We start from the raw sequence: 115,343 nt of genomic DNA on the forward strand, positions 1-115,343 counted from the left end.
GTACATTTCCCCGCTTATCAGCTTCGATTAAAAACTGTCACTCGATATAGCCAAAGTAATTGCAGTTGCAGGTAGGCGGCCAGCAAACAAATCCCGATCAGCTTACACCGGTAAGTGATTCGGGTTTGCGCGCGCAGCCAACCCCCTGCAGCTTCAAGTACAAAGGGGATATCAGGACAGCTTAATCATCACCATGCCGGCCAGTAGCAAAATCAGGCCAATCCAGCCTTTATAGTTCAGACGCTGATTAAACAAAATCCAACCCGCGGCCACAGTGGCGGCAATACCGAACCCGCCCCACAAGGCATAAGCCACTGATAATTCAATGCCTTTCACTGCTTGTGCCAAAGCACTGAATGCCCCTAACACTGACAGCAGTGATAGTATGCCTAACCATACCCGGCGAAAACCATCTGACATTTTCAGCAAGATATTGGCAATGATTTCCAGGATGACCGCCAAAATCAGAAACGCAATATGGTAAAACTCAAGCTGTTGCATGCTGCTCACCTGAATTGTTGTGCGGGCTGCCTGGTTTCTTCGGCTTACGCGTCCCTGACTTCACTAACATTATGCCGCCGATCAAGGTCACTAAACCGGCAAGTTTCAGTGGTGATAAGCTTTCATCAAACCACAGCACGCTAAAAACAGTAATAATCAGGATGCCAATCCCTTCCCACAGGGCATAGGCCACGCCTAGCGCGACTTTCTTCACTGCCAGAGCCAGTAAAATGTATGAACCGGTTATCATAAAATACATCACGATATGCCCGGTCATCTCACCACTGACACTGGCATATTTCATTGATAACGTGCCGATAATTTCTGCGACAATCGCTAAACCTAAAAATATCCAATAAATCATCATTCTTCTCCTAACACAGCTACCCTATCGATTTCAAAGTGCAAGCAGCGGCCTCAAAGAGGCGAGGCCCATGGACGGCCGAGTAATAAGTGGCCAACATCCCTGCTATTTGAATAATGACGGGTAAAACGCACGCTAAGGTCTATTTGTTACGGTTATCCTAATTCGATGCCCTATTCACAAGGAATAGACATGCGCAGGCCGTAAGAAATAGAAACTCACTTGGCGTATAAACTTTTTTATACCCTAAATAATTCGAGTTGCAGGAAGGCGCTAAGCAAGAGACCCCCGATGAGCTTACATGAGTAAGTGATTCGGGTGATTGAACGCAGCCAACGCACATGCAGCTTGAAGTATGACGGGTATTTAAGATGGAAGAATAAAGACGCTACAGCTCGCTACACCAGTGATGCTCACTGGCCAGAATGGCTGACAGGAAAAGTTGACAGGTAGAAGGTTTGAAAGTAATTCCATTAGTTTTAATCATAATATATCTCTTTTTTTTAGCCACACCTGCTTTAGCTACATACTTGTTTGCCAAACCTAGTGTGATACGCCTAAAACCCTCATCAAAATGGAATAATTCACTGCTGTATTTTTACCACAGCCAATTTTATAAAGCAAACCATCAATTTTATAAATAGTTTAAAAAAAGAGATTATAAAATAATAAGTTAGTGGTTTTAAAAAAACAAAACCCCTGCATGGCAGGGGTTTATAGTTTGACGAGATTATGCGAATTATCTCGTCAGTTCAGGAGGTTAGAACAGCTTATGCTGTTGCACCCGCCACGGCTTGTTTGGCTAATTCAGTAATACGAGCGTAGTCCCCTTTTTCCAGCGCATCTGCCGGAACCAACCATGAACCGCCAATACACAATACGCTTTTCAGCGCCAGGTAATCACGGTAGTTATTCGGGGTAATGCCGCCGGTTGGGCAGAAACGCACTTGCGAGAATGGGCCGCCGATGGCTTGCAATGCTTTAACACCACCGTTAGCTTCTGCCGGGAAGAATTTAAACTCACGCAGGCCATAACTCATACCCAGCATCAGTTCTGAAACGGTACTGATCCCAGGAATTAATGGGATTGAGCCTTCAGTGGCTGCCTTAAGTAATTCATCAGTCAGCCCTGGGCTGATAGCAAATTGCGCGCCAGCCTCAACCACATCAGCCAACTGCTGTGGATTGAGCACAGTACCTGCGCCGACAATCGCCTCAGGAACTTCTTTTGCGATAGCACGGATAGCCTCAACAGCACAAGGGGTGCGCAACGTCACTTCCAGCACCCGAACACCGCCAGCCACCAGGGCTTTTGCCAACGGTACCGCCTGCTCGAGCTTATTAATCACAATCACCGGGACCACGGGGCCTGCGGTCATGATCTGTTCTGCGCTCGTTTTCCAGCTTTTCATCAGTTGTTATCTCCACTTATGCCGATTGGCATGTACTCACCCGAGGGTGCCAGTTGAAATATGGCAGGCAGAACATGCATTCCTGCTTCTGCCTGCCATAAAGAATCACAATGCGAGCCAGCTAACGACTCTTTATTATTGCGCCTAAGTGAGGCGCTGTTATCGAATAATAAATAATTTATATCCTAAACAATTCGAGTTACATGAAGGCGGCAACTAAGCAAGTCCCCAGGAGCTTACACAAGTAAGTGACTGGGGTAACTAATCTGCCGGGAGCAGATTTGAACGCTGTTTGCAGCGGCCTCGCACAGGCGAGGCCCATGGTCGGGCCGAGTAACAAAGGCGGCCAACACACATGCAGCTTGAAGTATGACGGATATTTATTCGAACTCGTTCCATGAACGACCGTCGCGGGTAATCATGGCAACGGATGCCACCGGCCCCCAGGTTCCAGATTGATATGGCTTAGGTGCGTCATTGTCAGCCGCCCATGCATCCATAATGGAATCGACCCATTTCCACGCTTCCTCAACCTCATCGCGGCGCACAAACAGTGCCTGAATACCACGCATGGTCTCCAGCAACAGACGTTCGTAGGCATCAGCAATATGCTGCTCGTTAAAAGTTTTGGAGAAGCTGAGGTCCAGCTTAGTGGTTTGCAGACGGTGTTTATGCTCCAGACCTGGCACTTTATTCAGCACTTCAATCTCGATACCTTCATCCGGTTGCAAGCGGATCGTCAGCTTGTTTTGAGGCAATTGCTGATAAGACTCGCGGAACAGATTCAGTGCCGGGTTTTTAAAGTAAACCACCACTTCAGAACATTTTGTTGGCAGACGTTTGCCGGTTCTCAGATAGAACGGCACCCCAGCCCAACGCCAGTCATCAATATCGACACGGATAGAAACAAACGTTTCAGTGTTGCTGTTCTTATTCGCCCCTTCCTCTTCCAGATAGCCGGGTACTTTATTACCCTGGACAAAACCGGCGGTATACTGACCACGCACTGTGGTTTCCCGCACATTGGTGTGGTCGATACGGCGCAATGATCGCAGTACTTTCACTTTTTCATCACGAATACGGTCAGTACTGAGATCTGCTGGCGGTGACATGGCAATCATGGTCAGGATTTGCAGCAGATGGTTCTGGATCATGTCACGCATCTGGCCGGCCTGATCAAAATAGCCCCAGCGCCCTTCAATCCCGACCTCTTCGGCAACCGTGATCTGCACATGGTCAATAGTGCGATTATCCCAGTTAGAAGCAAACAGTGAGTTAGCAAAACGCAGAGCCAACAGGTTCAGTACCGTCTCTTTACCTAAATAGTGGTCGATACGGTAAACCTGACACTCGTTGAAATATTCTGCCACTTGATCGTTAATCACCCGAGAAGAGGCCAGATCCTTCCCTAACGGTTTTTCCATTACCACACGAGCAGGCTCTTTATTCAGCCTTGCTTCGCCCAATCCTTTACAAATTGCACCAAACGTATTGGGTGGCATGGCAAAGTAGTTAATGGTGGTACGATTTTTTTGATCCAGCATCTTGCCCAATTTGGCAAAGTGTTTGCTGTCATTGACATCCAAATTACAGAAGTCGAGACGAGAACTGAGCTTTTGCCACAATTCATCATCCATCTTCTCTTTCATAAAGGTATCGAGGGCTTCCTTTACCACGGCTGTGTACGCGTCTTTGTCCCACTCGGCACGGCCTACGCCGATGATGCGAGTATCTGGGTGGATGTGACCCGCTTTCTCTAATTGGTAAAGGGAAGGCAGCAGTTTCCGGCGAGCCAAGTCTCCCTTAGCGCCGAAAATCACCAGATCACACGCCTGGGCTGCCTGGGCTGTATTAGTTACCGCCATGTTATTCTCCTCGTTGCAGGATATTTGTAATTTTCTTACATTACTAATGTACTCTCTTTGACTATAGCCAGTAAACCCAGATAAAAGCAGAGCAAAAAAGGTTAAAAAACATCCATCAGAGTGCCAGGCCGCGCCAAATAAGGCCGTGCAACTTTAAAATGTAATTTTATGACGTTTTTGACAACTATTTACCATTATGAAAATTAGACACAGGTCATATTCTGGTGAAAAAACCTTACTTCCCACCCTATGCCACTGCCAACGGGTCCCAGCTCGTAGTATATTTTCATTAAACCGGCATAGATTTCTCCTTTAAATGAAATCGGTAAAACCCATGGGTGACTCTCGATATATGAATACGCTGGAAAATATCCAAAATAGTCTGGACCTCCTGAGCAAATCAGAAAGGAAAGTCGCTGAGGTGATCCTCGCCTCCCCACAAACTGCCATCCATTCAAGTATCGCGACACTGGCCAAAATGGCGAACGTTAGCGAACCGACGGTTAACCGTTTTTGCCGCCGACTGGACACCAAAGGTTTCCCTGATTTTAAACTGCATTTGGCGCAAAGTCTGGCAAATGGCACACCTTATGTGAACCGCAATGTTGAAGAAGATGATAGTGTAGCCGCTTACACGACAAAAATTTTCGAATCGACCATGGCCAGCTTGGATATGGCGAAAAACAATTTAGATATTGCGGCCATTAATCGGGCAGTAGATTTACTGACTCAGGCGAAGAAAATTTCGTTCTTTGGCCTTGGCGCCTCTGCCGCGGTTGCCCACGATGCGATGAATAAATTTTTCCGTTTCAATATTCCGGTAATTTATTTCGATGACATCGTTATGCAACGTATGAGTTGTATGAATTCCAGTGAGGGTGATGTGGTGGTATTGATCTCTCACACTGGCCGGACGAAAAACCTGGTCGAGTTGGCCCACTTAGCCCGTGAAAACGATGCCACAGTGATTGCTATCACCTCGCGCGATACACCGCTGGCAAATGAAGCAACACTATCACTGCTGCTGGATGTGCCGGAAGATACTGATATGTACATGCCGATGGTCTCCCGTATTGCTCAATTGACATTAATTGATGTGCTGGCAACCGGGTTTACCCTACGGCGTGGAGCAAAATTCAGGGATAACCTGAAACGTGTGAAAGACGCCTTGAAAGAATCGCGCTTTGATAAAGGTTCACCGCGCGTCAACAGCGGTGAATAACGCCAAGGGCAGAACTCGCTTTGTGTTGTGTTAGCGCATCTTCTCGAGTAATAATTTGACGTATTATTGGAAAATAGTCCTTGTATGGCGGCGGTAAACGTTACCAAAACCGATAAGGGGTAAATAGCTCGCTTTTGTAATGTTGTCATTGATGTATTGGTGGTGCCCGGATGGGGCCATTTTTGCATCAATCGTTTTACATCCGCAAGCGGATAACATGCATGGCGCTGTGTGGTAAAACAGGGTTATCGTATCGCATGTCGTCGTAAAATTTGATCTTAATTACATTTTACTATCGGATTCATTATCCGCTGTTTTAACAACACCATGCTTCATCAGTCAACGGAGTAAGAGATGTCCAGACGGCTCAGAAGGACCAAGATTGTTACTACACTGGGGCCGGCTACCGACCGCGACAATAATCTGGAAAAGATTATTGCTGCTGGTGCTAACGTAGTCCGCCTGAATTTTTCCCATGGTAGCGCCGAAGATCATGTGTTGCGGGCCAATAAAGTCCGTGAGATCGCTGCAAGATTAGGGCGCCATGTTGCTATTCTTGGCGATTTGCAAGGTCCTAAAATCCGGGTATCTACTTTTAAGGAAGGCAAAGTATTCCTTAACGTACATGATAAATTCTTGCTCGATGCCAATATGGCAAAAGGCGAAGGTGATAAAGACAAAGTCGGTATCGATTACAAAGGCCTACCCGCTGATGTGGTTCCTGGTGATATTTTGCTGCTGGATGATGGCCGGGTACAATTAAAAGTCATTGAAGTCCAGGGCATGAAAGTGTTCACCGAAGTTACTGTCGGTGGCCCTCTCTCCAATAATAAGGGCATTAATAAGCTCGGTGGCGGTCTGTCGGCAGAAGCGCTGACAGAAAAAGACAAAGCCGATATTATTACCGCCGCTAAAATCGGGGTGGACTTCCTGGCTGTTTCGTTCCCACGGACTGGCGAAGATTTGCATTATGCCCGCCGTTTGGCGCGTGATGCTGGCTGTAATGCACAAATCGTGGCGAAAGTTGAGCGTGCTGAGGCGGTCGCAACCGATGAAGCTATGGATGATATCATCCTGGCCTCTGATGTGGTGATGGTTGCCCGTGGTGATTTGGGGGTGGAAATTGGTGACCCAGAGCTGGTGGGAATTCAGAAGAAACTGATCCGCCGTGCTCGTCAGCTTAACCGTGCGGTTATCACCGCGACTCAAATGATGGAGTCAATGATAACCAACCCGATGCCAACCCGTGCGGAAGTGATGGACGTTGCTAACGCCGTGCTAGATGGTACTGACGCTGTTATGTTGTCAGCAGAAACCGCTGCCGGTCAGTATCCAGCAGAAACGGTTGCTGCTATGGCACGAGTTTGTCTGGGTGCAGAGAAGATCCCAAGTATCAATGTGTCTAAACACCGCCTTGATGTGCAATTCGACAATGTCGAAGAAGCTATCGCGATGTCGACCATGTATGCAGCGAACCACCTGAAAGGTATCACTGCCATTATCGCCATGACCGAATCTGGCCGTACGGCACTGATGATGTCCCGTATCAGCTCCGGTTTGCCTATCTTTGCGATGTCGCGTCATGACCATACTTTAAATCTGACGGCAATCTACCGTGGTGTCACACCAGTTTATTGTGATACCCATACTGATGGTGTTCTGGCGGCCAGTGAAGCTGTCAGCCGACTGAAAGATAAAGGTTTCCTGGTCTCAGGTGATCTGGTTATTGTAACGCAGGGCGATGTGATGGGGACTATTGGTACGACCAATACCAGCCGCATCCTACGTGTTGAATAGTTTATTGTAGCCAATAAATGCAAAAGCCCGCGACTAAAATGTGCGGGCTTTTTTTATGTTTAATCACGATAGCGACGGTTAAATATCCTTACGAACATAAGGTTCTATCTCACCCTCTTTACGGGTTTTCAACAACTTAAGAATCCAGGTATATTGCTCCGGGTTGGGTTTGACCAACAACTCAACTTCTTCATTCATACGGCGGGCAATATAGGCGTCATCAGCATCAGCCAAATCATCCATCGGTGGACGAATATAGATATCAAGGCGGTGTTCGCGATAATTATAGACTGGGAACATCGGTACGATTGCCGCACGACATACTTTCATCAAACGCCCTATTGCTGGCAAGGTCGCCTTATAGGTGGCAAAGAAATCAACAAATTCACTTTGCTCAGGGCCATAATCTTCATCCGGCAAATAGTAGCCCCAGAACCCCTGGCGCACTGAACTGATAAATGGCTTGATGCCACTTTCACGCGCATGAATTCGCCCACCAAACCGCAAACGGGCACTATTCCATAAATAATCAACTAGCGGATTGCGCTGATGATGGAACATACCGGCAACCGGTTTGCCCTGTTCTGCGAGCAGCATTGCCGGTATATCGATCGACCAGGCATGTGGCACCAACAAAATGACATTACGCTGCTGCTGCTGCAACTCGTCAAGAATCTCCAAACCGTGCCAATGAACCCGAGAGAGTACTTTCTTCGGTTCACGAAAGCACAGTTCTGCCATCATCATCAACGGTTGCGCCGCAGTGGCAAACATCTGGTCAATGATATGTTCGCGCTCAGCTTCGGGCAGCTCTGGCATACAATAAAGAAGATTAATCCGCGCGCGACGACGGGCGCTCTTGGCAAACTTGCCCGCCAGACGGCCAATCCCTGCTAACAAAGGATCGCGGAATTTCGGTGGCACATAAGCCATCGCAGCCATAGAACCGGCCCCCAACCATACCCCCCAAAACCGTGGGTGGAGGAAAGATTTCTTAAATACCGGAATAAAGCCAGCGGCGTCATTTTTATCTTTATGCATGGGGGAACTCTTGGAATTCTGTGGGCTAATAATAGTATACCTTTCATCCTTGAAGCCACAGGGTTGCTAGCTACTCCCACTCACCCGAATCACTTAACCTAAGTTCATTGGGATTGGTAGGTTTGCTGCCCCCTGCAACTCCACGGTCTGGGTATAACACTCCGGTAGATAGTGGTTACTGGATAGTGGTTAATCCAGTTGTAACTGCGGAATGACCTGCTTGGCGATAGCCAGATAGTCACTGCGGTCTTTACCACTCAAGCCTTCTGAGCGCGGTAATTTAGCGGTTAATGGATTAACTGCTTGCTGATTCATCCAGAATTCATAGTGCAAATGAGGACCAGTAGAGCGGCCAGTATTACCTGACAATGCGATACGATCACCACGTTTTACTTTTTGACCTGGCTTGACCAACAACTTTTTCAGATGCATATAACGGGTGGTGTATTGGCGACCATGACGGATAGCAACATAGTTACCCGCCGCCCCACTGCGTTTTGCGATCACGACTTCCCCATCACCGACGGCGAGTACTGGCGTCCCGACAGGCATAGAGAAATCCACACCTTTATGCGGGGCAATACGCCCGGTTACCGGGTTTAGGCGGCGTGGGTTAAAGTTTGACGACACCCGGAATTGCTTCATGGTAGGGAAACGCATGAAACCACGGGCCAGGCCAGAACCAAGCCGGTCATAAAATTTACCGTCATCGGCACGGATAGCGTAGTAATCCTTACCACCGGAACGCATACGCACCCCGACCAGTTGGCTTTGCTCACTGCGACCATCAAGAATTTCACGTGACATCAAAACCGAGAATTGATCACCTTTACGCAGTTTAGCGAAGTCAAGCTGCCACTGTAATGCTTTAGTGACCGCGCGAATCTCGGAAGCCGTCAAGCCCGCCTTCCTGGCGCTGGTGACAAAGCTGCCATCAAGGCGACCCGTCAGAACCTTGTTGCTCCACTCACCTTTTTGTAGCTCTTTGGTCTCTTTGAAATTATTGCCAACACGGTCATAAGTCCGCGTTTCACGACGAGAAACTTCCCAAGTCAGGCGCTGTAAATCACCGGTATCATTGACGGTCCAAGAGATTTGCTGCCCTATCTTCAAATTACGCAGATCACGGTTTTGCGTCGCCAACAGCGACACATCAGAGATATCAATGCCGTACTGGGTAAGAATACTGCTTAGGGTATCCCCAGTTGAAACCACATACTCATGAACACCGGTTTCACTGACATCTTTGGCATCTAGCTCATCTTGCGGAATTTCATCATCAGGCGTGGGCTGATCGATGGGTTCGCTGGCTTCAGGTAATAAAATGCGGGTTTGGCTGGTATCTAATACCACGCTCTTAGCGACAGGTTCATGCTCGGGGTGATAAACAAAAGGCCGCCAAACAGCTACGGCCAGAGTCATTACAGTCAACGACCCCAGCATAATACGGTGGGGTCGAGGGAGATTGTTATACGCCAAGGTGATAGTTCGGACTATCTGCTGCACTTATGAGTATCCTTTTAATCTTACTTCAGGCAGCTCACGTATTGGTTCGACAACTGAGACAAAAAGTTCACATAGCTGTCCTTGCCTAATACGATGCCGCTGCCCAAGGGATCCAAGGTGCCTGAACGCACATTTGTTCCTTTAGCAACGGCATTAATGACGGCCGGCCTGAATTGTGGCTCAGCAAAAACGCATACCGCTTTATGCTCAACCAACTGTGTTCGAATTTGATGTAAACGCTGCGCACCAGGCTGTATTTCGGGATTGACTGTAAAATACCCTAACGGGCTCAAGCCAAAGTGTTTTTCAAAGTAGCCATAGGCATCATGAAAGACGAAATATCCCTTACCTTGGGCAGGCTTCAACATAGTAGCAATATTTTTTTCGTTTTGCGCTAGTTGATCCTCGAATCGGCGCAGGTTTGCATCTAATTTGTCCTTATTTTGTGGCATAAGTTCCAATAATCTCTCGTGAATAGCGATTGCAGATTGTTTCGCAATCGTTGGCGACAACCAAATATGCATGTTGTTCTCGCCATGATGGTGCTCGTCACTGTGATTATCTTCAGCATGATCATGGTCATGCCCTGCGGTTTCACCTTCATGTTCATCATGTTCGTCACCTTTGATCAATAAAGGTGTAACTGAAGGTAACTCAGCCAGTGCAATCTTTTTATTATCAGCAACTTGTGTCAATGGTTTTGTTAAAAATGCTTCCATTTCTGGTCCGACCCAAATAACCAGCTCGGCACTGCGTAACCGCTGGACATCCGACGGACGAAGCGCATAATCGTGTGGCGATGCACCATCGGGCAATAATACTTCCGTTGGTAACACCCCATCGGCAATGGCAGAGGCAATAAAACCTAATGGCCGTACTGATGTAACGACCGCCGCTGAGGCAATATTAAATGGGTTGGCAATTAAAATTGCGCTGGCTAGCATTGCCCGCTTTAGCCATTTTTTTTTATGTAACATAATACGAATTCTCGACGTTTTGTTGGGTAAAGCGTAATATTATAACATTCACTCGGTTCTGCAAACGTAATCATAATGTCCACATTGGTAACTCTACATAATATATCCGTCACTTTTGGTAGTCGGCGGGTACTGAACGATATCTCCCTTTCACTGCGACCGGGAAGAATTCTCACCCTGCTTGGGCCAAATGGTGCCGGTAAATCGACGCTGGTTCGCGTGGTACTGGGGCTGATTCCTCCCACCAGCGGCACGCTTGTCCGTCAGCCGGGCTTACGCATCGGTTATGTTCCGCAAAAACTCCATTTGGATGCCACATTACCGCTCACTGTAAGCCGTTTTATGCGTTTGAAACCGGGTGTCAAAAAGGCGGATATCCTGCCGGCACTCAAGCGTGTGCATGCAGCACATTTATTAGACCAACCCATGCAAAGGCTGTCTGGTGGTGAGAACCAACGCGTGCTGTTAGCCCGTGCATTACTGAACAAACCGCAGTTACTGGTACTGGATGAACCAACGCAAGGTGTTGATGTTAATGGGCAATTAGCGCTATACGACTTAATCGAGCAACTGCGTAAAGAGTTAGGCTGTGCTGTTATGATGGTTTCCCATGACTTGCATTTAGTGATGGCCAAAACTGATGAAGTATTATGCCTTAACCAACATATCTGCTGTTCTGGCGCACCAGAGGTGGTTTCCACTCATCCTGAATTTATTGCCATGTTTGGCAATCGTGGCGCTGAGCAGCTAGCGGTTTATCGCCACCACCATAATCATCGACACGATTTGCACGGAAAGATTATTTTGAAGAACAGCGGGAGTCGTGAGGCATGATTGAATTATTGCTACCTGGCTGGTTAGCAGGAGTATTATTGGCAACAGCGGCCGGCCCGCTGGGGTCGTTCGTCGTTTGGCGTCGAATGTCCTATTTTGGTGATACTCTGGCCCATGCCTCCTTACTGGGTGTGGCTTTTGGTTTACTGCTAAATGTGAATCCGTTTTATGCCGTGATTGTAATGACCATGGTATTAGCCGTGATTCTGGTGTGGTTAGAACGTCGCCCACAGTTAGCAGTCGATACGCTACTGGGGATCATGGCTCACAGCGCATTATCACTGGGCCTGGTGGTTGTGAGTCTGATGCATAATGTCCGGGTCGATTTAATGGCCTATCTGTTTGGTGATCTGCTTTCCGTAACACTGAGTGATATCTGGTTGATTGCCGTAGGTGTTATTGTGGTGTTAGCAGTGCTGTGCTGGCAATGGCGGGCACTGCTGTCAATGACGGTTAGCCCGGAGCTGGCTCATGTTGATGGGGTCAACCTGGAACGGGTACGGATGTTGCTAATGCTGGTCACCGCACTGACTATCGGGCTGTCGATGAAGTTTGTTGGCGCGCTGATTATCACCTCACTGCTAATCATTCCTGCCGCGGCAGCTCGTCGTTTTGCCCGAACCCCCGAACAGATGGCTGGAATTGCCATCGGTATTGGTATTGTTGCCGTGACCGGTGGTCTGACATTCTCTGCTTTCTATGACACCCCCGCCGGGCCTTCAGTAGTACTTTGTGCGGCGGTCATGTTTGTACTTAGCCTGTCACAAAAGGCGCGTGGATAATTGCTCGATTAAAGGGGGGTTTAGAGTAATAACCCCCCTATCCACCCTTACCATTAATGTTGTCAAACCATTAACTCCCGCCACTAATAGCAATAACCTCGTTCACGATTAGCGTCTATTGCTAAACATTCCAACAATCATCAATTCTGTATTTTATATTTTAATTAGTGTGATCAACCACAAATACAATAAAATTGCAGTGTAATACCCTGCCTATCACTCAAATCAATGAGCAATATAATGGTTATGCAGATACATCTTTCATTTCTGCATGGGCTTGTATGCTCCCAATTTACGCAGAATGATTATTCCGCAGAGGCGGCTCTCATGGATAGATCCACACCCACTGGTTTACTTCAGCAACCCAAACCATTCTTCATGATTTTCTTTGTCGAACTATGGGAGAGGTTCGGTTATTACGGTGTTCAAGGTATTCTTGCTGTTTTCTTCGTGAAGCAGTTAGGGTTTTCACAGGAACAAGCGTTTGTCACTTTTGGGGCTTTTGCCGCTTTGGTTTATGGCCTGATTTCGATTGGTGGATATGTCGGCGACCATTTATTAGGCACTAAACGCACCATGGTATTAGGCGCTATCGTGCTGGCTCTCGGATACTTTGCTACCGGTTTATCACTGTATAACCCAAATCTAATCTTCTTTGCTTTGGGGACCATTGCTGTCGGTAATGGTTTGTTTAAAGCTAATCCGGCTAGCCTATTATCAAAATGCTATCCCCCCAAAGATCCACGCCTTGATGGGGCCTTCACCTTGTTTTACATGTCGATCAATATCGGCTCCCTAATTTCACTGTCATTGGCTCCGGTTATTGCCGAACGCTTCGGTTATACCGTGACCTATTATTTGTGCGGTATTGGTTTGATTTTTGCTTTGTTGGTCTATTTCTGCTGCCGCCATATGGTGAGTCATATCGGTTCCGAGCCTGATGCTAAACCGTTAAATTGGCGAAACTTGCTACTGGTACTGGCTGGTAGTGCAGTGATGATATGTCTCTGCGCTTGGTTAATGAACCATGTGGTGATTGCCAATCTGGTGCTGATCGTCTTATCGTTGATTGTGGTATTTATCTTTTTCAAAGAAGCATTTAAGCAGGATAAATTAGGCCGCAATAAAATGTATGTCGCTTTTATTCTGATGATTGAAGCTATCGTCTTTTACGTGCTGTATGCACAGATGCCAACGTCACTCAACTTCTTCGCCATCAATAATGTTCATCATGAAATTCTTGGTTTCACTATCAATCCGGTGAGTTTCCAGGCACTAAATCCATTCTGGGTAGTGGTGGCCAGCCCGATTTTAGCCTCAATTTATACCCGCCTGGGCAGTAAAAACCGTGACTTATCGATGCCGGCCAAATTTACTTTAGGTATGTTTTTATGTTCACTGGGTTTTCTGACAGCGGCCGCTGCGGGGATGTGGTTTGCTGATGCACAAGGTCTGACATCACCTTGGTTTATCGTTCTGGTTTACTTATTCCAGAGCCTGGGGGAATTGATGATCAGTGCTTTAGGTTTAGCGATGGTGGCGGCACTGGTACCGCAATATCTGATGGGCTTTATTCTGGGGATGTGGTTCCTGACGCAAGCCGCATCGTTCCTGATTGGCGGTTATGTTGCCACCTTTACCGCGACACCAGAAGGGATAACAGACCCACTCGAAACACTGCCTATCTATACCGATGTTTTTGGCAAAATTGGTATCACCACCCTGGCCATTGCACTGGTTATGGCGCTACTCATTCCATGGCTTAATCGAATGATTAACATACCTGTCGGCGAACAAGCAACCGCCTGACTATCACTCCATCAGGGCTGGCATTGGCTCAGCCCTGCATCAAAAAATTTACTCTTCGCGGGTAATCCCAAAATGTTTGTAGGCATGATTGGTGGCAATTCGCCCACGTGGTGTGCGTTGAATAAAACCTTGTTGGATCAAATAAGGTTCCAGCACGTCTTCAATCGTTTCCCGCTCTTCGCCAATCGCGGCGGCTAAGTTATCCAGCCCGACCGGACCGCCCATAAACTTGTCAATCACGGCGAGCAACAGCTTACGGTCCATAAAGTCAAACCCTTCGGCATCGACATTAAGCATATCTAGCGCTTTCATCGCCACATCGCCGTTAATCGCGCCATCGGCTCTGACTTCAGCAAAATCTCGCACCCGGCGCAGCAGACGGTTAGTGATACGTGGCGTCCCTCTTGAACGACGCGCCAGTTGATGAGCCCCTTCTGGCGTCAGTTCCAACCCCATACACTTGGCACTGCGCGCGACAATATGTTCTAAATCTGCCACCTGATAAAACTCCAGGCGTTGCACAATACCAAACCTGTCACGCAGTGGAGAGGTCAATGAACCGGCGCGAGTGGTGGCACCAATCAGGGTAAATGGCGGCAGATCAAGTTTGATTGAACGGGCCGCGGGGCCTTCACCAATCATGATATCCAATTGATAATCTTCCATTGCCGGATAGAGGATCTCCTCTACAACCGGCGATAATCGATGGATTTCATCAATAAACAGGACATCGTGTGGCTCAAGATTGGTCAGCATCGCCGCTAAGTCACCGGCCTTTTCCAAGACCGGGCCGGAGGTAGTTCGCAGGTTCACCCCCATCTCATTAGCAACAATATTTGCCAATGTGGTTTTACCCAGCCCTGGCGGGCCGAAAATCAGGACATGATCAAGCGCGTCGCCACGCTGTTTTGCCGCCTGAATGAAGATTTCCATTTGCTCGCGGACGTGGGGCTGCCCGACATATTCAGCCAATAGCTTTGGTCGGATAGCCCGATCAATGCTCTCTTCATCACTGATAATACCTGCCGATATCAGGCGGTCTGCTTCAATCATCCTGTATGACTCACTCTATAATGCGGAACGCAGAGCGTCGCGGATCAGGGTTTCACAGTCAGCACCCGGTTTAGCTATTTTGCTCACCAAACGGCTGGCTTCCTGTGGTTTATAGCCCAAAGCAACCAGTGCCGAAGCAGCTTCCGCCTCAATATCGGCATCCGATGTTTGCGATGAACTGGCGGGCAACTGAATATCGCCGGTATTATTGAACAGATCGCCATTCAGACCTTTAAAGCGGTCTTTCATTTCCACCACCAGCCGTTCGGCCGTCTTCTTGCCGACACCGGGTAATTTAACCAACGTGGTAATGTCTTCCCGTTCAACCGCGGCCACAAATTGCTGCGCAGACATGCCGGAGAGAATGGCCAGCGCCAGTTTAGGGCCGACACCGTTAACTTTAATCAGTTCGCGAAACAGCGCCCGCTCCTGCTTATCATTAAAGCCATACAAAAGCTGAGCATCTTCACGCACGATAAATTGGGTAAAGATAATGGCTTCCTGCCCCAAGTCCGGCAGCTCATAAAAGCAGGTCATTGGTAATTGGACTTCATAGCCAACACCGTTTGTTTCCAACAGCACCAACGGTGGCTGTTTTTCCAGAATGATACCTCTGAGGCGCCCTATCACGTTGACTCTCTCCTCGTTTACCCGCGGTCGGGTATAAACATAATGGCTGTTTATAGCATAAAAAAGGCTGGATGGATATCCAGCCAACAATAACTGTTAACCTGTTCGCGTCTGGTAATGGGTTAGCGAATTCTGCCACGCGCCAATGTCATTTGATCATTGCCCAATCGCAAGGTATTTTGACTAAGATGGCAATGGGTTATCGCAATAGCTAATGCATCGGCCGCATCGGCCTGGGGATTCGCTGGCAGTTTTAACAGTGAACGCACCATATGTTGAACCTGACTTTTTTCTGCCGCCCCGGTTCCCACCACAGTTTGCTTTACCTGGCGGGCTGCATATTCAGAAACCGGTAAATTCAGGTTTACCGCAGCAACAATTGCAGCGCCACGTGCTTGCCCCAGCTTTAACGCCGAATCCGGGTTTTTCGCCATAAACACTTGTTCAATAGCAAAAAAATCAGGTTGGAACTGAGTGATAATTTCAGTCACACCAGCATAAATTAGCTTCAGACGAGTAGGCATATCGTCAACAACAGTGCGGATACAGCCGCTGCCCAGATAAGTGAGCTGACGGCCTTGTTGGCGAATAACGCCATAACCGGTGACACGAGAACCGGGATCGATGCCTAATACGATCGCCATACCAGTTTTTTACCTTATTCGCTGCATTGCTTCTCATTAATACTATGTTGAGTAACATTAATGAGCAAAGGCACCGTACCTGTGCAATACCGGGGGGTGCCTCTAAAAACACTGGCCACAGAATGCGGCCAGAGAGAATGACATAACTCATTGAACAACCGGATGAGATGACGCTGTTTTACAATGTTGCCGCCACTTCATCAGAGATTTCACCGTTATGGTAAACCTCTTGCACATCATCAGAATCTTCCAGCATATCGATCAAACGCAACAGTTTTGGTGCGGTTTCCGCATCCAAATCCGCTTTGGTTGATGGAATCAACGCAACTTCAGCACCTTCTGCCACCAGACCCGCTGCATCCAAAGCATCTTTCACCGCACCCAGTGACTCCCAAGCCGTGAACACGTCAATAGCACCGTCATCATATACCACGATATCATCGGCACCCGCTTCCAATGCCGCATCCATCACGGTATCTTCAGCCAAACCTGGTGCGTAAGAAATGACGCCTTTTTTGGTAAACAGATAGGAAACAGAACCATCGGTTCCCAAATTACCGCCGGTCTTAGTGAATGCATGGCGGACTTCAGATACGGTACGGTTACGGTTATCACTCAGACATTCAACCATCACGGCAGTGCCGCCAGGTCCGTAGCCTTCGTAAATAATAGTTTCCATATTGTTATCTTCGTCACCACCAACACCACGGGCAATTGCGCGGTTCAGGGTGTCACGCGTCATATTATTCGATAGCGCTTTATCGATGGCCGCACGTAAACGTGGGTTTGCACCGGGATCACCACCACCCAGACGTGCCGCAGTCACCAGCTCACGGATAATTTTAGTGAAAATCTTACCGCGCTTAGCATCCTGTGCCGCTTTGCGGTGTTTTGTGTTGGCCCATTTACTATGACCTGCCATAAATAAGTATCTCCAAAAATACTAGCTTGAATAAAGAACATACTCTTCAATCGCTTGCTGATTACTCCAGGATTTAGTTAATGCTGCGGCATCTGCAGCATCTAACCACTGGTAGGCAAGATGTTCGGTGATAACCACATCCCGCTCTTCGGGTAACGCCAGACAGAACCAATGTTCTTTATTCCGCGTAACACCCGGCGCATAGCGACGGCGCAAATGCACAAAGAGTTCAAATTCCACACAACGCTGGCAGTCGAGTAGATCAAGGTTTTCACCCAGTATATCAATGCCGACTTCTTCCTTTACTTCGCGCTGTGCGGTTTGCCGCGGCGCTTCCCCCTCTTCCAGACTGCCGGTCACCGACTGCCAGAAATCAGGATCATCACGCCGTTGCAACATCAACACCCGACCACTGGATCTGGCGTAGATAACCGCCAGTATTGATTCGGGGCGCTTATAATTCATTACTGATTCTCTTCTTCCGCTACGTCTGTTGCCCCTTTCTTCGCCACTACGCTGATCGACAGCTCTTGCAGAGAAGCTGGATTAGCAAAGCTTGGCGCATCGGTCATCAGACAAGCCGCCGCAGTGGTTTTCGGGAAAGCAATGACATCACGAATGTTATCAGTACCGGTCAGCAGCATCACCAGACGATCCAGACCGAAAGCCAGACCTGCGTGTGGTGGTGTGCCATATTTCAATGCGTCCAGCAGGAAGCCAAATTTCTCACGTTGCTCGTGTTCATTGATACCCAGAATACCAAACACCTGTTGCTGCATTTCGGTACGATGAATACGCACGGAACCGCCACCCACTTCATAACCGTTAATCACCATATCGTACGCATTGGCGATAGCCGTAGTCGGTGCCGCAGCCAATTGCTCTGGGCTCATCTCTTTTGGTGCAGTAAACGGATGATGCATCGCCGTTAGGCCGCCTTCGCTATCATCTTCAAACATCGGGAAGTCAACAACCCACAGCGGCGCCCATGTTCCCAATTTGGTCAGTTCCAGATCACGACCTACTTTCAGACGCAATGCACCCATCGCGTCAGTGACGATTTTGTTGCTATCGGCACCAAAGAACAGGATATCGCCGCTTTCAGCCTGAGTGCGAGCCAGAATGGCTTCCAGTACCTCTGCACTGAGGAATTTCGCAATTGGGCTTTGTACACCCTCAACGCCGGCTGCACGGTCATTGACTTTCAACCATGCCAAGCCTTTCGCGCCATAGATGCTGACAAACTGGCCGTACTCATCAATTTGCTTACGGGTAACCTGTGCGCCACCGGGAACACGCAGTGCAGCGACACGACCTTTGACATCATTTGCCGGGCCAGAGAATACTTTAAACTCAACGTCTTTAACCAGATCCGCAACATCCACCAATTCCATTGGGTTACGCAGGTCTGGTTTATCAGAACCGAAACGACGCATAGCTTCAGCAAAAGTCATCACCGGGAAATCACCCAGCTCGACACCGTTGGTTTCCTGCCACAATTCACGCACCAGTTTCTCCATCACTTCGCGCACTTGATCGGCGGTCATGAAAGAGGTTTCAACATCGATTTGGGTGAATTCAGGCTGGCGGTCAGCACGCAAATCTTCATCACGGAAGCATTTTACGATCTGATAATAGCGGTCAAAACCAGACATCATCAGCAACTGTTTAAACAGTTGTGGTGATTGTGGCAATGCATAGAACTTGCCTTTGTGTACCCGGCTTGGCACCAGATAGTCACGCGCACCTTCTGGCGTTGCCTTGGTCAGCATTGGGGTTTCAATATCGAGGAAACCATGGCTGTCCATAAAGCGACGGACAAAGCTGGTGATTTTTGCACGGGTTTTCAGGCGATCGGCCATTTCCGGGCGACGCAAATCCAAATAGCGATACTTCAGACGCTGTTCTTCACTGTTGGTCTGATTAGAGTCCAGTGGCAACGGCTCAGAACGGTTGATGATATTCAGCGCATTGGCAAAGATTTCCACTTCACCCGTCAACATATCTTTATTGATTTGGCTATCTGGGCGCGCACGCACGGTGCCGGTAATCTGGATACAGAACTCATTACGCAACTCTGAAGCCTGTTCAAAAGCGGCTTTATGGTCTGGATCGAAAAATACCTGAACGATGCCTTCGCGATCACGCATATCAATAAAAATCAGACCACCGAGGTCACGACGACGGTTAACCCAACCACAAAGTGTAACGCTTTGGCCCACATGGGACAGATTCAACTGCCCGCAATACTCAGTACGCATACAATATCCTTTTACTCAGCCGATGCCACACGCGTTATGCACTGTCCGTGCGACTGTTTTCTTAGGTGTTTTGGATTAAAGAGTCTTGAAAAATGGGGGCCATTATAAAGGAATTTCATGGTATAGATAAGAGCGAACGCACAGCTCAGGCATGACAAAATCCCTTTCAGCGATGTTTTAACACATCATTTAACAAATTTATCCCCTCACAAGGACCGCCCGATAACATATGCTAGCAACAACGGGTCAGCAGGTGGAACCGCTCATCCAGACTTTCGCATAATGATATTGAGGCGTAACAGAATGAAACTTGATGCAAAAACCACCGCACTGGTACTGATTGATCTACAACAAGGGATCTTACCTTTTGCCAAAGGCCCCTATACGGCTGAACAGGTCATCGCCACCAACGCACAATTGGCAAAGCAGTTTCGCCTGCTGGGTGCTCCGGTGGTTTTGGTGCGAGTGGGTTGGTCTGACTCCTTCGCCGAGGCACTAAAACAGCCCGTAGATCAGCCAAGCCCTGCCCCCGAGGGTGGGTTGCCAGACTCATGGTGGACGTTCCCCGAACAACTCGCGGTGGCTGATCAAGATATCAAAATTACTAAACACCAGTGGGGCGCATTTTATGGCACAGATTTGGATTTACAATTGCGCCGACGCGGTATAAAGACCATCGTATTGGCGGGGATTGCCACCAATATCGGTGTGGAATCAACGGCTCGTGCCACTTGGGAGCACGGTTATGAGTTGGTGATTGCCGAAGATGGTTGCAGTACGGCGAGCAGCGAGATGCAGCAGTTCGCATTTACACATATTTTCCCGCGGATATCCCGCGTGCGCAGCAGTAGCGAAATTCTTGCGGCCCTTAACGCGTAACGCTATAACGTCAGCGCAGCTAACAACGCAGTAGCGCCAAGTAAGAAGGGTAAAATATGTATATCGGACTGCCGCAATGGCAACACCCAACCTGGAACCGGCTGGGTATCAAGGATTTAGCTGACTATAGCCGCTACTTTAATTGTGTTGAAGGGAATACCACGTTTTATGCATTGCCACGGCTGGAAATAGTACAGCGCTGGCGTGATATGACGCCGGACAGTTTCCGCTTTTGCTTTAAATTCCCCTCGACGATTAGCCATCAGGCGGCTTTGCGCGAATGTGAGCAAGATCTACAGGCTTTTTATCACTGTTTGGCCCCACTGCATGAACGCATTGGCCAATTGTGGTTACAGTTGCCCGCAGCATTTGGGCCTAATGCGTTGAACCATTTGTGGCAATTTCTCGATAAATTGCCCGCAGGCTTCAATTATGGGGTCGAAGTGCGTCATCCTGAGTTTTTTGCCAAAGGTGCTACTGAGTTGGCGCTCAATCAAGGTTTGCACCAACGGTCAATCAATCGGGTAATATTAGATAGCCGCGCTATTCATGCCGCCAAACCAGCAACTGCGGCCGTACGGGATGCACAAAGCAAGAAACCCCGCCTCCCTGTTCATGCCGTCGTCACTGGCAGTCACCCCTTGGTGCGATTTATTGGTGGCGATCAAATAGATGATAATTTGGCTCTATTTTCGCCATGGTTACAAAGACTGCCACTGTGGGAACAGCAATATCAGCCTTATTTATTCATTCACACACCAGATAACAGCGACTCGCCGCAGCAAGCGCAAAAGCTATGGCAACAGTTGGCAGCACGCATACCGACGCTAGCAACCGCACCTGACTGGCCTGAACAAGTGACGTTGTTTTAAGCTCATCTTTCCAAACACTAAACTGAACATCAAGAAATGACAATCCATCGATTTTTCTAGCGACAGTGACCCAACAGGCGGTTATCATTATTCCGCCAGTCTATGGTTGGGCAATGGAGTTGAAAATGGTTAGCTCGCTTTATGTCGTGTTGGGCGCACTGTTATTGATAAAGCTTTCATTTGATGTGGTTAAATTGAGAAACCAGTACCGGGTAGCTTATGGCGACGGCGGTTTTTATGAATTACAAACCGCCATCCGGGTACATGGGAACGCCGTAGAATATATCCCTATTGCTGTCATTTTGCTCATTATGATGGAGATGAACGGTGCTGAAACGTGGATGATCCATATCTGTGGATTAATGCTGATAGTTGGCCGTCTGCTGCATTATTATGGTTTACGCCATCGCGAAATTCGCTGGCGTCGCTCCGGGATGAGCGCCACCTATGTTTCTTTGGTATTAATGGTTATAGCTAATATTTACTACTTGCCTTGGGATCAGATTTTCAGTCTGACCTGATAGGCTTATCGCTTGTTCCGTTGCGAGGTCCCCATCGCCGGAGTTCTATTAGTCTGGGCGGCTGACTACCGCCTTCACGCTCATCTGTGTCTATCAGCTCTCTTCTCACGCATTATCACGCTAATGCGTTTGGTTTTCTGTTATAATATGCGCCTTAAATTTCTTGTTAATGCCAATGACAGTCATGCCAAATCGCGACACTCAATCTCAAAACGACGCACAACGCCATCCGGCTGGGGCTATCGAGCCACTGCGTGACAGCCTATTTGCTGCCCCTATTGCCAAGCTAGGTGACTGGACCTTCGACGAAAAAGTTGCTGAAGTGTTCCCTGATATGATCCAGCGATCGGTCCCTGGTTACTCCAATATTATTTCGATGATAGGCATGTTGGCGGAACGTTTTGTGCAGCCTCACAGCCAGATTTATGATCTCGGCTGCTCGCTGGGTGCGGCCACCCTGTCAATGCGCCGTAATATTAAGGCTGAAGGTTGCAAAATTATTGCCGTGGATAACTCGCCAGCAATGGTCGAACGTTGTCGCCGCCATCTTGATGCTTTCCGGGCGGAAACGCCGGTGGAGGTTGTGGAGTCCGATATTCTGGATATTCGGCTGGAAAATGCCTCCATGGTGGTGCTTAACTTCACTCTACAATTCCTTGAACCGGCAGATCGCCAGCGGCTACTTAACCAAGTGTACCAAGGGTTACGCCCGGGAGGTGCTCTGGTGTTATCCGAAAAATTCAATTTTGAAGATAACGATATTGGCGAATTACTGTTCAATATGCACCTCGATTTTAAGCGCGCTAATGGCTATAGCGAACTGGAAATCAGTCAGAAACGCAGCATGCTGGAGAACGTCATGTTAACCGACTCGGTTGAAACCCATAAACAACGCTTGCATCAGGCGGGTTTTGAACACGCAGAAGTCTGGTTTCAATGCTTTAACTTTGGTTCACTGATCGCCCTGAAAGCAGGAGAGGCGCAATGATTGAATTTGGCGATTTTTACCGGCTGATTGCCAAAGGACCGTTAAGCCCATGGTTAGATACCCTGCCCGCTCAGCTCAGTGCCTGGCAGCGTGAGTCGTTACACGGCAAGTTTAAAACCTGGTTTAATGCGGTAGAGCATTTGCCGTTACTGACACCGACCACATTGGATTTGCGTGACGGGGTACGGGCAGAAATGTCCCCCCCGATTTCTGCCGGTCAGCGGGAAGGGATGGAGAATATGTTGCGTGCGCTGATGCCGTGGCGCAAAGGCCCATTCTCGCTATATGGGCTGGATATTGATACTGAATGGCGTTCTGACTGGAAATGGCAACGGGTGTTACCCCATATCAGCCCACTGGCTGGCCGTAGCATTTTGGATGTCGGTTGTGGTAGTGGTTATCATTTGTGGCGCATGATTGGCGAAGGTGCCCATCTGGCCGTCGGTATCGACCCAATGCAGCTGTTTTTATGCCAATTTGAAGCTATTCGTAAACTGCTAGGGGGGGATCAGCGAGCGCATGTGTTGCCACTGGGTATCGAACAGCTGCCGGAACTGGCAGCCTTTGATACCGTATTCTCGATGGGGGTGCTGTATCATCGTCGCTCACCTTTGGACCACCTTTATCAGCTCAAAAATCAGTTGGTCAGCGACGGTGAACTGGTACTTGAAACCTTAGTCGTTGCAGGCGATAGCCAACAGGTGTTAGTCCCGGGTGACCGTTACGCTCAGATGCGCAACGTATATTTCATTCCATCGGCACCGGCATTGAAAGCCTGGTTGGAAAAGTGTGGGTTTGTCGATGTCAGAATCGCTGATATGGCGGTGACCACCACCGATGAACAACGCCGTACTGACTGGATGACCAGCGAATCGTTAGCCGAGTTTCTTGACCCACATGACCCGAGTAAAACGGTGGAAGGCTACCCTGCTCCCCTCCGAGCGGTATTAATCGCGCGTAAGCCATAATAAGACTGCCCCGGCGTAATTGGCCGGGGCAGTGTACAACGGTTGGCAGCGCGGTTGAAAGATCTAGGCACTTTGTGAGAGGGGGCGGCCCATCACTAATAAACTCTTCATTGCCTCAACAACATCACCATCAACACAATAATGGGCAAACTCATCAACATCACTGTCTGCACACATAGTGACGCCCGCTTTGCGATATTTCATCGTCGATGGGACCGCCCGCCCGGCAGAGCTGTGCAGCTCACGGATACCGGCATCAATAAACTTTTGCATATTCGTCAAACGAACCCCAGCGCCCGCCATGATAACCGGCCCTTTATCCTGGGTTGCAGCCAGCAAATCTTTTAATAACGCCAACCCCAGCTCAGCATTTGGCTGCTGGCCCGAGGTTAAAATCCGCGCCACATTCAGGTCAGTTAATTGCTGTAAGGCAATCATTGGGTTCTGGCACATATCAAATGCCCGGTGGAAAGTGACCGCCAATGGGCCACTGATGGACATTATCTCCCGCATCCGTGGCATATCAATGTGACCGTCGGTATCCAGTACACCAACCACTACGCCCGCAAATCCCATATCACGGATCCGCGCGATATCATTTTTGATGATTGCAAAATCATTATTGCTATAACAAAAATCGCCGCCTCGAGGCCTTACGATAGGATGCACCGGAATAGTAACAGTTTCATTGGCTTGCATTAATGTACCAACGCTGGGTGTTAAGCCCCCTTCGGACTGACCGCAGCACAATTCAATCCGGTCGGCTCCTGCCTTTTCTGCTATCTGCGCGCAATCCACGCTATAGCAACAAATTTCCAATATAGTCATTCTCTCTCCCGTTTGACGAACGCCACTGCGACAGTATCTATACCCGCTTACTTCCGGGCATATAAATAAGAACTAAATAATTTACCTGTTGAATAAATAGCGAAGATCGCTCTCAAGTAAAAACAGAAACTAATAAAACATACTTAAGCGTTTACTATGGCACTCATTTTAAATCTATGAGTAGATGTCAGTCACAGTGATAACCATAAGTGAAAGTCGCTATCAAAATAAATAACCCATTAACGTTAAATATTTTGCTCGCTGGCTATAATTTGCCGCAAAGTATAGGGATGGAACTTAATGGTTATCTCACCATCACTCACGGCCAGTGTCGGGTTGGCTAAGCGCTCATGTTCCCCTTGTGGAGAACTGAATTTCTCGCTGATACCCTCCGGTAATGTGGCTGGCAATAAAGCACGAGCGCGTGACCTCAAGGTATGCGGGTCCCCCGGCAAGACTAGCTCGATATGCTCCCATCCCTGATGGGGGTAATGTGTTTTCCCCGGATAGGGTAATTCCACGCAATCGATCAGCCATGGCCCAACCACCAGAGGTTGAGCCAAGTCGAACAGGCAAATCACCCGACCATTGATCAGTGTCTCGGACATCAAATCACCGCACTGCGCTAACCCACTGCGCCAACGTTGCGCGGTTTCGACTTGGTGGCAACGTAACGAAATATGATCAGCGCTAAATTGCATTAAATCCAAATTCAATCGCGTGGCGAAGCCAGCCAGTTTTTGCTCAAAGCATGGTAAGTCAGTAAATAAGTCCTGTAATTCGGCAATATCTTTCAGGCTACGCATCCGGCTCTCCTTTTGAATTGTTATTGCGGGCAGTAACGCGGCCATAATCTACCGTTATTACCGCTAATCAGCCATATTTAATCTAACCGTTTTGTTCTTTCGCATTCGCCATTGCTAATAAAATAACCGGTTAATCTATTTAGCCATGAGATTAGCGACAACCACTGGCCTGATGCTGACGCCGAGGGTCAAATATGGTATAAATCCTGCCATCTTGTGACTAACCCTCTGCCAGACGGCTCTGCCGGCCATCATTTTTGTGGTGAAAGGCTTTGGCCTTGTTTGAATTAACTGGCACAGAGATTTTCTTGTGCGTCATTAATCTGTCTTTTGTGCGTAATTAAGGTAACCCGGTGAATATTCAGGCTCTTCTCTCAGATAAAGTCAGCCAGGCGCTGATTGCAGCAGGTGCTCCAGCAGATAGCGAAGCTCAGGTTCGCCAATCTGCTAAAGCTCAATTTGGCGATTATCAAGCTAATGGCGTAATGGCCGTTGCCAAAAAACTTGGCATGCAACCAAGGCAACTGGCAGAAAAAGTCATCGAGCTGCTTGAACTTTCAGATATTGCCAGCAAAGTTGAGATTGCCGGCCCCGGTTTTATCAATATATTTCTTGACCGCCAATGGGTTGCCAGCAAAGTAGAGCAGGCATTGACCGCGCCGAAGCTTGGAGTTACTCCCGTTGAGCCACAGACTATTGTCGTTGACTACTCTGCCCCCAATGTGGCTAAACAGATGCATGTCGGCCACCTGCGTTCAACCATCATCGGCGATGCAGCGGTGCGCACTTTAGAGTTTCTGGGACACAATGTTATTCGCGCTAACCACGTGGGTGACTGGGGAACCCAGTTCGGCATGTTGATCGCCTATTTGGAAAAGATGCAGAACGAAAATGCCAGTGATATGGGCTTATCGGATCTGGAACTTTTCTATCAGCAAGCCAAGAAAACCTATGACGAAGATGAAGCATTTGCCCAACGCGCCCGCGCTTATGTAGTAAAACTGCAAGGCGGTGACGAGTATTGCCGCCAGATGTGGCGCAAGTTAGTCGATATCACCATGGCGCAAAACCAGATTGCCTATGATCGGTTGAATGTCACACTGACCAAAGATGATGTCATGGGTGAAAGCCTGTATAACGCCATGTTGCCGGGTATTGTTGCTGATCTGAAAGCCAAAGGGCTGGCGGTCGAAAGCGAAGGCGCAACCGTGGTCTATCTGGATGAGTATAAAAATAAAGATGGTGAGCCAATGGGCGTCATCATTCAGAAAAAAGATGGCGGTTACCTCTACACCACCACAGATATCGCTTGTGCCAAATATCGCTATGAAACCTTGGGTGCAGACCGCGTGCTGTATTACATCGATACCCGCCAGCACCAGCATCTGATGCAGGCCTGGACTATCGTTCGTAAAGCCGGTTATGTTCCTGAGTCAGTACCACTTGAGCACCATATGTTTGGCATGATGCTGGGTAAAGACGGTAAGCCGTTTAAGACGCGTTCCGGCGGCACAGTGAAGCTTGCCGATTTACTGGATGAAGCTATTGAGCGTGCCGGCAAATTGATTGCCGAGAAAAATCCCGATATGCCCGCAGATGAACTAAAGCAGGTGGTGGACGCCGTCGGTATTGGTGCAGTGAAATATGCCGACTTGTCTAAGAGCCGTACCACTGACTATATCTTCGACTGGGATAACATGCTGGCACTGGACGGTAACACGGCACCTTATATGCAATATGCCTATACTCGTGTGGTTTCAGTATTTAAACGTGCCGGTATTGACGAAAGCAACCTGACATTGCCATTGGTTATCACCGAGGACCGTGAAGCGGCACTGGCTACCCGTCTGTTGCAGTTTGAAGAGGTCATCACTACCGTGGCCCGTGAAGGCACACCACATGTGATGTGTTCATACCTGTATGATTTAGCAGGCTTATTCTCCAGCTTTTACGAACACTGTCAGATCCTCAATGCAGAAAGTGAAGAGATCCGCCAAAGCCGCCTGAAACTGGCGATGCTAACCGCAAAAACACTAAAACAAGGTCTGGATACTTTAGGTATTCAGACGGTCGAACGGATGTAATGGGCGATTATATCTAAAGCCGTTGCGCTGTAAAATGCAGGGCAGCGGCTATATCAGTGAAAAGGCACCCTTGGGTGCCTTTGTTATAATACCAGCCAGCAGATTAAATCACCGACCGCTAATTGCTCTCAGGGATGTCGGGTATCATAAACTCCCCGCTTGAATAATTGAAAATCCCACCCTGAATATTGTTATTTTTATTAGTATTATAGGGGGAGCGTATCAGTAACTGTTTCCCTGAAGCTTCATCAGAGATAGTGCCACGGGCAATACCCAATATTAAACATGAGGTATTAAAACATAAAAAAAAGCCCTAATAAGATATCGGGGCTTTGGTTAGATTATTTATTTAAAATATAATTATATCTTGATTGACTCAGGACGTTCTCCGGGCAAAATCCCGAACTTTAAATCCGAGTAATGCCAGCGCGGCAAAGTAGGCAATCACCCCGGCGGCAACGACAGCAGACAACCGTAACAAGCGATAGGCCATCCCCCCCACATCCCACGCAGGCATCACCCAGAGCAGCCCCAGCAACACGGCCGACATCACCACAACACCGATAACCAGCTTGGTTAGAAATACGGCCCAACCCGGTTGTGGCTGGAATATATTCTGTTTACGGAGCTGCCAATATAACAAGCTGGCATTAAGGCAGGCCCCCAACCCAATAGAGAGTGATAACCCAGCATGCTTGAGTGGCCCGATGAATATCAGGTTCATTACCTGGGTCAATATCAGTGTGATAATGGCAATTTTCACCGGCGTTTTAATATTCTGACGCGAGTAAAAACCGGGTGCCAACACTTTCACTACAATCAGCCCCATTAAACCAATGGAATAGGCCACTAACGCACGTTGCGTCATTGCCGCATCAAAAGCACTAAATTTACCGTATTGGAATAATGACACCACCAACGGTTTAGCTAAAATCCCTAATGCAACGGCACTGGGCAACGCCAATAGGAAACATAACCTTAGTCCCCAATCCATTAGTCGGGAATATTCATCATGATTGCCACTGGAGAAACTTTTTGCCAGTGAGGGCAATAAAATCGTGCCAAGCGCCACACCCAGCACCCCCGACGGAAACTCCATCAAACGGTCAGCGTAATACATCCAGGAAACGGAACCTGACACCAAGAATGAAGCAAAAATGGTGTTAATAATCAAAGAGATTTGGCTGACTGACACGCCGAGGATCGCCGGCCCCATTTGGCGCATAACCCGCCAGACCCCTGCATCACGCAGTGATAACCGTGGCAGCACCAACATACCAATCTTCTTCAGATGAGGGAGCTGATAGCCTAATTGCAGTACCCCGCCGACCACCACCGCCCAGGCCAGCGCCATGACTGGTGGATTGAAATAGGGTGCGGCAAACAGCGCAAAACCTATCATGCTGATATTAAGGAAAGTGGGCGCAAAAGCAGGAATAGAAAAACGATTCCAGGTATTAAGGATCGCCCCCACTAAGGAGGCCAGCGAAATTAGCAGAATATAAGGGAAAGTCACTCGCAGCAGCGCGGAGGTTAACGCAAACTTATCAGGTGTATCAGTAAAGCCGGGAGCCGTAATAAAAATCACCCAAGGCGCGGCCAACATCCCCAATACGGTCACTACCGCCAGTATCAGCGTTAACAGACCAGAGACGTAAGCAATGAAAGTGCGGGTTGCCTCCTCGCCCTGTTGACTTTTATATTCGGCCAGTATGGGGACAAAAGCCTGTGAGAATGCCCCTTCCGCGAATATCCGCCGCAATAGATTAGGCAATTTAAATGCCACAAAGAAGGCATCCGTTGCCATCCCGGCACCAAAAACCCGCGCCACTATCGCATCACGGGCAAAGCCTAATACGCGGGAAAACATGGTCATGGAACTGACGGCTGCCAGTGATTTCAGTAGATTCATAGGTTGTCTGATATGGGGTTCTGATCTGTTTTCCGATCTGTTTTTAATTCGCCGTAAATATCAACGCCTGCAATTAGCAGGCGTCGCTTCTACCCAATGGTTGAGGTACCGAAATTAAAGTGCCCCTGAAACGGTGTGAACACCGCCGCCAGTCTACGTATCCGGCGATGAATATCCATCGCAAGGTGTAACAAATTACTGACTTAGCCCGCTTTTTGCGCCATTTTGATCTGAATTATTGACTTATTGAACAGTATCCTGCTGTAAAATTTGCTCTATCATTCGCTGCGCATAAATAGCTTCGTCGCCCGAAACTTGTGGTGCCGTTTGGTTGCTGACTGCATCAATAAAATGATGCACTGCACCGGTAAAGCCTCGCAGGTCTAAGGTGGTTTGCCAACTGGCTACCGGCAAACTTATCACCTGCCCATCCGACTCCTGCTGCCAGTGGCTCATATTACTAACCTGATAACAGGCAGCCGTACTGACGGCTTGCACGCTTTCCCGCTGGGTCCCTGCGTGGCGGTGCATACTGGTAGTTATCAGACCATTGCCCGCTTGAAAATGGTGTTCTGCATACAGCATCTGTCCCAACGCATTTGTCTGAAGCGTTCCACTCAGGAGCTTTGCCGCTTCGCCACCAAGCCACAGAGCGGTATCCACCACATGCAGATAATCATCAAGCAAGGTAAAGCGCAGATCATTCGGCCCCACACTGTTCTGGCGATGTTTCTCCATCCGCAGCGATGCCGGGTGGATGACTTGTTGTTTCAGTTGTTGGTATAGCGGAGCAAAACGTCGGTTAAACCCGACCATCAGTGCCAAGTGCCGTTTCGCGGCCAGTGCTATCAATTGTTCGGATTGCTCGAGTGTTTCGGCCAGCGGCTTATCGACATAAACATGAATCCCGGCCTGCAACAGTTCACTGACCACCTTAAAATGGCTGGCAGTACTGCTGTGAACAAAAATAGCATCGCATTCAGCAGCTAACGTATCTAATCGAGAAAAATAGCGCATCCGATAGCTGTCACACACAGGTTGTGCTTTGATTTGATTGGGGGAGAACGCACCAACCAGTTGCCAGTCCCGTGCTTGAGTCAAAATAGGTAAATAGGCCTTTTGTGCAATACCGCCCAAACCGACAATACCAATACGTAGCTTTTTCATAGGATCCTTATTAATCATCCAACTGAATCAATACTTCATCCAACCGACGTGTCAGTGCGGCCACTTGCCGTTCAAGTTGGGCAACTCTCTCCTCAAGGGCGCTGCTTTCCCCTTCAGCACTCTCTGCTATTGCCGAGGCCGGGGCCACATCACCACTAAAAAGATGCATAAAGCGGCTTTCACGTTTACCCGGCTCACGGGCTAAACGCACCACAAATGGCCCATCTTCGCGGATGGCCAGTTGGTTCAATACCTCTTCTGTTTCAGTAACATCGGCAAACTCATACATCCGGTTAGTGCGAGTACGCAACTCTCCCGGTGTTTGTGCACCACGCAATAATAGTGTGGTAATCACCGCCAACTCAGCAGGGGAGAACTTTAGGTTGCCAAATTCCGAGTTGCAAAAACGGTGCTCGTACTTCATTACTCGGTTACCGCTCTGGGTGCGAATAAGGTGTTTTTTCAGCAAGAAATCCAGTGTCTGCTGGACTTCCGAATCGGATAGCTCCATCACCGGTTCGCGGTTGGTTTTTTGGTTACAAGCGACGGTCACGCCATTGAGCGACATCGGATATTGCTCCGGTGTTGTCACTTGTTTTTCTAGCAAACAGCCAATAACTCTGGCTTCCTGTGCATTTAAACTGTGTTTCATCCTGACCTCAGCGAGTTGGCGTCCATTCTTTATTAGTCAAAGCAGTCAGCACATGGTCGCGCCACTGACCATCAATCAGTAAATAATCCTTGGCGTAACCTTCACGCTCAAATCCAAGGCGTGTCAGTAAGTTGCCACTGCGATGATTGTGCGGCATATAATTAGCCATGATACGGTGCATCCGTTCCTGCCGCTGCATATAACGAATCAGCGGCTGCAACGCTTCAAACATTAAACCCTGCCCCTGCCAGCGCTCACCTAATGAATAACCCAGAAAACAGGCATGGAACGAACCTCGCAGTACATTGCTAAAGTTAGCCACTCCGCGCACTTCTTTCTCTTCTGGGTCCAGCAGAATAAAGTAGTAGGCGCTCCCCTGCTTTTGTAGCTCCATGATCATACCCAGCCGCGCCTGCCAACCGGAGGGCATGCAATGACTTTGATCGCGCACGGGTTCCCATGGTTTGAGAAATACCTGATTTTCAGCATAATACTCCGCCATGCGGTAGGCATCACGTTCATGAACCAACCGCAATGACATGCGGTCCGTCGTCAGGCGTATTTTAGGTGTTGCTGAATGATAGCCGAACATCTGCTCCCCTTGGGCTGCACTCTGTACTTAATTTAGCGACAATCTTTTACTTCAATATACCTGTTGCCCATACCCTGCGTAAAACCGCCCTTGCAAACTTTGCACACGAGGACACAATGAAATCACCTGGTTAAAGCGGTGAATAAGCATTTTATTATGAATAATCGATGAGGTAACGTATTGACGATAAAAAAATATTATCAATCTACCCCCTATCGTTTCTATCAATTTGGGTACAAACTATAAGCGTGTTTTTATTCCCTCCATATTTAATTTCTGACGGTGAAGCATGGCCTTGGTATCGCAAGCTCGGAGCTTGGGTAAGTATTTTTTATTGCTTGATAACTTATTAGTTGTGTTGGGTTTTTTCGTTGTCTTCCCACTCATCTCTATCCGATTTGTCGATCAACTGGGTTGGGCTGCGGTGCTCGTTGGCCTGGCCTTGGGACTAAGGCAACTTGTCCAACAAGGGTTAGGCATCTTTGGTGGTGCCATTGCCGACCGTTTCGGTGCCAAGCCAATGATTGTTACCGGTATGCTGATGCGGGCTGCGGGCTTTGCATTTATGGCAATGGCCGATGAACCTTGGATACTCCTGCTGGCTTGTGCGCTATCTGGCTTAGGTGGCACCCTATTTGATCCGCCGCGTACCGCTTTGGTTATCAAATTAACCCGCCCCCATGAACGTGGCCGTTTTTACTCCCTGCTGATGATGCAAGACAGTGCAGGTGCGGTGATCGGCGCATTAATCGGCAGTTGGTTGCTGCAATACGACTTCCATTTTGTCTGTTGGACTGGCGCGGTAATCTTCATTTTGGCTGCAGGCTGGAACCTTTGGTTGCTGCCCGCGTATCGCATTTCCACCGTGCGTGCGCCAATGAAAGAAGGTTTAATGCGGGTGCTACGTGATCGCCGCTTTGTAACTTATGTCCTGACGCTAACAGGCTATTACATGCTGTCGGTACAGGTGATGCTCATGCTGCCGATCGTGGTAAATGAGATTGCGGGGTCTCCTGCTGCCGTTAAATGGATGTACGCCATTGAGGCCGCGCTTTCTTTGACATTGCTTTACCCACTTGCTCGCTGGAGCGAGAAACGTTTTCGCCTCGAACAGCGCCTCATGTTTGGGCTATTAATCATGATATTAAGCCTGTTTCCGATCGGCTTGATTTCCCACCTGCAAACACTGTTTATGTTCATTTGCTTCTTCTATACAGGTTCAATTATCGCTGAACCCGCACGTGAAACCCTGGGGGCTTCGCTGGCCGACTCGCGCGCACGTGGCAGCTATATGGGCTTTAGCCGTCTGGGGCTAGCGTTGGGCGGCGCATTAGGCTATACCGGTGGCGGCTGGATGTACGATACTGGCCGAACGCTGGAAATGCCGGAGTTACCCTGGTTCCTGCTGGGCGTTATTGGGGTAATTACGCTGGCCGGGCTTTACTGGCAGTTTAATCAGCGCCGTATCGAGTCTGCCATGCTAAGCGGCAGCTAGCACTATTCTGTCGTTAGCACTAGCGCCAGAGTCGCCAAGCCTCTCTGGCATCTTTTTATTCTCTTTTCAAACCAACGTTGATTCGGGGTTATCCGATTGGCAGATGCCCCCCACCGCCGCATTATTGTCCGCAATCCTGAACCCTGGTTGAACAAATAGGGTTAATAATACAAAACAGTGGATTAACCGGTTACTATTGGCCTGTTTGTCTGGTTTGATGTGATGCGCCATCTGGTTTGTTTAGTAAATATTGCTATGAGGTTTTGATGAAGACATTAATGTGGGGCGCTGCTGCGCTGATTGTGACCACGACACTGGTCGGCTGTAACCAATTAACTCAATACACATTGAGCGAACAGGAAATCAATGAATATCTGCAAAAACACAATAACTATGAAAAGCAGATTGGCATACCCGGTCTGGTTGACGCCCACATTATCTTGACGCAATTGCAGAGCCAGATTGGCCGTACTGAGCCTGGTAAAGTGACCTTAACCGGTAATGCCAAAGTAGACATTACCTCGATCCTTGGCCCACAAAGTGCGGATATGACGCTGACACTAAAAGCGCAACCGATATTCGATCGTGAGAAAGGCGCTATCTTCCTAAAAGATATGGAATTGACTGATTATACCGTTAAGCCGGAAAAAATGGATTCAGTGATGAAAGCACTGACCCCTTATCTGAATCAGTCGTTGAAATCCTACTTTGATCAGCAACCGGTCTATGTGTTGGACAGTGAAAAGAGTAAAGCTGAAGGGATGGCGAAAAAGCTGGCAAAAGGTTTAGAAGTGAAACCAGGCCAGTTAGTCATCCCACTGACTGACTAGCTGCACTGCGAGGTTTACAGGCTATCGTCTGCTGCATCGTCACTGATACCAAATGTCATTGGCGTTGCAGTAAACGAATGACAAATCGGTCGGGAACCGGTTTGAACAGTATTTATGCTAGCTCGCAGTGTGAGCCTCAAAGAATGAGGCTCATTAATCCAACCAGGGTTACTTAAGTCGGCAGAGTATCTTCAGACAACTCATCCCACATTGCCTGTAACGCTTCGCGGCTCAACTGAGCCAACGTCCGATAAAAGCCGGTGTTAGCGTGGGCCTCTACTTTGCCGAGAAAGCGACCACACCAGGGCAGTAAATAGTCGTTAAACAGTGCGGTTTGAGCCGCAATCTCATCCTCTGCGGCCTGGTCTTCCAGCCAAGAGGCAGCCAATAATAACCCGCCAAAATGATCAGTTGGCCCATCGCCCAGCGGCATCCCTCGTTGTTGCAAAAACGCTCTGACCTCAGCTTCTGGGCAAGCATCGTCATAATCGCTGCCATAAGGTGACACGCTACCATCGTCGCCGACGAACAACGCGTTATAATCAGCGGCCACCGCCTGTGGCTGATACTCTTGTTGCAAACGCGTCAGCAGCTCACCTTGTTCCAGTGGCCAGTGCTGCTCTAATTTACCCTGACTTATCAGCGCAAAAAGGGGGGCCAGTAGCGGATCTTGTGGTTGGCGATAAAATAGTGACCCAAGAACCCGGCACACCAGAGAGAAATCATTCATTTACATCTTCCTGTTTCTTATAAATATTTAAACCACAAGTGACAATGTCACATACTTTATATTATAAATCAGCCAACTCAGGGATTACCGGGCGGCCACGTTGCTCAAGGTAATTCAGTAACCGGCGCGGGCTAACATTCAAAATACGGTCTGGCGGGAAATTCACCTCAGCAATAATCCGCTCACAATGTTCGAAAATCCCCAATGAATAGGCAATATGGGAGTCAGAACCTAATGCCAACCAGCCACCGGCATCACGGACCGCTTCGGCAATCGCCCGGCAGTTCGCTTCGCTGCCCTTGCGTGAATGCGTAAAGGACGAGTTATTCAACTCCAACGCCACATTGTATTTTGCCGCTGCATCAGCAATAGCTGGAATATCAACAGGATATTTAGGATTACCGGGATGGCTGATGATGTGCACATTCCCTTGTGCCATGGCCGCAATCATTGCCTGAGTATTGGCGGCTTTGTCTTGAGGCGGGAATACAGGTTCATGGAAGCCGGCAATTAGCAGGTCGATGGCATCAAGCATCGGGCCGGTACAATCGATATCACCGTCCAAATTCTTAATATTGGCCTCAATACCGCGCAAAATACCCACACCATCTACCAACCGTGGCCAGACACGCATGTTCATAAAGTGCCAGTAATGCGGGGCATCAGCCATATCCGGGCCATGGTCAGTAATGGCAAACAGCTTAATATTTTTTAACTTAGCTTCGGCAATGTAATCGTGCAGGGTGCTGTAAGCATGGGTGCTGGCGATGGTATGCATATGTAAATCAACAGGATACATGACTACTCCACAAAGTCTTTTAAGGCAAGATGGCTTTTTTGCAGGTAAAGCATAGACTGCTAATGATAGCAGGAATTCTTCTCATCAACAGCGCTAAAGCCCTTACTTGCAGGGCTATCGCTATATCTCATCGAACCGAGTCAGTATGTAAATCAGTAACCTCGTACCACATCGACCAGGCCCGCTGGCACTCTCCCCGCTTCGATGGCTTGAATATTGGCAACTACCTGATCCATCGCTATCTCCGGCAGGGTTATCGCTGCAATATGCGGTGTAATAGTGATGCGTGGGTGACTCCAGAAAGGATGCATTGACGGTAAGGGTTCCTCAGCAAATACATCCAATGTCGCCGCTGCGACGCTCCCAACACTCATTGCAGTTAATAGATCACGCTCCAATAAATGTGCACCACGCGCAATATTGATCACATAAGCGTTAGCATTCAATTGTGAAAACAGCGATTGGTTCAAGATACCGACAGTTTCGGGCGTATTGGGCAGCAAATTAATCAATAATTGTGTCCCTTGCAGGAAAGTCGATAGTTTCTCTTTGCCGGCAAAACTGGTTATACCCTCAATCTGTTTTGGTGTACGGCTCCAACAACGCACGGTAAAACCAAACTCAGCCAATTTGTGGGCCACGCTTTTACCTAATACCCCCGCCCCAAGAATACCTATGGTAAATTTATCATGCTGATGCGGCTCCAGCGGTTGCCACACTTTCTGCTGTTGTTGCAGTTGATACTCATCCATTCGGCGGAAATATCGCAATACACTGGCTACCACATACTCCTGCATTTGCAATGACATACCAGAGTCTTCCAATCGTACCAACGGCACTCCGGTTGGCAATGTGCCCGGAGAGCGGCGCTCTTGATCCAAAATAGCATCGACCCCCGCCCCTAAAGCAAAAATGCCTTTCAGTTCAACACGTCTGGCGAGCATTTCCTGTGGTGGCTGCCAGACGAGAGCATAATCCGCCGGTTGTGTATCACCACGTCGCCACTGCCTGATTTTCGCCGTGGGCAAACGAGATTGTATGCCTGACAACCACTGTTTTGCTTCAAAAAACGGGTGATAAAAAATAATATTCATTATTTGCCAGCTCCTTGCGAAAGTACCTGATAGATTTCCGCGATTAACGGTCAGATGCAAGTGTTACCCGCAAGAAATGACGATGAAATCAGCAAACTGCTGTAACTTTAGCTAAACAGTAACAAAGCCAATATAAGAGGGTTGACGCTGGGCACACTTTTGCCTACATTACGCCGGTCGACCGCGTTTAGCGTAGTTGATAGCTGTAACACGGTGAGGTGTCTGAGTGGCTGAAGGAGCACGCCTGGAAAGTGTGTATACGTGTAAGCGTATCGAGGGTTCGAACCCCTCCCTCACCGCCATATTTAGTCTGTAGATGAACCTCGGTTTCTACGACAAACGAAGCGGCAATCGATAACATGTCTGGTTTCATACCTGAACCTGTTAACCCGATTGCCGTTTTTTTTCGCCTTCAGATAGCTTTATTTCCTGCCAAATGTCGTTTCAGACAGATACACCCTAAATAATTCGAGTTGCAGGAAGGCGGCAAACGAAATACAAATCGGTCGGGAATCGATTTGAACAGCATTTATGCTAGCCCGTAGGGTGAGGCTCATTAATCCCGATGGGCTTACATTTGTAAGTAATTCAGATTATTGAGCGTAGCCAACGCACATGCAGCTTTAAGTATGACGGGCATAAACATAATCACTTTATTAAATGCCTCTATTACTAATTGGTTTATTTCCAGTTCAATATTACATGTTACAAGATAAGGAATATTATAAATCCGAAATAACCCATATCGAGGTATCAAATGAAAAATAAGCGATTTTATTTTATTTCTTTACTATTGACCCTGTGTGTTAACTCCCTATCAGCCTCGCCGTTAATCGTTGCTCATCGTGCAGGAACAGCCGATTACCCAGAAAACACTCGACATGCCATCAGTAAAGCGTTATCAAATAACGCTGATATTATTTGGGTCTCGGTTCAACTCAGTAAAGATGGTGTTTTAGTACTCTATCGGCCCAAAGATTTGAGCGAATTGACTGACGGCAACGGCCTGGTTTCTGACCACTCTTGGCAAGAATTACAGTTATTAGATGCGGCCTATCACTTTAAAAGTGACGATCAGTATAAATTCCGCGGATGGGGAGTAAAGATCCCCTCACTACATCAGGTTTTATTATCATTCCCACAAACAAAATTCACTATAGATATTAAGTCTCCTGATGCAGATCCAAAAATAATAGCGAATGCCATAACAGAAGTGAGAGAAAATATTCTCTCACCTGACCGCATTGTTTTCTATTCTACTGAGAAAAAATATCTTAATGCGCTACCTGATTATATAAGTAAATTCGAGACACGTAATAAAACCCGTAAAATTTTAGCTACTGCGGTGATGGCAGATGAATGTATAATAGCCAAAAACAAGGGCAATTCATTTATTAGCAGCCAGAATAGACATTATGCCTTTGAATTAAGACGTGATGTAAAGGTCGTGGAGAAACTCACCTTGGGTAAAGGAACAACCCGGACCCAATTGGTTTGGAATCAACAGGCAATGGACTGTTTCAAGCAGAGCGAAGATGCAAAAATTTTGCTGATTGGCATAAACTCTGCAAAAGATTATCAACTAGCTAAAGATCTCGGTGCCGATTATGTGATGGTTGATTCACCTCTGCAGGCGAAAAATTGGCGTTAATTGCTTATAATTTGCCGGTGATTTACGCTATATGCATGCAGAATAACCAGATGAATGGCAACGGGTAAATACTGCTTGACCATCTGCCTGCTGGTCCCTATAGTACCGCCCCGTTGCCGTGCTTAGCGCGGTAACATAACGGTGAGGTGTCTGAGTGGCTGAAGGAGCACGCCTGGAAAGTGTGTATACGCGTAAGTGTATCGAGGGTTCGAACCCCTCTCTCACCGCCATATTCGAGCAAAAGGCTCTGACGAAAGTCAGAGCCTTTTTCGTGACTCCCACCAAGGTGTTTCTACAACTTACGGCGGTGCCTCTCTTTATCTATGCGGTCTCCCAATGGGGAAAATGGCATTAATCGGCTATAAACTACTTGATTGCGCCCTTGTTTCTTCGCCTGATAAAGTGCTTCATCCGTCATTTTTAATGCTTTTAGCATCGACATTCCAGGCAAATAAAGAGACGCACCAATCGAGATGGTGGCCTTTATTTTACGTCCGTCAGGTAAAACCACCGCAAGATTCTCAACTTGTTGGAGAATTCGCTCGGCAACCGCTTTAATCGTTTGTGGTTCATGGCGGCGGGTTATAACAATAAACTCTTCACCGCCATAACGGCCAACAAAATCCTCATCACGAATGATTGACGTCAACAGCTTCCCCACTTCTGTTAGAAGTAAATCACCACCGTCATGACCATAGCTGTCATTCACCGACTTAAAATGGTCCAGATCCAGAATCATTAAACCACACGCCTGGCGACTGTTGTGAATTGCCGTTAATCGATAATCAATACTTGCCCGGTTATTTAGCTGAGTTAATTTGTCAATATTCGCCCGGTTTTTCATCGAAAAATAGGCGGAGATATGACGCTCTTTAAAATTCAGTGCATGGTAGCAAATAGCCAAACAGAGCGCGGAAATCAGTTGATATACTATCACCTGGGCCCAGGTCAAAATATGCGGGGCAACTAATATAGCAACGACCATACGATAAATCGCAATAGCGAGGATTGCGGTATAAAAAATACGATTGCTTTTTCGCTCCCAGACTCGTGACAGTATGAGCGGAATAAATATTATTGTTATAAGAATATTGTCGAGGGTAAACCAGCCTGTGAAAGCAAAATTAATCAGCAATGCTGTCAAGCTACTTAACCAACCACCATAGAAAGTGACCAAAATAATCGGAATCAACTCGAAACTATAGAAAAACGCACCTGAAATCACCCACTGGTCCTGATTCAGATAAAGTGAAACCAGTCCCGATGCGACACCAAATAGAATACGTTTCCAGACATCCCCATTGTAAGAAAAAGCACTGTTCTTACTTAAGGCAAAATAACTGATTGAGAGCGTCGCATAGGTGACACAAGCATCTCGGTATAGTGTCGATAGAGATTCTAATTCGCTCATGGCGTAGCATTAATCCTTTGAATTCTCAGCGAGAATTTTGGCTGACATTGGTTTGTCTTATTGCCAACTAACATTAAGTAACGTTTTACGTCGAATATATTCATTGGAAATCCTAAATATTAAGCATGGTTAATAGTCATAGTTTCTAACTCAAATCTTAGCTGTGAGACAGGTTTTATTCCTGAATAATTTCATTATGGGACCAGTCCTTCAATTTATGTAACAAGATGTCGCCTAATCACCCGCTTTCGATTTCGCACACAGGATGCAGCCCTGGCTTGGATGCTTATTGTTCAATTTCCGATACTTGGGTCTAAAAGAAGGCGCTAGTGAGGATAATATCCACTTTTCATTTATTCAGGGGAGGAATGCACTGGTCCACCATGAATCCGTTCATTTAACCCTCTTTATAAAACCGACAGTTATCTGATTTTCCGACTGAGATTGATATACATCTAGATCTTAGTCACCTAATTGGCGTATCGTTGTGTTCTGCTACTCGAGACGGACCCTTACTGGCCCGCCATTTATTTTGTCTTTTCTTTATTTGGTTTGCACCTTAGATGAAAACGCACGGAATTAACGGCATTAGGCCGTTCAGCGCGCTTATTGACGCTTGCTGGCGAGAAACCTATACACTTCAAAGACTTCTCAAAGATATAATTGCCGGTGTCACTGTCGGTATCATTGCTATCCCACTGGCGATGGCACTGGCTATTGCCAGTGGTGTCCCACCACAATACGGCTTATATACCTCCGCTATTGCCGGTATTGTCATTGCGGTCACCGGCGGCTCCCGCTATAGCGTATCCGGCCCCACTGCCGCTTTTGTGGTTATTCTCTATCCGGTATCACAGCAGTTTGGTTTAGCGGGTTTACTTCTGGCTACACTGATCTCCGGTATATTTTTATTATTTATGGGCCTAGGGCGACTTGGCCGATTGATTGAATATATCCCGCTGTCCGTCACCCTCGGTTTTACCTCAGGTATTGGTATCACCATTGCCACCATGCAGGTGAAAGATTTCTTTGGCCTGCACCTGACAGAAGTGCCGGAAAATTATGCTGGTAAAGTTGCCGCGTTGGCTCAAGCAATGCCAACTATCAACCTCAGTGATACGTTAATTGCAACCGTCACCCTGCTGGTATTAATACTCTGGCCACGGTTAAAATTAAAGTTACCGGGTCACTTACCGGCATTGGTTGCGGGTACTGCCGTCATGGCGGTGTTATCCCTATTTGATCATCAAGTGGCGACTATCGGCTCACGCTTTGGCTATTTACTGGCCGATGGCACCCAAGGCCACGGTATCCCCCCCATCCTGCCGCAATTTGTCTTGCCGTGGAATTTACCTGCTGCCAATAGTCAGCCATTTGTATTGAACTGGGCAACCTTCTCTGCATTACTGCCCGCAGCCTTTTCTATGGCAATGCTGGGCGCAATTGAGTCATTGCTCTGCGCCGTCGTACTTGATGGTATGACAGGACAAAAACATCACTCCAACAGTGAGTTAGTCGGTCAGGGGCTGGGGAATATCATTGCACCATTCTTTGGCGGGATCACTGCGACTGCCGCCATTGCTCGTTCTGCGGCTAATGTTCGCGCAGGTGCAACCTCACCGGTGTCAGCCATCATCCACGCACTGTTGGTCTTACTGGCGTTACTGGTACTGGCACCGATGTTGTCTTATCTGCCTTTAGCTGCGATGGCGTCTCTGCTACTGATTGTGGCCTGGAACATGAGTGAGGCACATAAAGTCGTTGATCTCCTGCGCCGAGCGCCTAAAGATGACATTATTGTGATGTTGTTGTGCATGAGCCTGACCGTATTATTTGACATGGTGATTGCAATCACGGTGGGTATTGTGTTGGCCTCGCTGCTGTTTATGCGGCGCATTGCGCGCATGACGCGCCTGAGTGAGATACCCGCGACTGTTGATGAGCATACGCTGGTATTGCGAGTGAACGGGCCACTGTTTTTCGCTGCCGCAGAGCGGATATTTAATGAGTTACTCAGCCGTTGTGAGAATTATCAAACCATTATTTTGCAGTGGGATGCAGTACCGGTTCTGGATGCCGGTGGCCTAAATGCGTTCCTACGCTTCACAGAGGCGCTGGGCGAGCAACAACAGCTCGTTATCACGGATATTCCTTTCCAGCCGCTGAAGACGCTGGCAAGAGCCAGAGTGCAGCCCATTGAAGGCAAGTTGAGTTTTTATGGGTCACTGCCAGAAGCGCTGGAGGCTTTACGCGTAAGAGGTTAGTCCCTTTGAGTGAGTATGACGGTTTTCAAAAAAGGCAGTGTAGTTACCTACACTGCCTTTTCTTTATTCAAATATTACCGGCGAACACTTTTTACTTGCTGGTATCCAGCACCGGGAAACTCTTCACCAAATCATCGATAGCTTTCATCTGCACCAGGAACGGTTCTAGTTTGTCTAATGGCAAAGCTGACGGGCCATCACACTTGGCGCTGTTCGGCTCTGGGTGCGCTTCGATAAACAACCCTGCCAAACCAACAGCCATGCCAGCACGCGCCAGTTCAGCCACTTGAGCACGGCGGCCACCGGAGGCTGCGCCAAACGGATCACGGCATTGTAATGCGTGAGTCACATCGAAAATAACTGGATGACCGCCAGTCGCCTGGACCATAACGTTGATACCTAACATATCAACCACCAGATTGTCATAACCGAAGTTACTGCCGCGATCACACAAGATCACTTGATCATTACCGGCTTCTTTAAATTTATCGACAATATTGCCCATCTGCCCAGGACTGACAAACTGCGGCTTTTTCACGTTGATAACCGCGCCAGTGCGGGCCATAGCTTCAACCAAATCAGTTTGACGCGCCAAAAATGCCGGTAATTGAATAACATCAACCACTTCGGACACCGGTTTTGCCTGGCTGGCTTCATGCACATCGGTGATGATTTTGACACCAAACTGCTGTTTCAGCTCTTGGAAGATTTTCATTCCCTCTTCCAAACCGGGACCACGGTAAGAATGAATTGAAGAACGGTTGGCTTTGTCGAACGAGGCTTTAAACACATAAGGAATGCCCAACTTTTGGGTCACCGTGACATAATGTTCACAAATGCGCATTGCCAGGTCGCGCGACTCAAGCACATTCATGCCGCCGAACAGCACGAAAGGTAGGTCGTTCGCTACGTTGATATCGCCAATGCTAACCACTTTCTGTTTCATACTAATACCTTTATAAAGGGTAAATCGAGTTAATTACCACGGTTATGCCGCAAGACATGGCTACCATACAACCGTGGTATAAAAGAGATCAGTGCAATGTCACCCGCTGTTGCTCAATGGAGTGGATCTGCATTTTTATCATTTCAGCAATCGGATCTTCCGGGCACTGCTCAACAAAATAGCTTAAATCAGAGATGGCAATATGGTTGCAATCCAGTTGGGCATAAATCAAGCCACGGTCGCGGATTTCATAGGGGTCATCGGGGTCAAAAGCCAATACCGCTTCACTGGCACGCAATGCCAATTCCATCTGCTTCTCTTCCATTAATGCCGCTTTCAATGTATCAAGCATTTTACGCACAATCAGGGTATTTTCCGCTTCTTCCAGATCTTCATCTTCCAGTTCGGCGCTCAAACCCAGGTTGCCCTTAATCCACACTTCTAGCATATGTTCATTAAGTGTTTCACCGTTTAACGGATTAATCAGCCACATTTCTTCATCTAACCAATCAGCCCGAAGAATTAATTGAGTTGGAAAGATAACTGGCATCAAAGGTAGATCCAATTGATGGGCGATGTGCAGGAAAATGACGCCCAGCGATACTGGCGTCCCTTGGCGTTTATCCAACACTTTATCGAGCCAGATAGCGTCTGACAGGCGATAAACGCCACCAGCACCGCCAAATTTCCATTTACGGTAAAACAGATCAATAAGCACTTCTAATTGCTGATCCTGATTGAGATCGGCGGGCATCGCAGCCCGGGCATCATCAACGAGCTGTTGTAATTGGTTGCGTACATCAACCAGTGGAAAATTCTGTCGAATCTCCTGGGTAACCAATAACACCCCATCACACAGGGACGCGTTGTTAAATTCGAAATCAGCAATGCTACTCATAGATATCCCATCAGCAGTGGTAATTTAGTTGTTGCCAGTTTGACAATCAAATACAGGCAACCCAATGCGAGTATGAAAGCAAGCCAGCGACGATTCTGGCTGCGGGTTCGCTTACCTAATGCGACATAGCCAAGCAGGATATAGATAATAACGCCAAACAGCTTTTCAGTCAGCCATGTTCCTTGCGGACTGAAAGGGTAAAATCCAGTGATAAAAATCAGTACAATACCGCTGACAAATAGCAACGTATCATTGATATGTGGCGTTATTTTTACCCAGCGCTTATCCATCATAGCCGAACCGCGACATTTCCAAAAGAAACGTAATACAAACAGCGTAATACTGATAACCACTGTGAGTAAATGCAAATACTTCATGGCGATATAATCAACCCACATGACTCTCGCTTCCTTATCTATGTTAAATATTTATCGTTTTTTTTATTTGTTGCCGAATAAATGCCGCACAAAATCAGATTCTTCTTGATTAGCCGATCCATTGCCCCAAAGTAACACGATCATTATTACCATAATCTTTATGCGTCATTACAGCACTAAATCCGGCGTTTTTAAGTAATTTCTGTACTGCATCGGCTTGCTGCCAGCCATGCTCCAACATTAACCAGCCTCCCGCCTCTAAATAAGCCGGCGCACAACGGATAATCTCGTCCAGTGAAGCCATCCCTTCGGCAGGTGCGACGAGCGCACTGTGAGGCTCAAAGCGGACATCACCTTCGTTCAGATGCGGGTCATCAGCATCAATATAAGGAGGATTGCTAACAATCAGCGTAAATTGTCCGTCGACCGCGTCAAACCAGCTACTTTGCAGAAAATGTACATTATCTATGGCCAGCTTTTCTGCATTATGGCGAGCCAGTGCAACAGCGTCGGCTTGGATGTCCACACCCACCACAGCACAATCTGGCCGCTCACTGGCTAACGCCAAAGCAATAGCACCGGTACCGGTACCCAAATCCAAAATATGGCAAGGAGTGGCTGGCAGATGCGCCAACGCCTGTTCAACCAAACATTCGGTGTCAGGGCGTGGAATAAGAGTGGCGGAGGAAACACTGAGTGGCAATGACCAGAATTCGCGCTCCCCAACCAGATAAGCAATAGGTTCCCCCTGCTCACGCCGGGTTGCCAGTTGTTCCAATCGCTGTAACTGATCGGCTGTCAGCTTAGTTTCACCGAAAGCCAACACATAAGTACGCGCCTTTGCGGTGACAAAACTCAATAGAATCTCGGCATCGCGCTTGGGGCTGTCACTCTGACTGAAACGGGCTGCCGTTAACGACAGCCACTGCTGATAGTCCATTAATCTTGCTCTGACAACGCAGAGAGCTGGTCGGCTTGATATTCCTGCACAATCGGCTGAATCAGCATATCCAGTTTGCCTTCCATCACTTCATCCAGGCGATAGAGGGTCAGGTTAATGCGATGATCGGTCACTCGGCCCTGTGGGAAGTTATAGGTGCGATTACGATCAGAGCGATCACCTGAACCAAGCAGATTACGGCGCTCGGAAGCTTCCGCCAATTGACGCTTTTGCATTTCTGCGGCACGGATACGTGCACCCAACACCGACATCGCCTTGGCTTTGTTCTTATGTTGTGAGCGTTCATCCTGACACTCCACCACCAGGCCCGTTGGAATATGGGTGATACGGATTGCCGAATCGGTGGTGTTAACGTGCTGACCACCGGCACCAGACGAGCGGAAAGTATCAATACGCAAATCACCGGCATTGATTTCCGGCATCTCAGCTTCAGGAATGGCAGGCATTACCGCGACGGTACAGGCAGAGGTATGAATACGGCCTTGTGATTCGGTTTCGGGTACACGTTGCACACGGTGACCACCTGACTCGAATTTTAACTGACCAAACACCCCATCACCAGAGACCTTGGCAATCACTTCTTTATAGCCACCATGCTCGCCCTCACTGGCGCTCATGATTTCAACTTTCCAACGGCGTGCTTCAGCATAACGGCTGTACATGCGGAACATGTCACCAGCAAAAATAGCCGCTTCATCACCACCGGTCCCAGCACGAATCTCAAGAAAACAATCACGCTCATCATCAGGGTCTTTAGGGAGCAACAACACTTGCAACTGCTGTTCCAGCTCTTCACTGCGCGCTTTTGCTTCTTTCAGTTCTTCCTGAGCCATTTCGCGCATTTCAAGATCTTCCAGCATCATTTCTGCGGCTTCGAGATCATCTTGCACGCTGCGCCATTCTTTAAAACAGCGGGTGACATCCGTTAATTGCGCATATTCACGTGACAACGCGCGGAAACGGTCTTGATCGGCAATAACGCTGGCATCGCCAAGATACGCCAGCACTTCTTCGTGACGCTCTTGTAACGCTTCCAGTTTGGCAACAATAGAAGACTTCATCCGTGGTTTTAAACCCTGTAATTAGAGGAAACTAATGCTGATCCAGCCCAAGGCTGTCGCGTAATAATTGCAACCGCTCCATATCGCCATCGCTGGCGGCTTGCTGGAGGGATTTGGTAGGAGCATGAATCAGGCGGTTAGTGAGCTTATGGGCCAACTCATTCAACACTTGTTCTACATTGGCACCCTGCTCAATGGCGGCCAATGCTTTAGCGGTCATCTCACTACGAACCTGTTCGGCCTGAGAACGATAATCACGAATGGTTTCAACCGCCCCCTGCGCACGTAGCCAGGCCATAAAATTCATGCTTTCCTGCTGTACTATTGATTCGGCCTGCACCGCAGCGGCCTGACGCTGTGCCATATTGTGCTGAATAATCGCGTGTAGATCATCAACACTGTATAAATAGGCATTAGACAGTTTACCCACTTCCGGCTCAATATCCCGTGGTACGGCGATATCGACAAACAGCATTGGCTGATTGCGGCGGCTTTTCAGAGCACGTTCGACCATTCCCTTACCAATAATAGGCAATGGGCTGGCCGTTGAACTGATAATAATATCGGCATCGGCCAATCGGGCATCAATTTCCGGCAAAGTAATCACTTCGGCCCCCACTTCTGTCGCCAGCACTTGAGCTCGCTCACGGGTACGGTTAGCGATAATCATATGCTTAACTTGATGCTCACGCAGATGACGAGCCACCAGCTCAATGGTTTCCCCAGCACCCACCAACAGCACATTCAGTTCAGAAAGCGACTCAAATATCTGACGTGCCAGAGTACAGGCAGCAAAAGCAACCGAAACGGCACTGGCTCCAATATCTGTTTCTGTCCGAACCCGTTTGGCAACCGAGAAAGATTTCTGGAACAACCGCTCCAACTCGCCAGACAGCGATTGACCACGCTGAGATTCAGCAAAGGCCTTTTTCACCTGCCCCAAAATTTGAGGTTCGCCTAATACCAGTGAGTCTAACCCGCTGGCAACACGCATCAAATGACTGACGGCATCATTACCATGGTGCCAATACAGGCTTTTTTTCACTTCGTCCGGGCTGAGTTTGTGATAGGTACAGAGCCAGGCAATAAGTTGTTCATGCAGATTATCTTGCTGCTCTACGCTGAGATACAACTCAGTTCGGTTACACGTAGACAATACGACACCGCCCTGCACCAACGGCTGTTGGAGCAAGCTGACAAGCGCCTGGTCGATAGATTCCGGTGAAAAGTTCACTCGTTCACGTAAAGATACAGGCGCAGTTTTGTGATTAATGCCTAATGCAAGCAGAGTCATGAGAACGGCTTCGAGTAATACTGATGTTAGTATGGATTCTCGTCTGAACCGCATTCTACTTGATGCGCGGGTTCAATAAAAGTCACAGTGCAATATCCTAAGTATTATCATAAATTATGGTCAGAAATTGGTTATCTGCTGTACAACAATATTGGGTAAACCCTGTACAAAATAGAACAAGATATTGACGCTCAGCCTTCAGCCCGTTAGCGTGAGCACCTCAGATACCAATTAGCCAGGTATCAAATAATTTGTTTTATCAAAAATTATTATTTATCGGTAACATGACCTCATCAAAGACGCGTCGCCAATGATACCCGTGCGACCGATAGGATTTATAGCCATATGTCGATGTATAAAATCAGTTTTTATCGCCTGCTCCCTTTAGCAACTCTGTTGCTGGCAGCCTGTAGCACCACGCCACCGACCGGTCCGGCGACCAGTCCGACATCGCCACAGTGGCGGCAACATGAACAACAATTACAACAATTGAGCCAATTCCAGACCCGGGGTGCCTTTGCGTATATTTCTGAAAAACAAAAAGTCTATGCGCGCTTTTTCTGGCAACAAACCACACCTGAGCGCTATCGCCTACTGCTGACCAACCCATTGGGCAGCACAGAACTGGAATTGGTGGTACAACCTGGCGTTACCCAGTTGACCGATAATCAAGGCAAACGCTATGTCAGTGATGACCCACAGGAAATGATTCAAAAGTTGACGGGGATGTCCATTCCATTGGAAAGCTTACGTCAGTGGATTTTAGGGTTACCCGGTGATACCACTGATTTCACCCTTGATGATAAGTACCGTTTGAAGCAAGTGACTTATAAACAAAATGGTATGACGTGGGTGGTTGATTATCAGGAATACAACACTCAAGTGACGCCAGCATTGCCGAGCCGCATGGAGCTGAGTCAGGGCGGGCAGCGAATTAAGCTAAAAATGGATAATTGGACTGTCGAATAACATGGTTAGCACGCATCAACATGTCTGGCCCTCACCGGCCAAATTAAACCTGTTTCTTTATATCACCGGGCAACGGGCCGATGGTTATCATGACTTACAAACCCTGTTCCAGTTTCTCGATTATGGCGACCAACTGACTATTGTGCCGCGAGATGACAATCAGATTCGCTTATTAACGCCAGTCGCAGGCGTAGAAGACGAACAGAACTTGATAATTCGCGCGGCGCGATTGCTACAACAACAATTTCCACAACAACAGCCCGGCACGGTAAAAGTACCTCGGGGGGCAGATATCAGTATTGATAAACGCCTACCAATGGGGGGAGGACTGGGTGGTGGTTCATCCAATGCCGCCACGGTACTGGTTGCACTCAATTTACTGTGGCAATGTGGTTTCTCTGATGAAAAATTGGCCACTCTTGGCCTAACATTAGGTGCCGATGTGCCGGTGTTCGTTCGTGGGCATGCTGCCTTTGCTGAGGGAATTGGCGAAAAATTGCAACCTGCGGAGCCTTTAGAGAAGTGGTATTTGGTGGTACACCCCGGTGTAAGCATCCCAACACCAATTATTTTTTCTGATCCTGAATTAAAAAGAAATACGCCCGTTCGCCCACTGGCGGCGCTTTTAAGCATTCCGTACGCAAATGATTGCGAACCGATCGCAAGAAAACGTTTTCGCGAGGTTGAACAGGCTCTTTCATGGCTGTTAGAATACGCTCCGTCACGCCTTACCGGAACCGGCGCTTGTGTGTTTGCAGAATTCGACACTGAGGCATCGGCCCGACAGGTGTTAAGTATTGCCCCGGAGTGGTTGCATGGTTTTGTTGCTCGTGGTGTAAATGTTTCGCCACTGCATCGTGCGCGCTCTGGGAAAATTGAAAGTCGTGAGTGCAGATAACGATTTACAGCGTTATGTAAGGTCGATGTAATGGCTCTACTAACCTTGGGTTCTGAAAATACCTGTCTCATTTGATTGAAAGCCGGTTCATAATGCTGTTTTGTACCCAATAGATTTCAAGATACAGGAAAGCGGCAAACGAGCGAATCCCGATAACCTTACATGAGTAAGTGATGCGGGTGAACGAGAACAGTCGACACACCTGTAATTTGAATGATGACGGTTATTCACCGTGTTTTGGCTTTAAATACCCGTATGTATATTGCAATCAGTATGAATAATCGCCCCTGATTACTGATATGACAATATCTTCTCTGGACGCATGCCTGAGGTTCTTCTCGTGCCTGATATGAAGCTTTTTGCTGGTAACGCCACCCCGGAACTAGCACAACGTATTGCCAACCGTTTGTACACCAGTCTTGGTGACGCCGCTGTAGGTCGTTTTAGCGACGGCGAAGTGAGCGTGCAAATCAACGAAAATGTACGCGGTGGTGATATTTTCATCATCCAGTCCACCTGCGCACCCACGAACGATAACCTGATGGAACTGGTTGTCATGGTTGATGCCCTGCGTCGCGCCTCCGCAGGACGTATTACTGCTGTTATTCCTTACTTCGGTTACGCTCGTCAGGATCGCCGTGTGCGTTCTGCCCGTGTACCGATCACTGCCAAAGTTGTTGCCGATTTTCTCTCAAGTGTTGGGGTTGACCGCGTATTGACAGTGGATCTTCATGCTGAACAGATCCAAGGCTTTTTTGATGTTCCGGTTGATAACGTATTTGGTAGCCCAATCCTGCTGGAAGATATGTTGCAGCAGAATCTGGAAAACCCAATTGTTGTCTCTCCAGACATCGGCGGCGTTGTTCGCGCCAGAGCCATTGCAAAACTGCTGAACGATACTGATATGGCGATTATCGACAAACGCCGCCCACGTGCTAACGTTTCTCAGGTGATGCATATCATCGGTGACGTTGCTGGCCGTGACTGCGTGTTAGTTGACGATATGATCGATACCGGTGGCACATTGTGTAAAGCAGCGGAAGCCCTGAAAGAACGTGGTGCCAAGCGTGTATTTGCTTACGCGACTCACCCGATCTTCTCTGGTAACGCGGTTGAAAACATCAAACATTCTGTTATCGATGAAGTGATTGTTTGTGACACGATTCCGTTGTCAGCTGAAATAAAGGCATTAAAAAATGTGCGTACTCTGACCCTGTCGGGCATGTTGGCTGAAGCCATCCGCCGTATCAGCAATGAAGAGTCCATCTCTGCGATGTTTGAGCATTAATCAGTATTAGGTTGTGGATATCCCTGCGGTGCTATCTGGCCGCAGTTAGCCATTAAGCTATTTTCGTGATAGGTCACTTGCTGGGCATCACGAATGGGGTTCATAACGAATTGATACTATGCAATGCATAAATTGAAGCAGATAAAGAAAAACCCGTTGAAGCAGATGCGACAACGGGTTTTCTACTCTCGATCGCTGAGTTCTTGATCAATAGGTGTTTGTCTTACCGCTCGTTGAGCCGTCATTTACCCCTCCTGCACATCAGCTCAATTAAAAAGCCAAGAAAACAGGTCTATGTTTGCAGCTTCACTGTAATTAGTCGCTAATGATACCTTGCTCGCTAGGAGTGACGCTGGTTGCGATTACAACGTTTGTCAAAGTGCTTAATCCACCAATAACGATCCGCAACTTCCTCACGCCCACCGATACGTGCGCCAACTAGCCACAACAGTGCGCCGACAAAAATACTCATCACGGCACCATGGGCAAAGAATTGCGGTAGACCCAGTTGAGATACCTCTGTCAGAATTGAGTAACCTACCCCAACGACCATGGTAACCAAACCTAATCCCATCAGCACATTACCGACCCTTGCTGCGCTTTTACGTTTCATATGCCACCTCCACTTAGGTTGCCAATAAATAACCACTGAGCCGAGCGCTAAAACTGCTTGCTTAATGCGATTATTCATGTCCACTTAATAACTAAGTATAGTCAGGCTTGCGAGGAAGGTATTGCGCTTGTGATCACAACTGGCAAATATATTCCAACAAATCTTTACATAATCCAGACATTTGGCACTGAATTTGAACTATACATACAGGCAACTATTCACATCTTGAACTATTCACTCTAAATAAATTCATGCTAGCAGTTTTGTTATTACGCGCTATGACAGGTAAACTATGGCACTTTAATTCCTTTAGTTATAGCGAATGGCGACGTGAGCAGTATTAAATTAATCGTTGGGCTGGCAAATCCGGGCGCTGAATATGCCCAAACTCGCCACAATGCAGGTGCTTGGTATGTGGATTTATTGGCGCAGCGCCATAATCAACCACTGAAAGAAGAGAGTAAATTCTTCGGCTACACTGCAAGGCTAAATCTGGCAGGTCAGGACGTTCGCTTGTTGGTACCCTCTACCTTTATGAATCTCAGTGGCAAGGCCGTAGCCGCAATGGCTGGGTTTTACCGTATTCTGCCGGAAGAGATTTTAGTCGCACACGATGAGTTGGATATCCCGCCGGGCGTGGCTAAATTAAAGCTAGGTGGCGGTAACGGTGGCCATAACGGCCTGAAAGATATTCAGAGCAGGTTGGGGAATAACCCTAACTTCTATCGTTTGCGCATCGGCATCGGTCATCCGGGTGATAAAAGTAAAGTCACCGGTTTTGTTTTGGGTAAGCCACCAATCAGTGAACAAACCTTAATTGACGAGGCCATTGATGAATCTATCCGCTGTACTGAAATACTGCTAAAAGAAGACATTACTAAGGCAATGAATCGCCTGCACTCCTTTAAGGCCGGCGTATAATACTGGCCCGGTTCCCCGGCTAACGAACATAAGCCGGGGTGCCTGTATTAGTTGTTATTCATTTTTGTTGCACAGCGCATTAATCCCCTGTTGTCCCTCACCGGTCAATACCACCCCTGAAAATATCACCCTCACCCGCCCGAGAAAATTATTGCTTTTACCATCATATTCGCCCGCAATATCACTCAATTTATCGCTACAAAAAAGCGAATCCCAATCTGATGCCTTTCCTTTGTTGCGCGATAAGTCGTGGCTGCGTTCAAACTTGTCGGTTACTGCGGTAAATTTCAACTGGATGCTGTCGAAATCTTCATAAAGGGTATTTTTTTTGTACCCCACATATCTAACGCTCTTGCCCGAGTGACTTTCAATTTCCACCCCATATTGATCAACCAACTCGGCAAAGGAGGGAGCGGCAGGCTCAACATCTGCGGTAAGAAAACGCATTCCCACAATACCCGCCATCCCCCCGAACAAGATGACGATCAGCCATTTATAGATACTCATTTCCATTGGAATTACCCAAATTCAGTATGCGGACTGTAATAACTAGTTATCGGACATTTATCAGGAAACTTAAGATGGCATAAGCGTGATCTCGGGCACAGAGTTAGAAAAATCAATCACCTACTCGCTCTCACAGTATGTTCCCTTGCGGCGACGAAACAGCATGATCGAGATAAATCGTCAGAATGTGTATAATGGCGACATAAATTTTGATTACATCAGCACGTTAACCCTAACGAGTTGATTTTTAAGTTATTTAAGGTGATATAAAACATGGGATTCAAATGCGGTATTGTGGGCCTGCCTAACGTTGGTAAATCCACCCTGTTCAACGCGTTGACGCAAGCGGGTATTGAAGCCGCTAACTTCCCGTTCTGCACCATTGAACCCAACACGGGTGTGGTGCCAATGCCGGACCCGCGTCTGGACCAACTGGCCGAGATTGTTAAACCTCAGCGCATTTTGCCAACCACGATGGAATTCGTCGATATCGCGGGCCTGGTTAAGGGTGCATCCAAAGGCGAAGGCCTGGGTAACCAGTTCCTGACCAATATCCGTGAAACTGAAGCAATTGGTCATGTGGTACGTTGTTTTGAAAATGACAACATCATCCATGTTGCCGGTAAAGTAGATCCCGTTGATGACATTGATACCATCAACACTGAACTGGCACTTTCCGATCTGGAAACCTGTGAACGCGCGATGCATCGTGTTCAGAAGAAAGCTAAAGGCGGTGATAAAGACGCTAAAGCGGAACTGGAAGCGCTGGAAAAATGTCTGCCACATTTAGAAAATGCTGGCATGCTGCGTGCGTTGAACTTGAGTGCTGAAGATAAAGCCGCCATCCGTTATCTGAGCTTCCTCACCCTGAAGCCAACCATGTACATTGCTAACGTCAATGAAGATGGGTTTGAAAACAATCCCTATTTGGATCAGGTGCGTGCCATCGCTGCGGCGGAAGGTTCTGTGGTAGTTGCCGTTTGTGCCGCAGTTGAGTCTGATATTGCTGAGTTGGAAGATGCAGACCGCGCTGAATTTATGGCTGAGTTAGGTATTGAAGAACCCGGTTTGAACCGTGTGATCCGTGCCGGTTATGAATTGCTGAATCTGCAAACCTATTTCACTGCCGGTGTAAAAGAAGTGCGTGCCTGGACCATCCCGATAGGTGCAACTGCACCACAAGCTGCCGGTAAAATTCACACCGACTTCGAGAAAGGCTTTATCCGCGCACAAACTATCGCTTTCGAGGACTTTATCACCTACAAGGGTGAGCAAGGCGCGAAAGAAGCCGGCAAAATGCGTTCAGAAGGTAAAGATTACATCGTAAAAGATGGCGACGTGATGAACTTCTTGTTCAACGTCTAAACAGCTTCTGTTGTCTCATGAGATTTAATTGAATCTCATGAATACTGACAAACCCCATAAAATCCACACGCTTGTGTGGATTTTTTATTTCATGATGTCTCAACTCATCTCGTGAAAGCGCAGTCATAAATGAGTATATATATGAGTACAAACTGTCAATTATGGTCTAAAAATGAGCCACCGTTATGCTTTAAAAGTGCACCACTTTAAGACCGGTTTTTAAACCTAAATGATTCATTACCTGTTTCAATAATGTCACAATGATGAACCAGTCTATCCAATAAGGCTGCGGTCATCTTTTAAGGTTAAATCCAGCTTTGTTACATCCTCACTAACGGCCAGCCTCTGCTTATACTTAACTGCACGTATCGTGGCTTCATTACTTTTGAACTCTTTATGCAGTGCCTTTATCTTTTCAGCCAAAGCAGTCACTTCAGGTGCTATTTGTAATGCCTCAATCAGCTTATAAATACTTTTAAGAACCTCAATATTTTTATCCTGGAGCGAACGGGTCGATCCTCTGCTGGTTGAATTAGTCTGGAATTTGTCAGCATGGATAAACAACTGTAGTTATCAGGTTTACATCTGCAATATCACGCCTAATCGATGGTGTATTACAGCGATGTAACCGGCGCATGGGGCATACATAATACCCCATCCCTTTGCCATCTATGGAATTGAGTGACACAAGGGCGTAAGCCAGAGAATAACGAACATACTGAGCGATGATATCTACAAGATAGTGCAGGTTTTTCTTATCAGAGACATGGTCGGATAACATCATCAAAAAAACAGCATGTTACCCGACGGGGTCTTAGCGCCACAAAGCCACTGACCTTTCCCCCACTAAACGCGGGGGAATACCAGAGAAGCAAAACCAAATTTAAAAACTCAAGACTCTATCGACGACACATTACATGCCTAGGAATATCGGCGTCACTGTAGCTGTTGGTAACGCCCGCGATCGAGTCGCCAAGGTAGTGGAAGCCTGTGCTGGGGTCAGGAGTGTCGCCCGTCCAGTAGAGGGTGCCGATAAAACCGGAACCAGTGTAGTTATCCATTCGCCCCCATTCATCGAACAATGAACCCACCAAACGGGTACCAAATGAGTAGTTGGTAGAACTCAAGTCGGTGCGTGATGGCTGAGACGCCAGCTGTAGACTACAGAACCTCACAGCATCTGACCAAACAGCCATTGTGCTATTGTTATGTATAAACCATTTCTGCACAGCAAATGTGTAGCTTAGTGGACTTCCTCCATCCTTGGGTGTCGCCGTAATGGTCACTGGCCCCGTAGGTTTGCTGTTGAGCTTCACTTGACCGTCACCATTGACGCTTACGGCCCCTGGCTGGTTGGAACTCCAGGTGAAGTCGCTCGCATTTCTGTTCATATTTAGTATGAAGGTAGCCGCGGTAAAACCTGTTTTTGGAAATTCATCGCTTACCGTGAACACATGGCCGTTGACGGCTATTCCGGTAAACATCGCATCCTCCACAAAGGTGGTGCTGACCGTCTGGTTGCTGCCGTTCACCGTGGCGGTGACCACACTGACTCCCGGCGCAGTATTAGTCAGTGTCGCCGTGGCAACCCCGTCCACGCCAGTAGTACCAATCACCGTCGTCACGTTCGCCCCGTTGCTAGCGGTAAATGTCACCACCTGGCCCGGTACAAGGTTGTTACCCGCATCCGTCACTATCGCTTTCACCGCATTGGTGGCAATGCCATTGGCGACCTCGTTATCAGTAGTCGCCGTCAGGTTAGCTGCGGTGATTTCTGCGGTGCTGGCGTCCGCCACAAAAGTGGTGTCGACCGTCTGACTGCTGCCGTTCACCGTGGCGGTGACCGCGCTTATTCCACTCGTCATATTGGTCAGTGTCGCCGTGGCAACCCCGTCCACGCCGGTGGTACCAATGACTGCCGTCACTTTCGCCCCGTTGCTGGCGGTAAATGCCACCACCTGGCCTGCGACAGGATTGTTACCGGCATCCGTCACTATCACTACCACCGCATTGGTGGCCGTGCCGTTGGCCACCTTTCTATCGGCAGTCACCTTGGCTGCGGTGATTTTTGCGGTGCTGCCGTCCGCCACAAAGGTAGTGTCCACCGTCTGGCTGCTGCCGTTCACCGTGGCGGTGACCACGCTAATCCCCGAGTCAGTATTAGTCAGTGTCGCCGTAGCAACCCCGTCCACGCCAGTAGTACCAATCACCGTCGTCACGTTCGCCCCGTTGCTGGCGGTAAATGTCACCACCTGGCCCGGTACAAGGTTATTGCCCGCATCCGTCACTATCGCTTTCACCGCATTGGTGGCAATGCCATTGGCAACCTCATTATTGGCAGTCGCCGTCAGGTTGGCTGCAGTGATTTCCGCGGTGCTGTCGTCCGCCACAAAAGTGGTGTCGACCGTCTGACTACTGCCGTTCACCGTGGCGGTGACCGCGCTTATTCCACTCGTCATATTGGTCAGTGTCGCCGTAGCAACCCCGTCCACGCCAGTAGTACCAATTACCGTCGTCACGTTCGCCCCGTTGCTGGCGGTAAATGTCACCACCTGGCCCGGTACAAGATTGTTACTCGCATCCGTCACTATTGCTTTCACCGCATTGGTGGCAATGCCATTGGCAACCTCATTATCGGTAGTCGCCGTCAGGTTCACTGCTGCAACAGTACTAGGCATAACAGTGATCTGCACTGTCGCACGTAATGACACATTACCTTGGATGTCATGAGCCACTGCACTTAACGTGTGGGCATTACTACCACTCCGCGTTAGCCGATGCGAGGGTAATCCTACTACAACAGCGTGCGCAGATACTGGTGTGAGAGAACCTCCTGCCGCTATCAAGGCAGAACTGTCCCACTCAATACGCTCAAGGCCATGTCGGGTGGATATCTCTGCACTCAATGGAACGCTTGTCCCCCCCTCACCGCTTATCATAGCCGGAAGGATCAGCTGTATCACCTTCTGTTCCTGATAATTCAGCACAATATTGTTGTTACGCTCGACTAAATCATAACGACTACCCGCCAAAGTACGCGTTGCTGCCACGGCTGATGGACTGATATGAGATTGCCAAGATTCACCCAGTCGGTAATTTAGCTGGAAGTTAATGTTGCTGTCGTTTTTACTGCCTTTACCGGCGCGATGTTCAGCCCCAATAGTCACTAATGGTATAGGGGTGTAATTTACACCCGCAGTAATGGCATAGGGGTTTTTCTGACGGTTATCTTTGCCAAACAAGGCCACATCATCACCACGGTATTTTTCATACATGACCTTGCCGCCAAGTTGGGGATGAGAGGGTAAATAAGTTTCTGCCCGCACATCATAGCCGTTGGCAGGCCGTTCTTTATAGTCAGCAAAATCCCGTGAATGATGCCAATCGGTGGTACCGAAGTAACTGTTACCCGAGAACTTCAGGTAGTCGGTCCAAGCCTCTGCGCCTACCCCAACCCGCCGGTTTTTGCCTGTAACATCATTATCAAAAAACGCATTAGCCCCATACATCCAGCTATTCTGGAAAGTACGCACTCCAGCACCAACGTTAACGGTGTTACGATCGTCTTTATTTCGGGCACCCAATTGGGTAAAAAACAGGGATTTCTGATTATCATAAAGTGGAACCAGTACATCGACCATACTGCCATCCAGCTTAAAATCTTCATTAACATTCATTTGTACCCGGGCGGTACCAAACTGGCTCAGCCACTGCTGCGTGGAGTTGTTTAATTCATTGTTGGCAGCTGAGTTGAGCATGCGCTCACCAGATTTTACTGCATTGCCATTAGATAATGCGACAGCACCGGTCTGGGCATAACCGGCCAGCTTATTATTTATGTGAATATCAGCAGGCGAATAATTTTCATCACTAATGGATAACGAAGGCAGCTTACCGGAAACATCAATTTCATCCCCTAACTTGGCGACAGTATTAATGTTTTTACCGGTCTGCAAAATATAAGATTCTGTAACCGTATTGACTTGCGAAGTATACGAAGAAGATGCGACAACCGTAGGTGAAAATGCCAAACTCAAAGGAAACAGTAACTGAAACAGGATATTAATCCACGCAATAGTCCTGAACGTTTGTGGTAGTGCGTATGCCTGCGTGAACCCATGACTCGAGGGTGTTTTTAGTGATTTCGTCCAAAAAAAATTACGCAATCTATTATACTCAGCCGATTAAAAATACCGTCACATAACCTCGCGATTTAATCAATACTGCACAAATCTCGTTTGATATTGTAGAGTGACGAAAATTTTTTAGTGTTAGTTTCCTACCCCCCCACGGAATCAGGTGAGTAACGATAAACTACCGTATCTATATTGCTAGATTCGACACTGATCGGCAGTTTCATTACCTATGATGCATCAGACAGCCCCGAACAATTAGTGAACCCATCTTATTCAGGTTTAATAATATTAATAAGAACCAATGACTTGATGTTTTATTAACAAGGAGGTGCCCCAACACTGGCGGATGGTTGCATGTATAACCGCAATAGCACTAAGGTCAGGCCCTTAGTGCTATTGCGGTGTTATCTTGTCTTTTTAATGCATTAAAATGCATTACGCCTAAAATTAAGCCCCTCCCTCAACCAGCACAAAAGTTCCGGTCGCAGCACCTGTACGTATTGCTCTGGCTGCCTGATATTCAGGACTCTCGTAAAAACGCTTGGCCTCGGCAAAAGATGCAAACTCAAAAACGACGTGCCGTTCATGTGATTCTCCCTCAAGGTTTTCATACTGCCCAGACCAGGCAATAACCTTAGGACTGAACGCCTGCATTGCTTCTCCGGCAGCCTTGGCATATTCGGCGTAGGCAACAGCGTCCGATACGGTGACATGCGCGATCAAATAACCTTTATTCATTTCTTTATCTCTTTTGTTAGACGTGGTTTATTCCAGCGCAATGCAGTTCTACAGGCAAACATGCAAGCAACGGGATAGGGGTTTTTACAACGTTTTAATCACATTCAGTTTCTGAGGGCTGGAGGATGCCTGGCAGCGAGCGGCGTCCTGATGCTCAATCATCCATCCCGGATAATAAGGAGGCAGAGCGCTTACCTCATCCGTTCTGTATGCCCATAGCCAGAGTGATAGACGACTACAGATTTAATCATTGAAAGGGTTTGAGTCATGATAATTGCCTTCAGCAAGTGTCTGCGCTGGATAACGCGGTGTGAAGACAGTCTATTAAGTATTACAGTAGCCATAAATAACCTAAAAATTAACGCACTGTTATCTTAAAGAGGAACAATGAAAAATCTTGAGGCACTGATCATTTTCGCGCGCGTGGCAGAAATGAAGAGTTTTACCCAGGCAGCTGAAAGCCTTGGTATTCAGAAAGGGCGTGCTTCAATGGTAGTGCGCGAGCTCGAACATGACGTAGGCGCTACGCTATTGCACCGCACCACGCGGACTGTGCAGTTGACCGAAGATGGCCGCATTTTTTATTCGCGTGCACGAGACCTGCTGGCGGAAGCAGACGAACTGCAGTCAATGTTTTCACCTGGCGGAATGTCACTGCGAGGGCGTTTACGTGTTGATATGCCAGCTATTTTGGCACAAAGTGTCATTATTCCCGCACTACCGCAACTACTGGATGCTCACCCGGAATTCGAACTTGAGCTTTCAAGTACTGACCGCCGTGTTGATCTGGTTCTGGAAGGATTTGATTGCGTAATTCGTCTGGGCCCCATTGTTGATGAGACCCTGATTGCCCGGCCGCTGGGAAAATTACGGATGATCAATGCGGCGAGTCCAGGCTATCTGAAACGCTTCGGTGTGCCACAGACGGTTGATGATCTTCTTAATCAAGGACACAAGATGGTTCATTACATGCGAAATTTTGGCGCGAAACCTGACGGATGGGAATATCCGTCAGGTGATGGCTACAATTCGCTGATGTTACCCGGCACGATGACGGTCAACAGCGTACCGGCCTACCACGAAGCAGGACTGGCGGGTTTGGGTTTAATTCAGGGAGGTTATTCAGCGCTCGTACCCCATATCAAATGTGGCACATTAGTTGAAGTCCTTCCCAATCTGCGGCCCAAGCCGCTAAATGCATCTTTCGTCGTCGCGCACCGGCGCAATCTGTCGCAACGAGTGAGGGCTTTTATGAATTGGACTGAGGAAGTGTTGAAACCTTATTTTGGCTAATGTCTGAGTGAACGAGTAGAACGGAGGAGGTGAAAGCCTACGTATGTGTTTGTTCCTTATTGATTAACACAACGTGTTATTGGACATGTCAGTTACTGGCACAAATCTACCCACGGCTACAATCAGGGGCGGCTATGAGCTTTTGTATGGGAAGATTATGTTCCCCGTAGCTTCATATGCAACAAAGGGTATGGCCTGCCCTGGCCGTCAACTTCAGAACGACCCACAGTTTCAAAACCGTGTTTTTTATAGAAGGTAACAGCCTGAGGATTCTGTTCGTTTACGTCGAGCTCATCAGCGCCCTGCTCGTCGATAGCATGTAGCAGGAGTAATTTCCCGATGCCTTTTCCGCGTTGATCTGCATCCACAAAAAGCATTTCAATGCGGTTTTCGCTTACCCCTATAAAGCCCGCGATCGAACTGTCACAGCTAAGACGAGCGAACATAATTGTCAGGCCAGGAAGATACGTATGCAGTATCAGGGGGCGTAGCGCCTGAATATCCTGTTCCTGTAAAAAATCATGCGTAGCACGTACCGATGATTCCCAGACCTTCAGTAATATCGGGTAATGAATTTGGGTACATACTTCCATATTTATCATAATCTTATAATCCGTTAATTGACATCATATTGCCATGATAGCTGCGTGGTATTATTTGTCACTATGTGGCGTACATTTGTCTGCTTCTGGCTGTGAGTTCAACTGGTCGACGCAACGCTATCCTTAATGGCCCTGGTATATCGCCAGATTAGTGCAGATTGATTCTATCGATTTTCTTTTAAACAGATTCACATTTTACTCGTTATCACTCCTGCATCTTAACAACCACTTTTCCTTTCGCATGTCCCTGAGCAAGGTAGGTAAGCGCTTCCTTCGCCTCTGCAAAGGGGAACACCTTGTCGATCACAGGCTTGAGTTGTTCCGCTTCTATGAGTTTGCCGATTTGGGTGAGTTGACTGCCATCAGGACGGACAAAGAGAAATGAATAGGTCAGGCCCCGTTTTTTCGCAAGGCGCATAATCTTGCGGCTCATCAGCCCGAAAACAAAACGCAGCAAGAAGTTTAGTCCCCGAGCCCGTGCGAACGCGGTATCTAACGGCCCGGTGAGAGAAACAATCTTTCCACCAGACTTTAGAATTTGGGTGGATTTTTCAATTAAATCGCCTCTGACAGTGCCGAGAACGATATCGTAGCCGCTCAGCGCCTTTTCGAATTCTTGCTTTTTATAATCAACCACTTCGTCTGCGCCAAGACCACTCACCCACCCGACGTTGCCTGAACTTGTTGTCGTTCCCACTTTTGCGCCAAGGTGTTTCGCCAGTTGGATCGCAAAACTGCCAATTCCCCCGGAACCTGCCGGGATGAAAACCTTCTGACCAGGCCGCAATCTGGCTCGCTCTGTCAGCGCCTGCCAGGAGGTGAGGCTCACCATCGGGAGTGAAGCGGCCTGCACGAAATCCAGGTTTGCGGGTTTCATGGCTGCGGCGCTTTCAGGCACCACCGCAAATTCGGCAAGAGATCCCGTTCCCCTGTCGAATATGCTGGCGAAGATTTCGTCGCCTGGCGTAAAACGCGTCACGCGACTCCCCACGGCAACAACAACCCCGGACAAGTCACTGCCCAATGTGGCGGGGAGTTTAAAATACAAAACAGGCTTAAATATTCCGGTTGGGATCATGTTATCAATCGGGTTCAAACCCACAGCGTAAACTTTAACCAGCATTTCATCAGGGTTGAGTGAAGGATAATCTATGTTATCGAACCCCAATTCAGGAGATTTACCATAGCATTTAAATGTAAATGCTTTCATCGTCTTAGTTTTCATTTGTCGTTTACCCTGTCGCGTTTGTCAGTGAAATTTTTCTTAGCGGATCTGTTGCTGAGTACAAAGGCAATCCCCAGGAATAGCTCGATAAATACTGCAAACAGGATCTGCCCGTTAGACGCTTCGCCGATACCTGAGGAAGCGCCTGTAACCAGTGCTACACGTTTTTTTGTCATTGCTGAATAAGGGCTTCATGATGTGTTTGAAGTTTCTCATCAAAGATGAGACGACACGCTGTAAGGGATTTATGTCGGATTGTCCTCTCTGCAGAACAGCCAAAAGACCGTTCTGCAGAGTCGACTCACTGACTAAATAGCTTTATATCGCTCTGCGGCTTCATCTTGTTTGATATCTGAAAGCAGAGCCTGACGCGAAGCATCGAGGGTGTCCCATCGGGCTGCATTATGTAAAGGCGGGATGGTGACGAGTTCACGGCGATCAAAGCCCACCAGTGCGGCATCAACTAACTCGCCCACTTCCATGAATTTTGCCGAGTTACTGATATCGATACCCGCACGCTCCCAGATTTCCGTGTAAGTGCCGGCAGGAAGCACCGCCTGGACATAAATGCCCTTAGATGACAGCTCTACATTCATTCCCTGAGACAGGAAAAGGACAAAGGCTTTGGTTGCGCCGTAAACCGTCATGGCAAATTCCGGGGCCAGGCCTACGATAGAACTGATGTTGACGATCGATCCCTCACCCGCTTGCACAAAGCGTGGTGCCACAGCACTGGCGAGTCTGGTCAGGGCGGTGACGTTAAGCGCGATAAGGCTTTCTATCGAATCGGGCGTCTGCTCTGTAAAACTGCCGGACTGCGCGATACCCGCATTATTGATAAGAATGCCAATCTGTGCGTCTTCACGCAGGCGAGCTTCGACCGCGGCTAAATCACCCGTTTGTGTGAGGTCAGCAGGCAGAACATCGACAGAAATATCATTTTCTTGTCGCAGACGCTCGGCCAGTATCTCTAACTTCGCTTTGTCGCGCGCGACCAGAACCAGGTCGTGGCCCCGGCGGGCGAACCGTTCAGCGTAAACAGCACCAATACCCGTGGATGCGCCTGTAATAAGAACTGAAGCTTTAGTCATAAGTTGATCTTCTTTATTAATGTGTAAACAGAATTCGCAATGTGCGATGCAGGCAGAACCGTGACACCTGCTGCTTTACTTGCTGGCCTCAGTCAGCGACGGGTAATCGGTATATCCCGCTGCGCCACCGCCATAAAGTGTTTCAGGATTGAGTGAGGCCAGAGGTGCGCCCGTCTTCAGCCTTTCGACCAGATCCGGGTTGGCGATGAACGGACGACCAAACGCGAACAGATCGGCTTTGCCTTCTGCAAGCTGAGCGGTCGCCAGCGGCAGGTCATAGCCGTTGTTACCGATGTAGGTGTTTTTAAAGCGCCGGCGCAGGGAGTCGTAATCGAACGGTGATACATCACGCGGGCCGCCCGTAGCGCCTTCAACCACATGGAGGTACACGATACCTAATGCGCTAAGTTGGTCAGCGACGTAATCATATTGCGGCTGCGGATCACTGCACGAAATCGCATTAGCAGGCGAAACCGGTGAAATGCGCACGCCGGTGCGGTCAGCACCAATCTCCTCTTTAACGGCCGCCGTGACTTCTAACAGCAGGCGCGCCCGATTCTCGACAGAGCCGCCGTACTCATCGGTACGCTGATTGGCGCCGTCTTTAAGGAACTGTTCCAGCAGATAACCATTCGCGCCGTGGATCTCTACGCCATCAAACCCGGCGGCAATGGCATTGGCAGATGCTTTCCTGAAATCGTCGATAATCCCCGGTATTTCCTGCAACTCCAGCGCACGTGGCTCAGAGACGTCAGCAAATCCGTTGTTCACAAAGGTCTTAGTCTCGGCACGGATGGCGGACGGAGCAACCGGCGCAGCGCCACCGGGCTGTAAATCGACATGCGAAATTCGTCCTACGTGCCACAGCTGTACAAATATGCGCCCACCTTTAGCATGCACCGCGTCAGTCACTTTGCGCCAGCCATCGATCTGAGCCTGCGTATAGATCCCCGGCGTATCCTGATAGCCCTGCGCCTGAGCTGAGATCTGCGTGGCTTCGGTAATCAACAATCCTGCGGTGGCACGCTGGGCGTAGTAAGTCGCTGCCAGTTCGCCGGGAACCAGACCTGCTCCGGCACGGTTACGCGTCAGCGGTGCCATCACGATATGGTTGGCAAGGGTTATTGTCCCAAGATCATAGGGTTGAAATAATGGTTGGTTGGTCATGTTTATTCCCTCTGCTTAATGGTGGTTGAAGTCTTAACTTAATGATGATGATCATAATCATTAAAGTCAATTCTTTTGATTATGACCATCATCAATGTATACTTACCCCTATATTTTAGAGGATTGAAAAACATGAAAGTGTCGAAAGAGCAGGTTCGGGAAAACCGAATGCGCATTGTTGAAACGGCCTCAGAACTTTTTCGTGCGCGCGGTTACGATGGCGTGGGTGTCGCGGAACTGATGTCAGCGGCCGGTTTAACCCACGGCGGGTTCTACAAGCACTTTGGCTCTAAGGCTGATCTAATGGCGGAGGCAATGAGCTGCGGTTTTACGCGATCCGCAGAAAGCACGGCAGGTGTGAACCGGGAAAAATTTATTCAATACTACCTCTCCCGCCAGCATCGCGATGATATGGGAAAGGGTTGCGTGATGTCGGCACTGGGCGCGGATACAGCCCGTCAGTCTGAGTCAATCAAGGCGACATTTGCGGCAGGGATTGAACGTCAACTGTCACTTTTGGGAGATGAAAATGGAACGCGCGCTGACCTCATAGATACCATTGCGCATCTTGTCGGCGCCCTGGTGCTGTCCCGTGCTTGCCCGGATAATTCCGCTCTGGCAGATGAGATTCTTGATGTGTGCCGCGCCCGTATTCTCAGCCAGGAAGTCCATGCGGATTGAATGTCCGCCACCTTATGGCCGGACATTTGCCGGACTGGCCAGATGATCAAGTGCTGAAAACCAGACATGCTGTCAGAATAAATCGAGCTGTTTCGTGTCTTTATTCTTCTTATTGCCTGATTTTTCGCCTGCGTCAGATCGCCTAACGTGCTGACCGTTAGATTTTTCGCGAAATCCCGGCGCCGGCGCCAGCCCGTGTCGCTGCCGGATTGTGGAGACTGCAGTCTTTGCCTGATGATGCGCTACGGCAAAATCGACCAGCGGCAGACAAAAGGTAACGCCTGACAGATGTTCAGCCTGTTTTTGCAGGCTGGGCGGCATATTCCAGGGCTCGAAGATCCAGACATCACTGACGACGCGAAGTTCAGGTACCAGAAGCAAGGGAGGAGGAAGACCATCGCTAGGGAAACCTTGGTTATCTTTAGATATCAGTCGAGCAACTTACTATTAGGAATAGAGAGGTTTTAAATTGAAGTCTTTACAACTAAATAAAACTGGTGTTGGTAACATAACTGTAGATATTGATAATGGTGATGTTGTTTTCCTTATTGGATCAAACGGTTCAGGGAAATCTTCGCTAGTTAATCATTTTCATAGGCAATTACCAGATAACCATGTAAAAATTATAAGTGCACACAGGCAGAATTGGTTCAGTGAATCAGTTATTGATATGACCGCTAGTGAAATTGAGAATTTAAATCAAAGCAATAGACACTATCGTACGCTAGTTGATTCTAGGTGGAAGTTATATCAAGGCGAAAGTACTAACAGAATGGTGGTGGCAAAATTAAAAAAGCACATTAATCGAAGAGCTAGAGATATAGAGTCTGCGTATGATAGCAATACTTTAAATGATCCGGAATTTAGAGCTCCTGAATCGCCTCTTGCAGTAATTAATTCTCTGATAGAAAAATCAAACATGGATATATCTATTCATGTTGATAAAGATGACAATTTCATTGTTAAGAACCGCAGTTATAATGATGATGTCGCATACAGTATTGCTGAGTTGTCTGATGGAGAGAAAAATGCGTTGCTTATTGCCGCTGACATTCTTACGTCAGAGCCTGGTACGCTCTCATTATGGATGAGCCTGAAAGGCACCTACATCAGGCAATAACACTCCCTCTTCTTAGTGAGCTAATCTCTTTAAGAAGTGATTGTTCATTTTTAATCTCGACTCATGAAACTCTATTCCCGTCTTTTTTATCAATTCAAAAGTTATTTTACTTAGGTCTTGTGAGTATGTTTCGAAAGATCCATCATCTTGGACTTTAGATGTATTAGATGGTAGTGATGACATACCTGAAGAGATAAAAGAAAGCATCTTCGGCTCAAGGCGAAAGGTCCTTTTTGTAGAGGGTGATCAAAATAGCCTTGATTTATCTATATATTCATCTTTATTTCATGATTTTAGTGTAATACCAAAAGGAAGCTGTAAGGATGTTGAGGCTTCTGTTGTTGGTATCGCATCTAACCGTAGCCTTCAGTGGGTTGAAGCCTATGGGTTGGTTGATAATGATAATAAAACACAAGGTGAAATTTCCTCTCTTTTATCTCGGCGGGTTTATACCTTAGCTGTTCATTCTGTCGAGTCAATTTACTATCACCCAGAAGTAATACGAATTGTTATAAGTGCATATGCAGGCTATCTTGGAATAGAAAATGAAAATGAAGCTTTTGACAACATAAGTGAGGAAATAATTAAAGTGATGAATAGCAACAAGGATCGGTTGTGCTCAGGATCTATAGAAAAAATAGTTAGAAGTAAGGTTTTTTCAAAAATACCAACTCAGGACTATATAAATTCCAATGAAGATTTTTCTTTTTTTCTAAATATAAATGAAATTCGCCTCGCTGAAGTTGATATTTTCGACACAGCTATTCAAAACAATGATGTCGTTACTTTGATGACTCGATATCCTATCCGAGAGACTGGCTTGCTAAACACCATAGCTAAGAAGCTCGGTTTTCCTGATAGAAAAAGATACGAGTTAAATGTGAGAAACATCATCAGAACCCATAGTTCAGCCCAATCATTGCTCAAACCTCTACTTGGCGGCTTGCACGAAGCTATTTCCCCCACGTGAGACTAAACAACCTATATGGGGTCCGCTTGGAAAACGGAAAAAATCCTACGTTAAGCCTGTTTTTTAAGCAGGCATAACAGGCAGCTTTGAGCGAGAAGCGGACATAACAGCATATTGCCTAAAGCTTAATTGAGCCTATGAAGCACCTAGGATAATTAGAGTTCTTTTTTTAGAAATACATGGATGTTCCTTCGGGAATGCAAGATATTTCACCAAATCGCTGCCAGCCGTTTTTTTCCATAAAATAGATGAGCTTGGTTCATCTTCATCATGGCAGGACATATTTGATATTTCCTATCCAGATTTGACACATGTTCAGTCCATTTTGGCAAAAATGGTAAAACTGAGAGTCAGGCCGGTCAAATCTGCCAAATACCAGTTAGCGTTAAAACCATATTTTTTATATAATGTTCAGGTGTCAAAGTAATAATTTCAGTTGAATCTTTACCAGATATTTTCGTTGCTATTAGTCGGCCTGGATGGGCTAAATAGAGAAACAATTTCTTCCTCCCAAAACCGCACAATCTTATTCTGATATGGCTGGTAAGAGTCTGTTACTTCGTATCCAAATGTTGTGAATAAAGATTGCAATTCATACCAAACATCAGAGGACTCACCTTTAAACCATTCTGATTTCTGTTCATCCCAGAATTCGATCGGGTATCCCAGTTCTTCATGAAGCATTGCCTCTAACGCCGATAGCTTAATACCTAATGAATCTGGGATAAAAAAGGCCACCTCAAATCCAATCTTTGGATCGCCCGTACGAAGTTGCCTGAGCCGCAACATCGGATCATGCTTAGTGAACCCCACTTTGTAACGACTGTAGTCACTGGCAGTCATGAAAACATAGATCCATCCACCATCCATCACTATTTCGTCCTCCGTCATCCTCATCATGCTCGTTTGAATTATGCCTTAATAATCTGGGCGTTGTAAAAAAATTGACCAGCAGGTGACCTGCTCCCCGTTAATTTGATCTCCATGTGGCAGTATCCCTGACGAAGCAATGATACGTGTGAATTCATGAAGTAGCCTCTAACTCCAGCAGGGTGGTGGAATACCGCTAACACTTACAATCGTTTCATTGATGGTGATAGCTATCTCAGACATGCTCTAAGACAATTAAAGAAACTGGGTTCTGGTAGATTTAGTTCAATTGGACAGTGTGCAGGTTTTTCTGTCATCACCTATTTTTGAAATATCTTTTTGATACTGAACAACCCAGTCTCTTTTTAATGTATCCAATTCTGTCAAAACAGAATCATCCGACTTAGGTTTGTTGCCTACTGAGGAGAATATAGTCCTTGTTAAATCAGTTATTTCAAAAGTGATTTTTGTGAGTTCATTGCTCGCGTATGCTATTGTTCTCATTCCTTCAAGTGAAACTAGGCTTAAATTTTTCACTAACAGGTTATTATCCTGACCGTAAAATCCAAATTGAGTCAATACGTTATAGTAGGCGCCAATGCCGCCAAGAAATGCAGATGCATGGTTTCGCAAGTTTTCCTCTTTTAAATTGAATCTTTCTAAACAAATGTTCTTTTGTTGAAATGCTGATAATCTATCAGCACTCTTATCTGCTTGATTGTTAGAAATCCATGAAGAAAAAATAACGGCACTGGCAGCTAAGACTGCGCCAATAATAGTTCCAGCCACTCCGATTAAAGCGCCAGTCGTTTGATCAGAATTACCTTGTGATGAAGACATAAAAATCACTCTGTGTTTAAGCAATCTTTCAAACTTACAATCAATTCGCTTGTGATACCAGAAAATACCCTTTCAGAATAATGCATGCTACTTAAATATCTGCTTGTCGCAGAAGTTCGCTCAGTTCGATGAATTTAACCAAGTGCTGAATCCGAGGCAGGGCGATGCCAATATTTGTCAGATCTAAGGTTTGTCACAGGTTGAAAATATCAAAGATTTTAGGTAACAACATGCGGAACAGCTGGCAGATAAGAAATGAGACGGTAACCTCAATAGAGCAGGACCGCTTCACCCGAGATATCGCCTGTGTGCGCTCTCAGGGACGCCGTCTGCCTGTCTTCTCTATCTATTTATGCCTGAATATTGCTGCTGGTGTTTCGGTTAGCGGCACTATGGCTGTAGTGCTGCGGCTTATTTATCATATTCATCTATTCTGAGTTCAACGTTAACAGCGTTTCAACTCGACTAACCGGCTCCGTTTTCCCGGCAGATTGATCTGCTCCTCAATAGCTAAGCAGTGCAGAGTTAGCAGCTTCCGCTTATGGCACTAAACCGCCTAAAGAACATCGGGCAGCTTTGAGCGAGAAGCAGAGGTTGACACTTTTAACCTCCCCGAAACTGACTATAGAAGAAATGGCTATTCAGTTCTCAACGAATTGTCTTGGAAACGACTCTGTTTTTCAATTCAATTTCCAATTTCGATAACTGGTCATTCACTCTTTTAGAAAGAGCCTTATAGTCTTCAGTAACCTGCTCCTGACTCTTGTTTGCAAGAAAAAATAAGGTGCCTGACATTGCTTTCAACAAGAGAATAGCGCGATCAGTATTACTGAGATTATTGTTATTAGACCATCGATCTATGGCTTTCTCGGTCAGACTTAATAACGGTTCACGGAATAATCCTGAACCATTGACTACTTTTAATGCTTGTCTTTGAGCTTTGATTCTATTACTAAACTCACTCATGCTTGCCACCAATTACTTTTATTTTTTCTCGCATCCAAGACTCAATTAAATCTAATTGAGCTTTGACTTTTTTAATGTCATCAGCATTCAGGATTTCACCAGTACCTCTGGTACAAAGCACTCTGGCCCTTTCTAATAATTGATAGGTCAAATCACAAACTGGCATGCTATGAATCCCCAAATTACGCGCGGAGTTTCGCGAAAAGTCGGGCCTTACATCGCAATCTAAAGAAAAACATGTCGCAAAATTTCGTATCGACAAAAACACTGAAGATAGATCAAAAATCTCTGTAAGATCAGATGTTTCAATAGAATTTTTAGCGCTAATAAATATCTCCAGGAACTTTTCACAATCAGCCAAGCCTGAATTATAGTTACTCGGTTTACCTAAATTCCGTAAATAATCAACGTTATCGGGTGAATAAATGTTCTTGGATTCCAAAAAAAGATGCCAAGCGAATGGATTACCTTCTTTCCAGAGTTCATTTATCCGTTCATACGAGTAAATCGAGTAATCTCTCGGATTAAACCTTTCATCCCGACCACTGACAATAGCCAACATGTCAATGTCTGAAAATGAATCAACCTCTCCGCGACATATCGAACCAAAAGCATAGATATGCATAATTATCGCCTATTAAACCTTTTAATTATTATGGACATAAAGAAACCAAACATAATTAATCTTACTAAAACGACCATTGTCAGAAACGATGCTGAATATTGAGGGAGTAATAATGTCCCCAAAAATACCTGTGGGGACATTGCTAACGCGTCAAAATATGAGCTAACTAGTTTTGGATCACCATAGTTAAGGACGTGATGTAAAGCTATTATACACAGAATAACAATGGCAGCCCTGCATAATTTAAAAGCAGACTCTCCGTTTCCCCAGATAAGATCTAATGCCTTAAACTCAAACCATTCGCCAAACATTTTTAAGCGGTCAAATCCTTTATATTTCTTTCGGTAATAAGATTCTTTGGATTCCCATGCTTTATGAAGGTGCTCTCCTGTAGCCTGTAGTTCGATTGCTATGGCTTTATTTGCTGATTTTGAATCACCTATTTGCTGATAATTCAAGCGTAACGAACGCGCAAACTTGAGCTTAAGGTTGTCCAGTCCAGGGCACCCATTTTCGAGAATGTCATTATCAATGTGGGTCTTATCAAAAGTGGCATAGTCAAATTTGCAGCCACTAAAGCTTGACCCCATTAAGTTGCAATTTAAAAATCTGCAACCGGTAAAGTCACAGTCCTGAAAACTACAGTTTCTGATGTAAGCAGCATCGAAAATACAGTAGTTGAAGTTCACATTTTTAAATTCAATATTTAATGCAACTAATCGTTCAAATAATTTATTAACAAACTTATCCTTGGCTACTACAGAGTCAAATCTTTTGTCTGACAGCTTTTCTCTTCCGCTATCTTTTATCATTTTTTTCTCTATAAGCTAATAGACTAAACTTTATGAATCATAATGCTTTTTTGGGCTGATTTGAAGCCATGCTGACCTGCTATAGCAACTTCCGCTTGTGGCGCGAAGCGGGCAGGCTGAATTGCTGTCAGGTCTGCTAAAGAGCGTGAAGCGGACTTACGCATAGCGAAGGTTGTTATATCGCTATTGCAATTATTGAAGGCTGGTCAGAATTGAGTGACTCACCATAATCTTTCTTTTGCAGCCAGATGCTCCGGATATAGCCCCCTTAGACATGCTCCATTAAGTGTTGGCGTATCTCGTCACTGACATTAAAAATGCAGTCTAAGTGATTACTGCGTTCAATAATCCTAGTACGTATATTCTGGTTGCCACATTCTTCTACGAATTTAGCCGTAAGCTGAGCATCAAATAACTCATCCTTTTCTGCAATAAGGACTGTTACAGGCAGCGGCAGTGCTGTCATTTGCCTTGTAGGTTGACGCGGCGTCAAAGCGTTCGCCATGTTTACGCTGTATTTTTGAACAAATTCAGGTTTTAATGCCAGCACCTCATCGGGGAAATTAAGCGTAACTGCAAAGCAGTCGCCACAAAGAAATCCAGCACTGAGTGCATTTAGTATAAAAGGCCACTTGTTCACCAAAGCGAATGGAACAGACGTTCTTCTGTGAATATCTTCTGGAGCAAAAGGCCCAAATTCTGTTGCCAGCAAAATCAAACTGTCGCTCTTTTGGGCCGAGGAGTAGCGAGTGAAGTAGTTAATCAACATCCCACCTCCGCTTGAACGACCAAGCAGATGAGTTCTGGCCTGGGGGAAAATTGCTCGCACATGTTCAAGAACAGTGTCCACATCCCGCCAAATTTGCTCCGGATTCGAAACTTTCCCCCTATGTCCGGATGAGCGTCCATGCCCACGAATATCGACAAGACAGACACAAACAGACCCGGCAAGATTCATCTGACGGGCAAAAGTATCATAACCAGTATCTGAGTTGACTCCACCACCGTGGTAAATGAAAAGAACATCTTCGACTGCACATTTTGGCTCATAGAGGCGGATGTATAACCCGTCTATGTGACACGCAGTAACTTTTTCAGGGAGTGGTAATAAAGAAGTGATCTGTCTATTACGTTCGTTAAAACTGATGAAGTCAATCACGTCAGAAATTCCATGTTGATGATGGTCACTATCGGCGAAATATATTACACAAAGCATGCGTTTTTTCTTGAATGCTCATTCAGCATGAATTATCAGGCATAAAATCACTAAAATTCACTATTTTTTGTCAAGAAAGTTGATGACCGCTTTGGGCACCAAGCAGTCTGGCTAAATTGCTGTCAGGTCTGCTAAGAGCGAGAAGCGGACCTTACAATCAGATCGAGTTAACAGGGCGGCACATGGATAGCCAAGTGCCAAACTCAGCTTTCCCCACCCTGTTTAGTTTTAGCCGTCAGCTGGTATCTGTCTATCAGCGATGTTTTCGTTCATGTTCGATTAGCCATTCTTTGCGCGCGATGCCCCCGCCGTAACCGGTCATCGAACCATCTTTGCCGATGACTCTGTGGCAAGGAATAACTATAGCTATTCGGTTTGCTCCATTTGCGGCGGCCACCGCGCGTACTGCGTTAGGTTTTCCAATCTGCCCGGAAAGAGCTTGATAGTGTGACGTTTGTCCATAAGGAACAGCACTTAGCCCCTGCCAGACGGAGCGTTGAAAATCACTGCCTGGAGCATCGAGCGTGAGCTCAAACTGTTGTCGCGTTCCGGAAAAATATTCACTAATTTCTTTTTCCGCTTGTCGGGTATGGCTATTCTCCCCTGACATTATTCGAGCATTCAGCAAACGTTGGAGATCACGGAATTCCGTCTCCAGCATTCGGCGGTCGGTAAACTCCAGCAGGCAAACTCCACGTTCCGTAGCACAGACGAACATTGGGCCTAGGGTCGTGGTAAATCGTTGAATTATAATTATCTGAGTCTGCTTTGTTGGAACAACACCCGTAAGTCGCTTATAGGTATAAGCAAAACCACTCAATGATTCGTAGCCATTATCAAAAGCCACATCGGTGGCTGCGGACCCACCTTTTAGCTCCTGAAGTGCGATATTCACCCGCTGCATTCGTTGAAATGCCTGGAAGGTAATACCGTGGTTTTGTAGAAACCAGCGTCGTACCCGCTCGGGGCTGATATCGTGCTTACGTAGCGCAGTGTCGCTTATTCGTGTTTTAGGGTTAGCGCGCACGAGTTCAAGTGCTTGTTCGATAAAAAACGGAGCTGTGTGCGCATTTTCAGTGGGTCGGCACACTTTGCAGGGGCGAAAACCTGCATCTAGAGCAGATTTAAAATCTTTATAGAACTCGACATTCTCACGTTTTGGTTTCCTCGCCCGACATACCGAAATACAAAATACCCCCGTTGTTTTGACACCAACGAAAAACACCCCTGTATACTCCGAAGCGCGCTCAAGTAATGCCTGATACCAGACATTGCACTGGGCATTATCGAGAACTTTCATCAATGAAAACTCCTGCAAATGTTTGCTGCGACTGGATAAGTAGCATTAAATCTTTAAGTTTCGATTGAATGGCTGAATGAACGAAATTTCCCATAGAAATGCGACTTACACCCATTTTCCCCAGCCTTTCGAACGTGGGAAGATCTGGCATACACATAACGTTTAATGGAATATTAAGCTCTTTGGAAAAGGTCTCAATATCTTTTTCTGACGTCAGACATGGGACAAAAAGCCCGTTTGCCCCCGATGCTTCATAAAGTCGGCCACGTAAAAGCGTTTCCTGTAAAGCATGTTCATGATTAAGCAGGTATGTATCAGTACGGATATTAAGAAATAGTTGATAACTCTCGTTGTTCAACGCATCGCGAATCTCTTTTAATTGACTGGAAAATGCAGCCGCATCATCAAGTTTTCTGACACCGTTAACAACTCTGCTGTCCTCAAGATTTATACCAACAACTCCAAGCTGCGCGAGACGTTTAAGATTGGTCGTTATCTCATCAGTTGTGCCACCAAATCCCGCTTCTACATCAACACTTAATGGTAGGCTACTGACGGATTGGATACGTGTGACAATGTAGAGCAATTCATCAAAAGACATTGCTTCTCCATCTTCGTAACCTAACGTTGCGGCAATCGCTGCACTTGAAGTACCCATGGCCTGATAGCCCGACTGGTGCGCCATAATTGCACTAGCAGCATCCCAGACATTGGCGATGAGTAATGGTTTGTTTTGATGGTGAAGTTCCGTGAAGTTCATGATTATCTCCTTTAATAAAGTACAGGATGAATCTAGAACATCCGATGAAACACTCACAACCGAAAATTAGACGACCATTTTTTTAAACCGCTATAAGAACTGATCTGCTCGCTTTTGATTAACATAAATGGTGCTAGAACGTCCGCTCCTGGCACAGGGCTACAGTTGCAGCCCTGACAATCTTAGACTTCAATCGACTCAGAGATCTCCAACGCATCATCGACTTCAATCCCCAGATAGCGAACCGTACTCTCCAGTTTCTTATGGCCTAACAGGAGTTGAATCACACAAAGATTCTTGGTTTTCTTATATATCAGGTAAGGTTTTGTTCTTCTCATGGAATGTGTGCTGTACAGCGAATCATCGAGACTGAGCTTTCCAATCCATCCATGAAAAATGCGGTTGTATTGTCGGGTTGATATGTGTTGGCAAGTACCGACCCGGAATTGGAACAAGTAGTCTTTACTGTGCAAATTGCCCAGCTTAATCAATGCAGCAACTGCTTCTCTTGTCCCTTTGGTTAACTCAAACTGGACAGGGCTACCGGTCTTTTGTTGTAACACCGTTGCTCTGCTTGAAACAGAACCGCTACCCCATCGAGTAAACATGGCATGGCCGATTTCCAGGATCGTCGGCCGTTAGTCATTACTGCTGACGCCGTTCATGAATGGCTCAGCGCCAGTATCACGCCTCAGCGTGCAGAAGAAATTGCTCATGACGCAGCTGTTCCAGAGAAGGACTTTTTCTGACATCCGGTCAGCAAGAAAGTGGGTAATATACACAATCAGGACAAAGAGCTGATTCTGCCGGCTGGCGATAGTAATGACTGAATTTCTTACTGCTATTTTTCTGTGAAAAAAACATTTAGCGTCAAAGCCCAATAACGCCGCCTCATAAGGTTTTAAACCAGTTTACGAGGCGACCAACATTCTACACCTAGAGTAAAAATTATAATTTACCAGGGGCCATGCTCAGCACTCATTCATTCAAATTAATTACCACTTTCCCGACATGGTTGGCGGAATGAAGGTAACGATAAGCATCCTGAGTTTCAGCGAAAGAAAAAACACGGTCGATTTCAGGCTCGATCGCGGCTGTTTCAATCGCCCTGACCGCACCGCGTAAATCCGAAGTCGAGCCAGTATTATTGCCCACGATATTCAACATCTTCTGCATAATCGGCAGCACCGACACGTTTAACTCTGCACCGCCAACAAAGCCAATCACAAAAATCGTTCCGTTGTAGGCGGCGGCACTGACAGATTTTGCAAAGGTCGAGGCACCCACCGATTCAAGTACCAGGTCTGCGCCATGACCGTTCGTCAGCTTGAGGACCCTGCTATCCCACTCTGGCTCTTCGCGATAGTTAATACCTTCATCCGCCCCCAGATCTTTCACCCTGGTCAGCTTCTCGTTGGAAGAGGAAAGAATTATCACCCGGGCGCCTGCAGCTTTGGCGAATTGCAGCGCAAACAGACTCACGCCACCGGTGCCAAGCAGCAAAACGGTACTGCCGGGTTGAATTTTTCCCCGTACGATGGCGTTCCATGCAGTAGTGGCAGCAACTGGTAACGTCGCTGCCTGCTGCCAGCTAAGGGAATCAGGGATACGCACCAGCGACGCTGCGGGGACAACGGCGTATTGCGCCAGCCCCCCATTGGCAGTAACTCCGCGCAATGCGTGAAGATGTTTGGGGCGTATCACTCCGGCATGCCAACTGTACATCATCCCTGGCACCACCCGTTCGCCAGTTTGCCAACTGCTCACACCTGCACCCAGCTCAACAATTTCTCCAGCGCTGTCTGCACCTGGAATAATCGGCTGTGCAATGGCACCAAACTTACCTGTAGCCAGTGCCAAATCAAGGTAGTTAAGACTCACGGCATGTTGACGAATCACCACCTCACCATAGTCCGGCTTTGGGTACGGTAGTTCGCAGATGTTAAGGCTGTCGATCGTTGGAGCAGTTAATTGAATGGCTTGCATAGCGTTCTCCTGTTTACTTGATACAGCCAGTATGTGATAAAAATAGGCGCTATAATCACTCTAAAAACCAATTATCTGTTGCACTGGGAGCAATAATGCAGGATGACGATTTTCGCCAACGAGAAGCTTTCCTGGCGGTAGTGCGCGCTGGAAGCTTTAGCGCAGGTGCACGAGCGCTGGGGCGTGATGTATCCGTAATTTCCCGTCGTATCGCTGCGTTAGAGAAACGGCTTGGTATTCGCCTGATCGAACGTACCACGCGTCGCATCCGGCCAACTGAAGAGGGCCTGCGCTATCGACAAAAAATTGACCTGGCAAATGACCTGCTGCGTGAAGCGGAAGAGGAAGCACGTGCTTTGGCAGCTCGTCCGGCAGGTACCATTCGGTTAACGGTGCCCGCATCCTTTGGCCGATATTGGGTAGCACAAGCGTTACCTGGCTTTTTACAGGCCTATCCCGATATCCGCTTAGTACTGCACTGCACTGATCGTTACGTAGATTTGCTGGGTGATAATTACGATATGGCGATACGTATCGGTGTCCTTTCAGATAGCCGGCTCATTGCGCGTAAGCTGGCGGATACCAGTCGCATATTGTGCGTTGCGCCGGCATATCAGGAGCTACATCCGGCGTTAACGCATCCACAGGAACTTCGTAAACACGATTGCCTCGGATTTACACCAATGCACAGTTGGCCTGAATGGCGACTGGAAAAAGACGGCCTACAGATAAATGTACCGGTGCAAACACGTTATGAGAGTGATGAGATGGAGGCACTGATACTGGCCGCTAAGTCCGGCATGGGTGTGTTGCTTGCGGCCAACTGGCTGGTACATCAAGAACTTGCAGAGGGTTCGTTAGTACCGGTGCTGGCGGATTGGCAGGCGACAGGCGAAGATGGTGTATGGTTGATTAAGCCTTCAAGCCAGTTACAGTCAGCCAAGATCAGCGCGTTAACTGAGTGGCTGGTTACGTGGTTTGCTGTTCCACGTTGGTAGAAGTAGAGGTACGCGCACAGGACTATATCAATAAAATCCATTCCAGGGATTTGAAGTCCAGTCATGTAAAAAACATGCCCTTCTTCTTTGGAAACTTGCCGGCACAGGAACGCCACTGATAATCAATTGGTTATGCCATTATCGTACGTTATCGTTCCATTGGCCCTCAAATCCCTGAATCGATTGGACAGGGCTACCGGTTTTCTGTTGCAACACCGTTGCTCTGCTTGAAACAGAACTGCCATATGCAACATCTGATACTTTGAGTTTGACCAGATCGCAGCCCCGTAGCTTACTGTCCAAAGCCATGTTGAACAGAACCAGATCACGCGTTTTACCTTCCAGCTCAAGTCTGATCCGTATCCTCCAGATATGAGATATCTGAAGTGGTCTTTTTTGACCGATGATACAGTCTTTGTTCCACGGTGACGTTTTCATACTCAAATCTCCTACGATGTGAGAGATTTGAGTATGGTTGTCCTGCAAGAGCGAATAGCGGACTATTTCCCGCCCGGAGTCCTGAAGGTCACGCACATTGCTGCACGCCGCGCTGGATTGAAACCTTTCGCGATTTCATCAGCGTTCAGGCTTACAAGATGTGGTGGTCGTGCGAGACCTTCCACAATTTTAAAACCTAATGTGCCGTAAAATCTGGCATTGAAAGCAACCATGTTGTCTGTTGTCAGCGTGGCACCAGTCAGACCGCGCTGCTGCCCGATACAGAGCAGTGTCTGCATAAGTCGTCTGCCGATACCATGGCGTTGCCAGCCCGGATGCACATCAATTTCAGCAATGTGCAGCCATATATCTTCAACTTTGCCTGCGACAAACCCTACAGGAACAGAATCAGACGTATAGGCCGTGAGCAGCAGACCGTTACGACTGAATTCGCTTAATTCCTCCAGACTACTTGCGCCCGCCTCGCCTGTTACCGCACCTGCATTACGCAATGTTTCAAAAGCAGCCAGTTCAATAGCGCGTAGCATGCCAAAGTGCTCAGGGTGTGCGGGACTGATAGTGAAATCCATGACTTGGTTCTCCATGAGTGATGTCATAATTTTTATGGTCTTTAATTCGCTATGAGCTGGAAACAGGCGTGAATGCCAAGGTAACGTACCGTGCTTTCCAGTTTCTTATGGCCCAGCAATCGCTGAATTACACGAAGATTCTTTGTTTTCTGGTAGAGCAAATACGGGCAGTATGGATGCTATCTTAAACAATAATAAATAAGGGATTTTAATGTTCCGAAAATCGACTCTGATAACTTTACCCCTGCTGATGACGTCTGTATTCCTGCTGACAGGATGCCCCCCAGCACCGGATCTAACACAGTGGCAGCGTCCTGATACGGATATCGACGGCGTGCGCGTCGCGATGGGTAAATGCGGCGTGCAACTCCCCGGCTCCGATATTCCCAAAACGGATAATGAGTCCGTTCTGTATTACCAATGCATGGAGAATATGGGCTTTACCCGTAAAGACGGATTCAAAATTTGCAGCGTTCGTGTTTACCACGATACACCAGCCTGCCTCAAGCAAGAACAGGGGTATCCCTTGAGTCAGAGTCAGCTAGAAGCGCTGCCTTTTGTCGCAGACAGAGGGTTTCATCCGATTAAGCCGGATTCCGGCGTGAGCAAATCTTCCTTGATTACCTGGCGTAAAGTGGGAGCCTCGCTGCATTTTTCTCATGAAGTTGAAAACGACAAGCAAGCACTGGCGGTGATGTATCAATGCGGTTATCCGCAACCGTTGGGTTCGACGCCTTACGTGCCGACGCTGCGCAAAGCCGCTAATATTCAACGATGCATGCTGGATAAAGGTTTCGAGCCGAAAAACAAACTCAATCTAGTATGTCGCAATTACCCGCAGGTCACTGACTGCCCAAAACAACACTCTTCCCCCTGAACTAACCCTGAAGAAGCTGTATAGACACTGTCGTTATCTCCCCCATATATGATCTCTGAGGAAGTTTTTTTGGCCGATGATGGGATTTTCCACGACGACATATTCATAATCAAACCTCCTCCAATGATTATGTTGGTCTCTCAAGAGCGAGGATCGGACATAATTGATCTGCCCCAATCCAGATAGGGGTACCGTTATTTTCTCTTAGGTTCCCAGACGCATGTGATGCCGCAAACCTTTTCGATGAACGCACAAAGAGCTGCCGCACCTTCTTCAATCGTGTTGTAAGGCTCCGAACCGTAAATTTCGTTTTTCCCGTTGAACCAACTACGATGTTCTGGACGTATATCAACTGAAGTGAAGCGTTTCAGACAATCTGGGCTGGTACGAATCCGAAAACCACCATTTTTGTCGCGCTGAAGCATATGTACACCAGTGGTATTGTTACCTTTAGTGTTAGCAAGATTGACCATTTTCGATTCCTATTTGGATTAAGATGATTCTGAGGATAAACACACCACTAATCGTTGTATTTGCTCAACAGGGACCCGAATTTAACGATATTTAGATAATTTTTATAACCCATCGAGTCGAGAGTTACCAGATAACAGGTTGGTGAACTTTAGCAAAACCAGCATCGCTATAACGAATTACATCACGTGGAGCGGTACTTTCAGCCCACCAGTGACCAGAACAACAGGTAATACCCGTTTAAATAAGATCGGGGATACTCCGGGTGGCATCGTAATAGATACTTTTGCTTTCAGAACGGGCTGGTATTATGGGCTTTGACCCACTCTTCACTGATGGGATGAACAAAATGCAACTCACTGGCGTGCAGCATCAGCCGTGGAGTCTGTTCGGTACCTGGCAGCAGGCGACCGCCATACAGGTCACAGCCCAAAATGGGATGGCCCAACTGCTGACAGTGGATGCGGAGTTGATGAGTACGCCCGGTTTCCGGGGTTAGCTGTACCCGCGTTAATGGCAGTAACGTCCCATCTTCCAACTCATGATAAAAGCGCTCCACGACCCGATAGTAGGAGCGAGCCGGTTTGCCGTGGATTGGGCAAATCGACATCAGCGGGAACAGTGCCGGGTCTTTGGCAATCGCTGCGTCTATCATCCCTTCGTTGTTGTCCAGATGTCCGCAGAGCAGTGTGCTGTACACTTTGGTCACTGTGCGCTGGCTGAACTGTTGACAGAGCGCGGCATTTATAGCCTTATTGCGGGCAATCACCATCAGCCCGGAAGTACCAAAATCCAGGCGATGAACCAGGGTACAGCCGGGGAATATCTGTACTAACCGATGATGCCCCGAATCCAGATTTTGCGGATTTTTCCCCGAGAGGCTAAGCAGCCCAGCAGGTTTATTGATAAGTACCAGGTGATCGTCCTGATAGAGAATCTCTATCTTGTCATGACACGGCGGGGCAATAAAGGTATCGATTATCTTAGACATCAGGCTACCCGGATGAAGAGTGGGAGCGGATGATACCGAATTTTAAACCGACTGGCGAATCCTGAGAACAGGCCCCACCAGCCTCTGATAACCCCCTCCAAACTCAAGTAATACCGTGATCAGGTCCTGCAACCTGGAACAGACTCAAAAATTACAGGTATAATCCCACAAATTATTCAACTGGTTTAGGACCGAAGATGACAAAACTCACCTTACAAGAGCAGATGCTAAAAGCTGGATTAGTGACCAGCAAAAAAATGGCCAAAGTCCAAAGAACAGCTAAGAAATCACGAGCTCAGGCTCGTGAGGCAAGAGAGGCTGTGGATGAAAATAAAAAAGAACAACTTGAGCGTGATAAACAGCTAAGCGAACAACAAAAACAAGCGGCTTTATCTAAAGAGTATAAAGCTCAGGTGAAACAGCTCATTGAAATGAACAGAATCGATATTTCAAAAGGCAATATTGGTTTTAACTTCACAGATAATAATTTAATTAAAAAAATAGTTGTGGATAAGCTCACTCAAGCTCAGCTGATTAGTGGTCGTCTCGCCATTGCTCGTCTGATTGTTGAAAACAGTGGCGAGAGTGAATACGCTATTATCCCCGCGAGCGTAGCCGATAAAATTGCGCAGCGAGATGCGAACAGTATTGTATTAAATAGTGCGCTTAGTCAGGAAGAGCAAGATGGAGAAGATCCGTATGCCGATTTCAAAGTGCCCGATGATTTGATGTGGTAATTAACAGTTTGCAGATGCTTATGTATGAAAAGCCCCTCAGGGCTTTTCATTAAGATTTTATGTTCAGCCAATTTATGGGTATTACCTGTTTGCTACTGTATCGCTGGTATGAATGGCACTGGTGGTCGGGATTCCGGGATGCCCACGGTCTCGTTCCCAGGTAAAAGGGGCAAAATCACAGTTTTCATCACGCCAATGAGGTTTGCGCAGTGCATAAATCACCAAAGGTACCATGCAGAAGAACAAGGCTAATGCGATCAAAATAGCGACATATTCCTTGGGGCTACCCACCGCAATTTGGCTAGGTGGAATGAAGCTAAAGATGAAAGCAATACACGAACCCAGTAGCCCTGTACCACCAATAATCCATATCCCTGCATTACCGCCAGGTATACAATAAGACCGTGGTCGGTTTGGTTGACTAAAGCGCAGGTAGATAGCCGCACTGAACATCAACATGTACATAATGAGATACAGGATGACGGTCAATTGGCTCAATATCTGGTAGGCCGATTGAACTGAGGGAAGTACCACGAACAAGATAGATAGCAAGGTGACAATAAGTGCTTGAACACATAGGATATGCGTCGCCATGCCATTTTTATTGATACTCTGCCACCAGCGCGGTAAGTATCCGGCCTTAGCCACTTCCAATAACCCGGATGAAGGCCCGGCAACCCATGTCACTACACCTGCTAATACCCCCACAGCCAGACAGCATGCCACTATCGGCCCTAACCATTCGATACCGGCCCACTTAAATAAGTCGTAATATGTCACTAACAAACTTTGTGTCAGATTGATATCAGACTCGGGGATCACAAAAGCTATGGCTAACGTGCCCAAGACAAAAATAAGTACAGTCCCTAAAGCAGCCAACATAATAGCGATGGGATAGTTTCTCTGCGGGTTTTCTACATCTTTGACATGGATGGCATTCATCTCCATCCCAGCATAAAACAGGAAGATACTGGCGGCTAAAACCACATTATCGAAATTAGAAAAGTCAGGAATAACGTTATCCCATGACAACTCTATTTGCGAGGTACCTCCACCAATCAAATATGAAAAACCTAATATTATCAGGATAATTACCGGAATGATGGTGCCTATCAATCCCCCCCATTTTGAGACCCTGGCAAAGGTTTCCGCCCCTTTAAAGGCAATAAAGGTCGCAAACCAATAAATACACAACACCATCCCGAGCACAAAGAATTTATTGGCCGAGAGTGCTTGATCCCATGGCTGGTCGGGGCCAATAAAAGCTAATGAAACCGCACCGAACGTCAGGACTGTAGGGAACCATACCGTCACCTCAGTCCACAGCATAAACATGGCTAAAAATGCCCAGCGCGGGCCAAAAGCCTCGCCTACCCAGCGAAATACTCCGCCTTTTTCCGGCCAACCGGTTGCCAATTCAGCCGCCACCAAACAGACCGGGATCAAGAAGAATACCGCAGCAAACAGATAGTAAAAAATAGAACTTAATCCATACTCCGCTTCGGTAGGCAACCCTCTTAGACTGACCACTGCCACAATATTCATGACCACCAGCGTCATAATGCCCAGTTTTTTTATTGACGGGCTGCGTTTGATTGATACGTTATTGTTCTGCATAAACTCACCTCATAATTAGATTATTAAAAGGTAATTAAAAACAATCTATTAGATGTGATTGAAGCGGAATTTGTTTTTTATCAATTGAGTAACTCATTAGTAATGATCCAAAGCGAGAATCTAAAAACAAACAGTCCATATTATCTGACATAATAAACACCCTATTTATTTAGTTTAAATTTAGCACCATAGTTTTCACAAAGAATAAAAACAAGCCAACTAATAATTAAATACAAATCAACCGCCATGCCTTATATTATTTTCAGTTTAAATCTAGAATAAACACTCCAGACAAGCAACACAGAAAGTCAGTATATTTCTCGCATTGATCGTTAATATTTCAAAAAGTAGCTTAACAAAAGCCAATTAAAAAACATTTTGATTTATAGATATATTAATAATTATTGAATAAAGTTAATTTAATAACAAACAGATAATTCATAGCAAATACATAAATAGGAATGTAATATTAATAGTTATAAATATTACATGCTTTTCAGCCCATCATTATCATGGCTAGTAAACCGTAAACAGCAAAGGCGACTCTCTGCCAGAGTGCTGCACTCCATTGGAAAGCGGTAATACGTAAGAAGCCACTAATCCACACAATTCTATGGGTTTCCCCCGGCTCACAAGAAATTGTGAGCCATTTTAGTCTGCCAATTACCACCAATCCTAAACGATAATCTTACACAGGCTTTTGAACCTTATAGTTCAAATGTTAATATAGTTGGCTGAGGGAGTTTGATATCACGGCGATAAAGGAAAAGTTTTGAACACTAAAAGTAGAATTCAGTGGTGGCCATGGTTGGCGGTATACGCAATGGTTGTCTTGCTATTGGCTGGGTGCTCAAACAAATCCAATCGTGACTACACCAAACTGCCAAAAGGCAGTTATAACGAAAAATCGTATACTGTTAAGTCAGGTGACACACTTTATTTTATTGCATGGATCAGTGATAGCGAAGTGAGTGACCTTGCCCGCATCAACAAGCTGCGCCCCCCCTATAGACTTGAGGTTGGGCAAAAACTTCAGCTCAGCGGTGCTGCTGCGTCCGGGCGGCTAACATCAACGAAGCGTAAATCCTCAAATACTGTACTCGCTGCATCGACACCACCACCGGGTGCGAATCGATGCTGGCGCTGGCCGACTAATGGCCAAATAATATCGCGCTACTCCACCGCCGACGGTGGTAATAAAGGCATTGATATTACGGCTAAACGTGGGCAACCAATCTACGCGTCGGCCAAAGGGCGAGTGGTGTATGTCGGGAATCAGTTACGTGGTTATGGCAACCTGATAATGATTAAACACGGTGAGGATTTCATCACCGCTTATGCCCATAACGACACCATGCTAGTGAATATTGCTCAAGATGTAAAAGCGGGGCAAAAAATAGCCACCATGGGCAGCACCGGAACAGACACGATAATGTTGCATTTCCAAATCCGTTACCGAGCAACCGCACTTGATCCACTACGCTATCTGCCACCACAAGGGGCAGCGCCTAAGTGTTAGCAGACCACGGTGTAAGTAGTCGTTAAGTGTTTTAGCGGTATCAAATAAGCAAAAGGCTCCTGTTCAGGAGCCTTGTTTTATTCTTCAGCACTTGAGGCTATCGTTACGCCAGTACTTCTTTCACGAAAGCTTTAATCTCTTCAACTTGGCAGTTATCAAAGAAGCACTGCTGGAAACGTGCACCGCTTACTGCGGTTTTCACTAATTCACGGTCAATAGAGCGCAGTGTATCGAGATAGTTTTCTTTCACTACCGCAGCTTTCACTTGGTTCAAAATACCCGCATTACGTACCTGCGGCTCTTTACGATCCAGCGGGTAACCTTCCCCCTTCACGCCAGTAAACGCTTTTTCAAAGATATAACGCACATTTAATTCAGCACCCCAGCCAAAACCTTTGGCGAATGGCAGTGACAATGCATTACCGTTATTGATCTGAGCAAACAGGAAAGCGTCAGCAGGATCGATGCAATATCCACATACAACACCTGGATGGATGTTTAATGACATCATTGCGCCTTGGCCTGTACCACAGCCAGTAACCACAAAATCCACTGCTTTAGAATTGAGCAGAATGCTGGCCATGATCCCCAGATGAATATAAGTCAGGTGATGGTCGTTTTCATCACTCATGCCCACGTTGTATACCGGGTACGCTTTTTCCGAGGCTACAGCATTCAGCTCTTTCAGAATTATGGCGTTTTTAGTTGCCTGACTGTTTTCCATCATCAGTGCAATTTTCATTATGTTCTCTCCTTTGCGCCAATGAGCTGTAGCCCATTGGGTGTGATAGTTAGACTTGACTGTGCAGAACATAGCACTCTAAAAACAAAATTTCAATTTTAATGAAAAGATGTTTTATAAATATCACATTTTGAGATTTAGTCGCTATGCATCCTACCGGATAACCATAAAAATTGCGGGTGTATGTAGCTGTGTGCGTCACTCATCTGCGACGAATACAAAATCAAATGGGTCAATGTATGGCCTACCGACCCAAATGCTCGCTTGAATAACAGACAAAAAGACCATGCGGATGCATGGTCTTCTCTTACTGGAAATAATCGACAACACTAACTTTAGTGATGCAACATCTCGTGAACTATTTCATCTTTGCCTAATGTGATTGGATAAAACGTTGGCCAGTTATCCATTTCTTTAAGCAATGCTTCATGCGACTCATTGCTCGTGTAAATATGAAAATGATGGGATTTTTGTGGTTCTATTATATGGTCACTGAATTGGACAAATTTTGGTGCTTGTGAGTTAGCATCTTTACATTCGAATAAATAGCGTACTCCCTTCTTCCCTGAGTCATAGTGCATTATTTTAAAGCCAGAGTAGCTATACTTACATGAATTAACGGCATCTGAGGTGTGAAAATCAATAGTGTTATTCTCTATACCAATCATAGTGATATCAGTATGGTAGCCCCGGCGGTAATACTCTCGGTATTCTGTAACCGTTTTATCTTTATTTTTTTTCGCTTTATTAACGAGTACCGAATCCAGATCCCCTTTTAATAGATAGGGATTAACCGATTGCCAGACCCCATCCCAATCACTCAGCCCCCTATCCTTAACATCTTTGTCTGCAAAGATACCTTCACTTGCCGTGCGTGCAGCATCCGATTGATGGTGCTCATGTGACTGGCTATGTTTACCGTGCGCAAATGATTTAAAACTGATCAATGAAACACAAACACTCAATGCAATTATGGATAGGTAGTTATATTTTTTAGACATCAATAGCTCCTTGTTGAATAGCACAGATGTAATGTTATACTATTACATATATGCTAATCAATAGACGCTTGCACAGTAGGCCACCAGATATTAGCTGCCGTCGCTGAGGCCGAGCATCGACCTATCCTGGAGAAGGCAAATGGCGGTTGTGCCGCTGCAATGACGACCAAAATTAAGTCAGGGCGAAAACCACAAATGAAATCAGACATGGCTATTATTTTTATTAACAAAAAAGCGGGTTATGGCAAAACCGGGATGTCGAGAACCCCTGATTTCCGTTTAGAGAAGAAAGTTAAGGCCGCTATTTAGGCTTACATTGCCTCTAGTTCTTTCTGAGTTCGTCGACAGTACGCAAAAGCTAGCGGTCGAATAACTTTATGGGGCAGACGCCAGACGTCGGGCAGCTTCTATGACAGAGGATCTCCGTCTGGCATGTTCTTCTGCGCTATCTGGTCCCGTTAACATGCGCGCGACCTGTGGAACGGCAGACCACCATCCGGCCAAGGCTAACACCAAAAAAGCCAGATGATCTGCCCCAATGGCTTGGGTAACTATTCCCTCGCGCTGCCCATCGCTCACGGCCTGAATCTTGTATCCATAGTATTCGCGTCGCTGTTCTTCGTCCGGCACCTCATCACTGAATATCAACCCTTCCCAGCGCATGAGCCGACTCAGTTCAGGATTGTCGAGGTGATAATCGTAAGCACGGCCAGCGTAATCGCCAATATCTTCAACCGCAAAGGATGTAATGGGCAACGCCGATGCCACCTTGGCCAACTCACTACGTAATACGGCTGAGAACAGCGCTCGCTTATCGCCAAAGTAATTATAAACACGCTCCTTGTTTACCCCGGCCAACTTGGCAACCCGCTCAAGGGTAGTGCCATCGGGTCCGAGTCGGGCGAATTCGGTCATCGCCGCGTCCAGAATTTTGCGTTTCGTCCCTTCAGTATCCCAAGCCATTTTTCTTCTCTCTCATTTATGGGTTGTTGCTATCACGTAATCATACTATAGTTATTTCCAACTAAAACGTTGGAGTTGTAATTTTACTTTATAATCGGAGTCTGAACTATGAAAAACACCATCCTCATCTGTGGCTATGGCCCGGGTATTTCCCATGCAGTCGCTCGCCGTTTTGGTAAGGCGGGTCATCCCGTAGCCTTGATTGCGCGCAATGCTCAGCGTCTCGCTGATGCGGTAACGGAATTGACCGCCGAAGGCATCCAGGCTCGCGCTTTCCCAGCCGATCTGAGCGATATTAAAGCGATTCGACATGCCGTCACGGACGTACATGAGATAATGGGGCCTATAGGTATCCTGCACTGGAACGTTTTTCTCGATATCGAAGGTGACCTGCTGTCCACTCAGCCCGCAGATCTGAGCAAGAGTTTCGATCTCCGCGTTGTTGGCTACATCACCGCCGTACAAGAGAGCATGAACGACCTTGCGGCATCAAAAGGTACCGTACTGGTTACCAGCGGCGTCATGGCGCTCGATGACCCACAAATCAATGCGTTCGCCATCGATTATGCTGCGATTGCCATCAGCGTTGCAGCTCAACGTAAAACGACCCATATTCTGGCGCATACCCTCGCGTCACATGACATTCATGTCGGTGAGGTGATCGTCAACGGCTTCGTTGAGGGAACACCGGGCGGTGTGGGTAAAAGTGATACCGTCGCACCAATGGACATCGCTGACCAATTCTGGGAACTGCATACTGCACGTCAGGTACATTCCGTCATCGTTGGGGGTGCTGTACCGATATCGGAAGCAGGGTTCCATGGCTGAAAATACACAAGTCTCAGGCTTGGCTGATGAGGCCTTCAGCAAGCCCCCTCACCTCGGGCCAGCTCATTACGCGAGTGGGCCGGGTGTCACGCTACTGGTCGCGGTCGCCCTGTTGGTGCTGACCCAGCTTTACCTGGCAATCCCTTTGCTGACGTACGTCGGTCACTCTTTCAGTCCGGCAACACCGGGGGCCGTCTCGTTCGCGCTGGCCACTTGTTTCAGCCTGGCCTATGCTGGCGGGTTCCTGCTCTGGGGGCCGTTATCGGATCAGTATGGTCGTCGGCCAGTGATGCTGATGGGGCTGAGCGCCCTGTCGATTGCCACACTTGCCTGCGCCTTCGTGCCTTCGCTGCCATGGTTGGCGGGACTTCGGATGTTACAGGGGCTGGCTGCGTCCAGTTTTGCCCCCGTAGCACTGGCCTATCTTGCGGAAGCGGTGCCGACACGTCACCGAGCAACCGCCATCGGGGCCATGTCTACGTCTTTCCTCGTGGCGGGTATCCTTGGGCAAGTGTTCGCGGCCTGGGTGGCGTTACGATGGGATTGGTTCTGGGTATTTCTGATCACAGGAGGCGGTCTTGTGGTCATGCTTCCATTAATTGCGTTGATGATAAAGGAACCGGCACGCACTATCGTTGAGGGTCATCTGGGCCATCGTTTCGTGGCATTGGGCAAGATTGCCGTGCGGCCTGCCATTCTGCTGCTGTCATTTGCACACATCACACTTCTCCTGTCTTTCGTTGCGATGTATACGGCGTTGGGGCCGCATCTGGCGGGCTTGAACCTTTCTCCTGCCACAGTCATTGCACTGCGCCTGGTTGGATTGCCAGGGATGTTCATGGCGTTGCTGGTCGGGCCGCTTGCTGCTCGGATCGGGATGCCGGGCGTTGCGGGTGCAGGTTATCTGATTGCGGCCGTGGGCTTGGCCCTAGAGGCTGTATTAGCGCAATCGCTGACTGGTATTGCCATTGGGAGCCTGGTCTTCGTGGTCGGCGTCGCTCTCGCTATCCCGGCAATGATCACCCAGTTTGGTGATCTGGCGGTACCTAACCGCGCCGCGGGCATGGCCCTCAATGGTTTTGTCCTGTTTATCGGTGCCAGCATCGGTCCATTTATCCTGTCCTGGGTGCCCGGCTTCGTCCCGCTATTGGTGGGGCTTGCGGTGGCACTTTTACTGGCCACTGTCTGCGTTGCGGGCAGTGCATCGCTTGCTTCATACACGAGGAAATCATGAATTCTATCCGTTCTTCGCTCTCTTCAGTCCTGACTTCCTACCGTTGGATCCTGGTGTTCCGCATCAGTCTAGGGCTTACCACTGCGCTGTCTGCTTTCGCGTTGCAAACAGCCTCCGGTGCGGTTGGAGATAACCCGATCAGCATCCCAGATACTCATCATCAAACCAGTCAGCGTCCGGTCACTCTGGATGGTCAGCCCGCCGCACTCAGCCGTTACGAGAGGCGCGATGAGCGCAATGCCTTCCTGGAGGGAGAACACTTTAGTACGGTGATCGCCGCCGATGGCACACTCAAGGGTTTTGCCAACATCTCGCTCGACCTGGTGGGAAAACCGTTACCGCCTCGTGAGCGCGCTGAGCAGATTGCGGCAGAGTTCTTGCGTAAGGCTGCGCCCGACTTGCTGACCAGCCTGGGGAGAGCGTCTGTTACTCTCCATGATGAACCTATTCGCTTATCACACGCAGGCCGTAACGAGACCGTTCAACTCACCGGTTTAAAATTCAAGGCACGCAATCTGGCTGATGGGCGTTGGTTCTGGGTCATCATCGGTAGCGATGAGAAACCGATGCTGTTCGAGCGCGATCTGGAATGGGCAACCCTGCTCGCTCGCCGCAAAACGGAACAATGGCTGCATGACCGATGGATAAAGGCACAAGATGCCCAACAGATCAGTAAACCAAGCCGTTGGAGTTTGCCATGGACTCATTAACTCAGATTGTTCTTGGCAGCAGTGTCGCCGCACTTGTCGTCCCCCCGCATCATCGACGCCAGGCAATACTGGCGGGTGGAGTACTTGGTACTTTGCCCGATCTGGACGTGCTCTGGTTCAAAGTGTTCAGCAGTGATGTGGTTACAGAAGTGACCTGGCACCGTGGTCCATCGCATTCACTCTTGATGCTAACGTTGTTGGGATTGCTGCTTTGGCTCTTACTCAAGTCTCGCAGTTCGCTGGTTCGAGGTGCCCCGTTGCGGTGGCTGTTGGCGATCTGGCTGGCCCTGATAACACATCCGTTGCTGGATGCCTTTACCGTCTACGGTACGCAGGTGTTATGGCCCATGAAGACCCCACCCGTCATGTGGGCGACAATCTTCGTCATTGATCCGTTGTATACAGTGCCGTTGCTGATAGGGGTTATGGCTGCCTGGCAGCTTTCACCACATAAAACTGAGCAGCAAACGAGTGGCTCAGGCCGAGACAGGGCGGCACGCAATTGGTTGGTAGCAGGCTTGCTCGTGAGCTCGGCCTACCTGGCTTGGAGTGTTGCCGCCAAATCTCTGGTTGACCGGGTAGCCTCGCCAAGCCTGGCTGTTCTGAACTTGCAGAATGCCCCGCGTTTTTCTACACCGCTTCCGTTCAACACGCTGGTTTGGCGGGTGATTGTGATGGTACCGGATGGCTACTGGCTCGGTGACCGGTCCCTTGTCGCGGATCGGGGAGCGATGCAATTTACTTTTCACGAAAGCGACAACCAGGCGTTGGCGCAGTTGACATCCGTACCGCAGTTGAAACGTCTATTGTGGTTCACACATGGGTTTATCGCCGCTCACGCTCAGCAACGTGAGGATGGCGAGCTTCGGCTAACCCTTGCAGATCTGCGAATGGGGTTAGAGCCCGATTATTTTTTCCGCTATGACATTGCTGGCATAGATGAAGGTGGCCACTGGGCAGCAGCAGCAGAAATTACCCAATTGCCTGAGTCGGGTGATACCGCCAAGATGCTAAGCTGGGTGTGGAGGCGTATTTATGACAGTAAAGCAACGCCATGAGTGACAAATGGCATTGTAATACTCTAGAACAAGGTTAATTGATTTATTGGATTATTTTCGCTAAACGGTGACTATCTGTAAGCCAATGCATTAGTAAATACTGATATATCATCCTATAAAAAATTATCTGAAATAAAAAATAACTACGATGTTAGTGTGTTTTCTGCGTGATTTGGCCTCAAACCCCAGTAGCACTCAACAGCAGAATGATAGGCTGTTAGTGCTACTGGTTTAATCGCGCCGACTGAGGTTAGCGCTTCTTGCGGTTACGATGCATATCTATGGCGACGGCACTGACAATAATGATGCCTTTGATTATGTCCTGAATGTAGGAGTCCACACCAATAAAAGTAAAACCACTCTTAATCAATCCTAAAATTACGGCGCCAATTACTGTACCGGTGATACGGCCGACCCCACCCATCAAGCTGCTACCACCAATAACGGCAGCCGCGATCGCATCCAATTCATAAGATTGGCCCATGCTTGATTGCCCGCTACTCACCCGGGCGGCCAAAACCACGCCCGCCAAGCCAGCTAATCCCCCGGCAATGGTATAAACCGTTACCAGATATTTATTAACGTTAATGCCTGATACTTTTGCTGAAATCATATTCCCGCCGATGGCATAGACGTATTTACCATAACGGGTGTGTTTCAGTGCAATATGGAATATCACCGCAATAACCAAAAAAATGATAACGGGCATAGCACCTTGCCCAATCGCGGTAAAATCATCGGAGAGAAAACTTACCGGATTGCCTTTAGTGTAATATTGGGCAAGCCCTCTGGCAGAAACCATCATTCCTAATGTAGCGATAAAGGGAGGAATACCTGTACGGGTTATCAAGAAACCATTAATAAATCCACACAGTATCCCGACCCCTATTCCTGCAATAATAGGGATAGCCGCGGGTAAATCCAATAAGTGCGGATACATAGGTGAAATACTTTCTGATGTCTGTGCTAGACTCGCCGCGACAACAGCCGTTAATGCAATTAAAGAGCCGGATGAGAGATCAATGCCGGTAGTGATAATAACTTGTGTCACCCCGACGGCAATGATACCTATAATAGCCACTTGCAGAACGATCAATAATAGCCGATTAGGATTCAATAAAAATGATTGGTCACGAATAAACCAGCCAAGGAACTCAAAAATCAATGCAATACCGATCATGACAATAAAAATACCGGTATCTTTAGGTAATTTCCCTTTAAATCCAGACATGAATGAATGTGTTTTTGTTGACTCAACCGTTAATGATTTAGCAAATTTAACATTACTCATTATCGTTACCTTCCAGTAATTATTCTGAGGCCAGTGCCATTATCTTTTCTTGACTAGCATCTTGTTTATCTAATATTCCAGTGATGTGTCCGCTGTGCATGACCATAACTCTATCACTCATACCAAGAATTTCAGGTAGCTCAGAGGAAACTAAAATAATGGCTACACCGCGGTTCGCCAGTTCACTAATTAAACGATAAATTTCTGATTTTGCCCCAACGTCAATACCGCGAGTGGGTTCATCCAGAATAAGTATTTTGGGTTGAGCTAATAACCAGCGTGCTATGAGCACCTTTTGTTGATTACCGCCACTTAAATTATTAATTATTTGATCCATCGTAGGTGTTTTGATGTTTAATTTTTTAATCTGCTCCATGCAGTCTTTAGCCATTTGTCCATGACTGACAAAACCTTTTGTATTAATGTACTCAGAAAGATTTACGATGCTCATATTCTCAACCACAGACAAGACTAAGAATAACCCTGACTTCTTTCGGTCTTCGGTAAGAAAAGCCAATCCTTGTTCAATAGCCTTTGACGGGGAGTCGATATTGACTGGCAGACCCTCGATAAAAATTTCACCACTGTCCGCAGGATGCATACCAAATAAGCTTTCCATAACCTCACTACGACCTGCGCCAACCAAACCAGCAACACCCAATATCTCGCCTCGTTTTACGGAAAATGAGATATTGCGAAATAGCCCATCTCGCCGTAACTCATTAACTCGTAAAACTTCTTCACCAATATTATTATTAAATTTTGGGAACATATGAGTAAGTTCGCGACCAACCATCATGGTGATTAATGACTGTTTTGTCAGGTTTACCGTTTTATCTGTGGCAACAAACATACCATCGCGGAAAACACTGACCTCATCAGTAATTTCGAATATTTCATCCATTTTATGGCTGATATAGATAATGCCTTTTCCTTGCTCTTTTAACTCAGTAATAATCGCAAACAGATGAAAAACCTCACCTTCGGTCAGCGCTGATGTCGGCTCATCCATTATTAAAACATCTGCATCATAAGAAACAGCCTTAGCAATCTCTACCATTTGTTGGCTGGCAATATTCAATTCACCAACCAGCATATCTGGTTTCAATTTTATATTTAAATGCTTTAATAAATCCTCGGTTTTACTGTTGAGCAAATCGTGGTTAACAAAACCATAATGAACTGGCTCTCGCCCCAACCAAATATTTTCTGCCACCGTCATATGCGGGACTAAATTTAGCTCTTGATGAATCATTGCGATACCAGCATGGAGTGCATCTAATGTATCACTGAAGTTAACCGTTTCGCCCTTTACTTTTATTAAACCTTCATCAGGATGATATATTCCTATCAAACATTTCATCAGGGTCGATTTTCCTGCACCATTCTCGCCCATTAATGCATGGACACTTCCTGCTTTTATTTTAATGCCCACTTTATTCAATGCCTTGACACCAGGAAATTGCTTACTGATGCCTTCAGCCTCGAGAATGTAAGGATACATATCATCATCTCCTTGGTCATCATAATACGCTCAGTGGGTAAGTGCCGTATTTATCAAAAAAGTGATAACAATAAATACGGCACGACCTATCCATTAAAATATATTTAATGAATATTTGATTTTTCATGTATGAAAATTTGACTTGAAAAGTTAACTTATTCCTGTGTTTTTATAATTAACTATTAGCCAGGGGAAAAGGTTGTTTTCACTTTTTATTTTTATTAGCAAAGTCCTGATAATTATCTTTAGTGATGAGTTGATAAGGAATCATAACACTGCTTTCAACTTTCTGGCCGGAGGTTAATTTAATCGCAGTATCTACAGCGCCTTCTCCTTGACCTTTAGCATCTTGGAAAATACTGACATTCAAATCGCCTTTCTTAATAAACTCAAGCGCATCGGGTGTGCCATCAATGCCACCAATTACTACGCCATTTTTCTTCGCTTGTTTTAAGGCTAAAATAGCCCCAATGGCCATTTCATCATTATTTGATGCAATGGCATCTATTTGTTGCCCAGACAAAACCCAATCAGTGGTAACGTCTACCGCTTCTTTGCGGAAAAATTTTGCAGTTTGCTTATCAATGATATGAATATCTGGATACTGAGCTGCAACTTTCTCTACTCCCCGAGTTCTATCACGAGTAGCCTCACTCGAGAGTTCCCCCATCAGGATCATTACGTTGCCTTTCCCCCCCATCAGCTTCGCTAATTCCTCCATCTGTAGACGACCTGCAAGCTCAGAATCTGATCCCACATAGGCCATACCAGCTGGTAACGTTATTTCAGGGCGGCGATTCACAAAAACCAATGGTATCTTCGCCTGTTCAGCTAATTTGATCATTGGCTTTACACCTTGAGTATCTACCGGATTCAGAATAATGGCATCGACCCCTTGACTGACAAAATTCTCTACCTGCTGAATTTGTTGGGCAATATCCCCTTTTGCATCCTCGAATTGCCCAGTGACATTCCCTTCTTCTTTCATTTTGTTTTGCATGGCCTGACGTAATATTGTCAGGAAGTTATCATCGAAGTAAGCCATGGAAACGCCAATTTTAAGATCTTTAGCATAAGCACCCAATGGCAACAGACAAATAGCGAGTGAGGCGATAATAATTTTTTTCAGCTTCATGAACTATACCCTTCAAAAGTGGAATGCATTAACATCTCAGCGCCCGCTTATTGAAAATATTTTTTTACAACTGCATGACTCGGCAGAAAATAAAAATAGTTATTTTAGGCACTTCAATGCACTTCCGTGAATGCAACCGCCCCATTCCCGGCTTGAAATTCACAAATAATCAATATAAAACAATTGGTTATTTTTTTATTATCTATTCTTCCATCTATCACCTCTTTTTTAAATGTTTATTTCATAATTAAGATTATTGAAATTTTTAACACCAAACAACCGAAATGTGTGTTTTGCATAGAGCAAATAACAAAACTATGACATGGATCTAACAAATGCTGGTAATTTGAACACTATCGAGTGACCAAGCGCATGCCTTGGCAATGAGGAAATCTTCTTAGTTGCAGTTTGTGTGGCAGAGGGAAATTGTAAAAGGTATAGCGGTGATGCCCACAGTATCTATGTGAGCATCAGTTATAGCAGTCTTGCATGTGAAAAAGTAATCCCAAAGAATTGCATCACTTTGGTTTGTAATGAAAATTACAAAAAATATTCCCTTTTACCGCCAAGGAAATAAATCGACCCATAGCAAATGGCTATCCGCAGTAAGAGGCTGTAATTGCCCTCCCTTAATTGCAGGCAACCACCAACAGCCTTGCGAAGCAGTAAGTTGGTGTGTTTCGGTATGGCAAACAAGCCAGTTTCCCTTCACAACGTAGATCAACCCACTATGGGAAACAGGGAGTTTTTGTGCCGAACTCACCGACGATACCGATGCCTGCCAGCAACCGCGCCGCGTCATAATATTAAAGTCTTGACTACTCCCCCCTAATAAACGCGCATGAATAGGGATATCACCGGGGAAAGCAAACGGCTGCAACGGCTTGGAAAGAGTATGTGCCTCCCAGCCTGGGCTGGATAGTTCTACCCCTTCACCTGATAGCAGCGTAATTGACCGATCGATATCCGAAAACATTGAAAACGGGCCATCCTGTTCGATAGTAGCAATACTGGCACGCCAGGCAAAATCATCTCCACCAACGGGCCAACATGCTATTTCACGGGTTTCGCCGCCGCCATTTCGCCAACGGCTAACGGGTAAGCTGGCAAAATCAAAAAGGGTAAAGCTCATCAGACCTCCTGTTGACAGGCTTTCAATACCGTCAGAAAATCCTGTGCAGATTGCTGTTGCATTGGATGATATCTATCCACTATTACCGCTTTGCCTGCCACATAAACATCGCGAATTTGCGATTTGCCCCCCGCAAATAACCACCGATTCAACAAAGATGCCGATTTTGTACCAGCAATATAAGGATCATCGCCATCCAGTACTAACCAGTCAGCACGGTAGCCTTCTGTTAACTGACTAATTCTGCTGGCACAAGCCTGTCGTCCTCCCGCTAAAGCTTGGCTATAAAGCAAATCAGCCACGGCAGGATATTGCTCACTCGTCAGACGATTACGGCGTTGATCACGCAGGCGCTGACCATATTCTAACCAACGTAATTCTTCCACCACATCCAATGAGACATGGCTATCTGAACCAATACCCCAGCGCCCCTGATAATGCAGATAATCGACCCCAGGGAAAATACCATCACCAAGGTTAGCCTCAGTAGTCGGGCATAATCCTGCCACAGCCTGACTTTCTGCCAAACGAACAAGCTCGGATTTATCCAGGTGTGTCGCATGAATCAGACACCAGCGGCTGTCGACAGACAAATGGTTATACAGCCATGCAACGGGGCGCTGCCCACTCCAATCCAGACAGTCGTTAACCTCCTTTTGCTGCTCAGCAATATGAATATGTACCGGTAATTGATTATCCGAAGCTTGTAGGATCTCCTGCATTTGGCTGAGCTCTACGGCGCGCAAAGAATGAAAACATAAACCTTGGTTTTGTAATGGCTGATTAGCCAATTGTTTACTAATGACCTGCTGCTGTTTGAGATAGCTATCGGTGCTCTGAATAAAACGGCGCTGCCCCTGCTGAGCAGGCTGAGCACCAAACCCCGCGTAGCTGTACAATACGGGTAACAATGTCATCCCGATACCCGCCTCTTGCGCTGCCTGACTCAGTTGAGCGGTCATTTCACCAGGGCAATTGTATGGATTACCTTCGGGATCGTGATGTAAATAATGAAACTCTGCGACTTGCGTATAGCCACCTTTCAGCATCTCGATATACAGTTGACGGGCAATCACACCAACATCTTCCGGTGTTAATTGCTGTACCAGTCGATACATCAGATCTCGCCAAGTCCAGAAGCTATCCTGTGGGTTACCGGCGATTTCGGCTAATCCAGACATCATGCGCTGAAAGGCATGGGAGTGAAGATTCGGCATGCCTGGCACTATTGGGCCGGATAAAACCTGACAACCAGTACCACTGCTGCCGGTCACAATGCGCTGAATATACCCCTGTTCGTCAACAGTAATTTGTACGTTATCTGCCCATCCACTCGATAAGAAAGCACGCTCGGTAAAATAAACTGGCATAGCGATATCCCAATATTTTGTTCAGAGTCAAACGCGCTAAGCAGCAGCGGCGTCAATTAATTAAACCACTCACTTGTATATACATATACATACGCTAAATTCAACCGTAGACTTAGCATATAAATCTTTTATTTGACGAGGTTAACGCCGTGGCGGAACAACAAAAAGTCTTACAATTAAGTGCCGCAATGGACGATACTCCGGCGCCAATTTATCAACGGGTTAAGTTGGCCATTATCCACCAGATCAGAAGCGAGGTCTGGCAGCCCCATCAACGCGTTCCCTCAGAAAGCGAGCTCGTTGCTGAGCTGGGGGTCAGCCGTATGACCATCAATCGTGCGTTACGTGAATTAACCAATGAAGGTTTCCTTATTCGTATGCAAGGCGTGGGAACTTTTGTTGCTGAAGCAAAAGCGCACAGTGCCCTGCTTGAAGTTCATAACATTGCTGACGAGATAACCGCACGTGGTCATCGCCACAGCAGTAAAATTCTGCAACTAGAAGCTCGCCCGGCAACCCCTGAAGAAGCGGTAGCGTTGGGGATCCTGCCCGGTCAACAGTTGTTCTACTCGCAAATTGTGCATTATGAGAATGACTTCCCTGTTCAAGTCGAAAATCGCTGTGTTAACCCAAGCACGGCCCCCGACTATATGAAGCAGGATTTCAATCACATAACTCCTTACAGCTATCTCACACAAGCCGCGCCTCTGACTGAAGGTGAACATATTGTTGAAGCCGTGATCCCGAGCCAGACTGAGCGACAACTGCTGCAATTGGATGAGCATGAGCCTTGTCTGTTGATTCGCCGAAGAACCTGGTATGGAAAAGTGGTCGTCACTGCGGCGCAATTACTGTATCCAGGCTCACGCTATCAACTCTATGGTCGTTTTACCCCACAAGGCACCGTGACGTCCTGATCAATTTTATTTCTCTGTGAGAACTGCGAAGTGTTACGCAATTGTTTAAATCTCTATCTTGCTGATAGTGACTTTATGCGCTAGGTTGTCCATGATTGTATATACAACTTAATTTCGCTGTGTACTCGCCATCATTAACGCTATAGCAACAAATAAATTTCGGAGCACTGACTGATGCCTGTGGTTCAATCAGTAAGCAGCGCTGTGGCGGCGGGTACAAAGGGTATAGCTTGAAGGAGTGAGATGGTGTCAATAATTCACTGTGACAGTTTGTGGTACGGTGCCGATATCGTGACCATGTGTGGAGGGGAATATCATCTGATACCGCAAGGAGCAATAGCGGTCACAGGCGGTAAAATAGTCTGGATTGGGCCACATAAAGAGTTGCCAGCACTCCATGCCTCACGTGAGATCGTCTTTCAAGGTGGCCTGATTACCCCTGGTTTAATTGATTGCCATACACATCTCGTCTTTGGCGGTGATCGCAGTGCTGAATTTGAGCAACGCCTTAACGGGGTCAGCTATGCAGAGATTGCCGCTAATGGTGGTGGGATTATCTCAACGGTCAGGGCAACACGGAATACCAGTGAAGAACAATTGCTCGAACAAGCTTTATTTCGGCTGAAACCTCTTCTTGCCGAGGGCGTGACCTGCATAGAGATAAAATCCGGTTATGGCCTTAGTCTTGAAAGTGAAATAAAAATGCTGCGGGTTGCCCGCCGTTTGGGTGAATTACTCCCCATTACAGTTAAAACAACCTGTTTAGCAGCACATGCTTTACCACCTGAGTTTGCCGGCAGAGCTGACGACTACATTGATTTCGTTTGTAATACCGTCATTCCTCGGGTAGCTGAAGAGAGGTTGGCCGATGCCGTTGACGCATTTTGTGAACACCTGGCATTTTCACCGGCACAGGTCGAGCGCATATTCTTGGCCGCCCAGAAAGTCGGTTTGCCGGTCAAACTGCATGCCGAGCAACTGTCGGCACTTGGTGGCAGTACTCTTGCAGCAAAATTTAATGCATTGTCGGCCGATCATCTTGAATATGCCACTGAGTCAGATGTTCAAGCCATGGGCCATGCGGGTACTGTGGCGGTATTGCTACCAGGCGCTTATTACTTGCTACGTGAAACACAATGCCCCCCCATTGAACTGTTTCGCCAGTATGGTGTGCCAATGGCCTTGGCCAGCGATGCCAACCCAGGAACCTCCCCTGCACTCTCTTTGCGTTTGATGCTCAATATGGCGTGCACCTTATTCCGTATGACACCGGAAGAAGCGTTGGCGGGTGTCACATGCTATGCCGCTCAGGCACTTGGTCTGCAAGAGACTCAAGGCACATTGGAAATTGGCAAACTGGCAAATTGGGTCCATTGGCCACTATCCCGCCCGGCCGAATTAGCTTACTGGCTAGGTGGCCAATTGTCTGCGACTGTCGTTTTCCAAGGAGAGGTTCGCCCATGAATCTAACTGACCCGTTAAGTTTTCACTCCGGTAAACTGCCTTTATTAATCAGCATTCCTCATGCCGGCACCCGACTAACCCCCGTGGTGGAGGCTGGCCTAACAGCTGCCGCACGCCCTTTATCAGATACTGATTGGCATATTCCTCGTCTCTATGATTTTGCCAGAAATATGGGGGCCAGCTTACTAATAGGTAATTACTCTCGCTTAGTCGTTGACCTTAATCGCCCAGAGGATGATCAGCCACTGTATACCACAGCAACAACTGGCTTATTCCCCGAAACGTTGTTCGATGGGCGACCTTGTTTTATCTCAGGTAAAACACCGTCGCCGCAGGAGCGTCAATCTTACCTGTTACATATCTGGCGTCCTTATCATCAGCAACTTCAATCCGAATTGGACCGGCTTAAAGCACAGTTTGGCTATGCATTGCTGTTAGATGCACATTCAATTGCATCAGTTATTCCGAGATTATTTGAAGGGCAATTACCCGATTTGAATTTTGGTACCAATAGTGGTGTCAGTTGTGACCCATCATTAAGCAAGCAATTAATTGAATGTTGTCAACATCAATCCACCTTCAGCCATATATTGAATGGGCGCTTTAAAGGTGGTCACATAACTCGGGCATATGGTCTGCCCCAGAATCAGCAACACGCCGTGCAACTGGAATTATCCCAGTTAAACTATATGTCTGAAACTGAGCCTTATCACTACCGACCTGAGCGAGCCACGCATTTGCAGCAGTTACTCGAACAGTTAATTCATATCATGTTGTCATGGGGTGAACAGCACTATCAACGCTGAAACATAACATTCCACTCACTGAGTTTTCAGTCGGTAATAAATGTAAAAAAGGCGGGGTTAAATCCCGCCTTTTTAATTCACCTATTTCCGACACAGAAAAGGGTAATAATTACTGCTAAGTTAACTTAGAAACGGTAAGTCAAGTTAACTGCAACAGTATCATCAGTGCCCAGTCCCAGTGGATTGTTATCTTCATCCAGTAAGTTAATCTGGTAGTCAACATAGGCAAACATGTTTTTGTTAATATAGTAAGTCACACCGATTTCAGCATATTTCAGCAAATCTGCATCGCCAACAACTGCCAGTTCTTTACCTTTAGACTGGACATAAGCGATGGACGGGCGAATGCCATTTTCGAACTGGTATTGAGCGACCAATTCAACGTTCTGGGTTTTATTCGCAATCAGTGCTTTATATGGCGTCATATTCAGCGTTTCGCCGTACATTGCTGCGATGTAAACTTGGTTTGCATCATATTTCAGCGCAGTCGCCCAAGCCTGAGCTTTATCCCCTGTCGCACTGTCAGCCAATGTTTTTTGGCCTAAGGTCCGATTGGAAGAAGAGTATGCACCCGCAAAGCCAATACCGCTGCCTTCGATATCTTGGTAATCAACAGACAAACCAAAACCGTCGCCATTAGCCTTCTGGATTGCGCGCTCATTCTTAGTGGTATCTCCATCGTCATTACGACCTTGATACTGAGCAGCAACATTCAGACCTTTAACCAGGCCGAAGAAGTCAGAGTTACGGTAAGTTGCCAAACCAGTAGAACGACCTGTCATGTAATTGTCGGTATAAGCGATTGAGTCGCCACCGAACTCTGGCAGCATATCGGTATAGGCCAGCGCATCATAAACTACACCGTAGTTACGGCCGTAATCGAAAGAGCCAAACTCAGCAAATTTCAGACCAGCAAAACCCAAGCGGGTTTTATTGCCTTTGTCGCCCTGAGATTCTGCATTTTTAGCGGCTACGTTATATTCCCACTGGCCGAAACCGGTCAATTGGCTATTAATCTGTGTCTCACCCTTAAAACCGAAACGCACATAGGTATCGTCAGCGTTATTATGGTTTGAGAAAAGGTATTTAGCGGCTACGCGGCCATAAAGATCCAGCTTATTACCGTCTTTATTATAAATCTCTGCTGCATTTGAAAGAGTAGGAACGATACTCAAGGTGACCGCCAAGGCCAGTAAACTGCGCTTCATCATTAATTTTCCTTTAAATTTTAATAAAACAAACCCATCGGGCTGAATTAAATTTTCAGCCTCATAAAAGTTAGTTTTTAATTTTTTATAGTTACCTGTCTTGTAAAGCGAAGAGACATTAGCATTAAGCACAAAAAGTTAAAACGGTAAACTTGTAGAAACATAGGTATAAACAGGTAATCAATTGTAACAAAATGTGTTTAATGGAACCTTTCGTAACTGATTGATTATCTTTATTTTTAGGTAATTGCATATAACCAAAATAGTGCATAAGCACCAAAATGGTGCGAAAACATTTCAGTTTGTTTCTTTTTTGTTCTATTCGGATATCATATTTGTGAAATGGATCGAATATCACAGTTCCAATGCACTTTTTTATATATCTAAAGTAATTAGATGACTATTTAAAGTGCAAATAGAGAGTAATGTCATGTCACCTTTGGTGCAATAACATAAAAATTAAACATTAGGGGCGTTAATAGGGTTATAGAAAGTATGACTTTGTTTGGTTATTAATTATCGGTATTTTCATTGGAAGTGTATTTTTTATAAAAATCGCAATAAGAAAAACTTTAATTTAATGCATAAAAAATGAGCTTCCATAGCTAAAAGCTCATTTCCTATAGGTTAGAAACAATATACCACTTAAAATTTGGCTTAAGTTGTAGTTCTGGTGGTGATATTACCTCAAGTAACTATCTATGGCAGTACTGGTAACACAGCCTTATTTATACCGTTGGTATCTCACTCTTATCCATTCGCACCAACATAATCCCTGCACGTAATCCAAGGGCTACCTGAGGGTTTGGAAACAAGATCCACTCATCTTCATGTTTAACACGGTAATACTCACCGGATTGCTCCGCCAACAGTGTACCTTGGTTAAAACGAGTAAAATTAACCGTATCATTGTCAACCCACAGTTTAAAATCAGGATGTTGTTTTAGCAGTGATTTCACCACGCGATAAAACACCATTCCTCCTGAGGGTTGTACAGGCAATGGTTCCCCACTAACTAATGAACGCAATCCACCGGCTATATGAGTAAATTCAGCCAGCTGATTTGCACCAAATGGTAGCGCTTTTCCCAACTCAAGCGTACAACTTGCGGCCAGGCAGTGCTCACTACTAAAATGAGCAAAAGTCCCCCCTGCCGAGGTATGCATCACTAATGCATCCAGTTGAATATCTTGTAACCACCGTAGCATTACTGCGCTATACGGTGTTGTTTGATAAGGCAACAATCCAAATCGAGTATGATGAGATTCGCGAATTGCCGTGTGTAAATCGTAATGCTGTCGCGTCAGTTGGCTCTCTGCTCGGAAAAACGCCGACACAGCTTGCTCAATAATTTCAACCCGTCGGGTTTCATTACTTGGCGGATAACGCCGGTGCCGCCCGCCAAACATACGGTTGATATCTGCTGAGAGGAAACGTTTGCCGGCGCTTATCGCCGCTGGATTGCCAAATATGACTAACAAACGGACGGCCAGCGTTAATTCACCCGCTAACAAATCTGACACCAATTGATTCAAAATCTCAATCGGGGCCGTTTCATTTCCGTGGATACCGGCAGATAACACCACTGACTGGGTGTAATTGCCAGAAGGTGTCAACATCAATATCCCTTCATCGAGCCATTGCCACTCGATACTCTGCGTCGCGCCACGGATCGGTTCTGGCGGATGGCCCGAGAGTGTTATCGCCAGGAAATCTAGCATCATCGTTCCTTCTAATTCTGCTGGAACGGATATACCGAGCCAATATTAAGTATCCGTGTCAATTCATCCAATGCCTGCCGCCCTTCTTGTAATAACTGCGGATCAGCCAAGTCTTTAAATTGCAAATGATCACGATAATGTTGGTCGACCCAATTATTCAGCGTCACAAACAGCGCCGGTGTCATCATTACTCGACTATTAACAGCTTGTAACTCTGTATCGGTCAAGGCAACACGCAAGCGTAAGCAAGCAGGGCCGCCCCCATTACGCATGCTCTCGCGTAAATCGAATACTTTGACACTGTCAATCGGACCACCGCTATTGATCAATTCCGACAGATATCGCCACACGAACGGGTTTTCTTGTGCCTCCTGCGGAATAACCAACAACATTTTACCATCCGGTTTACTTAATAACTGGCTGTTAAACAGATAGCTTGATACTGCATCAGCAACCGACACCTGCGCGTCAGGGACCTCTATACTGATCAACTGTTGTTCAATGCTACCCATTTTACGGCGAATCTCATCCATAGCTTGAATGCCAGGGACGAATGCATGCTGATGATGGAATAACACATTCTGATTGCTGACAGCGATGACATCATTGTGAAAAACCCCTTGGTCGATCACTGCGGGGTTCTGTTGCACAAAAACAGTTCGGTCTGGTGCCAGTTGATGCAGTCGAGCCACTGCTTCGCTGGCCTCTCGCGTTTGGCGAGCAGGATATCGGCTAGGGTTTACTCCGTTTTCTAGTGCGTTGCGGCCATAAACAAAGACCTGAACCGCTGGCAAGCCGTATTCTCCCCCCAGACGATTATGATTAGCCGCACCTTCATCACCAAACAATTCCACAGCAGGTAGTGCATCGTGATGAACAAAGTGACGATGGTTATTAAACACCCCTTTGAGTAAAGCCGACGTGGTTTCAGCCTCAATTGCACGGTGAAATTTGTTATTTAAATTGGCCACAGTAAAATGAACTCGCCCATCCGCGCTATCCGCAGCAGGTGATACCGTCGCCGCATTCGCCGTCCACATTGATGATGCGGAACTTACCGCAGATAATAGACGTGGGGATTTACGTGCCACTTCACTCAATACTTGTTCATCTGAACCACTAAAGCCCAACTGACGCAAAACGCCTATGGCTGGTCGCTCCTGTGGTGGCAAAATACCTTGTTTATAACCTAAATCGGCTAATGCTTTCATTTTCAGCAACCCCTGCCGCGCAGCTAGGCGAGGGTTGGAAATACTGTTTTGATGCGCAGTAGAGGCTTCATTACCAAATGACAATCCAGCATAGTGATGTGTCAGCCCAACCAATCCATCAAAATTAACCTCATATCCTGCCATCGTATTCTCCATTCATGGCTCAATGGCTATCGGGCAAATCGAAAGAGATACCCGGTGACAATGTTGCTGGTAGCGTCAAACTTTCGCTTTCGAGTGATGCCATTGGCCAGGCACAATAGTCGGCCGCATAGAAGGCACTTGGTCGATGATTACCTGATGCCCCAATCCCGCCAAAGGGTGCAGCACTTGATGCGCCGGTCAAGGGTTTGTTCCAGTTAACAATACCGGCTCGGGCTTCCAATAACAGTTGTTCAAATTGTTGCCGGTCCTCAGAAACCAGACCTATCGCCAAACCGAACCTGGTTTGATTAGCAATGTGTAATGCTTGCGTAAAATCGCCATAGCGAATAACGCTGACCAGTGGGCCGAAATACTCTTCGTCAGGGACATTGATACCAGTAATATCAATGATCCCCGGCGTCAGCACTGCACTTTGGCTGTCTGGGCGGGTCATGGCTAATAATGGCTTGCCACCTAAATCCAGTAAATGTTGTTGCGCTGCCAGCATTTTTTCTGCTGCTTGTGATGATATCACCGCACCCATAAAGGGTGCTGGCTGCATATCCCAGCGCCCGATACGCAGGGCTTTGGCAATAGCGACAAAACGCTGTAAAAATGCATCGCCTTCAGCGCCAGATTTAACCAGTAAACGGCGCGAACAAGTACAGCGTTGACCGGCTGAGATAAAAGCCGACTGAATAGCAAGATTTACTGCCGCATCACAGTCTGCTATCTGCTCAACAATCAATGCATTATTGCCACCCATTTCCAGTGCCAGGATTTTTTCCGGTTGGCCGGCCAGTTGGCGATGCAAGTGATAACCGGTATTGGCGCTGCCGGTAAACAACAAACCATCAATATCATGTTGCGCAGCAAGGGCTTCACCTGTTTCACGCCCACCTTGTACTAAGTTTAATACCCCGTCAGGTATACCTGCCTGCTGCCACAATTTGACGGTTTCTTCTGCCGTCTTTGGTGTTAGCTCACTGGGTTTAAATACCACCGTGTTACCTGCCAGCAATGCAGGAACGATATGCCCATTAGGGAGATGCCCTGGGAAGTTGTAAGGGCCAAATACTGCTAATACACCATGAGGACGGTGTCGTAACACGGACATACCATCAGCCATCGGTGTTTGGCTACTCCCGGTTCGGCTTTGATAGGCTTGCAACGAGATAGCCACTTTGCCAATCATTGCTTGCACCTCTGTCAGTGTTTCCCAGAGTGGCTTACTGGTTTCCAAACTGATAGTGCAGGCCAGTTGCTGTTTATATTGTTCAAGTAATGCCGCAAAACGCTGTATCACCGCGACCCGCTGTTCCAGCGGTGTACGCGCCCAGGCAGGGAAAGCCTGCCGTGCCGCACGACAAGCCATTGCGACATCATGGCTGTCTGCGGCGCGCGCCTGCCACAATAATTGCCTATCTATGGGGTCAAGTTTGTCGAAATGCGCGCCGTTACCGGTGCGCCATTCCCCTTGCATAAACAGTGCTGGGTGAGTCATTTTTTAATCTCCGGGGCAAAAAGGCTGACTATCCGAACCGTATCACCGGCTATGACCCCCAGCGCTGCCGCATTTTTAGTCGTTAAATGCAGTAGCTCGTCTGAAAGATGAGTAGTAATCAATATTGAGCGGAAATATTGATAGCTGTCATTAGCCACTAAATAGGCAGTGCCACTCGGGTCAATATCGATGTCATCAATAACCACGATTCGCTTACTGCTGTCGCGCACCGCCCGCACTTCATCGGTGTTGGCCTCCAGTGTTGGGCCGCCATCAAAGATATCCACATATCCCTGATATTGCAGGCCTTCGGTTTCCAGCACTGCACGTGCGGGAGCTGTATGTGGATGGACCTGCCCGATGACTGCCCGCGCCTCTTCTGCCAGAAAATCCACATATAACGGGTGTTTTGGCATTAATTCAGCAATAAACGCTTTCTGCCCGGTACCACTGAGATAATCAGCTTTAGCAAATTCAATGGCAAAGAAGTGCCGCCCCACATTTTCCCAAAATGGCGAACGCCCCTGTTCATCGGTATAGCCTCGCATTTCCGCAATCACTTTGCGGGAGAAATACTGGCGGAATGCGGCAATGAAGAGAAAACGTACTTTTGATAAGAAGGGGCCATTTTTGTCTTTACGGTATTCAGGATCGAGAAACAAGGTACAGAGTTCGCTATACCCAGTGTGATCATTGCTTAAAAACAGGGTCGGTACCGATTTGTACACATTGAGTGTTTTGGATGCATGAACCAACGTGCCGACACGGAAGTTATACCAAGGGTCATGCAAACCAACAGCCACCTCAATAGCACTAACGCCCACCACTTTTTCTCGCTCACTGTCTTCCAGAACAAACAGATAGCCCTGTTCACCCGCAGCCAAAGAACCTTGCCAGGTATTTAACGCGCGCTCAATTCGAGCGGCGAGGTGTTGTTCATTTTGTGGCAGTGAAGTCATGCCGACGCCAGTTTTACCTGCCAATTCAAGGATATCGGCCAGATCACGGCGTTCTACCGGGCGAACTATCATCATAGTCAAGGTCCCTTGCTTACTGCATCAATGTTATGACTTAACCTGTCGACAAACCTGTTCAATACCCATGGCAAGCCGGGCTAAGCCCTCTTTAATATCCTGTTGAGAAATAATCAGGGACGGAGCAAAACGCACCACATTCGGACCCGCAATCAAAGCAATAAGCCCGTACTGTGCGGCAGCCTGAACAATCTCTTTGGCCTTCTCGTCATAATCCTTGTGAAGCACACAGCCAATCAGCAAACCGCGCCCACGGATTTCAGAAAAGACTTTGTGGCGGGCGTTTATTTCAGCCAATCCAGCCAAAAACCACTGATGCCTCTCTTTTACGCCTGCGAGGAGTTCTGGTGTGTTGATAAGAGACAAAACAGTACCCGCCACGGCACAAGCCAGTGGATTACCGCCGTAGGTAGTACCATGACTGCCGACATTAAGTGCGCTGGCATATTTGGTCGTCGTTAACATTGCCGCAATCGGGAAGCCGCCCCCAAGTGCTTTGGCACTGGTCAGCACATCAGGCGTTACACCGTAATGCATGTAGGCATAGAGTTCTCCGGTACGGCCAACCCCGGTTTGTACTTCATCAAAAATAAGTAATGCGTTATGACGATCACACAAAGCCCGCAAGCCATGTAGGAACTCGCTATCAGCGGGTAGCACACCACCTTCGCCCTGAATCGGTTCCACAATGACAGCACAGGTTCGGTCATTAATCAGTTCCTCAGCCGAGGCGATATCATTGAAAATACCGTGGCTGATCCCCCCCGGTAGCGGAGCAAAGTCTTGCGAATACTTCGGCTGCCCGCCCGCAGAAACGGTAAATAGCGTCCGGCCATGAAATGCATTCCTGAATGCCACAATCTGGTTCTTTTCGCCGGCAAGCCCTGGCTTATTACCGAAATTATTCAACGCATATTTACGGGCCAGTTTCAGTGCCGCTTCATTGGCTTCAGCCCCAGAGTTACAAAAGAATACTTTCTCGGCGAAAGTGGCATCAATCAATTGTTTTGCCAGGCGCAGTACCGGTTCATTGGTATAGCCATTACCCAAGTGCCATACTTTTTCTGCCTGCTCAATCAGTGCCGCTTTTACTGCCGGATGCCCATGTCCCAAGGCATTTACGGCGATACCACCAGCAAAATCGATATAAGATTTGCCCTGCTGATCCCACAGTGTCGCCCCTTCCCCTCGCACGATAATAAAATCTGCTGGTGCATAGGTTGGCACGATCCATTCATCAAAAGACTGTCGGGTAACGGGGATTGGGTGTTCCATAGTGGCCTCTTTGATCAGCGTAAATATGGGGTTGAGAGACTCATCGTTTGAGGGCACCATGCCTCAACAAAAATCTCTTATTCTGTTAACAATAAAAAATGAAATATATTCACCTGATATAAAGTGTACAGCAGCTTTCATGCCACACCAGATCCAATGTGAATAAATTGTACAAATTCCATTAAAACAATAATTTAAAATGCATAAGTATGCACATTGGTCGCATTCATACTGCATTTTGATTGATAAATAAGCCAGCCATGCTGGTTTGAGTAGAAATTATATGCATTTGACATCAATTTTGATTTTTGCTCTGTCAGATCACATTATGGCAACACAAAAATAACAACCAAGCTTTCCAACGCCCTATAAATGGGCAGTGTATGCATCAATTAAGTGCATTTCTTCTGCTAACAAAGCAGGCGATACGAAAGGAATTGCACCGTTTATGCATAATGGAATGAGGGATATTGCAGAAATAGCGGCAGAAGATAATGCTGTTATGGCTCCATTTTCTGGAGCCAGGTAAATATACTCATAGCGGAAATTAGATGGTTATCGACGCGAGCGGCTATTATCTGTGGCGCTGGTGAGTTGATTAATCAGTTGCGCCAGTATGCGGATGGCTTGTTCGCTCTGTTCCGACCAGGCAAACGAAGCATTCAGGCGGAAACAGTGATCAAACTGACTGCCTGTGGTAAACATTCTCCCCGGCGCGATGCTAACCCCCTGCGCCAACGCCCGCCGATATAACTCACTGGCATTAAACGGCGGTTCTAACTCCAGCCAAAGGAAATATCCCCCCGCAGGATGGCTGATTTTGACATTTTTAGGAAAATGCTCAATAACCGCCTGATGCAGCGTATTGAGCCGCTGTTCCATTAAGCGGCGCAGGCGGCGCAGATGAGTGTCATATCCCCCCTGACTGAGATAATCTGCAATCGCCAACTGAGTCGGCACACTGGCCGAAACCGTACTCATCAATTGTAAGTGCTGAATTCGCTGCGCATGTTCCCCTGCTGCGACCCAACCGACACGGAATCCCGGCGCCAGACATTTAGAAAACGATGAGCAATGCAGAATTTGCCGATGCTGATCGAGTGCTTTGGCTGGCAACGGCCGCTCCGCACCAAAGTACAACTCACCATAAACATCATCTTCAATCAACGAGATATTATTCTGCTGTAGCAGGGCTACGAGCCGTTCTTTCTGCGGCCAGGACATCGTGCAACCTAATGGATTTTGAAAATGTGTCATCAGCCAACAAGCTTTTATAGGGTATTGGTTGATCACCTGTTCGAGCGCATCGAGGTCCATACCCTGTTGCGGGTGGGTGGTAATGGCAATCGCTTTTAGCCGCAAACGCTCGATCGCCTGTAATGCACCATAAAATGCGGGTGACTCAATCACTACCCAATCTCCGGGCTGCGTAACCGCCTGTAAACTCAGGCTTAGTGATTCCATCGCGCCCGCAGTGATAACAATTTCTTCGGGGGAGACATTCATTCCACTGGCGGCATAACGCTGAGCTATATTGCGCCGCAAACTTTCGTTACCCGGTGGTAAGTTAGTCACAGAGCTTTGTGGTGATATCTTACGTGCGACGCTGGCCAGCGCCCGTGATAATCGGGGTTGTAACAATAAACTCGGATCGGGAAATGCCGAGCCAAATGGCATTATTGCTGGGTCTTTCCCTGCCTGTAGTACATCAAAAATAAAGGCATTAATGTCTACCTGTTCATCCAGATGCAGTTTTTTCCCTCGCTGTGGCTGGGGTAATTGTGTCGGCCGTGAAGCAACATAATATCCCGACTGCGGCCGGGCCACGATCCAACCTTGGCTTTCTAATAGCTGGTAGGACTGCACTACAGTCATCAGGCTTAATCCTGATTGTTTACAACTTTCCCGCAATGAAGGCAGCTTGTCACCCGCCAGCCAGACCTTGGATTGTATTTGTGCCCGGATTTGCTGAGCTAACTGTTCATATCGAGTCATAAGCCAACTGTTATAGGTAAGATTGAATTAATTGTCACTATTATAGCCACTTTAACTTATGGTTAACTAACTGCCAAGTTTACTCCGCCAAATAATCGCCTGTTGTCACTACCTGTTATCGGGATAACTAATACCGGCGTGATTCATTTTATAGATTAATGAGGCAGTACCATGTTTGCAGCGAGGTCACTATGTTTGGCTTAACCGCTCTAGAATTGGCCAGAATCCAATTCGCTTTTACCATCTCATTCCATATCATCTTTCCAGCCATCACTATTGGGTTGGCCAGTTTTCTTGCGGTATTGGAAGGTTTATGGTTAAAAACCAAAAATGAGGATTACCGCGACCTCTATCATTTCTGGTCAAAAATATTTGCCGTTAACTTTGGTATGGGTGTGGTATCCGGTTTGGTCATGGCCTATCAATTCGGCACTAACTGGAGCTTTTTTTCAGAATTTGCGGGCAGTATCACCGGCCCGTTGCTGACATATGAAGTACTGACCGCATTCTTCCTTGAAGCCGGTTTCCTCGGGGTGATGCTTTTTGGTTGGAACCGCGTTGGGCCGGGTTTGCATTTCTTTGCAACCTGCATGGTGGCATTAGGCACGTTGATGTCTACCTTCTGGATACTCGCCTCCAATAGCTGGATGCAAACCCCCCAAGGCTTTGAAGTTATTAATGGGCAAGTGGTGCCTGTCGATTGGTTGAAAGTGATATTCAATCCATCCTTCCCCTATCGGTTACTGCATATGTCCACGGCAGCTTTCCTTGCATCGGCATTCTTTGTCGGCGCCTCTGCCGCCTGGCACTTACTGCGTAAACGGGATACACCCGCGATGCGGAAAATGCTGTCAATGGCAATGTGGATGGAGTTGATCGTTGCCCCACTACAGGCAGTTATTGGCGATGCCCATGGCTTGAATACACTGGAATATCAACCGGCTAAGATTGCGGCGATTGAAGGGCACTGGGAAAACAAGCCCGGAGAACCCACGCCACTCATTCTGTTTGGTTGGCCAGACATGAAGCAGGAGAAAACCCATTTTGCGCTGGAAATTCCTTATTTAGGCAGCTTGATCCTCACTCACAGCTTAGAAAAACAGATCCCAGCGTTGAAATCTTTCCCAGTGGAAGATCGTCCTAACTCAACCATTGTCTTCTGGTCCTTCCGCATTATGGTCGGATTAGGCATGTTGATGATCTTGGCCGGTATCTGGAGTTTATGGCTACGCTGGCGTGGCAACTTATACCAATCGCGCCCTTTCCTCTATTTTGTGCTGTGGATGGGACCGTCGGGTTTAATTGCTATTCTGGCCGGTTGGTTCACCACCGAAGTCGGCCGCCAACCGTGGATAGTCTACGGTTTGCAACGCACCAGTGATGCGGTTTCATCTCATGGCGAAATGCATATGAGTATCAGCCTGCTGGTCTTTATTGTGGTTTATGGTTCGGTATTTGGGGTTGGTTACGCTTACATGATGCGGCTTATCCGTAAGGGGCCAAAAGCGCATGAAGGTACTCAGCAACAACCCGGCGGACCCGGTCAGTCGAATACGCCATCACGGCCACTGTCGGCAGTAAGCGAATCATTTAGTTCTGACAACCACCAAAGCAGGAGCTAATTATGGGTATCGATCTTCCACTGATTTGGTTTGTCATTATCGTTTTCAGTACCATGATGTATGTGGTTATGGATGGTTTTGATTTGGGTATCGGGATCCTGTTTCCACTGGTAAAACACAGCCGTGACCGGGACTTGATGATGAACAGCGTCGCCCCCGTGTGGGATGGTAACGAAACCTGGCTGGTTCTTGGGGGGGCAGCCTTATTAGGTGCTTTCCCGTTGGCATATGCAGTTATTCTGGATGCACTGGCAATTCCTCTTACCCTAATGTTATTGGGTTTGATCTTCCGTGGCGTAGCCTTCGAATTTCGCTTTAAAGCCAGCGCTGAAAAACAGCATATCTGGGATAAAGCCTTTATCGGTGGGTCATTGATTGCCACCTTTACTCAGGGCATAGTGGTCGGTGCTTTTATTCACGGCTTCCCGGTAACGGGGCGGAGTTATAGTGGCGGCCCATTTGACTGGTTGACACCTTTTGCTCTGTTTTGCGGCTTCGGTCTGGTTATAGCCTATGCACTACTCGGCTGTACCTGGCTCATTATGAAAACCGAAGGACAGGTGCAACAGGTCATGCATAAGCTAGCCACACCACTGACATGTGTAATGCTGCTCGTTATTGCCATCATTAGCCTGTGGACACCGCTTGCACATCCACAAATTGCGGCACGCTGGTTTACGCTACCCAATCTGTTTTTGTTCTTACCGGTGCCATTATTGGTAGTACTGGCTAGTTGGGCGTTACTGCGCTCAGTTAAACGGGGTGGGCATTATGCCCCCTTCCTATTGACGTTATTGCTGGTGTTCCTTGGCTATAGCGGTTTGGGTATTAGCATTTGGCCTTATCTTATTCCGCCATCCATTACTTTGTGGCAAGCGGCAGCTCCGCCGCAAAGTCTGGGTTTTATGCTGGTCGGCGCACTCTTTATTATTCCTATTATTTTGGTTTACACCTTCTGGAGCTACTACGTATTCCGCGGGAAAATCCATCACGACCAAGGTTACCACTAAGTACCAAGTGGATAATGACAATCATGGGCTAGTTCGCTGGCCCTGATATGTTCTTATTGTGAATATTAGAATTTGTATGCATGAGACTTATATGTCTGAAAATAACACGATAAAATCACAAACGACCCTTCAGCCAACTGAACAGCTAAAATCGCCTTGGTGGAAGAAGATCGGCTGGATGTTACTTATTTGGTGCGGTAGCGTATTGGCTTTATTCGCAGTTTCGATGTTGTTTCGTATGATGATGACTGCGGCCGGCATGAAGTCCCATTAACGCCCACATGACACGATGAACATACGGCAAGGTTGCCACGTTTATTGGTCAAAGGAATATTATGTTATGAAACGTTACCTCATCCCCTTGGTTAATCAGATAGCTTTACTGATGATGCTACTGGGTTTACTGGGCCTTGCCGGTATGACTATCTCGTCATGGATGGCGCAAAGTATTCAGGGTAACGCGCATGCCATCAACAAAGCAGGCTCGCTACGCATGCAAAGCTACCGGCTGCTTTCAATGGTACCGTTGAATAATGGTGATTTGCCTTACCTGGTTGCACTCGAGCAGGATAAAACCAGTAGCGATTTACAACATGCGTTACAGCGAGAAGGGTTAACCAGCCAATATCAACAAATAGAGCGTTACTGGCAAACCACGCTAAAACCACAATTGCTACAAGCTAAACATCCCGATGACGTTGCCGCCAACGTGGCAGACTTTGTCCACCAGCTAGATGCTCTGGTATTAGCCATTGACCATAAAACTGAACAACGCTTGTTATTGGTTACCATGATTCAACTGGTGTTCATTGTTCTGACAATGAGTTTACTATTAGCCACTATCTATTATTTGCGCCGCCGCATACTGCGTCCATGGCTGCAATTAATCTCCATGGCGAATGCCATTGGTCGCGGTGATTTCAGCAAACGCTATACGCTGTCTTATCAACGAGATGAAATGGGGATGCTGGGTACCGCATTGAATCGAATGTCGCAGGAACTTTCGTTGATATACAGTGACCTGGAGCAACGAGTTACTCAAAAAACCGCTGATTTACAACAAAAAAATCAAGTATTAGCCTTTCTATATCATAGTAGCCGTCAATTACATACCCACCAACCATTAAGCGAGCGCTTAGTTCCAATTATCGAGCAACTACAAACACTGACACCACTGGAAAATGTGCAGATCTGTTTATATGAAAATCATCTTTATCGCGATAATCTCGCTGATAACGCCGATGGCGAATATCTGCCGCCCCAAAACAGCCCGGCACAACTCACTATTAGCAGCTCATCTGGCGGAGTGAGTAGTGCTGTTTTGCGGGAATCTTTGAGTTGGAGTCTGAGTGATAAGCTTGGTCAATATGGGTTGCTACTGGCAAAACTACCCACTGATAAATCACTCAATTCAGATCAGCAGCAACTGGTCAATATGCTGGTGGAGCAACTGAGCAGTACATTGGCACTGGAAAGCCAAGCCCGGCATCAGCAGCAATTATTATTGATGGAAGAGCGTTCAGCCATTGCCCGGGAACTGCATGACTCCATCGCCCAGTCGCTTTCC

At 47.1% G+C, this 115,343-nt stretch carries 108 protein-coding genes, 2 tRNA genes and 3 pseudogenes (1 of these 113 cut by a window edge); 42 read left to right on the forward strand and 71 right to left on the reverse strand.

Translation table 11 applies throughout. The features are described from left to right. Window positions 1-171: 171 nt before the first annotated feature. From mdtI to zwf, 4 genes are all read right to left on the reverse strand, one after another. Window positions 172-501 carry a multidrug/spermidine efflux SMR transporter subunit MdtI gene (mdtI, locus tag V1956_RS14195; protein WP_005163022.1) on the reverse strand — a complete coding sequence of 110 codons (330 nt, stop codon included), beginning with the start codon at window positions 499-501 and terminating at the stop codon, window positions 172-174. After that, window positions 488-865 (reverse strand): multidrug/spermidine efflux SMR transporter subunit MdtJ, encoded by a 378-nt coding sequence (mdtJ, locus tag V1956_RS14200; protein ID WP_442825812.1) that lies wholly within the window; start codon window positions 863-865, stop codon window positions 488-490. Before mdtJ ends, mdtI begins: the two co-directional genes overlap by 14 nt. 770 nt (window positions 866-1,635) lie before the next feature. After that, entirely contained in the window at window positions 1,636-2,277 is a 642-nt protein-coding gene (locus V1956_RS14205; RefSeq protein ID WP_005163029.1) for a bifunctional 4-hydroxy-2-oxoglutarate aldolase/2-dehydro-3-deoxy-phosphogluconate aldolase, read from the reverse strand. Window positions 2,278-2,657: 380 nt separating this feature from the next. Then, a complete protein-coding gene (gene zwf / locus V1956_RS14210) occupies window positions 2,658-4,142 on the reverse strand; it encodes a glucose-6-phosphate dehydrogenase (protein WP_372558925.1) in 1,485 nt (494 codons plus the stop codon). Between the two features lie 334 nt (window positions 4,143-4,476). On the opposite strand from zwf, the gene V1956_RS14215 reads away from it, so the two are divergent. Further along, window positions 4,477-5,364: a MurR/RpiR family transcriptional regulator gene (locus V1956_RS14215; RefSeq protein ID WP_372558924.1), complete on the forward strand. Its 888-nt coding sequence runs from the start codon at window positions 4,477-4,479 to the stop codon at window positions 5,362-5,364. Between the two features lie 354 nt (window positions 5,365-5,718). Next, complete coding sequence (gene pyk, locus V1956_RS14220; protein ID WP_372558923.1) at window positions 5,719-7,161, forward strand: pyruvate kinase; 1,443 nt, start codon at window positions 5,719-5,721, stop codon at window positions 7,159-7,161. A gap of 78 nt (window positions 7,162-7,239) precedes the next feature. Here the strand turns inward: pyk and lpxM are convergent, their stop codons facing one another. The 3 genes from lpxM to znuA form a co-directional block, all read right to left on the reverse strand. Then, window positions 7,240-8,202 (reverse strand): lauroyl-Kdo(2)-lipid IV(A) myristoyltransferase, encoded by a 963-nt coding sequence (gene lpxM / locus V1956_RS14225; protein ID WP_442825244.1) that lies wholly within the window; start codon window positions 8,200-8,202, stop codon window positions 7,240-7,242. A 189-nt stretch (window positions 8,203-8,391) separates the two neighbouring features. Then, entirely contained in the window at window positions 8,392-9,708 is a 1,317-nt protein-coding gene (gene mepM, locus V1956_RS14230; protein ID WP_372558921.1) for a murein DD-endopeptidase MepM, read from the reverse strand. Between the two features lie 20 nt (window positions 9,709-9,728). Then, window positions 9,729-10,685: a zinc ABC transporter substrate-binding protein ZnuA gene (gene znuA, locus V1956_RS14235; protein ID WP_442825245.1), complete on the reverse strand. Its 957-nt coding sequence runs from the start codon at window positions 10,683-10,685 to the stop codon at window positions 9,729-9,731. Window positions 10,686-10,760: 75 nt separating this feature from the next. Between znuA and znuC the strand changes: the two genes are divergently transcribed. The 3 genes from znuC (at window position 10,761) to dtpB (ending at window position 14,110) form a co-directional block, all read left to right on the forward strand. After that, window positions 10,761-11,519, forward strand: coding sequence for a zinc ABC transporter ATP-binding protein ZnuC (znuC, locus tag V1956_RS14240; RefSeq protein WP_083158998.1), 759 nt, complete (start codon window positions 10,761-10,763; stop codon window positions 11,517-11,519). Beyond that, window positions 11,516-12,301, forward strand: coding sequence for a zinc ABC transporter permease subunit ZnuB (znuB, locus tag V1956_RS14245; RefSeq protein ID WP_083158999.1), 786 nt, complete (start codon window positions 11,516-11,518; stop codon window positions 12,299-12,301). Before znuC ends, znuB begins: the two co-directional genes overlap by 4 nt. A 327-nt stretch (window positions 12,302-12,628) precedes the next feature. After that, complete coding sequence (dtpB, locus tag V1956_RS14250; RefSeq protein WP_372558920.1) at window positions 12,629-14,110, forward strand: dipeptide/tripeptide permease DtpB; 1,482 nt, start codon at window positions 12,629-12,631, stop codon at window positions 14,108-14,110. A 48-nt stretch (window positions 14,111-14,158) separates the two neighbouring features. On the opposite strand, the gene ruvB is transcribed toward dtpB, so the two are convergent. The 6 genes from ruvB to aspS form a co-directional block, all read right to left on the reverse strand. Further along, a complete protein-coding gene (gene ruvB, locus V1956_RS14255; protein WP_083159001.1) occupies window positions 14,159-15,163 on the reverse strand; it encodes a Holliday junction branch migration DNA helicase RuvB in 1,005 nt (334 codons plus the stop codon). Window positions 15,164-15,178: 15 nt separating this feature from the next. Next, the gene (gene ruvA / locus V1956_RS14260; RefSeq protein WP_083159002.1) at window positions 15,179-15,793 is read right to left on the reverse strand and encodes a Holliday junction branch migration protein RuvA; all 615 of its coding nucleotides are present in this window, start codon (window positions 15,791-15,793) and stop codon (window positions 15,179-15,181) included. Between the two features lie 122 nt (window positions 15,794-15,915). Then, a complete protein-coding gene (ruvC, locus tag V1956_RS14265; protein WP_005185237.1) occupies window positions 15,916-16,437 on the reverse strand; it encodes a crossover junction endodeoxyribonuclease RuvC in 522 nt (173 codons plus the stop codon). A gap of 178 nt (window positions 16,438-16,615) precedes the next feature. Further along, complete coding sequence (locus tag V1956_RS14270; RefSeq protein WP_083159003.1) at window positions 16,616-17,359, reverse strand: YebC/PmpR family DNA-binding transcriptional regulator; 744 nt, start codon at window positions 17,357-17,359, stop codon at window positions 16,616-16,618. Window positions 17,360-17,380: 21 nt separating this feature from the next. Next, window positions 17,381-17,824, reverse strand: coding sequence for a dihydroneopterin triphosphate diphosphatase (nudB, locus tag V1956_RS14275; protein ID WP_372558919.1), 444 nt, complete (start codon window positions 17,822-17,824; stop codon window positions 17,381-17,383). Beyond that, entirely contained in the window at window positions 17,824-19,620 is a 1,797-nt protein-coding gene (aspS, locus tag V1956_RS14280; RefSeq protein WP_372558918.1) for an aspartate--tRNA ligase, read from the reverse strand. Before aspS ends, nudB begins: the two co-directional genes overlap by 1 nt. Window positions 19,621-19,923: 303 nt before the next feature. Here aspS and V1956_RS14285 point away from each other — a divergent pair, with 303 nt between their 5' ends. The 5 genes from V1956_RS14285 to cmoB all read left to right on the forward strand — a co-directional run bounded on the left by V1956_RS14285 (window position 19,924) and on the right by cmoB (window position 23,848). Beyond that, complete coding sequence (locus V1956_RS14285) at window positions 19,924-20,499, forward strand: hydrolase (protein WP_420074627.1); 576 nt, start codon at window positions 19,924-19,926, stop codon at window positions 20,497-20,499. A gap of 56 nt (window positions 20,500-20,555) precedes the next feature. Continuing rightward, on the forward strand, window positions 20,556-21,371 hold the full coding sequence (locus V1956_RS14290; RefSeq protein WP_420074626.1) for a DUF72 domain-containing protein: 816 nt from the start codon (window positions 20,556-20,558) through the stop codon (window positions 21,369-21,371). A gap of 125 nt (window positions 21,372-21,496) precedes the next feature. Then, window positions 21,497-21,892: an MAPEG family protein gene (locus tag V1956_RS14295; protein WP_083163679.1), complete on the forward strand. Its 396-nt coding sequence runs from the start codon at window positions 21,497-21,499 to the stop codon at window positions 21,890-21,892. A 184-nt stretch (window positions 21,893-22,076) separates the two neighbouring features. Further along, window positions 22,077-22,880, forward strand: coding sequence for a carboxy-S-adenosyl-L-methionine synthase CmoA (gene cmoA, locus V1956_RS14300; protein ID WP_102970419.1), 804 nt, complete (start codon window positions 22,077-22,079; stop codon window positions 22,878-22,880). Continuing rightward, window positions 22,877-23,848, forward strand: a complete 972-nt coding sequence (gene cmoB / locus V1956_RS14305; protein ID WP_372558915.1) for a tRNA 5-methoxyuridine(34)/uridine 5-oxyacetic acid(34) synthase CmoB — start codon at window positions 22,877-22,879, stop codon at window positions 23,846-23,848. The genes cmoA and cmoB overlap by 4 nt, the downstream gene beginning before the upstream one ends. A gap of 63 nt (window positions 23,849-23,911) precedes the next feature. On the opposite strand, the gene cutC is transcribed toward cmoB, so the two are convergent. Further along, the gene (gene cutC / locus V1956_RS14310; protein ID WP_083159007.1) at window positions 23,912-24,676 is read right to left on the reverse strand and encodes a copper homeostasis protein CutC; all 765 of its coding nucleotides are present in this window, start codon (window positions 24,674-24,676) and stop codon (window positions 23,912-23,914) included. A gap of 245 nt (window positions 24,677-24,921) precedes the next feature. Beyond that, window positions 24,922-25,482, reverse strand: coding sequence for a VOC family protein (locus V1956_RS14315; RefSeq protein ID WP_372558914.1), 561 nt, complete (start codon window positions 25,480-25,482; stop codon window positions 24,922-24,924). Window positions 25,483-25,835: 353 nt separating this feature from the next. Between V1956_RS14315 and argS the strand changes: the two genes are divergently transcribed. Then, window positions 25,836-27,566, forward strand: a complete 1,731-nt coding sequence (gene argS, locus V1956_RS14320; protein WP_442825246.1) for an arginine--tRNA ligase — start codon at window positions 25,836-25,838, stop codon at window positions 27,564-27,566. Window positions 27,567-27,942: 376 nt separating this feature from the next. Here the strand turns inward: argS and murJ are convergent, their stop codons facing one another. The 4 genes from murJ to rimJ form a co-directional block, all read right to left on the reverse strand. Beyond that, window positions 27,943-29,478, reverse strand: a complete 1,536-nt coding sequence (gene murJ / locus V1956_RS14325) for a murein biosynthesis integral membrane protein MurJ (protein ID WP_420074467.1) — start codon at window positions 29,476-29,478, stop codon at window positions 27,943-27,945. 243 nt (window positions 29,479-29,721) lie between these two features. After that, the gene (locus V1956_RS14330) at window positions 29,722-30,663 is read right to left on the reverse strand and encodes a Gfo/Idh/MocA family protein (RefSeq protein ID WP_372558911.1); all 942 of its coding nucleotides are present in this window, start codon (window positions 30,661-30,663) and stop codon (window positions 29,722-29,724) included. Beyond that, window positions 30,656-31,297: a YceH family protein gene (locus V1956_RS14335; protein WP_420071065.1), complete on the reverse strand. Its 642-nt coding sequence runs from the start codon at window positions 31,295-31,297 to the stop codon at window positions 30,656-30,658. The genes V1956_RS14330 and V1956_RS14335 overlap by 8 nt, the downstream gene beginning before the upstream one ends. 7 nt (window positions 31,298-31,304) lie before the next feature. Beyond that, window positions 31,305-31,889 carry a ribosomal protein S5-alanine N-acetyltransferase gene (rimJ, locus tag V1956_RS14340; RefSeq protein WP_420071064.1) on the reverse strand — a complete coding sequence of 195 codons (585 nt, stop codon included), beginning with the start codon at window positions 31,887-31,889 and terminating at the stop codon, window positions 31,305-31,307. A 289-nt stretch (window positions 31,890-32,178) separates the two neighbouring features. Between rimJ and mdtH the strand changes: the two genes are divergently transcribed. Then, window positions 32,179-33,384: a multidrug efflux MFS transporter MdtH gene (mdtH, locus tag V1956_RS14345; protein ID WP_442825247.1), complete on the forward strand. Its 1,206-nt coding sequence runs from the start codon at window positions 32,179-32,181 to the stop codon at window positions 33,382-33,384. Between the two features lie 266 nt (window positions 33,385-33,650). Further along, a complete protein-coding gene (locus V1956_RS14350) occupies window positions 33,651-34,214 on the forward strand; it encodes a lipoprotein (protein ID WP_372558908.1) in 564 nt (187 codons plus the stop codon). A gap of 172 nt (window positions 34,215-34,386) precedes the next feature. Here the strand turns inward: V1956_RS14350 and V1956_RS14355 are convergent, their stop codons facing one another. The 3 genes from V1956_RS14355 to ghrA form a co-directional block, all read right to left on the reverse strand. Continuing rightward, the gene (locus tag V1956_RS14355) at window positions 34,387-34,944 is read right to left on the reverse strand and encodes a TorD/DmsD family molecular chaperone (protein WP_372558907.1); all 558 of its coding nucleotides are present in this window, start codon (window positions 34,942-34,944) and stop codon (window positions 34,387-34,389) included. Window positions 34,945-35,005: 61 nt separating this feature from the next. Then, a complete protein-coding gene (locus V1956_RS14360; RefSeq protein WP_372558906.1) occupies window positions 35,006-35,743 on the reverse strand; it encodes a phosphatase in 738 nt (245 codons plus the stop codon). A gap of 152 nt (window positions 35,744-35,895) precedes the next feature. Then, complete coding sequence (gene ghrA, locus V1956_RS14365) at window positions 35,896-36,837, reverse strand: glyoxylate/hydroxypyruvate reductase GhrA (protein WP_372558905.1); 942 nt, start codon at window positions 36,835-36,837, stop codon at window positions 35,896-35,898. A gap of 212 nt (window positions 36,838-37,049) precedes the next feature. Here ghrA and V1956_RS14370 point away from each other — a divergent pair. The 3 genes from V1956_RS14370 to V1956_RS14380 all read left to right on the forward strand — a co-directional run bounded on the left by V1956_RS14370 (window position 37,050) and on the right by V1956_RS14380 (window position 38,718). Then, window positions 37,050-37,139: transfer RNA gene (locus V1956_RS14370), tRNA-Ser, on the forward strand. 455 nt (window positions 37,140-37,594) lie between these two features. Next, window positions 37,595-38,488: a glycerophosphodiester phosphodiesterase family protein gene (locus V1956_RS14375; RefSeq protein WP_372558904.1), complete on the forward strand. Its 894-nt coding sequence runs from the start codon at window positions 37,595-37,597 to the stop codon at window positions 38,486-38,488. Window positions 38,489-38,628: 140 nt separating this feature from the next. Further along, window positions 38,629-38,718: transfer RNA gene (locus V1956_RS14380), tRNA-Ser, on the forward strand. A 62-nt stretch (window positions 38,719-38,780) separates the two neighbouring features. Here the strand turns inward: V1956_RS14380 and V1956_RS14385 are convergent. Then, window positions 38,781-39,899 (reverse strand): GGDEF domain-containing protein, encoded by a 1,119-nt coding sequence (locus V1956_RS14385; protein WP_420074469.1) that lies wholly within the window; start codon window positions 39,897-39,899, stop codon window positions 38,781-38,783. 563 nt (window positions 39,900-40,462) lie between these two features. Here V1956_RS14385 and dauA point away from each other — a divergent pair. After that, the gene (gene dauA, locus V1956_RS14390; RefSeq protein WP_372558902.1) at window positions 40,463-42,163 is read left to right on the forward strand and encodes a C4-dicarboxylic acid transporter DauA; all 1,701 of its coding nucleotides are present in this window, start codon (window positions 40,463-40,465) and stop codon (window positions 42,161-42,163) included. 91 nt (window positions 42,164-42,254) lie between these two features. Here the strand turns inward: dauA and kdsA are convergent, their stop codons facing one another. The 6 genes from kdsA to hemA form a co-directional block, all read right to left on the reverse strand. Further along, window positions 42,255-43,109, reverse strand: coding sequence for a 3-deoxy-8-phosphooctulonate synthase (kdsA, locus tag V1956_RS14395; protein WP_005185168.1), 855 nt, complete (start codon window positions 43,107-43,109; stop codon window positions 42,255-42,257). A gap of 88 nt (window positions 43,110-43,197) precedes the next feature. Further along, window positions 43,198-44,007: an invasion regulator SirB1 gene (gene sirB1 / locus V1956_RS14400; RefSeq protein ID WP_372558901.1), complete on the reverse strand. Its 810-nt coding sequence runs from the start codon at window positions 44,005-44,007 to the stop codon at window positions 43,198-43,200. Continuing rightward, entirely contained in the window at window positions 44,004-44,405 is a 402-nt protein-coding gene (locus V1956_RS14405) for a SirB2 family protein (RefSeq protein ID WP_005185164.1), read from the reverse strand. Before V1956_RS14405 ends, sirB1 begins: the two co-directional genes overlap by 4 nt. An 88-nt stretch (window positions 44,406-44,493) precedes the next feature. Then, window positions 44,494-45,324 carry a peptide chain release factor N(5)-glutamine methyltransferase gene (prmC, locus tag V1956_RS14410; RefSeq protein ID WP_420074470.1) on the reverse strand — a complete coding sequence of 277 codons (831 nt, stop codon included), beginning with the start codon at window positions 45,322-45,324 and terminating at the stop codon, window positions 44,494-44,496. After that, a complete protein-coding gene (gene prfA, locus V1956_RS14415; protein ID WP_005185162.1) occupies window positions 45,324-46,406 on the reverse strand; it encodes a peptide chain release factor 1 in 1,083 nt (360 codons plus the stop codon). The genes prmC and prfA overlap by 1 nt, the downstream gene beginning before the upstream one ends. Before the next feature lie 31 nt (window positions 46,407-46,437). Continuing rightward, window positions 46,438-47,700: a glutamyl-tRNA reductase gene (hemA, locus tag V1956_RS14420; RefSeq protein WP_083159026.1), complete on the reverse strand. Its 1,263-nt coding sequence runs from the start codon at window positions 47,698-47,700 to the stop codon at window positions 46,438-46,440. A 345-nt stretch (window positions 47,701-48,045) separates the two neighbouring features. Between hemA and lolB the strand changes: the two genes are divergently transcribed. From lolB to prs, 3 genes are all read left to right on the forward strand, one after another. Beyond that, window positions 48,046-48,669, forward strand: coding sequence for a lipoprotein insertase outer membrane protein LolB (lolB, locus tag V1956_RS14425; protein WP_420071060.1), 624 nt, complete (start codon window positions 48,046-48,048; stop codon window positions 48,667-48,669). Window position 48,670: 1 nt separating this feature from the next. After that, entirely contained in the window at window positions 48,671-49,567 is an 897-nt protein-coding gene (ispE, locus tag V1956_RS14430; RefSeq protein WP_420071059.1) for a 4-(cytidine 5'-diphospho)-2-C-methyl-D-erythritol kinase, read from the forward strand. Between the two features lie 340 nt (window positions 49,568-49,907). Then, window positions 49,908-50,855 carry a ribose-phosphate diphosphokinase gene (gene prs / locus V1956_RS14435; RefSeq protein ID WP_004390739.1) on the forward strand — a complete coding sequence of 316 codons (948 nt, stop codon included), beginning with the start codon at window positions 49,908-49,910 and terminating at the stop codon, window positions 50,853-50,855. 340 nt (window positions 50,856-51,195) lie between these two features. On the opposite strand, the gene ychH is transcribed toward prs, so the two are convergent. Then, complete coding sequence (gene ychH, locus V1956_RS14440) at window positions 51,196-51,468, reverse strand: stress-induced protein YchH (protein ID WP_083159029.1); 273 nt, start codon at window positions 51,466-51,468, stop codon at window positions 51,196-51,198. Between the two features lie 330 nt (window positions 51,469-51,798). Between ychH and pth the strand changes: the two genes are divergently transcribed. Then, on the forward strand, window positions 51,799-52,389 hold the full coding sequence (pth, locus tag V1956_RS14445) for an aminoacyl-tRNA hydrolase (RefSeq protein WP_372558897.1): 591 nt from the start codon (window positions 51,799-51,801) through the stop codon (window positions 52,387-52,389). 54 nt (window positions 52,390-52,443) lie between these two features. Here pth and V1956_RS14450 read toward each other — a convergent pair whose 3' ends face one another. After that, window positions 52,444-52,902: a hypothetical protein gene (locus V1956_RS14450; RefSeq protein ID WP_102970422.1), complete on the reverse strand. Its 459-nt coding sequence runs from the start codon at window positions 52,900-52,902 to the stop codon at window positions 52,444-52,446. Between the two features lie 267 nt (window positions 52,903-53,169). Here V1956_RS14450 and ychF point away from each other — a divergent pair, with 267 nt between their 5' ends. After that, on the forward strand, window positions 53,170-54,261 hold the full coding sequence (ychF, locus tag V1956_RS14455; RefSeq protein ID WP_083159031.1) for a redox-regulated ATPase YchF: 1,092 nt from the start codon (window positions 53,170-53,172) through the stop codon (window positions 54,259-54,261). 206 nt (window positions 54,262-54,467) lie between these two features. On the opposite strand, the pseudogene V1956_RS14460 reads toward ychF, so the two are convergent. The 4 genes and pseudogenes from V1956_RS14460 to V1956_RS14475 all read right to left on the reverse strand — a co-directional run. Beyond that, window positions 54,468-54,560 (reverse strand): annotated as a pseudogene (locus V1956_RS14460) (ATP-binding protein); the annotation flags it as partial. Then, on the reverse strand, window positions 54,535-54,825 hold the full coding sequence (locus V1956_RS14465) for a hypothetical protein (RefSeq protein ID WP_372558895.1): 291 nt from the start codon (window positions 54,823-54,825) through the stop codon (window positions 54,535-54,537). The pseudogene V1956_RS14460 and the gene V1956_RS14465, both read right to left, overlap by 26 nt. 335 nt (window positions 54,826-55,160) lie before the next feature. Beyond that, a complete protein-coding gene (locus V1956_RS14470) occupies window positions 55,161-58,217 on the reverse strand; it encodes an inverse autotransporter beta domain-containing protein (RefSeq protein WP_442825248.1) in 3,057 nt (1,018 codons plus the stop codon). A gap of 627 nt (window positions 58,218-58,844) precedes the next feature. Further along, a complete protein-coding gene (locus tag V1956_RS14475; RefSeq protein WP_050074786.1) occupies window positions 58,845-59,135 on the reverse strand; it encodes a DUF1330 domain-containing protein in 291 nt (96 codons plus the stop codon). 387 nt (window positions 59,136-59,522) lie between these two features. Between V1956_RS14475 and V1956_RS14480 the strand changes: the two genes are divergently transcribed. Next, window positions 59,523-60,428: a LysR family transcriptional regulator gene (locus V1956_RS14480; RefSeq protein ID WP_420075024.1), complete on the forward strand. Its 906-nt coding sequence runs from the start codon at window positions 59,523-59,525 to the stop codon at window positions 60,426-60,428. Between the two features lie 155 nt (window positions 60,429-60,583). Here the strand turns inward: V1956_RS14480 and V1956_RS14485 are convergent, their stop codons facing one another. From V1956_RS14485 to V1956_RS14505, 5 genes are all read right to left on the reverse strand, one after another. Next, window positions 60,584-61,030, reverse strand: coding sequence for an acetyltransferase (locus V1956_RS14485; RefSeq protein WP_420071055.1), 447 nt, complete (start codon window positions 61,028-61,030; stop codon window positions 60,584-60,586). A gap of 205 nt (window positions 61,031-61,235) precedes the next feature. Then, on the reverse strand, window positions 61,236-62,255 hold the full coding sequence (locus tag V1956_RS14490) for an NADP-dependent oxidoreductase (protein ID WP_442825249.1): 1,020 nt from the start codon (window positions 62,253-62,255) through the stop codon (window positions 61,236-61,238). Next, a complete protein-coding gene (locus V1956_RS14495; protein WP_442825250.1) occupies window positions 62,252-62,431 on the reverse strand; it encodes a hypothetical protein in 180 nt (59 codons plus the stop codon). The genes V1956_RS14490 and V1956_RS14495 overlap by 4 nt, the downstream gene beginning before the upstream one ends. Window positions 62,432-62,563: 132 nt before the next feature. After that, window positions 62,564-63,346: an SDR family NAD(P)-dependent oxidoreductase gene (locus V1956_RS14500; protein ID WP_420075026.1), complete on the reverse strand. Its 783-nt coding sequence runs from the start codon at window positions 63,344-63,346 to the stop codon at window positions 62,564-62,566. A 75-nt stretch (window positions 63,347-63,421) separates the two neighbouring features. Then, window positions 63,422-64,513, reverse strand: coding sequence for an alkene reductase (locus tag V1956_RS14505; protein ID WP_420071052.1), 1,092 nt, complete (start codon window positions 64,511-64,513; stop codon window positions 63,422-63,424). Between the two features lie 132 nt (window positions 64,514-64,645). Here V1956_RS14505 and V1956_RS14510 point away from each other — a divergent pair, with 132 nt between their 5' ends. Further along, entirely contained in the window at window positions 64,646-65,194 is a 549-nt protein-coding gene (locus tag V1956_RS14510) for a TetR/AcrR family transcriptional regulator (RefSeq protein ID WP_442825251.1), read from the forward strand. A 72-nt stretch (window positions 65,195-65,266) separates the two neighbouring features. Here the strand turns inward: V1956_RS14510 and V1956_RS14515 are convergent, their stop codons facing one another. After that, window positions 65,267-65,575 carry a hypothetical protein gene (locus V1956_RS14515; protein WP_442825252.1) on the reverse strand — a complete coding sequence of 103 codons (309 nt, stop codon included), beginning with the start codon at window positions 65,573-65,575 and terminating at the stop codon, window positions 65,267-65,269. 88 nt (window positions 65,576-65,663) lie between these two features. Here V1956_RS14515 and V1956_RS14520 point away from each other — a divergent pair, with 88 nt between their 5' ends. Together V1956_RS14520 and V1956_RS14525 are read left to right on the forward strand one after the other, a co-directional pair. Further along, the gene (locus V1956_RS14520; protein WP_442825253.1) at window positions 65,664-66,314 is read left to right on the forward strand and encodes an ATP-binding cassette domain-containing protein; all 651 of its coding nucleotides are present in this window, start codon (window positions 65,664-65,666) and stop codon (window positions 66,312-66,314) included. 205 nt (window positions 66,315-66,519) lie between these two features. Further along, entirely contained in the window at window positions 66,520-67,284 is a 765-nt protein-coding gene (locus V1956_RS14525) for a DUF4435 domain-containing protein (protein ID WP_442825813.1), read from the forward strand. 444 nt (window positions 67,285-67,728) lie between these two features. Here the strand turns inward: V1956_RS14525 and V1956_RS14530 are convergent, their stop codons facing one another. After that, the gene (locus tag V1956_RS14530; RefSeq protein WP_442825814.1) at window positions 67,729-68,154 is read right to left on the reverse strand and encodes a GIY-YIG nuclease family protein; all 426 of its coding nucleotides are present in this window, start codon (window positions 68,152-68,154) and stop codon (window positions 67,729-67,731) included. A 285-nt stretch (window positions 68,155-68,439) separates the two neighbouring features. Next, complete coding sequence (locus V1956_RS14535; RefSeq protein ID WP_442825254.1) at window positions 68,440-68,994, reverse strand: hypothetical protein; 555 nt, start codon at window positions 68,992-68,994, stop codon at window positions 68,440-68,442. Window positions 68,995-69,224: 230 nt separating this feature from the next. Here V1956_RS14535 and V1956_RS14540 point away from each other — a divergent pair, with 230 nt between their 5' ends. After that, window positions 69,225-69,431 carry a hypothetical protein gene (locus V1956_RS14540; RefSeq protein WP_442825255.1) on the forward strand — a complete coding sequence of 69 codons (207 nt, stop codon included), beginning with the start codon at window positions 69,225-69,227 and terminating at the stop codon, window positions 69,429-69,431. A 211-nt stretch (window positions 69,432-69,642) separates the two neighbouring features. Here the strand turns inward: V1956_RS14540 and V1956_RS14545 are convergent, their stop codons facing one another. The 8 genes and pseudogenes from V1956_RS14545 to V1956_RS14580 all read right to left on the reverse strand — a co-directional run bounded on the left by V1956_RS14545 (window position 69,643) and on the right by V1956_RS14580 (window position 76,659). After that, a complete protein-coding gene (locus tag V1956_RS14545; protein ID WP_442825256.1) occupies window positions 69,643-69,960 on the reverse strand; it encodes a hypothetical protein in 318 nt (105 codons plus the stop codon). Next, entirely contained in the window at window positions 69,953-70,585 is a 633-nt protein-coding gene (locus V1956_RS14550; protein WP_442825257.1) for a nucleotidyltransferase domain-containing protein, read from the reverse strand. Before V1956_RS14550 ends, V1956_RS14545 begins: the two co-directional genes overlap by 8 nt. A 2-nt stretch (window positions 70,586-70,587) precedes the next feature. Continuing rightward, complete coding sequence (locus V1956_RS14555) at window positions 70,588-71,397, reverse strand: pentapeptide repeat-containing protein (RefSeq protein WP_442825258.1); 810 nt, start codon at window positions 71,395-71,397, stop codon at window positions 70,588-70,590. Window positions 71,398-71,665: 268 nt separating this feature from the next. Beyond that, on the reverse strand, window positions 71,666-72,556 hold the full coding sequence (locus tag V1956_RS14560) for an alpha/beta fold hydrolase (protein WP_442825259.1): 891 nt from the start codon (window positions 72,554-72,556) through the stop codon (window positions 71,666-71,668). Window positions 72,557-72,866: 310 nt separating this feature from the next. Further along, window positions 72,867-73,913, reverse strand: a complete 1,047-nt coding sequence (locus V1956_RS14565) for a bifunctional transcriptional activator/DNA repair enzyme AdaA (RefSeq protein ID WP_420071997.1) — start codon at window positions 73,911-73,913, stop codon at window positions 72,867-72,869. Continuing rightward, window positions 73,897-74,673: an isocitrate lyase/PEP mutase family protein gene (locus V1956_RS14570; protein ID WP_420071998.1), complete on the reverse strand. Its 777-nt coding sequence runs from the start codon at window positions 74,671-74,673 to the stop codon at window positions 73,897-73,899. The genes V1956_RS14565 and V1956_RS14570 overlap by 17 nt, the downstream gene beginning before the upstream one ends. A gap of 182 nt (window positions 74,674-74,855) precedes the next feature. Beyond that, window positions 74,856-75,257: pseudogene (locus tag V1956_RS14575) on the reverse strand (tyrosine-type recombinase/integrase); the annotation flags it as partial. Between the two features lie 394 nt (window positions 75,258-75,651). Further along, a complete protein-coding gene (locus V1956_RS14580; protein ID WP_420071999.1) occupies window positions 75,652-76,659 on the reverse strand; it encodes a zinc-dependent alcohol dehydrogenase family protein in 1,008 nt (335 codons plus the stop codon). A gap of 95 nt (window positions 76,660-76,754) precedes the next feature. Here V1956_RS14580 and V1956_RS14585 point away from each other — a divergent pair, with 95 nt between their 5' ends. After that, entirely contained in the window at window positions 76,755-77,657 is a 903-nt protein-coding gene (locus tag V1956_RS14585) for a LysR family transcriptional regulator (protein WP_442825260.1), read from the forward strand. Window positions 77,658-77,840: 183 nt separating this feature from the next. On the opposite strand, the pseudogene V1956_RS14590 reads toward V1956_RS14585, so the two are convergent. Further along, window positions 77,841-78,095 (reverse strand): annotated as a pseudogene (locus V1956_RS14590) (integrase); the annotation flags it as partial. A gap of 62 nt (window positions 78,096-78,157) precedes the next feature. After that, the gene (locus tag V1956_RS14595) at window positions 78,158-78,685 is read right to left on the reverse strand and encodes a GNAT family N-acetyltransferase (RefSeq protein ID WP_442825261.1); all 528 of its coding nucleotides are present in this window, start codon (window positions 78,683-78,685) and stop codon (window positions 78,158-78,160) included. A 211-nt stretch (window positions 78,686-78,896) separates the two neighbouring features. Between V1956_RS14595 and V1956_RS14600 the strand changes: the two genes are divergently transcribed. Beyond that, complete coding sequence (locus V1956_RS14600) at window positions 78,897-79,562, forward strand: hypothetical protein (protein WP_442825262.1); 666 nt, start codon at window positions 78,897-78,899, stop codon at window positions 79,560-79,562. A 194-nt stretch (window positions 79,563-79,756) separates the two neighbouring features. Here V1956_RS14600 and V1956_RS14605 read toward each other — a convergent pair whose 3' ends face one another. Further along, window positions 79,757-80,035, reverse strand: a complete 279-nt coding sequence (locus V1956_RS14605; protein WP_083158630.1) for a hypothetical protein — start codon at window positions 80,033-80,035, stop codon at window positions 79,757-79,759. Between the two features lie 290 nt (window positions 80,036-80,325). Beyond that, window positions 80,326-81,024, reverse strand: a complete 699-nt coding sequence (locus V1956_RS14610; protein WP_442825263.1) for an RluA family pseudouridine synthase — start codon at window positions 81,022-81,024, stop codon at window positions 80,326-80,328. Between the two features lie 197 nt (window positions 81,025-81,221). Between V1956_RS14610 and V1956_RS14615 the strand changes: the two genes are divergently transcribed. Next, on the forward strand, window positions 81,222-81,761 hold the full coding sequence (locus tag V1956_RS14615; RefSeq protein ID WP_442825264.1) for a DUF2058 domain-containing protein: 540 nt from the start codon (window positions 81,222-81,224) through the stop codon (window positions 81,759-81,761). Window positions 81,762-81,842: 81 nt separating this feature from the next. Here V1956_RS14615 and gadC read toward each other — a convergent pair whose 3' ends face one another. Next, the gene (gene gadC / locus V1956_RS14620) at window positions 81,843-83,378 is read right to left on the reverse strand and encodes a putative glutamine/gamma-aminobutyrate antiporter GadC (RefSeq protein ID WP_442825265.1); all 1,536 of its coding nucleotides are present in this window, start codon (window positions 83,376-83,378) and stop codon (window positions 81,843-81,845) included. A gap of 790 nt (window positions 83,379-84,168) precedes the next feature. Here gadC and actS point away from each other — a divergent pair. After that, a complete protein-coding gene (gene actS / locus V1956_RS14625) occupies window positions 84,169-84,897 on the forward strand; it encodes an amidase activator ActS (protein ID WP_442825815.1) in 729 nt (242 codons plus the stop codon). 103 nt (window positions 84,898-85,000) lie between these two features. Here the strand turns inward: actS and V1956_RS14630 are convergent, their stop codons facing one another. The 3 genes from V1956_RS14630 to V1956_RS14640 all read right to left on the reverse strand — a co-directional run bounded on the left by V1956_RS14630 (window position 85,001) and on the right by V1956_RS14640 (window position 87,603). Beyond that, a complete protein-coding gene (locus tag V1956_RS14630; protein WP_005185124.1) occupies window positions 85,001-85,639 on the reverse strand; it encodes an RpiB/LacA/LacB family sugar-phosphate isomerase in 639 nt (212 codons plus the stop codon). A 335-nt stretch (window positions 85,640-85,974) separates the two neighbouring features. Then, complete coding sequence (zinT, locus tag V1956_RS14635) at window positions 85,975-86,640, reverse strand: metal-binding protein ZinT (RefSeq protein ID WP_372558873.1); 666 nt, start codon at window positions 86,638-86,640, stop codon at window positions 85,975-85,977. Window positions 86,641-87,015: 375 nt separating this feature from the next. Then, window positions 87,016-87,603, reverse strand: a complete 588-nt coding sequence (locus V1956_RS14640) for a TetR family transcriptional regulator (RefSeq protein ID WP_042569675.1) — start codon at window positions 87,601-87,603, stop codon at window positions 87,016-87,018. A gap of 108 nt (window positions 87,604-87,711) precedes the next feature. On the opposite strand from V1956_RS14640, the gene V1956_RS14645 reads away from it, so the two are divergent. Genes V1956_RS14645 through V1956_RS14660 form a run of 4 tightly spaced genes read left to right on the forward strand, consistent with a single transcriptional unit; the run spans window position 87,712 to window position 91,433 of the window. Continuing rightward, window positions 87,712-88,431 carry an SDR family NAD(P)-dependent oxidoreductase gene (locus V1956_RS14645; RefSeq protein ID WP_442825266.1) on the forward strand — a complete coding sequence of 240 codons (720 nt, stop codon included), beginning with the start codon at window positions 87,712-87,714 and terminating at the stop codon, window positions 88,429-88,431. Then, window positions 88,424-89,665 (forward strand): MFS transporter, encoded by a 1,242-nt coding sequence (locus V1956_RS14650; protein WP_442825267.1) that lies wholly within the window; start codon window positions 88,424-88,426, stop codon window positions 89,663-89,665. Before V1956_RS14645 ends, V1956_RS14650 begins: the two co-directional genes overlap by 8 nt. Next, complete coding sequence (locus V1956_RS14655; RefSeq protein WP_442825268.1) at window positions 89,662-90,375, forward strand: hypothetical protein; 714 nt, start codon at window positions 89,662-89,664, stop codon at window positions 90,373-90,375. Before V1956_RS14650 ends, V1956_RS14655 begins: the two co-directional genes overlap by 4 nt. Further along, a complete protein-coding gene (locus V1956_RS14660; RefSeq protein ID WP_442825269.1) occupies window positions 90,363-91,433 on the forward strand; it encodes a metal-dependent hydrolase in 1,071 nt (356 codons plus the stop codon). Before V1956_RS14655 ends, V1956_RS14660 begins: the two co-directional genes overlap by 13 nt. 250 nt (window positions 91,434-91,683) lie before the next feature. Here V1956_RS14660 and V1956_RS14665 read toward each other — a convergent pair whose 3' ends face one another. The 5 genes from V1956_RS14665 to V1956_RS14685 form a co-directional block, all read right to left on the reverse strand. Continuing rightward, window positions 91,684-92,724, reverse strand: coding sequence for an ABC transporter permease (locus V1956_RS14665; protein WP_372558868.1), 1,041 nt, complete (start codon window positions 92,722-92,724; stop codon window positions 91,684-91,686). A 19-nt stretch (window positions 92,725-92,743) separates the two neighbouring features. Continuing rightward, entirely contained in the window at window positions 92,744-94,228 is a 1,485-nt protein-coding gene (locus V1956_RS14670) for a sugar ABC transporter ATP-binding protein (protein WP_442825270.1), read from the reverse strand. 205 nt (window positions 94,229-94,433) lie between these two features. Next, window positions 94,434-95,363: a sugar ABC transporter substrate-binding protein gene (locus V1956_RS14675; RefSeq protein WP_372558866.1), complete on the reverse strand. Its 930-nt coding sequence runs from the start codon at window positions 95,361-95,363 to the stop codon at window positions 94,434-94,436. A gap of 559 nt (window positions 95,364-95,922) precedes the next feature. Further along, complete coding sequence (locus V1956_RS14680) at window positions 95,923-96,495, reverse strand: HutD/Ves family protein (RefSeq protein ID WP_083159043.1); 573 nt, start codon at window positions 96,493-96,495, stop codon at window positions 95,923-95,925. Beyond that, the gene (locus V1956_RS14685) at window positions 96,495-97,865 is read right to left on the reverse strand and encodes a formimidoylglutamate deiminase (protein ID WP_442825271.1); all 1,371 of its coding nucleotides are present in this window, start codon (window positions 97,863-97,865) and stop codon (window positions 96,495-96,497) included. Before V1956_RS14685 ends, V1956_RS14680 begins: the two co-directional genes overlap by 1 nt. A gap of 149 nt (window positions 97,866-98,014) precedes the next feature. Between V1956_RS14685 and hutC the strand changes: the two genes are divergently transcribed. From hutC to hutG, 3 genes are all read left to right on the forward strand, one after another. Then, entirely contained in the window at window positions 98,015-98,782 is a 768-nt protein-coding gene (gene hutC, locus V1956_RS14690; protein WP_083159045.1) for a histidine utilization repressor, read from the forward strand. 243 nt (window positions 98,783-99,025) lie between these two features. Beyond that, the gene (gene hutI, locus V1956_RS14695) at window positions 99,026-100,246 is read left to right on the forward strand and encodes an imidazolonepropionase (protein ID WP_442825272.1); all 1,221 of its coding nucleotides are present in this window, start codon (window positions 99,026-99,028) and stop codon (window positions 100,244-100,246) included. After that, complete coding sequence (gene hutG, locus V1956_RS14700) at window positions 100,243-101,052, forward strand: N-formylglutamate deformylase (protein WP_372558863.1); 810 nt, start codon at window positions 100,243-100,245, stop codon at window positions 101,050-101,052. The genes hutI and hutG overlap by 4 nt, the downstream gene beginning before the upstream one ends. Before the next feature lie 125 nt (window positions 101,053-101,177). Here the strand turns inward: hutG and V1956_RS14705 are convergent, their stop codons facing one another. The 7 genes from V1956_RS14705 to V1956_RS14735 all read right to left on the reverse strand — a co-directional run bounded on the left by V1956_RS14705 (window position 101,178) and on the right by V1956_RS14735 (window position 111,144). Further along, window positions 101,178-102,263, reverse strand: coding sequence for a porin (locus tag V1956_RS14705; protein ID WP_083159048.1), 1,086 nt, complete (start codon window positions 102,261-102,263; stop codon window positions 101,178-101,180). A 725-nt stretch (window positions 102,264-102,988) separates the two neighbouring features. Continuing rightward, window positions 102,989-103,981, reverse strand: coding sequence for a succinylglutamate desuccinylase (gene astE, locus V1956_RS14710; RefSeq protein ID WP_372559890.1), 993 nt, complete (start codon window positions 103,979-103,981; stop codon window positions 102,989-102,991). A gap of 11 nt (window positions 103,982-103,992) precedes the next feature. Continuing rightward, the gene (astB, locus tag V1956_RS14715) at window positions 103,993-105,336 is read right to left on the reverse strand and encodes an N-succinylarginine dihydrolase (RefSeq protein WP_420074980.1); all 1,344 of its coding nucleotides are present in this window, start codon (window positions 105,334-105,336) and stop codon (window positions 103,993-103,995) included. Window positions 105,337-105,355: 19 nt separating this feature from the next. Then, window positions 105,356-106,840 carry a succinylglutamate-semialdehyde dehydrogenase gene (gene astD / locus V1956_RS14720; RefSeq protein ID WP_442825273.1) on the reverse strand — a complete coding sequence of 495 codons (1,485 nt, stop codon included), beginning with the start codon at window positions 106,838-106,840 and terminating at the stop codon, window positions 105,356-105,358. Next, entirely contained in the window at window positions 106,837-107,874 is a 1,038-nt protein-coding gene (gene astA, locus V1956_RS14725) for an arginine N-succinyltransferase (RefSeq protein WP_420074978.1), read from the reverse strand. Before astA ends, astD begins: the two co-directional genes overlap by 4 nt. Window positions 107,875-107,904: 30 nt before the next feature. Further along, window positions 107,905-109,149, reverse strand: a complete 1,245-nt coding sequence (locus tag V1956_RS14730) for an aspartate aminotransferase family protein (RefSeq protein ID WP_102970427.1) — start codon at window positions 109,147-109,149, stop codon at window positions 107,905-107,907. 555 nt (window positions 109,150-109,704) lie between these two features. Then, complete coding sequence (locus V1956_RS14735) at window positions 109,705-111,144, reverse strand: aminotransferase-like domain-containing protein (protein WP_372558859.1); 1,440 nt, start codon at window positions 111,142-111,144, stop codon at window positions 109,705-109,707. 191 nt (window positions 111,145-111,335) lie between these two features. Between V1956_RS14735 and V1956_RS14740 the strand changes: the two genes are divergently transcribed. From V1956_RS14740 to narX, 4 genes are all read left to right on the forward strand, one after another. After that, on the forward strand, window positions 111,336-112,766 hold the full coding sequence (locus tag V1956_RS14740) for a cytochrome ubiquinol oxidase subunit I (protein ID WP_442825274.1): 1,431 nt from the start codon (window positions 111,336-111,338) through the stop codon (window positions 112,764-112,766). Window positions 112,767-112,768: 2 nt separating this feature from the next. Continuing rightward, window positions 112,769-113,776, forward strand: a complete 1,008-nt coding sequence (cydB, locus tag V1956_RS14745) for a cytochrome d ubiquinol oxidase subunit II (protein WP_420074976.1) — start codon at window positions 112,769-112,771, stop codon at window positions 113,774-113,776. Between the two features lie 91 nt (window positions 113,777-113,867). Beyond that, the gene (locus V1956_RS14750; protein WP_372558856.1) at window positions 113,868-114,050 is read left to right on the forward strand and encodes a DUF2474 domain-containing protein; all 183 of its coding nucleotides are present in this window, start codon (window positions 113,868-113,870) and stop codon (window positions 114,048-114,050) included. 66 nt (window positions 114,051-114,116) lie between these two features. Beyond that, window positions 114,117-115,343, forward strand: partial view of a nitrate/nitrite two-component system sensor histidine kinase NarX gene (narX, locus tag V1956_RS14755; RefSeq protein WP_372558855.1) — the 5' portion only. It continues 555 nt past the right edge of the window; the window shows 1,227 of its 1,782 coding nt (coding positions 1-1,227); the start codon lies at window positions 114,117-114,119; the stop codon falls past the right edge of the window.

The organism is Yersinia sp. 2540 StPb PI, assembly GCF_052217165.1.
Classification (GTDB): Bacteria; Pseudomonadota; Gammaproteobacteria; order Enterobacterales; family Enterobacteriaceae; genus Yersinia; species Yersinia enterocolitica_E.

What these genes read in the sequence shown, in the direction of transcription:
- mdtI (WP_005163022.1), bottom strand. Translation starts at nt 501, where the DNA reads ATGCAACAGCTTGAGTTTTACCATATTGCGTTTCTGATTTTGGCGGTC.
- mdtJ (WP_442825812.1), bottom strand. Translation starts at nt 865, where the DNA reads ATGATTTATTGGATATTTTTAGGTTTAGCGATTGTCGCAGAAATTATC.
- V1956_RS14205 (WP_005163029.1), bottom strand. Translation starts at nt 2,277, where the DNA reads ATGAAAAGCTGGAAAACGAGCGCAGAACAGATCATGACCGCAGGCCCC.
- zwf (WP_372558925.1), bottom strand. Translation starts at nt 4,142, where the DNA reads ATGGCGGTAACTAATACAGCCCAGGCAGCCCAGGCGTGTGATCTGGTG.
- V1956_RS14215 (WP_372558924.1), top strand. Translation starts at nt 4,477, where the DNA reads ATGGGTGACTCTCGATATATGAATACGCTGGAAAATATCCAAAATAGT.
- pyk (WP_372558923.1), top strand. Translation starts at nt 5,719, where the DNA reads ATGTCCAGACGGCTCAGAAGGACCAAGATTGTTACTACACTGGGGCCG.
- lpxM (WP_442825244.1), bottom strand. Translation starts at nt 8,202, where the DNA reads ATGCATAAAGATAAAAATGACGCCGCTGGCTTTATTCCGGTATTTAAG.
- znuA (WP_442825245.1), bottom strand. Translation starts at nt 10,685, where the DNA reads ATGTTACATAAAAAAAAATGGCTAAAGCGGGCAATGCTAGCCAGCGCA.
- znuC (WP_083158998.1), top strand. Translation starts at nt 10,761, where the DNA reads ATGTCCACATTGGTAACTCTACATAATATATCCGTCACTTTTGGTAGT.
- znuB (WP_083158999.1), top strand. Translation starts at nt 11,516, where the DNA reads ATGATTGAATTATTGCTACCTGGCTGGTTAGCAGGAGTATTATTGGCA.
- dtpB (WP_372558920.1), top strand. Translation starts at nt 12,629, where the DNA reads ATGGATAGATCCACACCCACTGGTTTACTTCAGCAACCCAAACCATTC.
- ruvB (WP_083159001.1), bottom strand. Translation starts at nt 15,163, where the DNA reads ATGATTGAAGCAGACCGCCTGATATCGGCAGGTATTATCAGTGATGAA.
- ruvC (WP_005185237.1), bottom strand. Translation starts at nt 16,437, where the DNA reads ATGGCGATCGTATTAGGCATCGATCCCGGTTCTCGTGTCACCGGTTAT.
- V1956_RS14270 (WP_083159003.1), bottom strand. Translation starts at nt 17,359, where the DNA reads ATGGCAGGTCATAGTAAATGGGCCAACACAAAACACCGCAAAGCGGCA.
- nudB (WP_372558919.1), bottom strand. Translation starts at nt 17,824, where the DNA reads ATGAATTATAAGCGCCCCGAATCAATACTGGCGGTTATCTACGCCAGA.
- aspS (WP_372558918.1), bottom strand. Translation starts at nt 19,620, where the DNA reads ATGCGTACTGAGTATTGCGGGCAGTTGAATCTGTCCCATGTGGGCCAA.
- V1956_RS14285 (WP_420074627.1), top strand. Translation starts at nt 19,924, where the DNA reads ATGAAACTTGATGCAAAAACCACCGCACTGGTACTGATTGATCTACAA.
- V1956_RS14290 (WP_420074626.1), top strand. Translation starts at nt 20,556, where the DNA reads ATGTATATCGGACTGCCGCAATGGCAACACCCAACCTGGAACCGGCTG.
- V1956_RS14295 (WP_083163679.1), top strand. Translation starts at nt 21,497, where the DNA reads ATGGTTAGCTCGCTTTATGTCGTGTTGGGCGCACTGTTATTGATAAAG.
- cmoA (WP_102970419.1), top strand. Translation starts at nt 22,077, where the DNA reads ATGCCAAATCGCGACACTCAATCTCAAAACGACGCACAACGCCATCCG.
- cmoB (WP_372558915.1), top strand. Translation starts at nt 22,877, where the DNA reads ATGATTGAATTTGGCGATTTTTACCGGCTGATTGCCAAAGGACCGTTA.
- cutC (WP_083159007.1), bottom strand. Translation starts at nt 24,676, where the DNA reads ATGACTATATTGGAAATTTGTTGCTATAGCGTGGATTGCGCGCAGATA.
- V1956_RS14315 (WP_372558914.1), bottom strand. Translation starts at nt 25,482, where the DNA reads ATGCGTAGCCTGAAAGATATTGCCGAATTACAGGACTTATTTACTGAC.
- murJ (WP_420074467.1), bottom strand. Translation starts at nt 29,478, where the DNA reads ATGAATCTACTGAAATCACTGGCAGCCGTCAGTTCCATGACCATGTTT.
- V1956_RS14330 (WP_372558911.1), bottom strand. Translation starts at nt 30,663, where the DNA reads ATGATTAATAAGGATCCTATGAAAAAGCTACGTATTGGTATTGTCGGT.
- V1956_RS14335 (WP_420071065.1), bottom strand. Translation starts at nt 31,297, where the DNA reads ATGAAACACAGTTTAAATGCACAGGAAGCCAGAGTTATTGGCTGTTTG.
- rimJ (WP_420071064.1), bottom strand. Translation starts at nt 31,889, where the DNA reads ATGTTCGGCTATCATTCAGCAACACCTAAAATACGCCTGACGACGGAC.
- mdtH (WP_442825247.1), top strand. Translation starts at nt 32,179, where the DNA reads ATGGCCTTGGTATCGCAAGCTCGGAGCTTGGGTAAGTATTTTTTATTG.
- V1956_RS14350 (WP_372558908.1), top strand. Translation starts at nt 33,651, where the DNA reads ATGAAGACATTAATGTGGGGCGCTGCTGCGCTGATTGTGACCACGACA.
- V1956_RS14355 (WP_372558907.1), bottom strand. Translation starts at nt 34,944, where the DNA reads ATGAATGATTTCTCTCTGGTGTGCCGGGTTCTTGGGTCACTATTTTAT.
- V1956_RS14360 (WP_372558906.1), bottom strand. Translation starts at nt 35,743, where the DNA reads ATGTATCCTGTTGATTTACATATGCATACCATCGCCAGCACCCATGCT.
- ghrA (WP_372558905.1), bottom strand. Translation starts at nt 36,837, where the DNA reads ATGAATATTATTTTTTATCACCCGTTTTTTGAAGCAAAACAGTGGTTG.
- V1956_RS14375 (WP_372558904.1), top strand. Translation starts at nt 37,595, where the DNA reads ATGAAAAATAAGCGATTTTATTTTATTTCTTTACTATTGACCCTGTGT.
- V1956_RS14385 (WP_420074469.1), bottom strand. Translation starts at nt 39,899, where the DNA reads ATGAGCGAATTAGAATCTCTATCGACACTATACCGAGATGCTTGTGTC.
- dauA (WP_372558902.1), top strand. Translation starts at nt 40,463, where the DNA reads ATGAAAACGCACGGAATTAACGGCATTAGGCCGTTCAGCGCGCTTATT.
- kdsA (WP_005185168.1), bottom strand. Translation starts at nt 43,109, where the DNA reads ATGAAACAGAAAGTGGTTAGCATTGGCGATATCAACGTAGCGAACGAC.
- sirB1 (WP_372558901.1), bottom strand. Translation starts at nt 44,007, where the DNA reads ATGAGTAGCATTGCTGATTTCGAATTTAACAACGCGTCCCTGTGTGAT.
- V1956_RS14405 (WP_005185164.1), bottom strand. Translation starts at nt 44,405, where the DNA reads ATGTGGGTTGATTATATCGCCATGAAGTATTTGCATTTACTCACAGTG.
- prmC (WP_420074470.1), bottom strand. Translation starts at nt 45,324, where the DNA reads ATGGACTATCAGCAGTGGCTGTCGTTAACGGCAGCCCGTTTCAGTCAG.
- prfA (WP_005185162.1), bottom strand. Translation starts at nt 46,406, where the DNA reads ATGAAGTCTTCTATTGTTGCCAAACTGGAAGCGTTACAAGAGCGTCAC.
- hemA (WP_083159026.1), bottom strand. Translation starts at nt 47,700, where the DNA reads ATGACTCTGCTTGCATTAGGCATTAATCACAAAACTGCGCCTGTATCT.
- lolB (WP_420071060.1), top strand. Translation starts at nt 48,046, where the DNA reads ATGTCGATGTATAAAATCAGTTTTTATCGCCTGCTCCCTTTAGCAACT.
- ispE (WP_420071059.1), top strand. Translation starts at nt 48,671, where the DNA reads ATGGTTAGCACGCATCAACATGTCTGGCCCTCACCGGCCAAATTAAAC.
- ychH (WP_083159029.1), bottom strand. Translation starts at nt 51,468, where the DNA reads ATGAAACGTAAAAGCGCAGCAAGGGTCGGTAATGTGCTGATGGGATTA.
- V1956_RS14450 (WP_102970422.1), bottom strand. Translation starts at nt 52,902, where the DNA reads ATGGAAATGAGTATCTATAAATGGCTGATCGTCATCTTGTTCGGGGGG.
- ychF (WP_083159031.1), top strand. Translation starts at nt 53,170, where the DNA reads ATGGGATTCAAATGCGGTATTGTGGGCCTGCCTAACGTTGGTAAATCC.
- V1956_RS14475 (WP_050074786.1), bottom strand. Translation starts at nt 59,135, where the DNA reads ATGAATAAAGGTTATTTGATCGCGCATGTCACCGTATCGGACGCTGTT.
- V1956_RS14480 (WP_420075024.1), top strand. Translation starts at nt 59,523, where the DNA reads ATGAAAAATCTTGAGGCACTGATCATTTTCGCGCGCGTGGCAGAAATG.
- V1956_RS14485 (WP_420071055.1), bottom strand. Translation starts at nt 61,030, where the DNA reads ATGATAAATATGGAAGTATGTACCCAAATTCATTACCCGATATTACTG.
- V1956_RS14490 (WP_442825249.1), bottom strand. Translation starts at nt 62,255, where the DNA reads ATGAAAACTAAGACGATGAAAGCATTTACATTTAAATGCTATGGTAAA.
- V1956_RS14495 (WP_442825250.1), bottom strand. Translation starts at nt 62,431, where the DNA reads ATGACAAAAAAACGTGTAGCACTGGTTACAGGCGCTTCCTCAGGTATC.
- V1956_RS14500 (WP_420075026.1), bottom strand. Translation starts at nt 63,346, where the DNA reads ATGACTAAAGCTTCAGTTCTTATTACAGGCGCATCCACGGGTATTGGT.
- V1956_RS14505 (WP_420071052.1), bottom strand. Translation starts at nt 64,513, where the DNA reads ATGACCAACCAACCATTATTTCAACCCTATGATCTTGGGACAATAACC.
- V1956_RS14510 (WP_442825251.1), top strand. Translation starts at nt 64,646, where the DNA reads ATGAAAGTGTCGAAAGAGCAGGTTCGGGAAAACCGAATGCGCATTGTT.
- V1956_RS14530 (WP_442825814.1), bottom strand. Translation starts at nt 68,154, where the DNA reads ATGGATGGTGGATGGATCTATGTTTTCATGACTGCCAGTGACTACAGT.
- V1956_RS14535 (WP_442825254.1), bottom strand. Translation starts at nt 68,994, where the DNA reads ATGTCTTCATCACAAGGTAATTCTGATCAAACGACTGGCGCTTTAATC.
- V1956_RS14540 (WP_442825255.1), top strand. Translation starts at nt 69,225, where the DNA reads ATGCGGAACAGCTGGCAGATAAGAAATGAGACGGTAACCTCAATAGAG.
- V1956_RS14545 (WP_442825256.1), bottom strand. Translation starts at nt 69,960, where the DNA reads ATGAGTGAGTTTAGTAATAGAATCAAAGCTCAAAGACAAGCATTAAAA.
- V1956_RS14550 (WP_442825257.1), bottom strand. Translation starts at nt 70,585, where the DNA reads ATGCATATCTATGCTTTTGGTTCGATATGTCGCGGAGAGGTTGATTCA.
- V1956_RS14555 (WP_442825258.1), bottom strand. Translation starts at nt 71,397, where the DNA reads ATGATAAAAGATAGCGGAAGAGAAAAGCTGTCAGACAAAAGATTTGAC.
- V1956_RS14565 (WP_420071997.1), bottom strand. Translation starts at nt 73,913, where the DNA reads ATGAAAGTTCTCGATAATGCCCAGTGCAATGTCTGGTATCAGGCATTA.
- V1956_RS14570 (WP_420071998.1), bottom strand. Translation starts at nt 74,673, where the DNA reads ATGAACTTCACGGAACTTCACCATCAAAACAAACCATTACTCATCGCC.
- V1956_RS14580 (WP_420071999.1), bottom strand. Translation starts at nt 76,659, where the DNA reads ATGCAAGCCATTCAATTAACTGCTCCAACGATCGACAGCCTTAACATC.
- V1956_RS14585 (WP_442825260.1), top strand. Translation starts at nt 76,755, where the DNA reads ATGCAGGATGACGATTTTCGCCAACGAGAAGCTTTCCTGGCGGTAGTG.
- V1956_RS14595 (WP_442825261.1), bottom strand. Translation starts at nt 78,685, where the DNA reads ATGGATTTCACTATCAGTCCCGCACACCCTGAGCACTTTGGCATGCTA.
- V1956_RS14600 (WP_442825262.1), top strand. Translation starts at nt 78,897, where the DNA reads ATGTTCCGAAAATCGACTCTGATAACTTTACCCCTGCTGATGACGTCT.
- V1956_RS14605 (WP_083158630.1), bottom strand. Translation starts at nt 80,035, where the DNA reads ATGGTCAATCTTGCTAACACTAAAGGTAACAATACCACTGGTGTACAT.
- V1956_RS14610 (WP_442825263.1), bottom strand. Translation starts at nt 81,024, where the DNA reads ATGTCTAAGATAATCGATACCTTTATTGCCCCGCCGTGTCATGACAAG.
- V1956_RS14615 (WP_442825264.1), top strand. Translation starts at nt 81,222, where the DNA reads ATGACAAAACTCACCTTACAAGAGCAGATGCTAAAAGCTGGATTAGTG.
- gadC (WP_442825265.1), bottom strand. Translation starts at nt 83,378, where the DNA reads ATGCAGAACAATAACGTATCAATCAAACGCAGCCCGTCAATAAAAAAA.
- V1956_RS14630 (WP_005185124.1), bottom strand. Translation starts at nt 85,639, where the DNA reads ATGAAAATTGCACTGATGATGGAAAACAGTCAGGCAACTAAAAACGCC.
- zinT (WP_372558873.1), bottom strand. Translation starts at nt 86,640, where the DNA reads ATGTCTAAAAAATATAACTACCTATCCATAATTGCATTGAGTGTTTGT.
- V1956_RS14640 (WP_042569675.1), bottom strand. Translation starts at nt 87,603, where the DNA reads ATGGCTTGGGATACTGAAGGGACGAAACGCAAAATTCTGGACGCGGCG.
- V1956_RS14645 (WP_442825266.1), top strand. Translation starts at nt 87,712, where the DNA reads ATGAAAAACACCATCCTCATCTGTGGCTATGGCCCGGGTATTTCCCAT.
- V1956_RS14650 (WP_442825267.1), top strand. Translation starts at nt 88,424, where the DNA reads ATGGCTGAAAATACACAAGTCTCAGGCTTGGCTGATGAGGCCTTCAGC.
- V1956_RS14655 (WP_442825268.1), top strand. Translation starts at nt 89,662, where the DNA reads ATGAATTCTATCCGTTCTTCGCTCTCTTCAGTCCTGACTTCCTACCGT.
- V1956_RS14660 (WP_442825269.1), top strand. Translation starts at nt 90,363, where the DNA reads ATGGACTCATTAACTCAGATTGTTCTTGGCAGCAGTGTCGCCGCACTT.
- V1956_RS14665 (WP_372558868.1), bottom strand. Translation starts at nt 92,724, where the DNA reads ATGAGTAATGTTAAATTTGCTAAATCATTAACGGTTGAGTCAACAAAA.
- V1956_RS14670 (WP_442825270.1), bottom strand. Translation starts at nt 94,228, where the DNA reads ATGTATCCTTACATTCTCGAGGCTGAAGGCATCAGTAAGCAATTTCCT.
- V1956_RS14675 (WP_372558866.1), bottom strand. Translation starts at nt 95,363, where the DNA reads ATGAAGCTGAAAAAAATTATTATCGCCTCACTCGCTATTTGTCTGTTG.
- V1956_RS14680 (WP_083159043.1), bottom strand. Translation starts at nt 96,495, where the DNA reads ATGAGCTTTACCCTTTTTGATTTTGCCAGCTTACCCGTTAGCCGTTGG.
- V1956_RS14685 (WP_442825271.1), bottom strand. Translation starts at nt 97,865, where the DNA reads ATGCCAGTTTATTTTACCGAGCGTGCTTTCTTATCGAGTGGATGGGCA.
- hutI (WP_442825272.1), top strand. Translation starts at nt 99,026, where the DNA reads ATGGTGTCAATAATTCACTGTGACAGTTTGTGGTACGGTGCCGATATC.
- hutG (WP_372558863.1), top strand. Translation starts at nt 100,243, where the DNA reads ATGAATCTAACTGACCCGTTAAGTTTTCACTCCGGTAAACTGCCTTTA.
- V1956_RS14705 (WP_083159048.1), bottom strand. Translation starts at nt 102,263, where the DNA reads ATGATGAAGCGCAGTTTACTGGCCTTGGCGGTCACCTTGAGTATCGTT.
- astE (WP_372559890.1), bottom strand. Translation starts at nt 103,981, where the DNA reads ATGCTAGATTTCCTGGCGATAACACTCTCGGGCCATCCGCCAGAACCG.
- astB (WP_420074980.1), bottom strand. Translation starts at nt 105,336, where the DNA reads ATGGCAGGATATGAGGTTAATTTTGATGGATTGGTTGGGCTGACACAT.
- astD (WP_442825273.1), bottom strand. Translation starts at nt 106,840, where the DNA reads ATGACTCACCCAGCACTGTTTATGCAAGGGGAATGGCGCACCGGTAAC.
- astA (WP_420074978.1), bottom strand. Translation starts at nt 107,874, where the DNA reads ATGATGATAGTTCGCCCGGTAGAACGCCGTGATCTGGCCGATATCCTT.
- V1956_RS14730 (WP_102970427.1), bottom strand. Translation starts at nt 109,149, where the DNA reads ATGGAACACCCAATCCCCGTTACCCGACAGTCTTTTGATGAATGGATC.
- V1956_RS14735 (WP_372558859.1), bottom strand. Translation starts at nt 111,144, where the DNA reads ATGACTCGATATGAACAGTTAGCTCAGCAAATCCGGGCACAAATACAA.
- V1956_RS14740 (WP_442825274.1), top strand. Translation starts at nt 111,336, where the DNA reads ATGTTTGGCTTAACCGCTCTAGAATTGGCCAGAATCCAATTCGCTTTT.
- cydB (WP_420074976.1), top strand. Translation starts at nt 112,769, where the DNA reads ATGGGTATCGATCTTCCACTGATTTGGTTTGTCATTATCGTTTTCAGT.
- V1956_RS14750 (WP_372558856.1), top strand. Translation starts at nt 113,868, where the DNA reads ATGTCTGAAAATAACACGATAAAATCACAAACGACCCTTCAGCCAACT.